Source organism: Clostridium sp. AF19-22AC (genome assembly GCF_003479085.1).
GTDB lineage: Bacteria > Bacillota > Clostridia > Lachnospirales > Lachnospiraceae > Faecalicatena_A > Faecalicatena_A orotica.
Map to the genome: position 1 here is coordinate 1 of NZ_QUGN01000021.1, position 107,495 is coordinate 107,495.

Below are 107,495 nucleotides of genomic sequence, written 5' to 3' on the forward strand. Positions count from 1 at the left end.
AACTCCACAATGGCAAACAGGGCTTTGCCCTAACAAAAAAACGGGAAAATACATAGCCTCATGGCCTGTATCTTCCCGCCTGTTCTTATTAGTTCGCACAGCTGTCCTGCCTTGGCACCGGAAAAAATGTGCCTTTCCAGATATATGGAGCAGGCGCCCTTCTGACACTTCCAGATTCTCTTCAGCCGACTTTCAGCTTAAACTTCTGAATCTCCTTCTCGCTGGATACTTTCTCAATCATTCCGCCTATGCCGCGGAGTTTTTCTTCAAACCGCTCATATCCCCTCTGGATATATACGATATCGTCAATAATTGTAATTCCATCTGTAGCCAGCCCTGCAATACACAGTGCTGCACCCGCCCGAAGGTCCGGGGCGCTTACCCGTGCTCCTGAAAACGCTTCCACACCCTCGATCGTTGCGGAATTGCCTTCCACCTTAATCACGGCACCCATTCTTGCCAGCTCGTCTAAGTATTTAAAACGGTTCTCAAAAATACTCTCCGTAATCGTACTTGTTCCCGTTGCCAGTGCAAGTGTTACGCCGATCTGCGGCTGCATGTCTGTCGGATATCCGGGATATGGAAGTGTCTTGACCTGCGTCGAACGCAGCCTGCCTTTGGCTACCACGCGGACTGCATCATCAAATTCTTCTACCTCGCACCCGATATCTACAAGCTTGGAAATAGTCGCATCCAAATGCTTCGGAATTACATTCAAAACGGTTACGTCACCTTTTGTAGCTGCTGCTGCAAACATAAATGTTCCTGCCTCAATCTGATCCGGAATGATTGAATATTCAGACTTGTGGAGAGACTTTACTCCGCGGATCTTAATCACATCTGTTCCGGCTCCCCTGATATTGGCACCCATACTGTTCAAAAAGTTCGCCACGTCAACGACATGAGGTTCCTTTGCAACGTTCTCCATGATTGTAATACCGTCTGCCATAGCAGCTGCCATCATTACATTGATCGTAGCACCGACAGTGACAACGTCAAAATAAAGGTGTGTTCCCCTGAGAACTTCCGCATCTGCTACAATCTTACCGTGTTCAATGTCTACATCAGCACCGAGGGCACGGAACCCCTTCAGATGCTGGTCGATAGGGCGGCTCCCTATGTTGCATCCGCCCGGGAGTGCAACCTCCGCCCTTCTGTACTTGCCAAGCAGCGCTCCCAGTAAATAGTAGGACGCCCTTATCTTCTTAATGTAATCATATTCGATATTAAAGTCACCGATCGTGCTTCCGTTAATCTTGACTGTATGCCTGTCAATTCTCTGTACCATAGCACCGATACCGGCAATTGCTTCTAACATAACATTGATATCATTTACATCCGGCAGATTGTCAATCAGGACGGTCTCATCCGTCATAATCGCCGCGGCCAGAATTGCAAGTGCTGCATTCTTGGCCCCGCCTATCTCTACTTCCCCTACAAGCGGACTGCCGCCTTTAATAATATATTGCTCCATAAACGCACCTCGATTATCCGATATTGTTATCGTGATCCCTTATCATTATTCCCCTGTTACCTTCAAGTCTGATTTTTGATATGCGAAGTTATTATACCATAAAATGAACATTTGTAAAATCATTTTTTCCTCCAGTACCCGCAAAGCCCCTATTTGGTTACTGTTCAGACCGTGCCGTGCACGCCAGAAAGGTGTAAACAGTAACCTTATTTTCCAAGACTTTCCACCGCATTCAGCACGTTCTCAATCGTCTGTTCAATCCGGTACCCATCCTCACAGACAGTAATATCCGCATACTGTTCAAACAGCTTTGTCCTTTCATGGTACAGGTCTTTAAAAGTCTGCCCTTCTCTTAAGACGACTCCTCTTTTCCTGGGACTCCGAATCCTTCTTTTTATTGTTTGATAGGAAGCCTTTAAATATACGACTGTTCCAATTTCTTTAAAATGCTGCATCGCCTCATGGCAGTAAACGACACTGCCTCCGGGTGAAATCACCGCATTTTTTACATTCACATCCCGGTTGACCTGATTTTCAATTTTCAGGAATCCGTCCTCGCCAACATCAGCAATAATCTCCCGCAGGAGCCGGCCTTCTTGTTCCTGGATCAGAAGATCCGTGTCAATAAAATGCATGCCCAGCCTCTTTGCAACAACAACACCGATGGTACTCTTGCCGACAGCAGGCATGCCTATAAAAATAAGATTACTTCTCATAAGTATTTCCACCTTGTTTTTATCCTGTTTTAATTATATATACTGCGACATTATATCACATTTTTTTCAATTAGTAAAATTTACGCTGACACCGGCGGTTATCGCATCTTCGTTTGTACAGTTCCTGATACAGCATGACATCAATCAGATCACGCAGCCAGTTACGGTTTCCGCCACCCTGGCCCGGCCTGTTCTGCGGCGGTCTGCCCGGTCTTGGCGGACGTTCCTCCTGCTCTGGCCTGCCCGGCCTTGGCGGACGTCCCCCTTGCTCCGGCCTTGATGGGCGTCCGGGGAAACGTATTGCCTGATCCTCTACTTCGTTTTCCGGAAAAACATCCTCATATCCATCCCCGTAGAAGGCCTTCTCATGCTTCCTCACATTATCATAAATCCGGTTTCCCATCATTCTCAGCTGCAGTTTATCCGGGTATTCATCATACATCATACTGCACTGATACTCCATCCTGTCACACTCATCCTCCACATATGGAAGAACTTTTTTAGCCACCCCCGGGTAGAGGCTCTTCATATATTCATAGTCTCTGCGCTCAATCTTCTCATCATCATAAGCAAGCGGCATAGGATATGCCATGTAATACGGCAGTTTAGGGTTCATAATACACACTTCCATTTCAAGACATTATATGGTTAGTATATGCGAAAACCAAAAAACCGTTAATTGGGGACGTAATCTTTTTAAGGTTTACTACGTCCCCAATTAGCTTTTGTGGTGTACCTTTTTGGCTTTTGTGGTGTACCCAATCGGCTTTTCCCCACCAAAAAAACATCCGCCATGATTTCTCATAACGGATGTTTTTACAATTGTTCACTTTCTTAGGTCATGCATTCTTGTTTTTCTTTGTAGTGGTGTGCCTCTTCGAGCATCATATCTTTCACCTTCATGAGACGGATCTGGGTACTTCTTTCGTTCTCATCGAGTTTCATCGTGATGTACTTGATGTTCTTTTCTGCCTCTGGAATGATTACATGTTCCAGGGCGTTTACACGTCTTCTTGTCTTTTCTATCTCTGCTGCCATCAGCTGGCAGGCCTTTTCGCATTCAGCAAGCCTGATCATATCCGGCAGGATGTCTGCCAGTGATTTTACAGCGCCGTCGAGGTCGCTGGACGTGAATGCGAATCCATAGGAGTAGATGTCGTTTTCATCTGCTGTCCTTGTTTTATAATCAAAGGTCGGTATATTAACGCTCATGACATTCTGTTCGCCGCAGGCTAAGTTGATCTCCTGCTTCGGTGCCATGAGGGCAGTATTCAGTGCCGCCTCTGACATGCCGGCTTTGGCAATGACAAAGTTCTTGTTGGCGGAAAGTATTCCTTTTTCCACCCGTAAACGCACTTCCATGTTTTCCCTTACCAGGTCCAGGTACTGGCGCATCAGCTCGTCTCGTTTATCTTTCAACAGCTTATGGCCCCTGATGGCTGTCATCCGCTTCTTCTTCAGGCGGGTCAGTTCCATTCGGGTCGGGTTCACTTGTGTGGATGCCAAATATACTCACCTCTCCTTCTGCAGTTATTCCTTTGCATCGTAATACTGATCCAGGAATTTATCATCGATACGCTTGAGCTCTGTTCTCGGCAGCATGGAGAGTAGTTTCCATCCGATATCTAATGTTTCTTCAATTCCACGGTCTGTATTATATCCCTGGGATACATACTCCGCTTCGAATGCATCAGCAAATTTAGCATAGATCAGGTCAATATCTGTCAGTGCCGCTTCACCTAAGATTACCATCAGTTCCTTCGCGTCTTTACCACGCGCATACGCGGCAAAAAGCTGGTTCATCGTGTTGGAGTGGTCTGCACGTGTCTTGCCTTCACCGATACCTTTATCCTTCAGACGGGACAAGGACGGCAGTACGTCGATCGGAGGTGCAATACCTTTCCGGTAAAGATCACGGCTTAAGATGATCTGCCCTTCTGTAATATATCCTGTCAGGTCAGGAATCGGATGAGTCTTATCATCCTCAGGCATTGTCAGGATCGGTATCATGGTGATACTTCCTGTCTTGCCGTTCTGGCGTCCGGCTCTCTCATAAAGAGAAGCAAGGTCCGTATACATATATCCTGGATAGCCACGGCGTCCCGGTACTTCCTTACGCGCGGCGGATACCTCACGCAGGGCGTCTGCATAGTTCGTGATGTCTGTCAGAATAACAAGGACATGCATGTTCTTTTCGAATGCAAGATATTCCGCTGCCGTCAGCGCCATACGTGGTGTCGCAATACGCTCGATCGCAGGGTCATTCGCCAGATTGACAAACAGGACCGTTCTGTCGATTGCGCCTGTTTCTTTAAAACTTTCAATGAAGAAGTTTGATTCCTCAAATGTGATACCCATTGCAGCAAATACAACGGCGAAGTTCTCATCGGTTCCGCGGACCTTCGCCTGTCTTGCAATCTGTGCCGCAAGCTGGGCATGTGGAAGACCTGAAGCCGAGAAAATAGGCAGTTTCTGTCCACGTACAAGCGTATTCAGACCATCGATAGCGGATACACCTGTCTGGATAAACTCCTCAGGGTAGCTTCTTGCCGCAGGATTCATAGGCAGGCCGTTGATATCCATACGGGCATCCGGAAGAATCTCCGGGCCTTCATCAATCGGACGTCCCAGACCGTCGAATACACGTCCAAGCATATCTTCCGATACACCGAGCTCCATGCTCCGTCCAAGGAAACGTACCTTACTATTTGACAGGTTGATACCTGTTGCACTTTCAAACAACTGTACCAGAGCGTCGCTTCCGTTGATCTCCAGTACTTTGCACCGGCGGGTCTCGCCGCTTGCAAGTTCTATTTCTCCCAATTCATCATAGGAGACATTCTCTACGCCGCGCACCAACATCAGAGGGCCGGCTACTTCCTGTATAGTTCTATACTCTTTTGGCATTTAGAAGTCCTCCTTCCCTAATGAATTGGCAATCTCTACATGCAGTTCTTTCTTAACTTCCTCGTATACCTTATCCAGATCATCCTCCAGTGTATACTTGAAACGTCCGATCTGCTCGCGGACCGGCATGTTAATCAGCTTCTGGAGCGGTGCGCCTTCTGCGAGCGCCGCCACTGCCTTCTCATAGAATGCCATTACCAGTTTCATCATCATATGCTGCTTCTTCAGTGAGGTATAGGTATCCACCTCATGGAAGGAGTTCTGGTGCAGGAAGTCCTCACGGATAGAGCGTGCAGCTTCCATTTTCAAACGGTCGGTCGGAGACAGGGCGTCCATACCAACCATCTTAACGATTTCTTCCAATTCTGCCTCTTCCTGCAGAAGTGACATCATCTTCTGGCGGTTTTCCATCCAGTCAGGGGCAACCTGCGCGTTGAACCATTTTTCCATATCATCCAGATACAGAGAATAGCTGTTCAGCCAGTTGATTGCCGGGAAATGTCTCTTATATGCAAGTGCGGAATCCAGTCCCCAGAACACCTTTACGATACGAAGTGTCGCCTGGGATACCGGCTCAGAAATATCACCACCCGGAGGAGACACGGCTCCGATCGCTGAAAGCGCGCCCTCTCTTCCGTCTTTTCCAAGACAGATGACATGGCCGGCCCTCTCATAGAACTGTGCAAGGCGGCTTCCCAGATAAGCAGGGTAACCTTCCTCACCGGGCATCTCTTCCAGACGTCCAGACATCTCACGGAGCGCCTCTGCCCAGCGTGATGTTGAATCGGCCATCAGGGCCACGGAGAATCCCATGTCACGGAAATACTCCGCAATGGTAATTCCTGTATAAATAGATGCTTCACGGGCTGCAACAGGCATGTCAGAGGTATTGGCAATCAAAACCGTCCTCTCCATCAGTGACTGTCCTGTCTTCGGGTCCTTCAGTTCCGGGAACTCGTTCAGAACGTCCGTCATCTCGTTTCCACGCTCACCGCATCCGATATAAACAACGATATCTGCCTCCGCCCATTTTGCAAGCTGGTGCTGGATTACTGTCTTACCACTTCCGAAAGGTCCCGGAACTGCTGCCACACCGCCTTTTGCGATTGGGAAGAACGTATCAATAACACGCTGCCCGGTTACAAGCGGCATCTCCGGCGGCAGTTTCTTTGTATACGGACGGCCCTTACGAACCGGCCATTTCTGCATCAGGGTAAGTTCCTTATCCCCTTCAGTAGTCTCCACTACCGCGACTGTCTCTTCAACCGTAAACTCTCCTGATTTAATCTCTTTAATCGTTCCTTTGATACCATAAGGCACCATGATCTTCTGCTGTACAACGATCGTTTCCTGAACCGTACCGATAACGTCTCCGGCCTCTACTTCGTCCCCGACTGCTTTTACCGGAACAAATTCCCACTTCAGGTCCCTTTTCAGAGACGGGACCTCAACTCCACGTTTCAGATTGTTGCCGGAAATCTTCATGATATCATCCAGCGGTCTCTGGATACCGTCGTAGATACTTGAAATCAGGCCAGGCCCCAATTCTACAGACATAGGAACGTTCATTGACTCAACCGGTTCTCCCGGTCCAAGTCCTGATGTCTCCTCATATACCTGTATAGAAGCCTCGTCGCCATGTATCTCTATGATTTCGCCAATCAGTCTTTGATTACTTACACGAACTACGTCAAACATGTTCGCGTCGCGCATTCCCTCTGCAATAACGAGAGGTCCTGCAACTTTTTTAATTATGCCAGTACTCATTTCGACGAATTTACCTCCTTCTTGTGCTGCTTAAGTTTGATCATTCCTGTGAAAACAGGATATCTGATCCGACCGCCTGTTCCACGGTCTTTTTCACGCCTTCCACTCCCGCCCCGGTATTGCCGGATACTCCGGGTATCTGGATAATCGCCGGCAGAGTGCGTTCTTTATACATTTCTATTACATCGGTCAGCTGTGCAGCAATTGCTTCCGTAATATAGATAACCCCATACTTTCCTTCAGCAAGCTGTTTCAACTTATCCTTCGCTTCCTCACGGCTCTGGACAGGGCAGATGCTTAAACCCAGTGTCGCAAAACCATATATGCTGTCATAATCGCCAAGCACTGCTATTTTATACATACATCTCCCTTATCCTTTCCCGGATCGCTTCATCCGGAAAATCATTCTGTTTTCCGGTCAGGATAATCCGAACTGTCTTTATTTCATTTTCTCTGGCAAGCACATATGCTACCAGAGGACCTACAGAAAACGAGTTGTATTTCTGCGGCCTGATCGTTTCCATCATGCGGTTATCACACCAGCGTTCGAATGCGGACGGAGAATCCTCCAGTGCCTGTGCACCTTCTGCATAGGTCGTGCCGAGCAGGTATTCACGGATTGCATCCATTCCCCCTGCCGCCGCTTTTGCAAGCTGGTCCACGTTAATGCTCTGGCAGGGTGCCATAGCACGCTTCATGAAATCCAGTGACTTTGCAGTCTTCTGGGAGCGTACCGCAATCTTGATATCAGCAATTGCCACTGTAGACTCGGCATAATTCCTGATGATCTCGTCCTCTGCCTTCTGCCCTGCCTCATAAATGGATTCCAGGGCCGCCCGGTCCACGATCACATCGCAGAGCTGCCCGTCCCTTGTATGAAGCAGTGTCTCATAAGCTTCCTGTGCCGTCTCGCCCATTCTCCCGGGCAAACGGCTAAATTCCTTATTCTGCACGATCTGCAGCATCTCTTTTCCCGGAATGGCACAGTCATCATAGAAAATATTCTTATTCTCCATCTCCGTACACACTTCCTTGATTGCTGCTTTCAGATTGTGGTAAAGTTTCGGATAAGAAAGCACATCAAACACGGACAAGTCGGGAGCGACATCGTCAATGACTTCCCATGTCTTCTCCTCTTCCCTGGTGAGCATGGCAGAAGCGTCCATAGACCCTGTCCCGTCTCCCCAGCCCTTCTCGCTTAAAAACTGAAGACACTGCTCTTCATCCTGGCAGGCCATCAGCCTCTCGATATCGGTACTGGAAATCAAAGAGGTCTCCAAAGCACGTATACGCGCAACCGCGTAAGTATATTCTAAATCATTCAAAATATAAACCTCCTTGCTTTGACAACTTAGGTTCGGTCCTATCGAACCTTATGTTGTAAAGTACATCCTGTCGGCTTAGGTTCGGTTCTTTCGAACCTTAGCGACACGGATCTTTCCTTCCTCAAAATAATAATCCATGCACCTTATCGGATAACTCATCTCGTTTGGCATCAAACAATGCCTTTATCGTACAGTTTTCTTCAATCCCGCCATAAACCAGGATAAAACCGCCTTCCATCTCCTTTGACTCCTTCGCAAGGCTCAAAGCACCGCCTTTTTTCGCTGCAGCGCCCTGAATCTCAGCCTCGAATCCTGCCGGCATACGGCCTAAGTCACGGGCTGAAAAATAAATCACGCCGGACTCTCCCAGTACAAACTCATCCAGCATCCTGCGGATCATATCAAAATATGCCTCTGCATCCAGAGCCAGAATTCTGTTATATGCCTTGTTCAGCACATTCGCAATGACATCCTGCTTTGCCCGCAGGAGCATCTGTTTGCGCTGCATCTCACAGGAAGACGCAACTCTCTGTGCATAATTAACGGCATCTTTTTCCGCCTTATCGGAGATTTTCTCAACCTGCGCTGCCGCCTCTGCTCTGGCAGCATCTAATATCTCTTCTGCCTTTGCCTTAGCCTGCGCAATATTCACTTCCGCTGAGTGGGCCGCCTCATCCAGGATCTGACTTTTCATATTGTCTAATCCACTCATTTATAAGCTCTCCCTTTCATTCTTTATACTACGTGGCCACAGATACCTCCGGCCATCGTTATCCTGCTGCCTGATCTGTCCCGTAATTAAACCGGAATAGCTGAAACTGCGAGGAATGAGATAAGAAGTGCCAGAATCGCATAGGTCTCAACCATTGCAGGGAAAAGCATTGCTTTACCGAACTGGTCCGGCTTCTTAGCGATGATTCCGATTGCTGCTGCAGAAGTCTTGCCCTGTGACTTTCCGGAGATCAGGCCGACAATACCGATTGGAAGGCATGCTGCCAGAATCATAAGACCTGTCTGTACAGAAATATCCACAACTCCTCCTCCGAGAAGGCCGATCTTGGACAGTGTAACGAATCCGATGATCAATCCATAAAGACCCTGAGTACCCGGAAGCAACTGCATAATCAATACTTTAGCAAACTTACTTGGGTCCTCTGACATAACACCTGATGCAGCCTGACCTGCAATACCAACTCCGAGTGCTGAACCTGCTCCTGCAAGCAATACCGCAACCGCTGCGCCGAGAAGCGCATAAACAATACCTAACTGACTCATAAATTTGTTTCCTCCTTAATATCTGCATATTTTGTATTTTCTTTAAACGGGTTGAATGCGCGTCCGCCGCCTTCGTAGAACTTTCCAAAGAACTCTACAAACTGCAGACGGTTTGTGTGCACATATGCACCCAAAAGATTAATCGCTATATTGAACGTATGGCCTACTATGAAGGCAAATATGAATACAATCACACCAAATACGCTCTTACCGGCCATACTCCCCATCTGGTTGACAACAGAAGCGATAACGCCTGTCGCCAGTCCCAGGGCGAGAAGTCTTGAATATGAAAGTACATCGCTGAGCCATCCGCTGACGTTATACAGATCGTACGCTCCAAGCGCGAGCCGAAGCCCGATATTCTTCTTTGCCCTTCCTGACATCAGAAGGATGCCGGCGGCACCTGCTATTGCCAGTACTTTACCAAGTGTAACAGCCACCGGCGGGAATGTGATGGACATCTGTGCGATAGACGCAAACAGTTCACTCGGGACAAGCATGATCAGAAGTCCGATCAGAAGCATGAACCAAAGGACTACGTCACAGAAGAAATCCATGTACCTTTTGTCCCTTATGCACATGTAACCTTTGATGCCCAGTCCTACAAACAGATGGATCACACCAAACAGCATGGAATATATCAGCAGTCTCATAGGCTCATCCAGCGGAACAAACCATACGGCCGGGATTCCGACCTCGTGTCCGAAGAATGTCCTTGACACTACATTAATCACATCTCCAAAATATCCCCCGAACATGACTCCCCAGAACAGAGTGGAAAGGCCGCACCAGAAGAATAACTGAATCGATGTCTTCATGCCCTTTCCCATTCTTGGGAACTTCAATATCAGGACTCCGCATGCGATAGCAACAATTGCTCCGTATGCCGCATCTGAAAGCATTAAACCAAACAGAAAAACGTAGAAAAATGACATGATCGCTGTCGGGTCCATTTCTCCTTTTCCAGGGAGCCCGAACGCCTCGAGGATTCCCTCGGCGCTGGATGAGAACTTATTATTCTTCAGAAGTACAGGTGCTTCCTCATCTTCCTTAAGTTCTTCCACATCCACAACACAGTCATATTTGTCTGCCAGAGCCTTCTGTACCTTTGGAACCGCTTTTGCAGGTACATATCCGCTGATCAGGAAAGTACGCTCCGACTGCGGCAGCTGCCCCAGTACTTCATACTTATCTGCACGGACACGGAAATAATCTGCCAGCAGTTTCAGTCCCTCACGGTTCGCCGCAAGGTCAGATACTTCTTTCTCGATTTCAGCGATTCTTCCCTTAATTTCAGAAATCTCCGCTTCCATCTCCTCTTTTGCCTTTGCCGGAATCTCGCCAATCATCTGGGACGGCTTTGCAAAACCTATGCTGCGCAGCGCCTCTTCAAGCTGCTGTGCATCATTCCTTAAGCAGAATACCGTCAGATAGGTGGTATCCTGTTCCGCCGAGATGATATGGAAATCTGCCTCAAGTTCCGGAGCCTGTGCCGCCAGCATGGCGTATACATTCTCCAGCGTCAGCATGCCGGGCATGGTTCCCGGAATCATAACGATGTGCTCTGTCCCCGGAAAATTCATGGGTACATCCAGTTTCAGCCAGGGCATCAGACTTTCAATGCTGTTCTCAATCTTCAGGATGTTGGCATGCTGTTCTGCCTTTTCCTTGTCCAGCGCCTGAATTCTCTTTGCCTTCTTCAAAAGCTCGTCCTTATCCTCGATAATGGACTGGTACTTTTTCTGATCGACAAGGTCTTTCCCCGCCAGCGATGACAGCATAGACTGCTTCACCGGTGCATACTGCTGCAGGATGTCCAGTGCCTGGTCAGCCGATGCGGCTGCCTTGTCAAAACTCATCCTGGCATTCCCTGTATCCATCCGGCGGAAGTGTTCGTCTTCCTCGAGCACATGGTTGATCTCCATAACGCCCATACTCTGTAGTTTCTCAAGAATGGCCTTTCGGTCTTTCTTCAATGCGCAGATACTCATTCGTTGCATCTGCAATACTGCCATAATACTATCCCTCCTTTATCCCGCTTTTCTCCTGCCGGCCGCTCAACACGCCATCCTTAAGCAAAGATGCCGGTACCGGCTCAGGTCTAAACCAGTTGTGATATCACGAGACTTACTGCCTCATCTTCCCTGGATGCTGCAGTTTCTTTTAATGTCCTGATCTCTTTCTCAACATCAGACATTGCTTTCTCTTGAGCTTGTGCACCTTGTTCTTTCGCATTCTCCATTATGGCATCTGCTTTCTTACGAACCTCCAGAATCTGTCCGGCTTTCAGATCTTCAGCCTGCTTGGACGCCTCTTCCAGTATTCCTTTACACTGTACTTCGGCATCTTTTACAATTGCCTCGGCCTTAGCCTCTGTCTCTCTAATCACCTGAATGGTTTCTTCTACCATATATTAGTCACCGCCTTTCTACGTACACAATTTTAGGATATCATACATCTTGTTGATAGTCTACAATGAAATATTGACTTTTTCTTTAGAAATTGTGCATAATTTTTGTATGGTCTGCCTAAAAATTTATGATATCTATTTATAATGCATCTGTTTCCGGTTTTATTATACCCAATTTTTGTAATTACATAATGCCCCGTGTCATCCACAGGGCATTTTATACTCCGTTTATAACTGCTCAGAACCATGAACAGTTACCTCCATTTACTTATTGCAGAACACTTTCCACTCAGGTCATGATAATTAACCCAGTTTTTCCCTAAGCATGGCAGCCGCATTTTTTACAAGCTGTTCCATTTCCTCCGGGGATGCATCCTGGCTGATGTCCCTCCACACTTTGATGTCACGGCCCACTTCACCACCCATTTTAATAAAAGGCTCCATGACTACCGCTCCCTGATAATGAATCTCTTTCAGTGCACCGGTGATCTCATCCCACGGCATTCTGCCGTTTCTTGCCGGAGGCCTGCGGTTGGACTCTCCCACATGGAAATGGCCGAGCCTGCCGCCGACAAGCCTGATTGCGTCTGCGAAACTGTCTTCTTCTATATTCATGTGGTAGGTGTCAAGCAGGATCTTGCAGTTGGGACTATCCACCATGTCCACATATGCCATTGCCTCTTTCGCCGTATTTACCAGTGAAGACTCGTAGCGGTTTACGACTTCCACTGCAAATGTAATTCCAAGCGCCTCGGCCGCCTTCATGATCTCTTTTACAGAGTTCACACTGCGTTGGATTACAGCGCTTTTATCAACAACACCCGTAGTAAAAGGCTGGTTCCATGCCCCGATATCTACACCGGAATACATGTTGGCACCCATTTCACTCATAATTTTAAATGTATCCAGGGTAAACTTAATCCCTCTGTTCCTGACATTTTCATCTTCACTTGCCAGGTCCTGGTCTGCCCCAAGTCCCACCGAAAATGTGAGTGTGATGCCGTTTTCCTTTGCCGTTTCTGCGATCGCATCCCGTTCCTTCTTCGTCAGTGCAAGCAGAGGCGCGGGTGCAACTTCCAGTATATCCAGCCCGATCCGCTTAATCTGCCCGATCTGCCTGATAAAGTCAGTGTTCCAGTCTGTATTAAAGTATCCGAAGTGAATTCCTATTTTATTCATTGTATTTCGCCTCTCTTAAAATTTCAGATATCATTGATTATCTTCTCAGTTCTTTTTTCAGGTCACGGATCGTCGTATGTTCATCTATATAGATCGTTTCAATCCCCATTGCCTCCCCCCAGCCGCCAAGCTGGTCAGCCGTGAGATCGTATGTCATGACTGTATGATGTGCCCCTCCGGTCATGAGCCATGCCTCCAGCCCGGTCTCAAAATCCGGTTTCGGAGTCCAGAACGCGGTTGCTACCGGGAGGTTAGGCATAGGTTTTTCTGTTTTTTTGCAGGTAACATCATTAATGACCAGCCTGAAATTATCTCCCATATCAATCAGTGAGGCTGCAATGGCGTCTCCTTCTTTTGCGGTAAACACCAGCCTCGCCGGATCTTCCCGTGCACCGAGCACGAGTGGGTTTACCCGGATACTGACCGGGCCATCCGCGATGGAGGGACAAATTTCCAGCATATGTGTCTCCAGAATCCCCTGTCTGCCCGGGACAAGATTATATGTATAGTCCTCCATGAAGGATGTTCCTTTTGCATCTGCCATCCCCGCCGTCATCAGCTTGACGAGCCTAAGGAGCGCCGCAGTCTTCCAGTCCCCCTCAGCTGCAAATCCATAGCCTTTTGCCATCAGCCTCTGCATAGCCAGACCCGGCAGCTGTTTTAAGCTGCCTAAATCCCCAAAGTGGGTTACGACTGCCTGATAGTCCTTCTCCTTCATAAACCGTTCAATTCCAAGCTCTATCTGTGCCTGCACCTCCACATGGCGGCGGAATTCTGAAGGATCCCTTCTATCTAATATGATGCCATATGTTTCATAATACTCATCCGTGAGTGCATTCACATCGGACTGGGATACCGCGCTTACAGCTTCGGCAGCCTCGTTGACCGGATAAGTATCTACTTCCCACCCGAACCGTATCTGCGCATCCACCTTGTCGCCTTCTGTATCTGCCACATTTCTCATGTTATCCGAAAGCCTGAGTACTCTGAGATGGCTGCTCTCGATAATCCCCGCTGCCGTGCGCATCCAGCCGCCTATCTTTTTCTGTACAGATTCCGCACTCCAGTGTCCTGCCACGATCTTATGTTCCAGCCCCATCCTTGCAAGCATGTAGGCAAATTCCCTGTCGCCGTGGGCGGACTGGTTGATATTGATAAAATCCATGTCCAGCGTATCATAAGGGATTTCCTCATTAAACTGCGTGTGCAGATGTAAAAGCGGTTTTCTCAATTCTTTCAGTCCTAAAATCCATGATTTCGCCGGTGAAAACATATGCATCCACGCGATAATGCCTGCACACTCTTCATCCTCATTCGCCTCGTGAAAAGTCTTCCTGATTGTCGGATTCGATATCAGTGTCGGTTTCAGGACAATCTCAAACGGTACCAGTCCGGAACGGTTCAATTCGTCTACAATGATCCTGCTGTGTTCCGTAACGACCTGTATCTCGGCATCCCCATACAGGTCAACGGAACCGGGGCAGAACCAGAATTTATAATTTCGCTGTAATTCCATCTTTTCGCCTTTCTATTTCTTTTTTATTGCTTCTTTCACCCGCTCTGCAATCTTCTCAGGTGTAAAGCCAAATCGTTCTCTTAAGTATGCCTCGGAACCGACCTCACCAAACTCGTCTCTCGTACCGATACGTTCTACAACCGTCGGACAGTGCTCCCCTAAATACTCTGCAACCGCCGAACCAAGCCCGCCGTACACAGAATGATTTTCTGCTGTTACGATAGCGCCGGTCTCTTTTGCACATTTCAATACTAATTCTTCATCGAGCGGCTTCACGGTAAACATATCCACAACTGTAGCATCAATACCTTCTGCCGCCAGAAGCTCTGCCGCCTGAAGCGCAATCGTCACCAGCCGTCCGCAGGCAATAATGGAAGCATCTTTTCCTTCCCTGAGTACAATGCCCTTTCCAATCTCAAATTCCGCGTCTTCATCATAGACAGCTATATTATCCGCAAGCGGTGTTCTGTAATAAGAGATTCCTTTCATATTGATGGTCCTGCCCAGAAGCTTGTTAAACTGTACACCGTCAGCGATATCAAAAATCCGGCAGTCCGGAACCGTCCGCATCATCGCGATATCTTCAAATGCCATATGTGTCCCGCCCCAGTATGTCTGCTTATATCCCGGTTCACTGCCGATGATATTGAGCGTTTTTTTCGCATAGGCGCCGGATAAAAATATCTGGTCGAACCCCCTGCGCGTCACAAAGGAAGCAAAACTGTGGATGACCGGTTTCAGTCCCATCACAGACATTGCAGCCGCTGTGCCGATCATGTTTCCTTCGGCAATTCCGCACCTGAGTACCCGGTCCGGATATTTGGCAGCCAGATCCCAGAGTCCCGCACCGAATGCAAACATAAGGTCAGCATCAAGGTACACAACATCCGGATCGTTTTCCAGCATATTTTCTAAGTTCTCAAGAAACTGTTCTGTAATTGCTTTTTTTTCATATTCACCGTTATAAATTGTTTTCGCCATTATATGTACCTCCTCACAGACTGGCCTTTACTTCTTCAAGTTCTGCCAGACACTTATCTGCCAGTTCCCTGTCGACAGGAATCATATGGTTGAACACCATTTCCTCTATGCACTTCACACCGCTGCCCTTCGTGCCGTCAAGTACGATCATGGCCGGCTTGTCCCCCTGGTTCTCCCTGACATTTGAAAAGGCGTCCTGGATCGCTTCCGGGTCATTCCCTTTTACTGTCAGTGCATACCATCCGAAAGAACGGAATTTATCTTCTATGTCAAGAAGGGACATGCATTCATCCGTGGTCCCGTCTATCTGTTTCTTATTCCAGTCCACGATGCCGACCAGATTGTTAAGCTTATACTGGTGTGCATACATAGCGGCCTCCCAGATCTGGCCCTCCTGTATCTCACCGTCTCCCATGAGGCAGTATATCCGGTTGGGCAGTTTCTTCAGTTTCGCTCCCTGGGCCAGTCCGTTTGCAAGGGAGAGTCCCTGTCCAAGGGAACCCGTGGATGCATCAATACCCGGTGTGCGAAGCCTGTCACAGTGGCTGGGAAGTCTCGTACCACCCTCGCAGAGTGTATCCAGCCAGTCTATCGGGAAATATCCCTTCAAAGCTAATGCCGCAAATACCGCGGGGCCCGCATGGCCCTTCGATACAACAAGCATATCGCGGTCTTTCTTCCCGGGATCCTTTGGATCAATTTTCATCTCCCCGTTATATAGCACAGCCAGTACATCAGCGATGGAAAGACAGCCGCCTATGTGCCCAAACCCTCTTTTTTCGAGGCATTTTACTGTTGCAATCCTGACTTCATTTGCAAATGCTTTCAGTTCTTTTCCTGTCATATCCTTACCTCCCGCCCTGCTATACATGGATCTCTTTTACCATTGCATTAATGGCGTCAATATAGTAGTTAATATCCTGTCCGACCGTTACACTGTCAAATCCCTGTGAAAGCCTGGTATTGGCAACCTCTGCATTCGCGCAGTATATAATAGTAAACTTGCCGGCTGCCTTCACTGCTTTCACGATTCTCTCCATTGCAGCCTGAAATTCAGGCTTGTCGAACTGTGTCGGAATTCCCATTGCCACAGACAGGTCATATGGCCCGACAAAGATTCCGTCCACCCCGTCAACTTTGGCGATCTCCTCGATATTCTCCAGACATCCCATCGTCTCGCACTGCGGAACAAGCAGGGTTTCCCTGTTGCAGACAGCGAAATAATCGTTGATGTCACCCGCCGCATGTTCCAGATATCCATATCCTGCACCTCTTGCAAAGGCTACGCCGCGCTGTCCGAGCGGATAATATTTTGCATATTCAACGAGCTTCTGAATCTCTTCGATTGAATGTACCTGTGGGATAATCAGCCCGCCTGCACCGATATCCAGCATCTTCAATACGGAATTCCGGTTTGAGTCTTTCACTCTTACGAGTGCGGTCGTGTCATGAAGTTCAGCCGCCCTTAACATAGACATGACACTTTCCACATCAAACGGGCCGTGCTCCGTATCGATCAGCATATAATCCAAATCCGTCAGGGCAAGCGCCTCTGCCACATTTGCATTTCCTGCCTCAAAAAAAGTACCGACTGTTTTCTCACCGTTCATAATTTTTTCTCTTAATAAATTTTTCATCTTTCTACGCTCCTATTCCTAATGCTTTTTTGTTTACTATGTTTTCCGGGTTCCTGCCGTTCAAAATATCGACCGCTGTTTGTGCGAGGACTGCCATCATCTGTTCCTCTGCCTCAACCGAGTTATAGGCGGCGTGCGGGGAGCAGATGATTTTTCCCGTCTCGAAGAGAGGGTGCCCCGGCTCACTGACTGGCTCATTTTCCACAACATCCAGCGCTGCTGCGCGGACTTTACCAGACTTTACCGCCTCCATCAGGTCATCCACTGCGATAATCGGACCTCGTGAGGTGTTGACGATCATAACACCGTCTTTCATCTTTGCAATCGTCTCTTTATTAATGAGGTGATAAGTACTGTCAAACAAAGGTGTGTGAATCGTAATGACGTCCGAAACCTCCAGAAGTTCATCCAGATCTGCCTTTTCAGCACCGTAATCGGTTATCACAGATTCGTCGAGGTACGGGTCATAGACCACCATGTGGAATCCAAATCCCTTTGCAAAGTCCGCCGTGCGTCTGGCGATATTGCCGAACCCTACGAAGCCAAGTGTCTGGCATGCCAGACGGTGGGGTTTGAATCCTGCGTTTGCAAGCCATTTCCCTTCTTTCACCAGATCATTAAAAAATACAATCTGCCGCTCCATTGCCAGTATCATCGCAATGGTATGTGTAGCGACCTCGTCCAGACAATGCGTCGGGCTGTTGCATACCTTAATGCCGCGCTCCGTTGCCGCATCCACATCAATAACATCGTATCCGATGCCATACCTGAGAATTACCTTACAGTTCGTCAGCGCATCCATGATCCTCGGCGTAATCTTCCGGTATATGACCAGAAGTGCATCCGCATCCCTGCACTTTTCAATAATCTCATCCTCTGTCTGGCAATCTTCCAGAACAAATTCAATTCCATTTTCTTCAAAAATCTTTTGCTGAATGCTGAAGTCCAGACCATCAGCTGAATTCTTATCTACTACAATTGCTTTCATTGCTTAAGCCTCCATTTTTCAAGTTTTTTTGTTTAATTTCCTGCTAACGCATAAACAGTTTTGGCAGGAACAGGGATATTGCCGGCAGGTATGTAATCAAAAGCAGGTCGATAATCATGACCACAATAAACGGGACAATCCCCTTAATCACTTCTGAGAGCTGGGCCCCTCCGACACGGCTGGCGACAAACAGGTTGATGCCGAGCGGTGGTGTGATAAATCCAATCGCAAGGTTTACGACCATAACGATTCCGAAATGAATCGGGTCTACACCGACTGCTGTAACGATCGGCAGGAAAATCGGTGCCAGTATCATGATTGCACACAGCGTTTCCATGAAGCATCCGACAAAAATCAGGACAACATTGATCAGAATCAGGATCACAATCTTATTGGCATTCAGTCCGGTAATCGCATTTGCCACGAGTGTAGGGATCTTCGCGACTGCCAGTACCTTTGTAAATACGGCCGCACAGCCGATAACCAGCATGATCGTGGAAGTTGTTACCACGGCTGACTTGATAACCTTGACCGCTTCCTTCAGTGTCAGCTCCTTATAGACAAATACCCCAACGATGAACCCGTATGCCGCTGCAACTGCTGCCGCTTCTGTAGGTGTAAAAATACCACCGTAGATACCTCCCAGAATAATAACCGGGCAGATGAGCGCCCATTTCGCATCCCAGAGTACTTTTCCGGCCCTTTTCCACGAAAACGGCTCCTTGTCCCCCTGATATCCTCTCTTTTTGCAGTAGAAATAAGAGTATGCAATCAGAGTCAGGCCGATCAGGATTCCCGGTACGAACCCGGCCATGAACAGTTCCGAAATCGACTGGTTTGTGGATACACTGTAGATAACCATCGGGATACTCGGTGGAATAATAACACCAATACTTCCGGCCGCCGCAATTACTGCCAGCGTGAACTTCTTGTCATAACCTGCCGCGAGCATCGACGGGATTACCATACCGCCCACAGCGGCAACCGTTGCAGGTCCCGAACCGGAGATTGCTGCAAAAAACATACATACTACAACGGTCACAATCGCAAGCCCGCCTGTAAATCTGCCGAAGAAGACCCTTGCACTGTCCATCAGACGTCTGGAGATGCCCCCGCCGCCCATCATTTCGCCCGCAAGTACGAAAAACGGGATCGCCATTGTCGTAAAGGAGTCGGAACTGGTCACCAGATTCTGTACAATATATCCTGTCGTCAGGTCGCCGGAATACAGGATGGCTGCAAGAGAAGCCAGACCAAGTGCAATGGCTACGGGTACGTTCAGAATCAGAAGTATAATCATGACACCAAAGAGTACGAGACTAATCATTCATTTCCACCCCCTTCTTATAATTCTGTACACGCAGGATGATTGTCTGTATGCAGCGTATTGAGGATAAAATATATCCTACAGCGGGCGCCAGATAGATGAAATACATCGGGATGGACATCGCCGGGGATACCTGTCCGGACCTGATTACCTTTCCCAGCAGCATCCAGCCCGTCACTACCACGAACACACACCATCCCAGAGAGATGATATCACCGATGATTACAATAACCGGCCTGATTTTCTTGGGAAACAATGACAGCGCCGCCTCTATTTTTACGTGTTTCCTCATTTTGATACCGTAAGAGATGGATATGAAAGTCATCCACACAAAAACATACCTTGCCAGCTCCTCAGACCAGGAGAGCGAGCTTTTAAACAAATAGCGCATGATTACCTGCACGACGATTGCGATTGTTGCCACACTCATAAGTACTGCAGAAATAATATCCTCTGCATGCTCATCTAAAAATTTCCAAAACTTGGACATGTCCTTACTCCTTCCTTTTCCCTTAACTACTCCGTTGTCTCCTCCAGGATTCTCCTGAACAGCTCGGGATGCTCTACTTTTGTTTCCACCAGACTGTAAATATCCGAAACAGCATCCCGAAACTGCTGTTTTTCCTCATCGGTCAGTGATATGAGGGTAACCCCTTTGTCCTGCATCTCCTGCACTGCGTCCTTGTCGTACTCTGCCGTTTTTTCACGCTGCACCGAAACACCATAGGCGCCTGCTTCCTCGATGATTTCTTTTTCCTCGTCAGTCAGCTTGTCGTAGCTGTCTTTACTCATCAGAAGCAGATAAGGGGTATATACATGGTTTGTCTCGATAATGTATTTCTGTACCTCATAGAAACGGTTATCCCTGTCTGTTACAAATGGATTGTCCTGTCCGTCCACCGTCTTCTGCTGAAGCGCGGTAAACAGTTCCGAGAATGCCATCGGCGTCGGGCTAGCTCCGAGGGCCTTCCATGTTTCAATATGTACCTCGCTTTCCATGACTCTGACTTTCAGGCCTTTCAGGTCAGATGGTGAATGGACCTCCTTCGCTGCAGTTGAGAGCTGACGGAATCCGTTTTCAGGAAATCCCAGTACCTTAAATCCGATATCTTCCATCCCTGCCGCAATCTCCTGCCCGATCTCACCATCCAGAATTTCCTGGGCCTGTGCGGAATCTTTAAACAGAAACGGGGCATCAAACACATTCAGGTCCGGGTAAAACGCAGCAACGGGTGTTGTGGAAACAATACACATATCGATATTTCCATACTGTACGGTCTCTGCAACTTCCCGGTCACCGCCCAGCTGCCCGTCCCCGTACACATCAATCTCCATCTTTCCGTCTGACAGTTCCTTAATCCGCTCCTGCATAGCCTCCGCCATATCAACCTGTGACTGGTTCGTATTGATAGAAAGCTTCAAACGCCTGACACCGTCCTTGTTTCTGCCGCACCCTGCCGTCATAACAATCGAAAACAGGAATACAAATACTAACATGAGATTTACAAATTTTCTTCGCTTCACCTTTTACCTCCCACTTTCTTCTTATACTCATTACTTCAAATCCATTATGGCTTCCTTTATGGCCCTGACTTATAACAACCCAGCCCGAGCATTGGAACTTTCGTTTTATTCCGCATTGTCTTATATTCCATAGCTGACCTCCTTTGTTTTTTATTAGTTTCTCCCTTTCTTCTTTCACAATTATATAAATCTAACAGAAACTGTGTCAAAATAAGTGCTTTTATTTATATTTTTTGCTTTTTTTGTTTGTGTTGGAAAGCATTTACTTCAATTTATTGTTCATATTGCACTTTAATTTTTATTTTTTTCTTTCACAGTGTACATTTTCAACAAATACAGGTTCTTTTGTGGGGGATACTGCCGATTTGTAATAGAATTATATGTATAAAAATAAGGCCCCCTGCAATGGGAACCTGACCGGTATCCTCACTGTAAAGTGCCTTATCTTCCAATTATTATATTTTACCATAAATACTAAACTCGTTAAATACCTCGCCAAGTGCGAGCATTATACCTCGAAACATGTCTTTACTTTCTCAGCCGTGACATTGTCCCGTACATTCGCTGTATATCGTTGCGCATCTCATCCTCCGCCAGCAGCGGCAGGTGGTTTTTCAGCATATTAAATATGGACTTGTGGTGTTCCGAGCCACTCCCCATATCATGCTCCTGAAAACACTCCTCATAGGCCAGCTGGTTGAGCTGATTACGATAGCACGCCAACGGGCATTCTATAGACTTGTACATGCTGACCAGATAAGGATTACGGGATGCCTTGATAATAATCTCATGAAATTGTTTATCGGTTCTCGTGTACTCTCTCTGGTTCAGTGTCCTGTCAATTTCCTCGAATTTACTAATGAGTTCTTTTAGCTGCTGCAGTTCCGCAGGTTTGATCCGCTTGGCTGCCTGATATGCCGCTTTGGGCTCCAGAGTCATCCTTGCTTCATAAATCCACAGGCATTCCTCGTAAGAAATCGGCTTTACATGGACAGTTTTACCTACACCCCGGACGAAAATACCGTCATCAACCATATCGGAAAGCGCAACCTTGACAGGGGACCGGGAGACATTCAGTTCTTTTGCAATCTTGGACTCAATGATCTTGTGCTCCGGCAGGAGATGTCCCTCAATTACCTCCTGATACAGTTCCTGGTAAATCAGGCGGCTGAGAATCGCGAAGGGATTGTTCTCCATCTCCTGCTGCACATTCTTTTTAAAATCATCACTTAATACATATTCTGTCATTGCTTATCCTTCTTTTACCAGCTTAAATGGTGAAGATGCCCTTCCAGGTTCATCCCCGCAAACTGATTCTGTCTCAGCGCTTCATAAAGAATGATTGCCACAGAATTTCCCAGATTTAATGAGCGGATATCTCCGACCATCGGGATCCGGATGCATGTGTCCTTATGCTCCACCAGAATCTCTTCCGGGATCCCGGCGCTCTCTTTGCCAAACATAATAAAGCAGTCAGGCTCATACTGGACTTCTGTATAAACTTTGGAAGCCTTTGTCGTTGCCATGTAGATCTTTGCTCCCGGATTTTGTTCCATGAAGTCATTATAATCAATATAAGTCCTCACATCCAGATCGGACCAGTAGTCCATCCCTGCACGCTTTAAAGCCTTTTCATTCAACTTGAACCCGAGCGGTTCGATCAGATGGAGACGCGTATTCGACGCCACACAGGTCCTGCCTATGTTGCCTGTGTTTGCCGGAATTTCCGGCTCATGCAGTACGATATTGAGCATGGTCACTTACCTCTCATTCCTAAGACGCTGTATAAAGCTGCCCAGACGCCCCAGTGCTTCTTTTAAATCATCCAGTGAATACGCATAGGAAATACGCAGAAATCCTTCTCCACACTCACCAAATGCTGTCCCCGGCACGACAGCCACTTTTTCTTCGTTCAGAAGACGGGTTGCAAACTCTTCCGATGTCATGCTGAATTCCTGAATACTCGGGAATACATAGAATGCGCCAAACGGCTCAAAGCATTCCAGCCCCATGCGTGCAAATTCATGCATCAGGAAACGCCTCCTCTGATTGTAGGATTTCCGCATTTCTTCTACTTCTTCTTCACAGTTTCTCAGGCCTTCGATCGCCGCATACTGGCTGTTCGTCGGCGCGCACATGATCGCAAACTGATGGAGCTTGATCATCTGTTCAATGATTGCCTCTGGTCCGCAGCAGTAGCCGAGACGCCACCCCGTCATAGCAAAACCTTTAGAAAATCCGTTGATTACGATGGTTCTCTCACGCATCCCCGGAAGGCTTGCTATGGAAACATGCTGTGTGCTGTAAGTCAGTTCCGAATAAATTTCATCGGAAATCACGTACAGGTCATGTTCCTTTACAAATTCTGCTACCGGCTCCAAGTCTTCCTTTGTCATGATGGAACCTGTAGGGTTGTTCGGAAATGGCATGATCAGAACCTTTGTCTTCGGAGTTGTATATTTTTCCAGATCTTCTACCGTCAGCTTGAACTCGTTCTCATACTGAAGCGGAATCACTACCGGCACGCCGTCTGCCATGACTGTACACGGCAGGTACGATACATAGCTTGGCTGCGGGATCAGGACCTCATCCCCCGGATCGAGCATGCAGCGCAGGCCCACGTCAATGGCCTCACTTCCGCCGACTGTGACAAGTGTCTCATTCTTTGGATCATATTTGATATGTATTTTTCTTTCTAAATATTTACAGATTTCATTTCTTAATTCCTGCAGTCCGGCATTGGACGTATAGAAGGTGCGGCCTCTTTCCAGTGAGAAAATACCTTCCTCGCGTATGCGCCACGGAGTATCAAAATCCGGTTCTCCCACACCAAGGGAAATCGCGTCTTCCATCTCGTTTGCCACGTCAAAAAACTTCCGGATACCGGACGGCTCGATTTCTATTATTTTCTTTGATAATGGATTTCTCATCAGGGCGTCACCAGCATCCTTTCTGATTCTTTCTTCGGTACAAGAATCGTTCCGTGGTCTTTATATTTTTTCAGGATAAAATATGTCGCAGTGCTGATCACAGATTCGATCGGGGATAATTTTTCAGATACAAACCGGGAAACTTCCTTCAGAGTCTTTCCCTCCAGTGTTACGAGCAGGTCATATCCCCCTGAAATCAGGTAAACTGCGTGTACTTCCGGATAATTGTAGATTCTCTCTGCAATCCGGTCAAACCCCTGGTTGCGCTGCGGCGTCACACGCACTTCGATCAGCGCAGTCACCGTCTCTACTCCCGCTTTATCCCAGTCAATCAATGTATGATATCCGCAGATGATCTTTTCTTTCTCCATGTCTGCGATCTCGTTTGCTACCTTAACCTCATCCACTCCAAGCAGAACCGCAAGTTCGCCAAGGTTTACCCTGCTGTTTGTTTCCAGATATCTTAGAATTTCGTTCCTCAAGTTATCCATAACTATTACCTCCTAAAAAATGTCTGTTTTTATTTTATCTCAATGACAATTCCGCTCCCGCCATAGCATCAGTTCATCGGGTGCGGGTCTGTCCAGATACCTTTGTTCTTCACCGCTTGTGATCACCCGGGCATTACCGTCCGTGGCAACCCCAAGCCTGACGGCTCGTGCGCCGGCCCCTTCCAGGGCTTTTACGACCGCATCACCGTTCTTTGCCGTGATCAGAAAACTTCCTGCAGAAGTCATCTGGTACGGATTCAGATTATAAAATTCACAGATCTCGACAGTCTCCTGCCGGATTGATATTTTTGAAAGTTCTGTCTCCATCCCGATACCGGAAGCTTCTGCCAGCTCCCAAAGTGCCGCCAGAATTCCCCCGCTGCCGATCTGGTGAATGGCAGCCGCACCGGCCTTTCCTGCCGCGGCAATGGCTTTGGCGGCAAAGAGTTCTTTCTTCTGTTCCTTCAGTTGTCTGATGAAGGAAGGGACAAAACGTCCGCTTAACTCCTCTTCCCGCTCCGCCAGTATTCTTAAAGTGCCCTCCAGGGCAATGTGGCCGCACAGCAGGATATCCTGCCCCGCTGCCGCATCTTCTGTACGCAGAATGCTGTCCCCGGCGGCTTCTCCTGTGGCTGTTGCGATTGTCAGGATCTGGTTTACACAAGGATTGGTCTCCGCCTTCAGGCATGTCAGCTGGATACCGGCCTGCATGCAGACAGCATCCATAGAACCTGCCAGAGCCTTTAACTGCGCCTCAGTCGCAGAGAGCGGCAAAATCAGCTGTACCGACACCCCGATTACTTCCGCTCCCCGGGATGCCACGTCATTTACCGCCTTTAATATGGCATAATCCGCACATTCCGGCACATTCCCAGACGTATCCGCCGTTGCCGTCACGACAATACCGCCGTCTGCCATGCGCAGCGCCGTGCACGGCTCTTCCATAGAAGGAGTGAAGAGTGCTTCTTCCCGCCTGCTGTTCAATTGTCTTCGCACAGACCGTTTCCATGCGGTCTGAGAGATATTTCCTGCCTTCATGACTCCTCCTTTCTGCCGGCTCCTGCTTTAAACGCCGTCTGCTGTTCCTGTTCCGTCTGTCGTTTCATTTGTACCGGCTGCCCCGTCTGCTATTCCATTTGTGTCTGCTGCCCCGTCCGATTCACCCGTCTGGGAAACATTTCCGGTGCCGATCAGCTGCTGGATCATATTCATAATCTGGCTTTCGTCCTGTGACAGGATTGCCTGATTCATCTTTTCTGTATCTGCCTCGTTTGCAGAAGCCGTTCCGACCGCAACTGTTTCCTTTGAAGGCACATACTGGCTGTTATTAATTACATCACGGCTGACTTCTTCGCCATCTACATACACCACTTTCCACAACTGCGCGGACACAGCCGCCTGAGCCTGGCTTAACGTGTAATAATTGCCAATACTGTCGTCTGTAGCTATAAACCGTTTCCCGTCCGGCAGGTCCGTTCCCGTCGTCTCGCTGACAAACTCCAGCGTCCTTCCGGAATCTCTTGTATCTTTACCGTATATATTAAACGTAATATTACCATCTGCGAGTACACCTTCGATATAAACCGGTGTCTCCAGATTATTTTTAAACCTCAGATCCAGTACGTCATCCGCAATCGCCGCGTCCTGCGACGGCTGCACATAGGATACAAGCATGGTATGCGGGGACCGCTGCGTTACTTCCAGTTCCGAATACAGCACTGCATTATACAGGGTCGTGGATACCTGGCAGATTCCGCCGCCCATTGACTGGACAACTTTATCATCCTCATAAGATGCCGCTTCGGTAAATCCATTCTCCTCTGTATAAGGTTCCATTGCCTCATTCGCGGAAAACTCTTCCCCCGGCTTTATAATGGCACCGTTGATATGGTCTGCCCCGCTCTCTATGTTCTGTGACCTGCCTGAACCATCACTTCCATAATACGTCGTGTAACTTCCGAGAAGGTCCGTCATATCTTTCAGGTCTTTTTTCGTAACCTCCGGATCCGAATAGGTCAGGGCCGCCTTAATCGTCCCACCTTTGCCATTCCAGTCTGAGCCAAGAAACTTGTTAATACTTTTAACTGTCTTCTTTGTATCCACAACTTCCCCCGGCTTCTCTTCTATCACCTTAACATCGTTGCCATCCAGGGTTACTCTTGCATTTTCCGGAAGATTCAGCTGATCAGAAAAGGCCGCATTCAAAACTTTTCCGGCTGCTTTTTCCGATACTTGATAGGACACCTCGAAAACTTTCTCATTCTTATTCTTCTGGGCGCGCTTCAGGATCCTGTAACAGGAAAGTGCGTTCCCCTTTTTGCCGTAATCAACAGCTTCCTGAATCACGGCGTCCAGACCCTTCACCGTAAAGCCCAGCTCGCCTAAAGTAGTCTCACCTTTTCTGCCGTCTTCCAGCGACAGCTCCATCTTTTCATCTGCATAAGCAGACAGCTCCTCTTTCACCTTCTCCTTAGCTTTCTTAGCGTTCAGGCCGGATACATCGGTATTCCCGACAGAAACACCCTGAATAATGATACGCTCGTCAAACTTCCTGATATACCTGTGAAGAAAAAACTGTACACAGAGGATCACTACAAGTGCACAGAAAGCCACCTGAATCAAACGGAAAATCGCTTTTGCCTCCGATCTTCGTAATCTTCTCCTGCGTCTTCTTCTTTTGTTCCCCATACAAATCCCTCAAATTTCCTTAGAAACAATCCCGCTTGTCTGCTAAACAACCAGATACGGAATTACCATTGTCGCGACCATTGCCAGAATGATAACGATAACAACAATTGATATGATCTTTCTCACCTTTTTATTATATATGTTCATAAAATCCACCTCTTTTATCCGTCGGGCTGTCTGCCGGCGCTATACTTACCGTTAGTTAGGTTACATTTTATACTCTTTGCAATATTTTTGCAAGAAGCATTCCCTGCACTTCGGACTCCTTGCCGTGCAAATGGACCGGCCAAACGTAATGATCTGGATATTATAAAGAATCCAGTGATCCTTTGGCAGTTCCTTCATCAGGTCCTGCTCCACCTTATCCGGATCATCATTCTTCGTGAGACCGAGCCGTTTGGATATCCGCTTCACATGCGTATCCACCACCACACTCGGCTCATGGAAAATATTTCCCCGGATCACATTCGCAGTCTTCCTTCCCACACCTGCAAGAGAAGTCAGATCATCAATGTCAGACGGTACCTCCCCGCCGAACCGCTCAACCAAAGCCTTTGTACAGGCGATAATATTCTTCGCCTTATTATGATAGAACCCCGTCGGTTTAATATCCTGCTCCAGCTCCTTCAAATCCGCATTCGCGAACTTTTCAACAGAATCATATTTGCGGAACAAATCCTTCGTCACAATATTCACCCTCGCATCCGTGCACTGCGCACTCAGCATCGTAGCAATCAACAGCTGCCACGGCGTGCTGTGGTTCAGATAACAAACATATTCACGGCCATACTGGTCGTCAAGAATAGAAAGAATCTCCAAAGTCCTCTTCTTCATAACCCCTCCTTGGGGACGTAATATTTCTCACTTTTACTACGTCCCAAATTGATCTTAGTGGTGTACCTAAATGTAAAAAATCCTTGCCTGATTTGTTAGTATATCCCTGTTTTTATAGTCGAACAATAATAGTTTTCCACCTATTTTTTCAAGATGTGTCATCTTCCGCAGCTGACGTTTATCATATTGTTCATATCCCTTTAGATACCTGTGTTCGCTTGCCTCTCCGTCATAAAATTCTGATGCTTCTTCTTTTGTAACTGTATCATTACCCGCAAAACCGGGCCTGTTTTTCACATTATCCCTTAGATACAAATCCACAGTCAGTGCATTTCTGTAAATTTCCTCCCTGTCGGGATCATATTTAAGAATGAACTGATGCATAATCTCATAGCGTGTAATCCGGGAATGATTGATCATATGAAGGTTATTCTCCTCATAAAATTGGCTCAGTTTTTCATATATGGAAAAAGCATCTTCGAATTTTTTCTCCAATTCCTGAAGAGTATTCGAAAACTGCCCGCTGTTATAGTAAACCTCCACCATTTCTTCAATCCCCTTAAGGCGGATAACATCAACATAGGGCAGCCATTTTGTTGATAATACTTCAAACGGCGGACGATCCTGATATTGGAGCTCATATTTTTCAACATTCTGATACATAAAGGATCCCTTTAGGACCTTCAAAAACCCCAACTGCAGTTGTTCCGGCTTCAAAGAATACACATCATTAAAGGATTTTCGAAAACTGTTGTAATCCTCATAAGGAAGTCCTGCTATCAAATCTAAATGCTGATGTGTATTCCCTGCTATATGAATTCGATTTACAACCCGCTTTACCTCATCAAACTTCATAACACGGTGGATCTCACGTATCGTATCCTGATTGGTCGACTGAACCCCAATTTCAAGCTGGATCAGCCCGGGACGCATCGTCTCAATAAGCCTTAGTTCCTCTTCATTCAGCAGATCAGCCGCCACTTCAAAGTGAAAATTTGTTTTCCCTTTATCGTGCCGTGCAATATAGGACCAAACGGCCATCGCATGTTCGTGCCTGCAGTTGAATGTTCTGTCAACAAACTTCACCTGCGGAACCTCTGCATCAATGAATACCTGAAGCTCCTTTTTTACAAGCCCCAAATCCCTGAAACGAAGGCATTTATCAATCGAAGACAAACAATAACTGCAGGAAAACGGGCATCCCCTGCTGGATTCATAATATATAATCTTATTTTTAAACTTTCCCATATCATTATAAACAAACGGAACCTTACTCAAATCCATCACCTGACGACTCTGGTTTTCAACAATCTCCGACAGATTTTCATTATTCTTCCACACCCGGAACACAATTCCTTTAATATCATTTAAATTCTTAATTTTCCCATTATAATAGTCAAGAAGTTCATGAAAAGTCTCCTCACCTTCTCCACACATAATTCCATCCACCTGCGGATATGACTTCATAACCTGTCCCGCATTAAAAGAAACCTCCGGGCCCCCCAGCCAGATATGCACATGAGGCATTACCTTTTTCACCTCAACAAGCAGCTGACTTACAAAAGTAATATTCCACAAATAACAGGAAAAACACAGAATATCCGGAGACTTCTTAAAAATATCGGCCAGAATATCATCCACATCCTGATTAATCGTATATTCGGCGATCTCTACATCCTGCGTATAACAGGAAGCGTAGCTCTTCAAACTATAAACCGCCAGATTAGAATGTATATACTTTGCATTAATTGCTGTCAATAAAACTCTCATAATAAAAATAATCTCCATTTTGGTACAGGGCATTTTCCAATTAGGTACACCACTAAACTCAATTGGGGACGTAGTATAACTGAGGTTTACTACGTCCCCAATCAGGTGGTTTGATTTCTTATTTTACTATAATTTTGCTGTTCAGTAAATAAAAACTCCTCTATCCGTTGACATTTTGGCAAAAACAATGTAAAATTAAGACTCGTGCAGCCGGGGTGTTAGCGGTACCTTGTACCTGCAATCCGCTATAGCAGGGGTGATATTACGCAGAGGGTGCTGATTTGCAGAGCTGCCCTCGGAAAGTGGCGTTGAAGACTTGGGTCTCACGCGACGGAAATCTGTGAACCGTGTCAGGTCGGGAACGAAGCAGCACTAAGCAGAACCTTCCGGGTGCCGTGAGGGTGCCTGGGTTGAGTTAACTACCGAGGTAACGTCTGTGGAGACGCATTCGAAGCGTAATGCACGTAAAATAATTCTGACATTAATTGATATAAGGAGCTTTTGATTGTACGAGGGTTTTATACCTCCGGTAATCAAAGGCTCCTTTTTATAGGTTATGATTTTTGACGTTCCTTTTGCTTCTTTTGTTTTTCTCTGAGTTCTTTGAAAAACTGCTTCATCATTGCACTACATTCCTCTCCGAGTACTCCTGTTGTGAGCTCTGCCTGATGATTGAATTCTTTCATTTCTAGCAGGTTCAATATAGAACCTGCGCAGCCGGCCTTGGGATTCATGCACCCGACTACTACCCGTTTGATTCTGGCCTGTATAATGGCCCCGGAGCACATCTGGCACGGTTCCAGTGTAACATACATGGTACAGTCCTCGAGACGCCAGTCATTCATTTTCTTACTGGCTTTTTTGATTGCGATCAGCTCCGCGTGGGCGAGTGTGTTCTTATCTGTTGTACGCCGGTTGTACCCTCTTCCGATTATTTTATCCTGATAGACAATGACACAGCCAATCGGGACTTCCTCCAGTGCATAGGCTTTCCTTGCCTGTTTCATAGCTTCTTTCATATATTTTTCATCTAAAGTCATCATTTTTCCCAGCTTTCTTCCTAATCACCAAAGGCCTTCATATCCCCTTTGTCTGCAGTAATCTCATATTCAATCTTTGTTCCCTTTCCCCCGACGAGTTTTATACGGTTTTTCCCCTTCATGGCCTTGAAGGTGTCCGTGGATTCATGTTCCATATCCACATCCGCTGTAAATTCTGCCAGAGTTGTAAGTGAATCATCCGGGGAAATCAATACCAATTTGGCCTTACCGGCTGAAACTGTGATCTGGTATGTGAGATTCACATTCGTATCTTCTGAAGCCGTAAATTCCCAGACAGTGCCCATCCCCTCCATTTTTTCTGCTGATCCTGTAAGATGATTATCACTCATGGATTGTTTGGATTTAACAAGATTATATGTATTAAAGTTTTCCACAATCATTTTTTCATCATCATATACTCTTGCCCCATTGTTCAGGCTGCAGCCGGCCACTAATAAAACAGATAAAATTATCACAAGTAACATATTTATTTTTTTCCTCATTCTCTTTTCCTCCCGGACCTTTTTCAGTTATCTGTAATGATTTTATCATAAACACTAAACTCGTGAAATACCTCGATAAGTGTAAATAGTATACCACAATTGCCCATACCTGACCATTTTTCTAATGATGCTTTCAGAATTTCTTACCAATACTGTTCTTTTTTCCCATACCCCTGAATAAATTAGATTGAAAGAAAGACAAGACCAGAGGTGTATCATGAATCCCGGTATCTGTTATTTATATGAATACAAAAATGATCAAAAACTTAGGAATGTAGGCTTCATGAAGGTCACACCGCACTATCACGCCTGCATTCTGCAAATCAATGTGCGGGGGGTCCCTGTTAAAAATCAGGACTTTGTTTCCCTGCTTATATTCTATGAAAAAGACTCCGGCATCATTGCCAAACCAGTTGAAAAACTGCCCTGCGGCGATAAAAGTATTTATGCCAGACTGTCCTTGGATGAATCTGTATTTCCCGAAGGCAGGACCTTAGCTGATATGGGCGGTTTTTTACTCCAGACGGAGGCAGGGCAATATTACGCCGCATTTACTGATAACCTGCCATTTAACACAGCCAGCATCCGGCCGTGGGAAGCTGCACCGGAACCGGTTATGGAAGCAGAATCTTTGGGAGGGTGCCCGTGCATACTTCCAAACGACGAAGCAGCTGAGGAAACCTCTGTAGTAAACCTTGAAATGTCTTTGGATACAGAGATGACTGTTGAAAAAGCAGCACCGCATGCCTCGAACTATGAATCTGCTATACAGGATGATTCTACGATACAGCGCAATTATGATACGGATCGGGAAAATACCCCTGAAAACAGGAATAATCACGGAAATGGTAATTATCCAAATTTCGGAAATTACTTGAATAATGACAGCAATTCAAATCTGGAGAGATTCCCCAGTAATGAAATTGATTTAAACGATTTAAACAGAGAAAACTTACTACTCAATGAAAATGATTCTGTTCAGGAAAACTTACCAGTCATTGAAAATGATTCCGGGCAGGAGCATCTCCCCGCAGCTGAAAATAATTCCAGACAGGAGAATCTTCCTGGTAATGGCAATATTCCTGATTTGGAGAATACGCCGGTAAATATTCCATATCCTGCACGTGATTCTGCCCCGCAGCCTGAGTCATTTCCCGTGCCGGAATACATGCCGGAAAATGCCCCCTCTCCTGAACCGGTATCAGTTCCTGAACCAGAACCGCAGTCCCGCGAAACAGTACACAAGATTCAGCGGTCCGATCTTTCCATGCTCCCGCGCCGGTGCTGGAATCTGGCTAACAACAGCTTTTTGATGCATGGCTATCACAATTACCACCACCTGCTCCTTGTAGAAGAAGACGGACACTTCTGGCTCGGCGTTCCGGGAATCTACGCCCCCCGTGAAGCAAGAGCCGCAGAACTTTTCGGTTTCCCACAGTTCACGCAGACTTATACCAGTCAGCTGGACCTCAGCAGTGATGAGTGTGAGGACAGCAAAAAGTTTGGATACTGGTGCCGTTTCATCCGCTGATGTTACTGTGTCCCCCTTCGGGTGTTCATAGTAACGGCATCTGCTTATTTAAAGTCGTCTTCTATTGAGTTTTTCAGGTACAGGAGGTATAATTACCATATTATGATAACGGCAGGAGGAAATACAATGAAGATTTATGATTCAGTAAAAAAGGAAGAAGTTGAAATCTCCGGTACAGAAGATCTGATCCGTCTGATGGAAGAAGGTGGGCGGCAGGTAGACTTGTATTTAAAAGAGAAGAAGTCTGATGAGGACGGGTATCTTTCATGGGATGTCGAGCACTGGTCCAGTATCGACAAAAAGAGATTTATCCGCTGCTATTCACTGGAAGGCAGAACGTTAAGCGAATCAACCGGGCATAATATATATGATCTGAAAAATGATTTCAAACCAGAAGAAGCGGAAAAGATTGAACTCAGTTAGTTTGCATTATCAAAAAACATTCGAATTAAGAGGGATACCGCGGTATCTCTTGCAGAGCAGGGTATATTATTTCAATATCCCCTGCTCTTTTATTCAATATTCCAAAAAATGCATCTTCCACACCGCCAGCGAGATCGCCACCACTGAAATCCCTGTGGCTGTAAGAAGCGTCTGTACTTTCACCACATCCGCCAACGGCCCAAATACCGCCATCCCCAGCGGAAGCGCACAGGATGTTGCAATCTGCATAAAGCTGAAGATCCTCCCATGCATTTCCTGCGGCACCTTTTCCTGTATGGTTACCGTAATCGGTGCGTTATAGCAGGGTGATGTTATCCCGATCAGGGCATTGCACACCAGATAAAACAGAAAAACCGGCGCACTGCCCAGTGCTATCATAAGCATCCCATAAAATGCACCTGCCGACATCGTGGTGTTCATTTTTTTTCGGAATCCGCCCCAGGAAGCGATCAACAGGCCTCCCGCGATCATGCCCAGGCTATAAGTCATTTCACTTGCAGTAAGCCTCCACACGTCTGCGCCAAATGTCCGTTTTACCATGAGCGGCGTCAGAAAAGCGGACGGGCTGATCAGAAAAAGAATGATAAGCTGATAGGAAAGCAGTCTTTTAATAAAATGGTTCTCCTTCAGATATAAAAAACCACTTCTGATCTCTTCCATGCCTGAATTCAAGCGGCTTCTCTCCTTGTGGACAGGTTTTATATAAACTGTAGCCGTAATTCCGACCCCAATGACAGCTGTCAAAAAATCAATCAGTAAGGTTGTCTCGAATGGTGCCACAGACAGGATCACACCGCTGACAGCAGGCGAAAGAAACATCATCAGAGACGACAGGGTACTGTTGATGCCGTTAATCCTCATGAGTTCCTCCTGTGGGACAATCTGCGGTATAACCGAGTTCACCGCCGGAGTCTGTATCCCCGTACCCGCGGAACGAATGACCAGCACCAAAAACAGAAGCCAGATATTCTTATGGCCCGCTAAGAAAGTAACAGCCAGCAGCAGTGTTGACACAGCAATCACCGAGTCAGATAACATAATCATTTTTTTACGGTCGTATCTGTCTATCCATACACCTGCAAATAAAGAAATGACAATCTGCGGCAGAAAACCACACAGCGTCGAGATCGTCAGCATTTTCCCGGATGACGTCGACAGAGTGATATACCAGACAATCGCATACTGCACGATTGACGAACCAAACAGCGAGATCGTCTGAGCCGTCAGAAAACGGCTGATTGAGCTTTTCCAATTTGATTTATTCATAATTTGTTCCTTTTCATCTATTCATTTCTACAATTCTTCAAATCTCTCACACTTTCCAATATAAAAGCAAAAAGGCCGCGGACAAGTCATTGCCCACAGCCTCACTCAGACACAGTCTCCATCCGGGAAATAGGTACACTAAAAATACGCACTGCCCCGTGCGATTTCAAATACCTTATTTCCCGGTGAATGAAAAAACTTCTGCGCTTTTAATTTAAGCTCTGTACAATGCTCACCGGTACAATTTGCACAGAGCTGATTCGCCTCTTTAATTCATCAATTACAATTCTTTTCATCATGTCCAGCCTTTGCCCATACTGATATAATCTTGTATGTAACAAAATCAGTATAAAGCCGATTCATGGTTTTGGCAAGACCCAAATAAAACAGCCACATCTTTCTAAACTCACCTCATAGTACCCCCGCATTCAGAATTTTCAATATCATATCCGCGGTTCCTACGTTATAGCCGCTTGCCGCATATACGCAGTTTGCCTCTTTATCTGTCACCAGAATCAACGGAATGCTTTCCGGGTCTACATAAAACCTTCTTCCAAGGACGGATACCCTTTCTTCTACACAGTCACAGAAGACCTGTACATGGTCCAGCAGCTGCATTGTTTTGTGAAGGGTTGGCTGTTTTAGTGCTTCGCCGTTATTCACTAGGAAAACGACTCCGGCCTCCCCGCGGTTGAATTCTTCTGCTCTTTCACACAATTCGTTCAGAATGTGTTCTGTCGGCTCCTGTCCTTCTGACAGCCACACTGTCAGGTTCGCACTGCCTTTCAGAATATCTGTTATGCCTGTTTTTACACCGTTTAAATCTTCTACCTCAAAAGGGGGCATCGCTACACACTCCAGCATCTGGCTGAGTTCTGCCTCTTCCAGTTTTAGTTCTGTAACGACAGTCTTTCCGGGCTCTACCGTGACTTCTTCCACACGCCCGAGTATATTGCCGTTTGGCAGTCTGTTGGCTGTGACCACTTCATACACCCCGGCCGACACACTCACTTCCGGGTTCTGGTCAATTCTTAAATCGCTTAAATCCAGCAGTTTTCTTTCGCCCGGATGTTTTCTCGTAACCGCCCAGTTCTGAAAATAAACGAAATTCTGGGATGCCTCACCGCAGACTTTCAGTTTTCCGACTGTCTCCAGCGCAATCACCGGTAAAAAGCGGCCGTCTTTATAGTATTCCATTGCATGGTCTACAGGATTCAGCCTGGCAGGTATGCCGAGTGTCCGACAAATTGCCACGAAGAGTATCTCCTTTGACTGCCTGCTGCCAATTCCATACTTCAGACACGGCACAGGCAGAGTCAGCAGTGCATCGTACTCCTCCCCGGGCTGCTCTTTGACATGTTCTTCAATAAAACTCCAGACTGAATCCGGACTGCTGAGAAACAGTTCCTTCTGGTTTTCTGTCAGAAGACCTTCTATCCTTTGTCTGTAATCCGTCAGCAGTTCCGTCGAAATACGGGGGGCCAGAACGTAGTTCACAAAGATCTCCGCTGGATACCGGTCCGCATACTGCATGGCATGGTTTAAATGAGCCTCCAGTACGTTTGCTTTCAAATCCAGATGGTCTTTTTCAGACAAGGTATCTAATAACTGGCTTCTGTATTCGGAATACGTCGTACCGCGGAGAAATGCTTCCACTTCTCCCTCATTGCCTGTTCCCTTCTTATTCAGCCTGTGTGCCGTTCTAAAAGCCAGCTTCTCTTTTTGTTGCCTTCTCTGTTCCTCGGTCACAAACCCGCTGTGAATGACCGCATCCTGAGGCGCAAAACATTCGAACACGACACTTTCTGTCCCACTGGATTTTTTCTCTAGTTTGAGCACGATTTCTGCACATTCCCTCACATCGACAATCTCAGAGCTCTCCATGTCTCCTTTGGCGGCGCTGATGCGGCAGCTTCCGAGTCCAAGCTCGATCTCCGCATTACCCGCTTCTTTCGTTTCCATAACCGCTACCGGGAAAAATTCCGAATAGTTCAGGACTTCTACCCTGGCCTCTGCACCCTGAACCGGCTTTCCTTCCTCATCCAGAACCGTTATTTTTATCCGTTTTGTATTCGCATAAGTAGCAATTTCATTCAATTCCGTAGTCATTCCCTGCGTACATACCAGATTCTTTGTGTCTATGGCATCTCCCGCCAGTTCAAGACTTCCATACCATCTGGAATGGATCAGCATCGCTCTGGAGGATGCATGGAGAAACCAGCCTTTGTCCAGCACTTCCTCAGGTTCACATGCTCCAAGGAAATGCCATGCCCCGTCACACCATGCCTCCACCCATGCATGATTGTCGTCACAGTGGGACCACCGGGGTGCATAGACCTGCCTTGCAGGTATTCCCATGCTTCGCAGTACACTGACTGTAAACGTGGACTCCTCTCCGCATCTTCCATGTGCGCTTCTGTACACGGTCATCGGTGACGCTGTTCTGTCGTCCGATGCCCGGTATGTCGCTTCCCCTGCACACCAGTAGTTCAGGGCCAGAACTGCCTCTTCCATTGTATCAGGGCTGCCTGCCTCTTCTTTTGCTTTCCCGTAAAAAAAGCTGCGGCACGGGCTGATATCCTCTGTATTGATTCTGTGGTATACCACATACTGGCAGAATATTTCTTCCTTTACCCGTCCTTTAAACGGCCCGTTCTCCCACAGGAAAGCGCCGTGTTCTGCGTAATCCAGAAAGGTCTCAAAGGGATACCCCGCTGCATCAGAAACAGGCATATTCCCGTATAAATACCGAAGCAAAACCTGCGTAGCAGGAGCACATGCCCCGATTTTTACATCTATGTCAGAAAACAATGCAGGCATCCTGCTGCTTCTGTCTGTATATAGTTCCTCTATTTTTGCTGTAAATTTTTCAGAAAACATTTTACCTCCTCTCCCGGGCAAACCTGATCACTCAGGCGCACCCCAAAGCGTGTCTGATGTTCATCATACACGCTCCAGCACTTCTGCTGCTTTTCTTATTTCTTCCTCATCGGTTTGCCAGATACTGAATTCACTGATTCCCGGCAGCCCCATCGGGACGCCCTCACGACGGTATTCCATCGAACTGTCCAGTACCTTTTTCCCACTCATATGAAACTGGTTCAGTCCGGTAACAAGGCACAGTTCCTCCAGATTTGCCGCACTCACTCCCGCGCCTCCCAGAATATGAATCCTGCCATTAGCAACAGTTTTTAACTTTCTTAAATGTTCTGCCCCTGCCAGACAATTTGCTTCCTGCCCGGATGTCAGAATCGTATGTGCACCCAGTGAAATACATTCTTCCAGCGTCTGCATCGGGTCCCGGCACACATCGAAGGCACGGTGTACTGTAATCTGCATCCCTTTTGCTTCTTCAATCAAACTCTCCATCTGTTCCATATTCAAGGAACCGTCCGGGCGCAGGATTCCGATCACCACGCCGTCCGCTCCCAGAGACCGGAACTGTCTGACTTCCTCCCTGATGATCTGGAATTCGGCATCCGTATAACAGAAATCTCCGAATCTGGGACGGATCAGCACATGTATCTTTATATCCACAGCTTCCCTCACTGCGCAAAAAAGAGCCGGAGTCGGGGTCGTCCCCCCGATGATCAGATTGCTGCACAGCTCCAGCCTCAGCGCTCCTCCATTTTGGGCCGCAACTGCGGATTCCACAGAATCCACGCAGACCTCAAGCATAAAATCCTTCATTCTTTCCTCCATCTATCTGTATGATTGTACACACGCCCCTCTTTACAGGCGTGCCTGTAAACAGTACTTACTTACACATTTCATATAGCGTTGTCACTCCGGCACCTGTCGCCCCCTTACTCTGGAACTTCCAGATGGGGGTATCTACCCATGCCGTACCTGCGATATCCATATGAAGCCAGGGTTTTCCCTTCGCAAAATGCCGGATAAACAGCCCTGCCGTGATTGTCCCGCAGTAATCCGGTCCCAGATTCTTCAGGTCCGCCGCCGTACTTTTCAGCATTTCCTCATGTTCGCTGTAAAAGGGAATCCTCGCATACTGTTCCTGTGAAGCGGTACCGGCACGTTCAAACTGTGCATAAAGCTCCTCGTCATCGCTGAGGACCCCGCCCACAGAAAATCCAAACAGATTCACGACCGCACCGGTCAGCGTAGCGATATCAACCACCCGGCTGACACCTTCGCATTCCACCGCATAGGCCGCCGCATCTCCCAGAATCAGCCGGCCTTCTGCATCTGTATTGCAGATTTCCACTTTTGTCTGGTCATACATTGTGATCACGTCCCCGGGCAGATAACTGTCTGGGGAAATCCGGTTCTCGCAGATGGGAATCACACCGGTCACATTTGCTTCAACCCGGTTTTTTGCAAGAGCATAAATACATCCTGCAACTGCCGCTCCTCCGGCCATGTCACCGCGGATTCCGGCCATTGAGCCGGATGGTTTGAGACAGTAGCCCCCTGTATCGCAGGTAACCCCTTTCCCGATCATCCCAAGCACTTCGCCGTCTTTATCCTTCGCGCCCCGATATCTCAGAACGACCATACAAGGTGGGAATGCACTCCCGCCTCCTACGGTCAGAAGCCCGCCCATCCCCATGTTTTCCAGACAGTCTTTGTCAATGATTTCAGCCTCGACATCCAGACCTTCCATCTGCCTGCATATGGATTCTGCAAAGTCAGCAGGGCGAAGGAGATTTCCCGGATAATTTACCATATCGCGGGCAAACAGAATGCCTTCTGCTATATGCATCCCCTGTTCCACAGCCGCTTCTGCCTGCTTCTGGGATAATCCTGCGATGCATCCCTCTTTTGCCGGAAGAAGTGTGATATCGGCCTGCTTCCTCGTATGTTTCCCAAACTGCGGCGGTTCATATCCCCCCAGATATAATCCCTGGATAAAGTATGGGAAATTATCTTCTGTCAGAAATGTCTCTATCCCCGCTGTATCTACATAAAACTGATAGATTTTATGTTCAAGCATACAGGATGCCGCGCATGCGGCCGCCTCCATGACTTCTCTTTTTGTCAGAGCTTTTTCGCCAAGCCCGATACAGTACTCCTGTTTTCCCCCGGAAGACATGCGGGGGAAGGTCTGCAGATATTCCCCACGGAATATGCCCCCTTCCCCGTTATACAGCCCGAAAGCCGCTTCCTTCGAGAAGAACAGGATGCCTGTACGAATGTCTGTCCCGGCAGCTATCCTGATCATACTGTTCCTCCTCTGTAATTGTTATTTACTGAATTGCAATCATTTCATGCCCTTCGATCAAAGGTACTTCAAATTTGATATATGCACCTTCACGGGTGAATGCAAGATTCTCTTTCCTGATGACATTTTCCACACTGCTTACCTCTGCATCACCTACATAGATCTTAAATTCTGTATGGTAAAGCGGAATCACGTCCTCTACTGTGTAAATGTCCTCAGAACGTTTTTCTGTAATGTAGTGCAGGATATGCAGGATATCGCGTCCTTCTTTTTCCTGACGGTTTACTGCTGCCAGAATGGTGGAAGGTCCGTTATGGGATACCAGTTTATCTTCAAGCAGGATCTCCAGCGCATCCTTCACCATTGCCTTGCACCATGCCGCCGCATTCTTCCTGTAGCATCTGAATACCGGATGGGAGAAGTACATGGCACCGTTGTACATTGTCACTTCCGGGTATCCAGCCTTCCCGGATGACGGCGCGTGCTGGTGGGAGCAGAATTTCTCCCCGGCCCTGTCAAAATAAGGCTCGATCTTGTCCATCAGTACCTCTGCCCCGTCCGTCTCCACGTCAATTCCACGCAGGTACATAACAAATTCTTCCTTCGGTAGTGCTTTGCCAATCTTCTCATTCGGCATCACAAATTCACGGTAATACGGTGATTCCTGTTTGAACCTTACGCCGTAAATGCTAGCAGAACCATCTTTTTTCAGGCAGGACTCATAGGAGCCGAGAATCTTTCCGCCGTTTTCCAGATATGTTTTCAGCAGTCCGTCCAGTTTTTCATTTCCATAGATGCAGTCTGGCAGAATCAGTACTTTATAGGCTGAAAAATCCATGTCTGTATCAATGATGTCAAACTGGTAGCACATTTCCTGCAGCATCCGCACGGTCCCTATCAATGACGGGGAAATACTCAGGTCATAGGAATCTTCCGGATAAAATTCTTCCGGGTTGAGTACCGCGATCTCTGTCTTTGCCTTTGCGTCATAACAGTACGGTTCTTTTTCCTTCACACTTTTGTACACACTTCCGATCAGGTCATAGGCACCTTTTGAGAGCTTTCCTGACGGGTGGAGCTGATCCCCGATGGAGCATCCTGCTCCCATCGCCAGCATACTGAAACACTCCAGCTCAAGCGCGGCCTTATTTTTCAGGGAATGGAAATCCCCCCAGTAGGTATGGAATTTTCCGGTCATGCCGATCATCTCTTTTCCGAGCATACGCGCATAACGGCTGGTCGCCGGGAAATGGTCATATCCCCATCCGCCGCTCGGGAGTGATTCCAGTTCGAGATGGCTGTAGTCCTTGAAACTGTTCTTATAGGCCGGCCCTATGTGTGAACTGTTATAAAAAACAGTTGCTTCCGGGGCCATTTTGTGGATAAATGCGGTGATTTCTTCCTTAAATTCATCCAGCATGCGGCTTGCATATTTCAGCCTGACAGCCTTATCTTCCGGGTCCATACCCAGTTCTTTCATCTTTGCAACACAATTTGGGCACTTGCAGTCTACGTGGAACAGAATATCAATAAAGATTCCATCCACATTTTCCGGCCCTGTCACCTCGATCATATCCTCCAGATGTTCCTTGAAAAACTGGCGGTAGCCGCTGTTTAAGCAGATCGTGTTGTAAAAATGCGGTTCCGGCACATGCTGTGTATCGATGTACTCTCCGTTTTCATCGAGGGACAGCCATTCAGGGTGCTCCCTCATGATACGGCCGTCCCACTGGGCCGTTGTATAAATCGGCACACGGATGCCCCTTTTGTGGCAGGCTTCTATCTGTTCAAGCAGAAGATTTCTGTTTTTCAGATTCGGATGGATCAGCTCCGGGAATCTTTTTGACGGATAATAGAGCCAGCCGTGGTGACAGCGCCCAAAGCACGTAATTGAATTTACATCTGCATTTTTAAGGGTATCTCCGAATTCTTCCATAGAGAAGTCTTCCCCGACAGACGGAATAAACTCGCTTGTATGAAAATCAAGATGTACCTGACGGTAAGATATAGATGACATATAATTTCTCCTTTTTGTTTAAAAGCCTGCGCTCTTATTCTTTTACTGCTCCTGCTGCCAGACCGCCTTCTACCTTCTCCTGGAAGAGCAGGTACATAACAAGCGGTACCGCTACTGTAATGACAATTGCCGCCATCAGAGGGCCATAGTCACTTCCGCGCTCACCGTTGAAGTTCAGAAGTCCAAGCGCAATCGGTTTTAAGTTTTTATCATTGATAAACAGAAGCGGGAACAGGATGTTGTTCCATGCACTTAAAAAGTTAAATATTGAAATCGTGGAAATAGCCGGCACACAGAGCGGCAGCATGACTTTTCTGTATATCTGGAAATAAGTCGCCCCGTCGATCAGCGCCGCCTCCTCGAGGGAGTGGTTTACGCCCCGCATGAAGTTGCTCATGACCATAATACTGAATGGAAGGCTGAATGCAACATAAATCAGTACGAGCGCCGGTATGTTGTTTTTCAGGTTCAGGGTACCGATGATATAAGATACCGGAACCAGTACGGTATGCATAGGCACCATCATTCCCAGCATGAAGAACAGCACGAGGAACTTATTTCCCTTAAACTGGAATCTGGACAGTACATATGCAGCCATTGAAGACACAAGCGCAAGAACGATGACTGTCGCACCTGCCTGAATGATACTGTTGATGAAGTATCTGCTCATGTTGGCCGCCTGCCATGCCTCTATGTAGTTGCCCCACTGGAAAACTGCGGGCAGGTCGAACGGTTTTGCAAAAATCTCTGTCTTTGTCTTTACGGATGAAAGCAGAGTAAATACCATCGGCATCGCAAATACAAATGCCATGACAAGCAGAAATGCGTATTTAGCCACAATTCCGCCGGGATTCTGTTTTACTTTCGCTTTTTTATTCATAGTACTCACCTTTCCTCCTTACTCGTCATTCTTCTTGCTCGTCAGCTTATTACTGAGCATTGTTCCGGCAAGACAGATTACCATGATGATGATACCGATCGCACTTCCGAGGCCATAGTGACTGTACTTGAACGCCTCGTTGTACATCAAAGTCGTCGGCAGGTTCGTCAGACCGTTCGGTCCGCCCCCTGTCATGGCAAATACAAGGTCGAATACTTTTACGGAACCTATAATATCCATCAGGATACACATTGCGATAGTTGGTTTGAGCATCGGGACCGTGATCTGGAAAAAGCACTGCAGCTTGTTCGCCCCGTCAATCGCCGCAGCCTCATATACATCTTCTGAGATTGTCGTCAGCCCTGCAAGCAGGATAACCATATAGTACCCGACGCCGGCCCAGATATTTACAAATACGATCGTGTTCATCGCAGTTGCCGGATTTACAAGCCATGCCTGTGCCACCCCGCCTAAACCGATTACCTTCAGGAAGGAATTGAACACTCCTGTCGGCATAAATACGAAATACCACATCAGGCCGACTGCTGTCAGCGGGAATACGGTCGGCACGAAGAACAGCGCCTTGAAGATACGGTATCCCTTACATTTCGTGTTAATCACGGCTGCCATCACAAGCGCGATCGGTGTATGGAACAGTACACTGAAAACAACCATCTTGAACATGTTTTTCAGCGAAAGTATGAAATCTGGGTTCTGGAATGCACCTATGTAATTTTTCACACCCACAAACTGAAGCGCCGATCCCCCGATCCCGTTCCATTCCATAAAGGAAAAGAATACAGCGCCGATAAGCGGCACAATCTGGAACAGAATGTAAATCAATAAGGCCGGAAGCAAAAACAACGCCAGTGTCATCCTCATCTTATTATTCTTAACTTTAATCATCTTCTCACTCCTTGCTTATGTAACTTAGGTTCGGTCCTGTCGGACCTTAGTTACAAAGTACATCCTGTCGACTTGGGTTCGGTACTTTCGAACCTTAGTGACATGGATGATTCCTTGAAAGTATTTCTGCCGGAGATCACATCCCCGGCAGTATTTTTTTACTCTGCGTTGTCTATTTCGCTCTGAATCTCTTTTGCAGCATCTTCTGCGGAAGTTCCTGTGAACATGCTTACGATTGAGTTTCTCGTTCTGTCCTGCATAGAAGTCAATGGGTCAAAGTCGAATACGTCAACACCGATACCAGTAGATGTTCCACCGAGTTCCATGTTATCGATAAATAATGGTTCGCACTTGCTCTCGTCAAGGTCGATGTCTGTTCTCGGGATCAGGAATGCACATTCCTCTGCAAATCTCTTTGCTGCATCCTTATTTGTCAGCATTTTTACAAGTTCTATTGTCAGATCCAGCTCTTCGCCTTCCAGCTTTCCGCTGATCATGTACGGGCTGAGTGTCTGCATATCTTCGTTCTTGAATTCCGGTTTTTCCTCGAAATATGGGAATTTAGCTACTTTGATGCTGTCTTTTACAGGTGTCTCAGCAGGATCTGTAAATGTACTGATGTTCCACGGTCCTGTGATGACCATAGCTGCTTCGCCCTGCTGGAACTGGCTCATAGCGATGTTGTCCTGGATTCCGGCTGCACTCTCGTCAAAAGCGCCTGCATCAATGAGGTCTTTTACATATTGAAGAGTCTCAACTACTTCTGGATCTGTCCACTTCATGTCACGGCTTCCTAATTTCTTAGCTGCCTCTGTTCCTGCCCATTTGTAGAAGATCTGATCATGAAGATGTCCTGCCATGTATGTTGTCTGTGCTCCCATTGCAATCGGGATTACACCTGAATCTTTTAACTTCTTAACTGCATCAAGCAGTTCTGTCCATGTTTCCGGGAAGCTGTCGATTCCTGCTTTTTTGAATAAGTCTTCATTATAGTAAACACCGATCAGGCCTGATTCCATCGGAACTGCATAGGTTCCTTCGTGTCCGGGAACCTGATAGTAGGAAAGCGCTCCTTCTGTGAATCCGCCGCCCCACTCTTTGTCTTCATCCAGATATGGCTGAACATTCAGGAGCAGTCCGTTGTCGATGTACTCACCCAGATTCGCAACACCCTGGATACGGAAGATATTTGCCATATTTCCAGAAGCAATGTCTGTTGAAAGAATGTTGTTGAATGCTGATTCATCACTCTGGGAATCGTCAATAATTGTTACTTCAGGATGTTTTTCCTTGAATTCGTCAAGAATATCATTATAGATACCTACCTGAGGTGATGTTCCTGCCATTCTTGTCAGAAGGCGGATTGTGATGCCCCCGTCCTTTCCGCTCTTCTTGGAGTCCTTGTCTCCACCTGATGAGCCGCAGCCTGCCAGAAGCCCTGCACACATGATTCCCGCAAGACCAAGTGCAATCAATCTTTTTGCTTTCATAAATTTTTCCTCCTTTTACTTTTGCGTCCCGGTCCGTTTTGTTCATACCGTACCGGATGTTTCCTTTGCTAAACACAATATACTGCAATTTTTCCAGAAACCAAATGGTCATATTCTAGATTTTCTGGAGATTTCCCACATGACTTGAACCGCCTTGCCCCGCCCGCATAGACTTTTTTTCATGATTCATATAGAATAAACATATGATGTTGGGGTCAAAAGGTATTTTGACCCCTGATGACTACGGATTTCTCCGCACTTCGTGCTCCCAAAATCCTAAAAACATTCGAAATCCGCCCTAATCGGGCTACTTTCTCATGTTTTACGGGCCCCAAAGTCATCCAATTGCATGCGAGCATGCATCGTATGACCTTTTGACCCTGGCATCAACATATGGAGGTTACCGACATGAAAAACACAAAAACAAGCCTTTCTATCCGTTCTAAAATATTCCGGAGCATGACACTGACTGCAGCGTGTCTGATACTCCTGCTGACTTTGGCTACATCTTTTATGTACTATAATTATTTTATTAAGAGCACTACGGATTCCTCTCTGGCGCAGCTCGATTATATTGCCGGGCAGCTCAATTATTATATGGATTCTGTATCGAATTATTCTCTGGCACTTATGACAGATGATACCATACAAAAGGGCCTGATGAAGTTTAAAAATGACCATGAACATTTTTCTGCCATCGATAAGATGCTGATGAAGGACAGCATTAATCATACGATACAGTCCACCCCGTTTATCCACTCTGTCACTTTTTATTCAGGAGACCGGAAACGGGTAGCCACGACAGAATATTATCCGGGAAGGGACATGGCCGATGTCATGGCCTCCGGGAAGGGGGTCTGGTTCCTCCAGCCCAAGAATTCCAACAACAATAAAAATACTACCATCTACACACTGTCGATGGTTCAGCCGGTGTACAGCATCGCGACGGGGGGACTGCTGGGCTATATCGAGATTTCCATACCGGAGAGCACAATCTCAGACATCTATTCCGGCAATACGGACGAGAACCGGCATATTTATATAACTGACGGGGAGGGCATCGTTAAAAGTACTGACGGAAGCCTTCCACTGGAATCAGATTATGCAGACTTTACAACGAAAACAAGAGACCTCTCCACCAGTTATATTACATTTACAAGGCACCTGTCACGGCTGGACTGGTATATTACGAACAGTATTTCGTTTGCCACCTTTTTCCGTCCGCTGGTGCAGGTACTGCTGCTGAGCGTGCTTGCCGCGATATTCTGTGCCGGGATTTGTTTCGTTATATCACGCAAACTGTCCAAAACGATTACCTCCCCCATTTACAGCCTGATCGACCATACACAGAAGATCAAACAGGGGGACTGGTCCACCATCGACAACATTCCCTGTGACGATCAGGATATCGCTCTGCTCTTTACAGAGTTTAACGCCATGATCCAGGCACAGGAACAGCTAAAGGACAACCTTCTGGAAACGACTAAGATGAAGAATAAGATTTCTCTTGATCTGATCCAGCAGCAGGTTAACCCACATTTTCTTTACAATACACTGGATAACATTTGTTCTCTCGCTGAATTGGATGAAAAACAGACCCTGATCGATATTGTTATGAGCTTGTCCACGTTTTACCGGGTCGGCTTAAGCAGCGGCAAGTTCCGCGTTACGGTCGGGGATGAACTGGAGATTACAACTGCCTATCTGCATATCATGCAGATCCGGTATTTTCATAAATTCGATTATACAATTGAGTGTCCCGACGAGCTGAAACAGTATTCCTGCATTAAACTTCTTTTACAGCCCATCGTGGAAAACAGTATTTACCACGGAATCAAGGAAATGGAATCCAAGGGGCTGCTGGAAATCCGGATACAGGAGAAGGATGAAAATATTCTGATCATTGTGCAGGACAACGGTGTGGGATTTACCCAGGAGGCTTATCAGAAGATATGGGAATGCAGTGACCATTTCGGTGTCAAGAACATCCATCAGAGAATCCAGCTCTACTATGGCGAAGAATATGGACTCATCATGTCCAACAGGCCCACGGGAGGCTGTATAACAACAATTACAATTCCTAAGAAGGAGGCAGTAAACAATGCAGACAACATTAGTGATCGCGGATGATGAATATTTTATCCGCCAGCGCCTGAAAAAAATCATCCCCTGGACGGCGCTGAATTTAAAGCTGGCAGGTGAGGCAGAAAACGGGGTCGAGGTCCTTAATATTTTAAACGAGCAGCACGTGGATATCGTACTTTTGGATATCCGTATGCCCAAGATGCTCGGGACAGAGACGGCGCTGCATATCCGGCAGAACTTCCCGGATACACAGGTGATCATCCTTTCCGGATATAACGAATTCGAATACGCACGCTCTGCACTTCAGAACGGAGTCAGCGACTACCTGCTGAAACCGGTTGACCCGTCTGCACTGCTCTCTTCCCTTGAAAACTGCATAGAGAAAATTTCACAAAGGCAGAAGACAACCGCCAAGTTAAAATCCTTTGACCGGCATATGCGCAGTAATGCGCTGGCTGACGTCCGTGATAAAAAGATCAGTTATGCAGAAGTCTGCCTTAAGTATCCTGATTTTTCACAGTACCGGTATTCTGCATATATCGGTATCTATACTATGGATGATACGCCCGCAGGCGTTTTCGGACTTACGGATCTGATCCAGAGTGAACTGGGGCTCAATTGCGAACATTTTCAGGAATCCGGGCACATTTATGTGATCCAGCTGTTTTTCAGCACCGGCTCTGATATCAGCCACCTCGGAAGTGTCCTGACTGGTTTTGTTGCGGAATCTCCCAACTACATTTTCCTCACTGCCAATCATGTTTTTTCTCTCGAGGAAGACTGGGGAACATACTACCGGCGGATTACATCCAGTTTAAACCAGCGGTATTTCCATCCGTCCTCAGATCTCTTTATGGAATTTAAGCATAAAGAACAGGGAAATGAAAAACTTGACCTTGTAAAACTCAGGCAGACTGTCATGGAGTACCTGAACTTAAGTGATGCAAAGAATTTCGAGAGTTTTATCGAAAAGTCCTTTGACACCATTATGCAGAAGAAAAATATTGACCTGCTTTTTTCGTTCCTCAACGAATTGTTTATCACCTTCCAGATTCATTATAAGATTCCTGCGAATCTGGACTGCAGTATTTCCGATTTTATTTCAGATATGATTGAAGAGGAGCACGACTGCGGACGGCTGAAAGAGGAGGTCCTGCATTACGGGAACCAGTGCATGAGTCTGAAGAAAACACCGCCGTCCGATGTCAGCTACTGCCGGAAGATTACGGCCTATATTGATGAAAACTATATGAACCCGGACCTCACTGTCTCATCCATAGCGGAGCATTTCCAGCTGAATGCCTCCTATCTGGGCACGATTTTTAAAAATGTCAGGGACCAGTCAATCTTACAGTATATTACAAAAGCCCGGATGGAGGCCGCAAAAAAGCTGCTCGCAACCGGGGACTATCTCGTGTCCGAGGTTGCGGCAGCAATTGGCTACTCAGATGTATTTTATTTCAGCAAATGTTTCAAGAAAAACTTCGGATGCTCTCCGAAAGAATTCATCCGGATCTGCGAGGCAGAAAAGGAGTAAACGCTCCGGCCTTCTGGCTGTTGCTATACAAGGCCGTTCATTTCCTGATACAGCCGTTTGGCATAGCTGTCGGTCATGCCGCATATATAATCTGTTACAAGCAGCAGGCGGAGATATAACTTCTCCGCTTCGCTTTTCCCTTCAGCCTGATATTTGTATGCATTCTTGTAATTATCGGAAATAAAGGAAATTACCCTGCTGTCGATGGAATTTAATTTTGCATCTGTATCATAATACAGTACGGCATGTACCAGTTTGTTCATGAGAAAGTCCAGTATCACGGCTTCTGTCACTTCCATCTTATAGATGGCCGTGGAGGAAAACACGTATCTGTATGCCATATCCCCCAGCAGTTCCATAAGCTGTTCTCCAAAGGTCCCGAAGAAGATATCTTTTTTGAAAGTCCCATTCATGATACTTTCATAGTTCGATGTAAACCCAAAAGTTGCACAGCTGATCAAATATCCCTGCACACGGACGATCCAGTTCTTCACTGCATAAGATTCCGGGCTGCCGGACTGTTTTTGTTTTCCTCTTTCATAATATGTGTGAAGCTTCTCAAGTGCATTGAAATTGGAATCCGGATAGGTTTCCTGCAGCTGCTCCAGTTCCCGCTCCAGATCATAGTAGCTTATAAACCCTTTGACGAATGCATCCTCTATATCCGCCGTCTTGTATGCCAGATCATCCGCCGCCTCGAGTATATAGGTCAGGGGGTGTCGTATACCTGTCGTCCCTGTATCTGCGGCGATCTCCTCGTAAATCTGCTGGTCTGCGTAGTAGTATCCCATCTTCTTATCTTTGATGTTCCCGGTGTTTTTGTCAATGCCCGTGGATGGTACCGGATACTTCACGATTGTATTGAGCAGTGCATATGTCAGGTTCATTCCGTTTTCGTCCACCAGATAATGCAGCTTTGTCACAAGCCTGAGTGCCTGCGCGTTTCCCTCAAAATGGTAGAAATCTTCCCTCATCTGGGGCGTGAGCATCTCCTCTACACTCCTGTCAAAGAAGGTGAGTGTGGAAAGGTGCCGCGTAAACCACTCGCGGATTGCATCTTCACCGAAATGTCCGAAAGGAGGATTCCCTATATCATGGATCAGACCGGCGCACTGAAGAATATGACATATATCCTCCTTCATCTGCGGTGTGAACCCGGGGTCTCTTTTATGAGTGATAATGTTCTCCCCGATATTCTGGCCGAGAGATTTGGCAAAGGAAGATACTTCCAGTGAATGCGTAAGGCGGGTACGGATAAAATCGCTCTTATCTAAAGGAAATACCTGTGTCTTGTCCTGCAGGCGCCTGAAAGACGCACTGCCTATGATCCTGTGGTAATCCTTTTCAAACTCGCTTCTTAAATCTGTTGATTTTACCCTTGCACCTGAGGCGCTTCCGCGCATTCTCCGGGTAGAAAGCAGTGTATTCCATTCCATTTTAATTTCACCATTCTTTAATCTAAATAAATCGGCGGCTCATAATCTTTTCCAAGCAGAGCTTTCTTCCTCTCCTGATACCCGAGGAAAGCCCATTCCGTCATATCTGTCCATCTATGTGTATTGCGGTCATAGACCTGCACATAACCGATCCTGTTCGGATGCATGCGCACGCTGTTAGACTGGAACTCACGTCCTGTATATGGATTGATATCGCCCTGCACCAGATCTTCTTCCGCATCATCATGTTTGATGACCGGCTCGAAATCTTCCGGGTCAGGCAATGGTTCTATTGTCTTTGTCTCCTGTACAATTGGTTCTTTGCTGATCGCTTCTTCTCTGTCCGGTTCCGGTGTGACGCCCTTCTTTCGCAGGAAAATGCCTCCGGTGCGGAACTTTTCCTTCTTGGGCTTTTCTTTCTCTGTACCGTTTACCGCAGCTGACGGGGCTGTGTCCTGAGGTGATTCTTCCTCTGCACTCTTTTCCAGTTCAGATAATTCCTCATGTATTTCATAGAGTTCGCCAATGGTCATATCAACTTCTTCGGCGTCTTCCTTGATCTCAACAGATTCTGCTGTCTCTTCTATATCTTCAGCATCTTCTTCATCCAGCAGTTCTTCCGCCTCCTGCGGCTGTTCTGCCGGCTGCCGGTCTACTGTAAGTCCAGAAGGCTTCTGCTCATACTTTGACTCTTGTTTCCTCTGCTCCTTCACCGGGGCCACCTCTGCTTCTGCTGCCACTACTGCTGCCGTCGGCGGTGCTTCTCCTGATAATATGCTCAAATGAAAAGGACAGCCAAGAATATTCGCAATCATGCGCATATCCTGTTCCTGAAAGTTGTCTCTGCCCAGGCGCTGTGTCAGGTTCTGTCTGGACATCTTCATTCCCGTACGTTCCTCAATAATCTCTGCCAGTTCTTTAATCGTCATGCCTTTTCGGCCTAAAATAATCTTGACCTGTTCTCCGAATGTAAGATCTTCCATGATGCTTCGTATACCTCCTTATTGAATTCAACTTATACTCCGTAGTTCTAACACGTCCCCATCCACATCCTGTTTTTTACACAGGCTCCCTATGAATCGGTATGTGAGAAACAAATTAATTGCTTCATAAACCTATCTTTTTCCCTATTCTTCATTTTAGCAAATACACCAGAACCCGTCAACGACAATTTATGCGCTTATGCAACCCCCAGATACTCCTCGAGTGTGATATTCTTTTCCATAATCTCTTTTGCTGCCTCTTTACCCACATAGCGGTAATGCCACGGCTCGTACACGATCCCTGTGATGTCGGACTTGTCAGACGGATAACGGAGGATAAAACCGTACTTGTAACAGTTTTCTGCAAGCCATTTGGATTCCTTTGTATCAGCCTGTTTGTCATCCAGGTCCTGATAATCTTCGGAAACGATATCCATTGCCAGCCCGGTTGCATGTTCACTGTATCCGGGTATTGCTACAGATTTCTTAGTCTCCTCATAGGCATCCAGATAGGTGCTGCCCTGATTGATCCAGTCCCCCATCGTTTCATTGAACACCGTCTTCTGATCTTCATAGTTACGATAAGCAGAAAGGACATACATCTTCAGGCCGGCTTCCTTTGCGTCAGAAAGCATCTTTTTTGTGTCTTCCGCAATTCTTGCGTCAACTGAACGTCCCTCTGCTATCTCTTCCAGCTCTGGTTCATACTTTTGATCCAGCGGATAGTTATCGTTCACCAGCAAAAGCTCCCAGTCATCTGTGCCTTTTGTTGACAGAGTGGCCGCAGCCTCTATCGACTTCTGCTTTTCGACCTGCTCCTCAAGAGCCTTTTTTTCTTTTTTCAATGTCTTCTCAGTCTTGGCGAAAGCTTCTGCCTTCTTATCGACCGCCTTACTTGCAGCCGCAAATGTAATCAGCACGCCAAGTGCGGCACCCGCAACCGCCCCGAATGCCAGGGCCCTCTTTATCTTTCGGTTCATCTTCACACTCATAATCTGCCTCCTAATGAGCCGTCATATACCACTGCTCACTTGATTTACAAAACATGAGACACGACTCTTCTAGTCAAATCTCAGTTCTGTATGTATTTCAGTATCTATCTTTTTCTCTGTGGAACAAACTGCTATTTTATAAGGTACCCCGTCCAGCTTATATTCGCAATAATAATAGCTGCGCGGAAACTCATCCGGCTTTCGCTTCAGAACGGGCGGGCAGCCGAGCCCAATTTCAAAACTTTTCATATCAAGCGCCATTCCCTGACGCGTTGCTTTCATGAAACTTTCCTTCAGCACCCAGAAACGGTAAAAGACATCACTTTTTTCTGCCGCGCTCTCCTGCCTTAGGATCTCTTCATATTCCGACGGGCAGAAGAATCGGCCCGCGACCTTCATATTTGCTTCCTTTATCTTCTCAATGTCGCATCCGACCTGAGTATTAAGGCCTCCGTCTGTATCAACAGAACACAGCACAAAATCCCCCGAATGCGAGAGATTAAATGCTGCCTGTTCTTTCACTCCATATTCTTTTCTGATACTCTGAAGCAGTGTCCATGCTCCGGCGCTCTGCGCCTTCCCCTCCTGAAACCGCATACGGTCAGCCTTTTCTTTCCGGAAATCAGGAAGCTGCCTGTAATACTTGCGGTAATGTGCTTCATCATATAACGGTGTGATGTCGGCAATCCAAGTTCTAATCATCGCCTTATCCCTTCATATACCGTACTTCAAATGTATCAATGGTAATAGGCTTATTAAATAAAGTTCCCTGTGCATAATCACAGCCCAGCTCTTTCAATACATTCAGCTGATCCTGTGTCTCCACACCGGCCGCCGCCACGTGCACGCCGAGCTGGCGGCACACATCGATCACTGCTTTCGCAACGATCTGGCTTCTGTTATTCCCCACAATATTGGTAACCAGACTCTTGTCCAGCTTCAGCCCGTCAAACTCCATAATGGAAAGAATGGAAAAGCTGGAATCTTTTGCTCCAAAATGATCCAGAACAACCCTTACATTTTCTTTTCTTATCTTATTGCTGGTCTCGGCCAGCATCTCCTGATTCATATCTGTATAGGATTCGGAAACCTCTACTTCCAGATATTCGCAGGAAACCCGGTACTTTTCTACCAGGGAAAGCATCTTCTCGGCAACACTTTCCTCACGGAGTGTGGCCCCTGCAAAGTTTACAGAAACAGGAAGCATTGGCATGTCTTCCAGTTCCCATTTCCTCAAGGTCTTACAGACCTGTTCGAACACATATAAGTCAAGGAAGTGTGACAGCTTCGTCTCTTCCAGAAGTGTAATATATTTTCCCGGGTCTACGATCCCAAGATCCTTATGGTGGTAGCGCACTACCGCTTCGGCCCCGACGACTTCCTCTGTCATTACATCCATTTTGGGGACAAAGCACACGATAAAGCTGCCATGTTCAATGTCTTCCAGAAGGTCCTGCTTAATGATCGGCTCATGATGGCCTTTTTTCAGATGCTTGTAGTACTTCTGCTTCTCCTCGCGCATCATATTCTCGGCATGTGCAACAAGGCTGTCCACATCGATGTCAACCTTCTCCCATGCATACCCCATCGTTACGAGTCCGAGACTGATATTCTCCAGCTTATTATGCGCGCCGTGAACATGCTTCATAAAGTCCTCGTATGAGACGTCTTCCATAATCGCCAGATATTCATCACCGGTCAGCCTGAACACCATCGCCCCGCGGAAGTACTCTTCCAGAACTTCACCGACACGGATGACAACCTCATCCCCGTATTCCCGGCCGAACTCCTTATTGAAATTCTTCAGCCCATTAATATCAACGGACAGCGCACCCAGCGACTTAAGTTCCTCCTGCTTTACCTCTGCCAGATACCCGACAAAACTGTTGCGGTTCAAAAGACCTGTCAGGTCATCATGGTAACTCAGATATTCCTGCTGCTTCTGCATCTTCTGAAGCACGATCGCCTGAGAGATATACGGAATGACCGCACGCATAAGCGAAAGGTCGCATCCCCCCCTGTGTACTCCAACCGCTGCCAATACAGCCGTCACATCATCATCTAAAGGACGGAATACACTGTAGTCCGCCTCAGTTGTATCTGTAATCTCCTGCCTGATCCACCTCGGCAGCTGATCAGCATCCAGCATCTTGATACGGTCTCTCTGCCACGGAACATTCTCTGCACACCACTCATAGATTGCGAGGATATCATCCTCTTCTTTTTCTATATAATAAACATATTCCGAATCATAGTAGTCGCGTATCGTGCTTAATACGTCGTTCATAATCTCAATGATAGAACGTTGTTTATACTTCTCACTCATGGATTCTTCTCCCCTGATTTCACTAGATAACAGTTATAAATACCATCTGGACTGACTAAAGTACAGATATGATTATTGTAGTATAATCTTATTTAAATTGCAAGAAGCAAAAAACGGAGGCGCAAAGGGGTCTGACCCTTTTGCCCTCCGTTTTCAGAATATTCTGTCTTTGATCCGCAAAAGGGTCAGACCCCTTTGCTACAAATTCCATTTCTGTCCCTGTGACACTTTCAGCCGGTTCATTGCCCGCGCCAGTGATGCCTGGGTCCGGTAGTATTCCTGAATGCTCTGCTTCTGCCGCATCTGCTCCTCGGCACGCTCTTTTGCTTCCTCGGCCCTGCGCACATCAATCTCTTCCGGGCGCTCGGCAGTGTCCACGAGCACCGTAACACGATTGTTCACGACCTCGGCAAAACCTGCACCAACTGCAACGTCCACCCAGTTTCCTTCTTCAATCTCCATTCTGGCATCCCCGACTGTTACGGCAATTACCATATTCTCATGATTGGCCAGAATTCCCATCTCCCCGTCGGGAGCCGGGAGGGTCAGCTTTCTGCAGCGGCCTTCGTAGAACACCCTGTCGCTGGCTATTATTTTCAGCCCAAATGTATCCATATGCATACACCTCTATTCTGCGGCACTTTCCGCCTTTGCTTTCTCAATGACATCTTCGACTGTTCCTACATTGAAAAATGCAGATTCCGGATACTGGTCCATCTCGCCGCTGATAATCATTTTGAAACCGCGGATTGTCTCTTTGAGCGGCACGTATTTACCCGGGATTCCGGTAAATGTCTCAGCAACGTAGAATGGCTGTGACAGGAATCTCTGGATCTTTCTTGCACGCATAACGACCGCTTTATCTTCATCTGACAGTTCTTCCATACCAAGAATTGCAATGATATCCTGCAGTTCCTTGTATTTCTGGAGGATTGCCGTTACCTGGTTGGCCACTTCATAGTGTTCCTCTCCGACAATATCAGCCTCCAGAATACGGGAGTTGGATTCCAGAGGATCGACTGCCGGATAGATCCCCTGCTCTACGATCTTTCTGGACAATACTGTTGTCGCATCCAGATGTGCAAACGTTGTGGCCGGGGCCGGGTCAGTCAGGTCATCGGCAGGCACATATACGGCCTGTACGGATGTAACGGAACCGTTCTTTGTCGATGCAATACGCTCCTGCAGCTCACCCATTTCTGTAGCAAGGGTCGGCTGGTAGCCTACGGCTGAAGGCATACGTCCGAGAAGTGCGGATACCTCGGAACCAGCCTGGGTAAAACGGAAAATATTGTCAATAAACAGAAGCACGTTCTGGTGCTCTTTATCCCTGAAATACTCAGCCATTGTAAGCCCTGTCTCCGCAACACGCATACGTGCTCCGGGCGGCTCGTTCATCTGTCCGAATACCAGGGCCGTCTTCTCAAGAACCCCGGAAGCCTTCATCTCCGTCCATAAGTCATTCCCTTCACGGGAACGCTCACCGACTCCTGTAAAAATAGAATAACCGCCGTGCTCTGTAGCAATATTACGAATCAATTCCTGAATCAGTACGGTCTTACCTACACCGGCACCACCGAAAAGGCCAATCTTACCGCCTTTTGCATAAGGCGCCAGAAGGTCAATAACCTTGATACCTGTTTCCAGAATTTCAATAACCGGGCTCTGGTCCTCAAAACTCGGCGGATCTCTGTGGATCACCCATTTCTGATTCGTTTCAAGAGGCTGGCCATCATCAATGGTTTCCCCCAAAACATTAAACAATCTGCCCAGTGTCTGCTCTCCAACCGGTACTTTGATGCCTTCCCCGGTAGCAGTCACTTCCATATCTTTATGCAGCCCTTCGCTGGCAGCAAGCATCAGACAGCGCACCTCATTATTCCCGAGATGCTGTGCGACCTCCATGATGCACGTCTTACCACTATTTTCAACTTCAAGCGCATCTTTGATAAAAGGAAGATTGCCGTCTTCAAATACTACGTCAACGACAGGTCCCATGACCTGTACAATTCGTCCTTTATTCATAATCGTTCTCACTTCCTTATTTGTGAGTGCAAAGGGGTCTGACCCCTTTGCACTCCATTGTCAGAATATTTTACTTTTTCCGTTTCTGGGCATTTGCCCCGCTGCATACCTCGGTAATTTCCTGGGTGATGGCAGCCTGCCGTGCCCTATTATATAAGGTAGATAAATCTTTGATGATACTCTCGGCACTGTCTGTTGCAGCCTTCATTGCCATCATACGGGCGTTGTGCTCGCTGGCATAGGCCTCTACCAGACAGCCGTAGACCATACCTGTTATATAATTCGGAATGATGCTGTCCATGACGCTTTTGGCGGATGGATAGAGTTCTATTTCTTCCCTGTACATGTTCAGAGGCATAATCATCTTATTAAAGGAAGCCCTCTCCAACGGGAGAAGTCTTACTTTTTCAGCATCTGACTGCACAGAGTTTTCCATGCGGGTGTAAATCATGTATACTTCATCCAATTGCCCCATTTCAAACTGGTCCAGAATGACGGATGAGATATTTCTAGCACGGTGCATCGTCGGCTTCTGGACTGTATACTGGAAGTTTGTATCAATTTCTACCTTATGTTTGGCAAAATAGTGTCTTCCCAGTTCTCCGACAACGAATAGTTTATGTTCCCCGGGCCCGCTAAGCAGTTCTTCTTCAAGCTTGATGATATTATGGTTGTATGCCCCTGCAAGTCCTTTATCCGCAGTTATGACAATGGAGCCGATCTTCCTCTTTTCAGCGGGGATCTTCTCCCTCAAGTCAAAATACGGATGTTCAATATCAGGGACATGGCGCAGGATTCTGGAAATCTCACCCTGCAGGCCATAGAAATACGGCTCTGTATCAGACAGCTTCTTCTTTGCCTGTTTCATTTTGGAAGAAGAAATCATATACATCGCATTCGTAATCTTCATCGTATCCTTTACGCTGTTTATACGGGTCTGTATTTCTCTGATATTTGCCATATTAACACCTGCTCTTCTTAAATTCCTTCGCTGCTTCCACGATCTTTCCAATCAGCTCGTCGGTCAGGGCCTTTGTTTCTTCTATCTCTTTCCCGATCTCCGGATATTGTGTATCAAAATAGCTTAACATATCTGCCTGAAACTGTTTGATCTTCTTCTTTTCAATACCAAGCAGCACCTTATGTGTAGCTACACAGAGGGTGATAACCTTTTCATGCAGGGAGAGCGGATGGCACAGAGGCTGTTTTAAAAGCTCCATCAGGCCACCGCCGTATTCCAGCTGCTCTTTTGTGGCAGCGTCAAGGTCAGAGCTGAACTGTGTAAACACTTCCATTTCTCTGTACTGCGCCAGATCGATACGGATACTTCCTGAAGCCTTTTTCATCGCCTTCGTCTGGGCAGCACCGCCGACACGGGATACGGACAGACCTACGTTGACCGCCGGCCTCATTCCCGAGAAGAACAAATCACTCTCCAGAAAAATCTGGCCGTCTGTGATGGAAATTACGTTGGTCGGTATATAAGCAGATACATCTCCTGCCTGCGTCTCGATAATCGGGAGCGCCGTGATAGAACCGCCGCCCAACGCATCACTCAGCCGGCTGGAACGCTCCAGCAGTCTTGAATGAAGGTAGAATACATCTCCCGGATATGCTTCACGTCCCGGAGAACGTCCGAGCAGAAGGGATAATGCACGGTATGCAACCGCATGTTTTGATAAATCATCATAAACGATCAGGACATCTTTCCCCTGATGCATAAAATGTTCCGCCATCGCAGTTCCTGCATAAGGTGCGATATACTGGAGCGGAGCGCAGTCACTTGCAGTTGAGGAAACAACAATTGTGTAATCCATAGCGCCATTCGTCGTCAGCGTATTCACAACCTTGGCTACAGTAGATGCCTTCTGCCCGACCGCAACATAAATACAGACAACATCTTTTCCTTTCTGATTGATAATCGTGTCCAGAGCAATGGAAGTCTTTCCCGTCTGCCTGTCTCCGATGATCAGTTCTCTCTGTCCACGCCCGATCGGGAACATGGCGTCGATTGACAGAATACCTGTCTCCATCGGCACACTGACTGACTTCCTGTCTATAATTCCCGGTGCCTCCTGCTCGATCGGCCTGTAATCATCAGCCTCGATCTCGCCCTTCCCGTCGATCGCCGCACCCAGAGAGTTAACAACTCTTCCTATATATTTATCACCAACCGGAACCCCGGCTTTTTTCCCAGTCCGGGTCACTTTTGTGCCTTCCTTGATCTCGGTATCGTGTCCGAAGAGGATACATCCGATGGAATCCTTCTGGATATCCTGGACCATCGCCTTCAGCCCGTTCTCAAAAGTCACAATCTCCCCGTACATGGCGTGATCAATTCCATAAACAGTGGCAATACCGTCTCCTACAGTAATAACTGTACCGACCTCACTGTCCTTGCTGATTGTATCAAAATTTTCTATTTCATTTTTCAGAATAGAAATAATTTCATCTGAATTGATTGAACTCACCTTGTTCACCTCCAGGTCAATTTTTGTTCTAATCTATTCAGGCGTCCTTTCAGGCTCCAGTCATACTCATCACTGCCGGCCGTTAACACAAAGCCTCCCAGCAGAGCGTGATCCGTCCTGATTTCAATATTTGCCTCAACGGCATTATATTTCCTGCAAAGAAACGCCTTCATTTCTTTTAGCTGTACCTCACTTGGAGGTTCTACACAAGTCAGCACTGCATTCAGAACCCTGTTCTGTTCATCGCAGTACCTGTCATATGATACGAAAATATCCCCGATCAGGTCCATCCTCTGATTTTGGCATGTCACCTTCAGGAAATTCCTGATTTCTTCCGGAAACACCTGGTCGATCACTCTCAGTTTCTGTTCCTCTCTGATAGTCGGATTTACAAACACATCATTTAACTGGGGAACTTCTGCGAATATATCCCTTGCTTTCTGTATGGCTTCTTTAGAAATATTCAGCTCATACAACACTTTTGCATATCTTACCGCTGCCTGCGGGCAGTACTGGATGTTAGTGTTTGTCTGTGTCTTCATGAGCGTCACCTGCTTCTTCCAGAAACTGATTATATATGTCCTGATTTCCTTGATTCTCTGTCTTTTCGCCTACAATTCTGGCAGCCGCTGTCATCGCAAGTCCTGCAATCTCTGACTGCAGGGCCTTCATTGTCTGCTCCCGTTCTAACTGAATCTGTGCCTTCGCAGAATCCAGCATGCCGCCTGCTTTTACGCCGGCTTCACTTACAATCCGCTCATACTCGGCCTTTGCCTGCGTCTGTGCCTTTTCCACGATCTTCACAGACTCGTCTCTGGCACCCGTAAGGGCTGCTTCATACTCAACTTTAAGCTTTGCGGCTTCTTCCCTGGCACTGCTTGCCTCGTTTAAGCCGTCCGCAATCAGTTTCTCACGCTTTTCCATGATATCAGTTACCGGTTTGATCAAAAACTTTTTCAACAAAAGATAAAGAACAACAAGGTTTATTATGGTAAAGAGAAGGTTCACATTTAATTGCAGCACCTGTCCCACCTGCCTTTCCTGTTTTTATGGTATCTGTTCAGAAATATGAACGGATACACCTGTGATCTATTATTTCAAAAGTAAAATAATCAGCAAACCGATAATAAAACCGTAAATAGCAGTTGCTTCGGCGAGCGCACATCCAAGGATCAGTGTCTTGCTAATCTTGCTTTCAGCCTCTGGCTGTCTTGCAATTGCATCTGCTGCTTTCCCTGTTGCAATACCAATACCGATACCTGCTCCTACACCTGTTAAAACTGCGATTCCTGCTCCAATAGCTATAATTGTTCCCATAATACAAATCTCCTTTTCTTTCAAAAATTTCTTTCAGAATTCCTCTACTCTTGTTCTTCATTCATAAACAGTGCCGTAAGGAATACAAACACATATGCCTGCAAAAGACCGTCAAATATATCAAAATAAAAACTAAACGGTATAGGCACCAAAACCGGCACAATGGCTTTTAAAAGCTCCATAATGACAAATGCTCCGAGCACATTACCGAATAACCGCATACAAAGAGACAACGGACGGATTACAATCTCCAGAATCATAATCGGTGCAACTACAGGCACCGGCTTTGCAAAATGCTTCATCCAATGCTTTACTCCATTTTTATGTATGCCTGAATATTCAATCAGGAACATGCTCATAATCGCGAGCGCCGCTGTCACGTTCAAGTCCTTGGTAGGCGGCTTGAACCCAAACAGACTGATAATATTGGAAACACCCAGATAGAGAACTATTGTAATAAGATAAGGTATATATCTCTTATTCTCTTTCCCTATGATGCCCTCGAAGAAGTCCGAAGCCCATCCAACAGCCGACTCCAGCACAATCTGCTTCCTGCCCGGATTCTCAACCTTCAGGTTCCGGACGAAGATAATTGACAGCCCGACCAGCACAGCCATGATCACCCATGTTACGACTACCGCTTCTGATACGCCGATTCCCCCGAATATAGGTATTGTAAACACGGTCTCACAGTTCAGTTCCTCCAGCAACTTCTCTGTTAAACTTTCCGTATCGCTCCCTCCCTTTCTTTTAAATATTTAATGCAGCGGTAATTCTTTCACCCATGATTATTTCTTGCATAAAAAAAGAATTTCTTCACCTGAAATTCCCTCACCGCCGCTCACTCTTAAGATTTTGTTCTCTTAAAAGTTAAATAAAGATTACGCCCAAATTTTTCGTTTGTCAACGATAAAAAAATGATGCTATTTGTCGACCCACATTGACCTTTTTTATCCAAATTTTCCTTCTTTTAAATCTCGAAATTTATGATTTTTATATAAATTTAATCTTTATTTTTTTATTTTTTACATTTCCAAAATAATTTCAAAGTCATTTTGCACAAATGCGATATTGATGGTCCCAATACATTTCGTCATTATATCCATCACTATGTCTATGTTTTCACAATGGTTATGGAAACTTTAGCAATTTCTTAATCCCCCGGCCCTTATTTCTACATTATACTGCCAATCTTCCTCTTTATTCCTGTTATATATTAAAATAGCAAATAGTTTTATGTGGCAGCGGTAAAAATGAATATGAAGAACATTCCTTTATGCCGCAGATTTGGTGTGCACTTTTATCATATTTGAATTATAATAATGCCAGAGACAAAAGGTTAAACGACGCCTGACTGAAGGCATCAGGGGGCAGATAAAAATGAGTACGTTTGAAACGAAAAACAAAACCAGTATTAAATTAAACCGCTTTTTCTTTTTTTGCGGCGTGATTATGGCATTCAGCGAAATATGGAAGCAATGCTGTCTGACCTTCATCGTCAACAGGGGGGTCTATGACTGGTGGTATTTCCCTTTCCAGCTCTGCAGTATCGCCATGTATGTTCTGCTAGTCCTTCCCTGGGTAAAGAATACACATATACGCCCTGCCCTGCTGTCATTCTTAATGAATTACAGCCTGCTTGGCGGGACAGCCGTTTTTGCGGATACAAGCGGACTCCACTATCCGGTTCCGGCACTGACGGTCCACTCCTATCTGTGGCACGTCCTTCTGATCGTGACCGGGATCGCCGCCGGCGCTGCGTGTATTGCAGAAAACCAGAACCATATGCCCGGCCGCCGGCTGTTTAGAAACAGTACTTTTATCTATCTGGGCTGCTGTGCCGCCGCCACAGGAATCAATCTGCTGTTTGACCGCTTCGGAGATATCAATATGTTCTATATCAACCCGGATTATGAAATGCAGCAGATCGGTTTTTCCACACTGGCCGGCTATATTGGTAATATTCCCGCAATCATCCTGTATATCCTCACAACGATTCTCGGAGCATGCATCCTTTTTCACATCTGGCGCCTGGCTGCCCGTTGTTATCAACATTTTTTCAGGCATTGAAAGTAAAAACTGATTATACTATTTTGCATAAACATACAAAAAAATGTACAGGCATCCTCAATTCTGAGGGGTGCCTGTACCCTTTTTCTCAAGATTCTCTTTTTCTACCTCTTCAGCCTCTACAATCTTCAGGAAATCCCTCTCCGCCTTTTTCTTGCGCGGGATAAATCTTCTGGCAACCGATCCTTTCCCGCGGTTCTTCACATAGAAGAAACCAATTACGGAAAAGACGACCGCCCCGACAAAATTTACCATAAGGTCTTTCATCGTATCTATCAGGCCAATGTCCAGATAACCGCCAAGCCCCAGGTCCTTTCCATTGACTGTCACATTCTTTATATTATCGATAACGGTGACATTATTTCCCCCCGCCGGGTCTAACATAACCGAGCGGATCGTATGGATCACCGTATCTTTCTGCATGTCATATCCCAGAATCTGATCCATTCCGAACTCAAAGAACTCCCAGATGACGCCGATTGTCATGGAAAAGCAGAAAGCGACAATTGCCGTAAACAGAGGCGAAAGCTTGAAAACCATCTTTTCACTCCTGTTGAGGAGGTCAACAAGGGAAAAACCTATTGCAGCCGCGAGGAACCCGTTCAGCGTATGCAGAACCGTATCCCAGAAAGGAAACACAATATAGAATTCCCGAATCTCACCCAGAATCTCCGCCGCAAAGATAAACACGAGGATAATGATCTCAAGCGTCGTCGGGAGCTCTATTTTCATGGTCACCTGCACAAGGCTGGGAACAACTAAAAGCAGCAGCGTCAAAATGCATAAAAACACATTTTCATAATTTTTGTTGAATATTTGCAGGATCATCATGATGATGACCAGCAGGCGTAAAATAAAATACACTATGAAGGAGCTTTTATGCTCCCGAAGTTCCATGCCCAGAGCCTTCCACATGTTGCGGAAGAAGTGTTTTTCCCTTTTGTCGTTATTTTTCATTTCATACCATTCCTTTAAAATCAGTCCACATTTATCCTCCTATTATAGGGACATTTACTGATTTATGCAAGGAATTTATCTTAATCTGTCAACCAGCGCTTCTTTGCGGAATCCACGCAGCATTACGGATGATACAATGACCGGTACGATTGCGGTGAATACGGCATATCCAAAAAACATAAGCCACGGAAAGTGAAAGTGCATATAGCCTGCCCCAAAATACTGCATTATCCGCACCATTGCATACCCGGCTGCCGTTCCCAGTATAAGTGTGATCACCAGATTTCCAGCCGTCAGCATCAGCCCTTCGGCCTGAATCATGTGAAACAGCTGTTTTGTTGTCATTCCTACAGACTGCAGCATGGCAAACTCTCTTTTTCTTGTCAGAATATTGGTAATAATCGTATTCAGCATATTCAGGATACTGAATGCCACAATAAAGATGCTGAGTCCGATCATAACTGAATTGAGTATGGCGAATGAACTTTCCCCTTCTGCTGCTATCTCCCGCAGGGTCCCCATTGTAAGGGCAGGGTAATCCTCAAGAACAGCGTCCAGCTGCTTTTCAACCTCACTTTCTTTTGTCTGGTCAACCTTCACGATCATTTCATGGTTCAGGTTCATTCCGTTCGTCATTTCTGCAAGTATCTCTTCCGGCAAAATAAAAGCGGAGAAATTATTGCTGTAATTTACATAGTCATTTGTATTGAGAATCCCTGCAACAGTAAATTCTTTTTCTTTCTCTGTCTGGCCATCATACCATGACAGTTTCACCTTATCACCGACCTGATAGCCCCACCCGAATACTTCCTGTTGTACTTCATTATACTGTATAAGAACAGAATCGCCTTTCAGCATGGCATCATAGTCAATACTGCCTTCCTCAAGCATAGTACTGAGCTTATCTGTTTCTTCTCTGGTGAAAGATGCCATGCTGTCCTCATCGTTATCTCCTTTTGCTTCCCACTTTGTACTTGCTTCCTGGCCGATTCTTATCTTTTCTACGCCATCAATCGCCTGTACTTTCTGCATCAGGTCTTCATTAATCGGATTATTCATCTGGATGTCTGTATATCCATGATCCGCTGTCTCTGCCAGATTATAGGATAGGTTGATGACGAACTCTCCGTATTTATAGGACCCTTGCCGGGCATATTCTTCCAGATCTGTAGCTATCGTAAAAAAAGCCGCCAGCATATACAGAACCCCGCCTATTCCAAGAGAAACCATTGTCAGTACTGTTTTTTTCTTGTTCCTGCTACGGTTCATTGATGCCATGCTGACAGGAGTAATTTTGCGGTACAATTTTTTGCCCGCAGTCCGGGGTTTTACAGTTTGACTCTGTTTCTTTTTTCTTTTTTCCTCTACTCCGGAAAACTTACTTGCTTCGACAGGTGAAATCGAGGATGCAATCAGCGCCGGTTTTCTGATCGAGAGAAGTACCGTTATGATATCCGCCACTACTACACAGGCCCCTATAAGCAGAGTATTTTTCCAGCTCCAGCCTGCAGGTTTGATAAAGTAGCTGACCGTACTTCCGATCAGCAGACCTGCCGGAATTCCGACACTGCACAGAACCAGCCCCTCATAGCGCACCATCCTGCGGATCTGTTTCTTTGTCATTCCGATGGTCCGCAGCTGTCCGAACTGCTGGATTCTCCCAACCACTGCCAGATAGAAGACACTGTAGATCACGAGTACACTGACAAACAAGATTCCGATGGCAACACAGATAACCATGATGTTCTGTTGCCTTTCCATATCACCGCCTGGCAGGGTATTCAGGAAGTAGTTATTCTCGTTTATATTTTTTCTTTCTACTTTATAATCGGAACCCATCGCACGGATTTCGTCAAGAAATCCCGACTGGTTCATTTTATCCGCACCATGAATCCTTACAATGCCATCATATGTCATATCTTTCAGCTGAGAACCGCTTTCGCCATATGTCTGTGAAAGTATAATGCTGAAAAGCTTTGGATTTCCATCCACATGATAGATACCTGATATGACAAACTCTTCCGTCGTCCCGTCCAGAAACGTAAAGGAAACCTTTTCCCCCGGCTTATCTTCTATATCAAGTGCCCTGCAGTGTGCATCCGAAAGCATTACCTCGTCTGCTTTCTGCGGTTCGTGTCCTTTTACCGGAGTCACGGTCTTTATGTGAACTCCCTCATCCTTTGCCGGTTTACTGTCGTAGCATACCGGCTGAACCATTTTCCCGTCCACTTCCATACTCTGTCCACGTTTCATCCCGAGGACGAATTCCGTACGTTTATCCTGTGCAAATTCCTGAATCTGTTCTCTGTCCAGACCATAGTAAACCACATGCTGCATTTCTGCGACCTGACGTGAACGTTCCGTATTCATGGAAGCATAAAATAAAGACATGACCATCAGCAGACTGACGGAAAGCGTGATGGTAACTATAATAAAGAAATTACGCAGCCTGCTGCTCTTCACACTGTTGACTGCCAGCTCCCATACAGTCTTCCCGTTATTATTACCGGCTATTTTTCCTTTCACACTACGGCTCATGCATTCCACCTGCTTTCCCTGATCCGGCCATCCTCAATGCGGATCGTCCGGTCTGCAAGCTGTGCAATTTCTTCGTTGTGGGTAATCATAACAACGGTCTGGTGGAACTGTCTGCTCGTCATCTTGATCAGGCCCAGTACATCCTGACTGGTTCTGGAATCCAGATTTCCGGTCGGTTCATCAGCAAGTATGATCGCCGGCTTTGATGCCAGAGCCCTGGCGATTGCAACCCTCTGCTGCTGTCCTCCTGACAGATTGTTTGGCATTTCCCCAAGCTTTTCCTCAAGGCCCAGCAGGGAAATGATCTTATTTATATATGTCCCGTCCGGTGTCTCGCCGTCCAGCGCCACCGGAAGTACGATGTTCTCATAGACATTCAGAATGGGAATCAGGTTGTAATTCTGGAAGACAAACCCGATCCTCCTGCGCCGGAAAATCGTCAGCCGTTCATCGTCCATCCCGGATAAATCCTTCCCCCCAATGATGACCTTCCCTTCCGTCGGCTTATCCAGTCCGCCCATCATGTTAAGCAGGGTGGATTTTCCGCTTCCCGATGTTCCTACAACCGCGACAAACTCACCTTCTTCTATCTCCAGTGACACGCCGTCCAGCGCACGCACAATATTCGGTTCTTCCCCGTAATACTTTTTCAGATCTTCCGTTTTCAGTATACTCATGTTACACACTCCTTTGTCTGTATTTTCGACCTGAAATAAGAATAACAGAGAATTGTTTCAAAAACCTCTCGAAAAAACAAAGAAATGTTTAGTTTTCTTTTATCCCCCTATTTTCCCTGATTTGGAAGATATACAGATACGCTTGTCCCCTTTCCCTCTTCGGACTTTATCTTAAGATATCCGTTTTGTCTCGTTATGATTTCTCTTGTCAGATACAAGCCAATTCCAACCCCCTCTATACAGCTTGATTTTTCTTCCCTGAAAAACCGCCTGCATACGTCATTTATATGCTCCGGCGCTATCCCCGTGCCGTTATCCTCTACCGTGATTTTCGTATAAATTTCCAAGGGCTCCGCACAGATCCTGATTTTTCCACAGTCGCCTGTGTATTTGACGGAGTTATCCACAATATTAAATATTGCTTCTGCAGTCCACTTCTCATCATAATATACGTGCAGATTTTCAGGACACTCCAATGTGACCTCCGTTCCCTTCTTCTGTGCACGCAGCCGGATACTCTCGGCCACTTCGAACAATGTATTCTTCAGCACATTTTCCCGGGGATGCAGTACAATAATCTCATTCTCCAGACGCGACATCTGAAGAAGAGACTGGATCAGCGAATCCAGTTTTCTCACCTGATTTTTCAGAGTCCTGAGGCATTGCTGCCTTGTCTCCTCAGACAGCTCCGGCCTCAAAGCCGTATCAGAATACATCGTAATATTGGCGATCGGCGTTTTTAACTGATGGGAAATATCTGAGACAATACTCTGCACCTGCTTCTTCTGCTCTTCACTCTCACGGGCCGCAGCCTCAGTAATATCCGCAAGCCTTTCCAGTCTCATCTGAATCTTAGAAAGGAGGCTTTCGTCATCAAAATCAAAGTCCCCTGTTCCCTCTCCTGACAAAATCTGATCGATGGAGCCACAGACCGCATTTGTAAAATCCACATATTTCCTTCTCATATAAATCCAGACACCCGCCCAAATACAAACCGCACACAGTAAAACTGCGGCGATTGCCAGAACCAGACCGTTACTCATCTTCCATTCCCGCCTTCTCTAATCAGATCTCCTCGCCGATCCACCGATACCCTGTCCCGTACACCGTCTTAATATAGGAATACGTTTCATCAGATATCTTCGACCTGAGCCTGCTCACAAAAATAGTCAGCGTATGCTCATCCACATAGTTTTCCTCTTTATCCCACAATTCGTCGAGCAGTACCTGTCTCGTCAAAACAATCCCCGGATTCTGGCAGAACTTAACAAGCAATTTAAACTCCGTGGGCGTCAGCGATAATACATCTCCATTTTTCATTACCGTATAACTCTCGAAATCAATCACCAGATTCCCCACCGACAAACGCGCCGCTTCCTCCTGAACCACCTGATACCTCCGCAGCACCGCATTCACCCGCTGAATCAGCACCTGTACATTAAAAGGCTTCGTAATATAATCATCCGCGCCTGCCTGAAACCCGACAATCATATCCTCGTCCAGATCCCTCGCTGTCAAAAAAATAATCGGAATATCCATCCTGCCGCGCAGCTCCCTTGCAAAAACAATCCCGTTCCCGTCCGGCAGATTCACATCCAAAAGAAGCAGATGCACTTGACATTCGTCAAGAAATCTCTCCGCCTCCTTAACCCCATACACAACATCCGGCAGGTAACCGGCAAGCTCCAGATTCAGTTTTAGCCCTTCCGCAAGAGCAACATCATCCTCAATAACCAAAACCCTCACCCAAAAACCTCCTTATTGGGGACGTAGCCTTCTTGAAGTTTACTACGTCCCCTGTTAAAATATTGACGAGGTGATATTTATGAAACATCCGTTTAAATACGAAATTATTTACAGCAGCCGCAAGACTCTCGCCATCCAGATCCTACCGGATGGCAGTGTAAAGGTCCGCGCCCCGAAACGCTGCCCTAAATCTACAATTGAATGCTTTCTCAATGAGAAAGAATCCTGGATTCTTAAGCATGTTAATAAGGCCATGCAAAATCCGCCTGTTATGAAAAATCTTCTTTCTGTACAGGAACGAAACCGCTATATTAAAATTGCCCGGGATATTTTTACGCAGAAAACGGCTTATTATGCTTCCATTCTGAATGTAACATATGGCCGTATCTCTATCCGTGAACAGAAAACCCGCTGGGGCAGCTGTTCGAGCGAAGGAAACTTAAACTTCAACTGGAGACTGATCTTTGCTCCTGAGGAAGTTCTGGACTATATTGTGGTCCATGAACTTGCCCACCGCAGAGAAATGAATCACTCTCAGGCATTTTATGCAATCGTGAAGTCTATACTCCCCGACTATAAAAAATCTCAGAAATGGCTTCGTGATAACGGACGTTCCCTCTGGACTGTTGTGTAGATGATAGACACAGTTCAGCATTTTAGAAACTTTTTTATTTCATATTCCAGAATATTCTGAAAGTGGTCCGCAAAGGGGTCTGACCCCTATACGTTACATCTGTTTCCTGACGATTTTATATTCGTCTCCACCACGATAATAGGGGCACTCATGAAAGTCCCCCTTCACAAACCGCACCATTTCATCTTCATCCAGATTCTGTGTACAGATGTAGCATTCGTAATCTTCATCATATTCATAGTTCATACAATATTCGCAGTTTGATGCCTCACGTTTTTTCATTTATCTGCTGCCCCTTTCGGTGATTGGGTAATTCCGGTTTTCTTTAATTGCTGGTATATATGCGAAACCGGAAGTCCAACTACGTTATAATAGTCTCCTTCTATTTTATCAATATAAGCGGCAAATTTCCCCTGTATTCCGTATGCCCCGGCCTTGTCCATTGGTTCTTTACTTTCTATATATGAGAGTATTTCCTGTCTGTCCATTTCATGTACATACACTCTGGTCTCCACAGCATGGCTGCTTACCTGACAGTTTCCGGTCTGGTCAAAATCCAGGATGGCTGCGCCGGTGAATACCTGATGGGACCTTCCCTGAAGGCTGGTGAGCATTTGATATGCATCTTCTTCGTCCTTTGGTTTGCCCAGTATCTGTTGGTCCAAAGCTACTATCGTATCTGCCCCGATCACAACGGTGTCTTCCAGTCCCCCTTTTTCCCTCAATTCGGAAGCCACATTTTCTGCTTTCATCAGTGCCAGTTCTTTCACGATTTCTTCCGGCCTGGTACTTTCATAGCTTTCCTCTTTATGGCTTATCACGATTTCAAACTCCAGCCCAATCTGCGATAGCAGTTCTCTGCGGCGCGGAGAGGCGGAGGCAAGTATTATTTTCTTCATTGTAAAATGTCCTCTCTTATTTCAATAATATGGTGTCAGAGACAAAACTTCTTTTACCCCGACATTATAGTGCTATTGTACCATGACTTCTCTTGATACTACAATATCGTTATGTCAAGGATAAAATATTATCGTTTATCATTAATAAATTATTGACTTTCTATAACCACTCACATATACTTTAATTAAGGAACCCTGCCAATATGATTTATTAAAGAATCTCATCCTATACCTGCCGTTTTTAAAGAAAGGAGCTTTCTATAATGAGCGAAAATAAAACCATGTCCCCTCCGCCTCTATGGCATCTTAGTCTCGCCCGCGTTCTGTTCTGCTTTCTTTTCATATTTTTTGTGTACAGAACTCTTGCAAGTGTTGTAAATATCATTTACTTTGCATCACAGCCGGCTTCCGCCATTCAAGTATCGGCTAATGAAAGTCGTTATATTTTCCCGGGACTCTTTGGTTACTACAGAATTCCTTTTGATTATCTGGCAGTATATGACGGAATCACCAACGGTAAACTGTTTGCACTTTCCATAACTATTGCCTGCTTCCTGTTTAAAGATATCCCTTTACTCGTGATCATAAATCTGGGGAGAATCCTATTCAAAAATCTGAAAGGTTCCTATACGCCGTTTACTGCCGGAACGACATCCTGCATTAAGAAAATAGGGATTATTATGATTTGTATGGGTTCATTAAGCAAATTGTTTATACAGGTGAGCGTAAATGTTGTTAACCTCCACCGGTTCAACTGTGTGAATCCATATGAACCGAGCTGGATTCTGGCTGGAATATTTACATTTCTTCTGGCGGATATTTTTGCAAGGGGATGTTACCTCCAACAGGAATCTGATGAAACGTTATAAGGAGAAATACCTATGGCAATTATACTAAGATTAGACCGTGTCATGGCTGACAGGAAGATTTCCTTAAAAGAGCTTGCCGAAAAAGTAGGGATCACCAATGTAAATCTGTCCAATTTAAAAACTGGCAAGGTTAAGGCAATCCGGTTTTCAACGCTGGAAGCCATATGTAAAGAACTTAAGTGCCAGCCCGGAGATATTCTGGAATATGTAGAAGACTGCCCGTTGAGGACTGACAAAGAGAAAGGATAAACTTATGATAAAAATTATTATTTCGCCTGCAAAAAAAATGAATATCATCGACGAATATGACTGTACGCTTACCCAGCCGGTATTTATGGAAGAGACAAGGTTGATCCAAAGCATGCTGAAGGAAATGGCGCGCGAAGACCTGAAGAAGTTATGGCAGTGCAGCGATAAGCTGGCCGACTTAAATTATGGGCGCCTCCATACATACAATCTGAACAAAAACCTCACCCCGGCGCTTATTGCCTACGAGGGGATTCAGTACCAGTACATGGCACCCCACATCTTTTCAGATGCACAATGGAATTACGTCTCTGAACATCTCCGCATTTTATCCGGGTTCTACGGAATCCTCGCTCCCACGGACGGAGTCATTCCCTACCGTCTGGAAATGCAGGCAAAGTTAAAGACAGATGATAAAAAAGATCTCTATCAATTCTGGGAAAATAAGATTTACGACAAACTGGTACAAGATACAGACGCCAGTGATCTCCAGATACTCAATCTGGCATCCGCTGAATACAGCAAGGCAGTCCTTCCTTATATTGCTCCCCCCGTATCCTGCGTCACCTGCGTTTTCGGCGAAGAGACAAACGGAAAAGTAAAAGTAAAGGGAACCCAGGCAAAAATGGCCCGCGGGGAGATGGTGCGCTGGATGGCCGAAAATCAAGTAACTAAAATAACCGGCGTCCGGGAATTTGACCGGCTCGGCTATGCATTTTCAAAAGACCTTTCCAATGACAGTGAATATATTTTTTTGAAAACCGGAGATAATAAGGATGAGGAATTTTCTCTATAGATCGACGGACACTCCTGCCGCTCATCATTCTTTGACCAGCACCGCCCTGCACGGCGCCCCGTCGCATCCCGCTAATTTCAGCGGCTGGGCGCACAGGAAATATGCTCCCTCTTCCACCTCTTCCAAAACAAGACCCTCTAAAATAGCCATACCGGCCCCGAGCAGGATCTTATGCACGCCTTCCGTATCGTCTGCTGGTCCCACAGTCTGGCTCTCGACCCCTATCAGTTCAAGTCCCGCTTCCGCAAATGCCCCGGCTGCATCCTCCGAAAAAACCACATCTCCCTTCCAGAGAATTTTCTTCCCCCTGCCCGATATCAGCATTTTTGCAGTTTCCCCATCCAGTTCTCCATCATACCTTAGCACATGACAGACACCCATAACCTGCTCAAGCGGCAGCTCATCAATCGATTTCCCCTCATCCAGAAAATGCCTCGGTGCATCCATATGCGTGCCGTTATGTGCACACATTTTCAGATAAGTCAAATTACAGGCATCCCCATTCTTCACTTCCATAATCCTGTCATACTCCGGGGCCGGGTCTCCCGGATAAACCCTTGAACTGAACAATTCTCTCGTAATATCAAACAATTCCATCCCTATTTTCAATTCCTCTCTGCCTAAAACGGCGGTTTTCCGCAAAGGGGTCAGACCCTTTTGCGGTCCGTTTTCTGAATATTCTGAACTTTTCCGATCAGCCGGATCAGTGATTCTTTAAAATGTTCATCGTCTTCCTTCGTTCGTTTCCTTGGTCCTTTTAAGTGATTTTTCTTTGACTTCCTGCGGACTTCTTTCGCGATATGGCGTTCAAACATCATCTGGTCTATGTTTTCCAGTGTATACCACTTTCCGCTCTGATGTATCGGAAACACGCCTTTTCCAAGGCACATGGAGGCTACGCCGTAATCCTGGGTGACTACGATGTCTCCTTTTTCTGACAGGGTAACGATTTTAAAGTCTGCGGAATCGGCTCCTTTTTCTACGGTTACTACCTGACTGTATGAAGTCTGGAAGATATGCGCCGTGTCACAGACTAATATAACCGGTATGTTTTCTTTTTCAGCGGTTTTCTCAACGATGCCTACCACCGGGCAGGCATCTGCGTCTACGATGATCTTCATTTTCCACCTTTCTTTAACAATTCCCTACAAATACATGTTTCAAATACTTCCGTGCCGTATCCGCCAGCTCATATACCCTTTCGACATCGGTCGCCGGGCGGTCTTTCATATGGTACTGCGGGAAAAAACGTGTCACGTGGAGGGGGATTTCTGCATTCAGGGAGGCGATCCACCCGGCTTCTGCTTCCATTTCACGGGTGCTGTCATTCTCCCCCTGGACGATCAGCGTCGTGAGTTCCACATGGCAGGTTTGTGCGGACCGTTCGATAAAGTTCTTTACCGTCTCAAGATCACCGCCCAGTTTCCGGTAATATTCCTGTGAAAAACCCTTCAGGTCGATGTTCATGGCATCGATATATGGAAGAATCTCTTCCAGCACCGGAAGGCTCGCAGAACCATTGGTTACCAGAACATTTACCATCCCCGCCTCCTTTACCAGTCTGGACGTGTCCCGCACATATTCATAGCCGACCAGTGGTTCATTGTATGTGTAGGCAATTCCTATATTGCCGATTGATCTGTATTCCGCCGCCTTATCTGCCAGATCCTGTGGAGAGAGGTACAAAGTCTCTGAATCTATTTCCCCAGCCATAGATATCTCATGGTTCTGGCAAAACGGACACCGCAGATTACATCCGTAGCTTCCGGCCGACAAAATCATCGTCCCGGGACGGAACATACGGAGGGGCTTCTTCTCAATCGGGTCAAGGGCAAGTGATGTCACCTGCCCATAGTTTGAACAAACGATACTTCCACCTTCGTTCTTTCTTGCCCTGCAGATACCGCTTTTGCCTTCTTCAAGCTGGCAGTGGTGCATACATACCTGACAGATTACCTTCATCGTCCATTCATCTCCTTTTTCAAATCAGTAATGCCGTACAACCTCAAAACGTTCCAGCTTCACCCCGTCATTTTCTCCGATCCCCGCTTTCCTTTTTGCAATCGCAATCTGCTCCTCAACCGTATCCACACCGTCCAGATTCGGAAGCAGGAGCCCTCTTTTATACCCTCTGGTCACAACAACGCCATAGCGCTTTACGTCCAGTTCCTCTGCAGAACTGATCTTTTCTGTATCTCCGAGGACATCCACGCTGATTGACAGTTTATCCAGCTCCTCCCGTCCTATCGCAGGAAACCTCGGATCACGCGAACATGCACTGACTGCATTCTCAATGATCTCCTGCACAAGGGAAGGCTGCGCCGCCTGAATTGTTCCGATACAGCCCCTCAGCCGGCCCTCCTCCTTGATCGAAACAAATGCTCCCGCCCTCTTTCTGTACATTTCCTCCGGCAGCCCTTCCGGAACCGGAATCATTTCCCCTGTACGCACATACGCCTCAATCGTCCTGCGCGCAAGCTGCACATAAGCATCCTCTTTCTTTTGTCCGGCAAGCACACGCTCCCGCTCCTTCTTTTCATACTGATCCTTATAATTCCGTTCCTGATTTCTTCCGCAGACTGCATAACCGCAGACACCATATCCTACACCAAACGGGCCCTCATAAGACATCCTCTCTGCAACCACTTCGGCCGCATCCAGCGCTCCGGCCATAATAGTAAACGACCGGTGTCCGCACTCTCCCGCCTTCTCACAAAAATCTTCCGAAAATTCCAGCAGTTCCCCGAATTCTCCGCGCCCCATTACCTCCATGATCCGCGCATCATATTCCGGTCCCTCTTTCCTGTATCCATAAGGTCCTTCCTCCTTCAGATGGTGGGATAAATCCCCGCTTGCTATCAGCACGACGTTTCTCCCCAGTTCCTCCGTTGTTTCTTTGATACACTGTCCAAGTTCATAATGCTTTGTGAGAGGAAGGCCTGATAAACCGATCCTGACAAGTTTATATTCTTTCCAGAACTGATTTACAAAGTAAAGCGGTACCATCGTTCCGTGATCCAGACGTTTGTCCCGCTCCCCCAGTGTCCCCGCATTCAGGTCATGTGCATCGGCCAGTCCGCAGAGATGTTCCACAAACGCTTCGTCATACCGGACTTCCATTTTAACATGCCCTGCGCCAAACTGTCCGAAATCTCCCTTCGCACCTTTTCCCGGGGAAATGTGGAAATAATCCGCATACATAACCTGATGCGGTGTTGTCAAAACGACCGTCTCCGGCTGGAGCTGCCCGATCCGTTCCGCAATCTTCCGGTAAGCATCAATTGTCCTTTTAATCTTCTGCTCTTCCCCCCGCCCGATATCCGGCACAATCAGCGGCGGATGCGGTACCATAAATGCTGCAGTAATCCCCATAACATGACCTCCTTTGTGAATAATGAACCGAGAGTATCTGTCCTTTACATTTCCTTCCACGCCTCTTCAATCTTTTCAGGATGCTTCACCAGAATCCAGCTGCCAAGTGCCATACACTCCGCCACATACAGCATCCCCTTCTGCCCGATGCCCATCCCGGCCTGAGCCGCAGCGGACCAGTGGTGGAGCGGCGTCCCCTTGCACATCGCCTGGGCGCTTAACATGACCGTCGGCACGGTATGACTCACATCAGAAACATCGGTTCCTATAGACAGCAATACCGGTTCCTCCTCCAGAGGCTCCAGCCCCGAAAAATAGACACCGTCATTCTCAAGGCCTGCCGCCTGGCTTACCTTCTTTGCAAACTGAACTTCCTCCTTCGTGTACTCCGGTACCGGAACCTGCTCCATAGCATGGAAAAATATTTCCGAAAGTGTCCGGTTCACCTTCATTTCTTTATTACTCGTCACAAGCTCGATTTCCACTCTCGTACCGGTCATCAGTGCAGCGCCCTTTGCACAGTCATCCACACGCATGGACGCATTTTCCGTCCGGGAACGTTTGCCGGAACGGATGAAATAATTTGTTGCAGCATAATCCGGGACAATGTTGGCTGGTCCGTCTGTATTTGTGTACGTGTAGTGCATCCGCACATCATCTGCCACATGTTCCCGCAGATAATTCACGCCCACATTCATAAGTTCCGCCGCGTCAAGCGCACTGCGCCCCAGCTCGGGATGTTTTGACGCATGGGCCGCCGTCCCGTAAAACTTATAATTTTTTACATCCTGCGCCTGCCAGATATCGTAGCTCACCCGGTTCCTGTCAAAAGGATGCCATGTCACAGCCACGGAAAGGTCATCAAATACACCGGCCTCATTCATCTGAATCTTACCGATTACGATTTCTTCCGCCGGACATCCATACACCCGGACCGTTCCAGCAGTACCGCTGTTTTCCATCTGCTCTTTTAGTGCACAGGCGGCCCCGGCACACGCCGTACCAAGAAGATTGTGGCCACACCCGTGTCCCGGCCCGCCGGACGGCTCGTATTCAGCCACCGGTTCCTGTCCCAGTCCGGGGAGAGCGTCGTATTCAGCCAGAAATCCGATCACCGGCTTCCCGCTGCCCCACTCCGCGATAAACGCAGTCTCGAATCCTGCAACATTCCACCTGATCTCAAACCCTCTTTCCTCAAGGAAATCCGCCAGACGTCTGGAAGAATAAACCTCCTCCCCGGAAAGCTCCGGATGCCGGAAAATATCATCCGCCGTCCGCATCATCTCCCCGCTGTTTCTCTGAAACCAATCACAAAACGCTGCCACGTCCCTGTCTGCACCCTGTCTATCTGCCATTTTTACCATTCCTCCCTCTAACATGGGGTGCGCTAATCAATAATGCTGTACTGGAGATATTCGTACAACAGCCTACTGCCCTCCCTAATCTCCATAGGCAAAAGCGCCCTCGCCACCAGCTTCGGCTCCGCTTTCGGGTCTGTCTCATCCGTCCTTCGAAGCAAAGCATAATCGCCGTCAATTCTTTCTACTATATAAGTACATGTCAGCATCCCTTTTCTCCTCCTAAAGTTTCTGTTTTTTTCTGCTCTCGAAATAAATGAATCTGTCAATGGAGTCGAGTATATCTTTAAAATCCTCCCTCGGCGCCAGTTCGATGTATCTCGTCAGCAGTTCCTGTTCCTGTGCCTTATATCTTCCATAAAATATATCATACAGGTTATGCCCGCGCAGATAGACCCTGATCTCTTCCATATACATCTTCACGTCCCCGGCCGTCTCAAGATCCTTCCCCAGAACCTCACGCAGATGCCTGCCGCTTCTGATCTTGTAAAGATATTCTTTCCATTTCTGAATAAAAATCTCATAAAATTCCTCTTCCGACCCAATCACCCCGAGCTGTGCCATAATCTTCGGGTTCAGAAAATAGTTTTCGAAAGAATAGTAGTGAAGGATCAGGACATTCTGGGGCATGACCCGCGGAAGCTTATCAATATCTTCCTTGTTCCGCTCCTCATAATACCTGCAGAGCTGGTGTTTCAGCTTTTCCGGGTCATCGCCGTCCCCGTCGCGGATCATCAGAAACTGGTCCCTTAAATATATCTGGTTCATGTATTTCAGATTCGCATAAGTCTTGATATTCGTACAGCTGTTTGTAGTGATAATCGCGATTCTGGACAGGTTCCCCTCCTCGTCAAATGTTTCCGAATAATATTTCCTGATCAGCAGCGGGAGCCTGCTCTTATCCTGTTTGCCTTCCACTATAAAGACAAAGTTCACGTTCATCAGATCATTCGCCGTATATCCCAGATCATCCAGAATTGCACTGATGTCGGTCTTTTCTCGAACCGTTGAAAATCCCTCTTCATCCAGCACGGTCTGCCGGATCTGCCTGCTGCTGAAATTGGCGAGGAGATTTGGTGAATGTGTCGAAAATATAACCTGGTTCTTCCTTGACAAACGGTAAAGGATCTCCCCGGACACTTTCTGAAGCCTCGGGTGGAGGAATATCTCAGGGTCCTCCACCATGATAATACTTGGCACCCGGTCCTCCCCCTCAGCATAGGTTTCCAGAAGGGACAGCATATAGACACTGCGCATGCCCTTTCCCATCTGGCCGATCGGGCGAGTGGCGCTTTTCTCCCGGTTCCTGATCTCCGCAGTAACAAGGAGCATCCGCTCTACATCCCGGTTCATGGAATAAATGATCTCTTCCTGCCCGCCGTTCTTCTTAAAATTCTCGTTCACCCGCTTCGCAAAATCACCCAGATTCAGCTGGTAAAGCTTATAGTCCAAAAGCTTCGCCGTCTCAAATGCATCCAGCTCTTCCGGTTTTTTCTGGTTAATCAGCCCGATACAGGCAAAGCAGTGGTTGCATGTCTTTGACTGATCAAAGATACAGCAGTCACGCCTCATTTTTTTCAGAAGCTCATCCTCCTGAAGCATCAGCAGATCCTCCTGGAGCTGGTCTAAGTCCCTCTGCGTATCCATATAGTAAATCTGTGGAAACACTTCTTTAATATAGGGGTTATTTTTCTGGACCCCGTCATGATACCGGATGCGTCCGTCTTTATTTGCAGAAAATTCAAAGGACAGCACCCTCTGGTCGTCAAAGGAGGGCAGTTTCCTCCTAAAATCCTTCTGCCATGCCTCCAGCCGCCTGTACTGGCTCACAATCCCGCGCTCATGCAGGCGCAGTAAATCCTGCTCCTCGAACTGCAGCGTCACAAACACCTCAATATTCGGAAAATTTTCCTGAAAATCCTCCGGCCGGATACAGTAGGATCCCCCGACTGCACGTATAGCGTCCAGAACCGCCGTTTTTCCTGTATTATTCTGACCCACGAGAATCAGGGCATTATCAATGTCATCCAGATACATGTTCTGAATTGATTTAAAATTCCGGATTCTTAAACTGGTTATCCGCATAAAGCGCTCCTTCTTTCTCTGCGGGAAAAACCTCCCGCAATGAAATCCCTTTTTACCATTATACGATTTTTCACAGATTACATCCACCCAAATTTCAAATACAGCAGCCCGGACACAGCAAAACCGGCGTGACCTGTGCCACGCCGGTTCCCCTTAAGCCATTTCCATACACCGGACAAGCTCCGCTTAGCTGAATTCCTCGATAATCTCCCGCTTCAGATCTTCAATATCTTCTTTCAGGATATCCAGAGACAGTTCCAGATTACGCTCTGACATCGCCTCAATTAGTTTCTTGTGCCGCTGTGCCTTCGTATCATGACGCCGGTTCCATGACACGGAAAAGTACTGGATCGCTCCGCGGTAGGAAAACTTCAGGGCCCTCTCTACCTCTGTGGTAATCTGTGTATTTCCGCAGAAACTGCATAGGAGCAGATGGAAGCTGATGTTGCTTTTCCAGTGCTTCATCATGTTTTTCCCTTCATGGATCTCATTCGCCTCAGAAATATTTTCTTTCAGCAGCCGGATATGGTGCTCGTCCAGAATCGTAAATGTCTTTCGCAGTGCCGCCAGCTCCAGAATCACACGCAGTTCCACGATATCGGATATCTCCTTCATCGAAATGGGACGTATCTGGTAGCCCATCCGGGGACGGCTTTCTAAAACCTTTTCATTACAGAGTTCAATCAGTGCCTCCCTGACCGGAGATTTGCTGACTCCATACTTTTCGATCAATTCCCGCTCCGTGATAATTTCATTCTGCTGATAATAACCTTCTGTAATCTCATTCAAAACCTTCTCATATATCTGGTCTTTCAGTTTTATCGTTTCCGCCATAAGTTTCTCCCCGATCTATTATATTTGAGGTGGTAAATACAAATAGTATACCATGTACACTAGATTCGAAAGGACCTCATCAAGTGTCCAGGTATGCATTTTCACTAAGCTCGATAGAACCTCGCTAAGTGTAAATAGTATACCATGTACACTAGATTCGAAAGGACCTCATCAAGTGTCCAGGTATGCATTTTCACTAAGCTCGATAGAACCTCGCTAAGTGTAAATAGTATACCATATTTTGGAAGTCTCCTGCATCTGATTTCTTACTTCTATTCACAGGTTCCCCGTGCACAGCGGTGATTTCTGCTTTCTGTCCTTTGCAGCATGATTTCGATAATCTTACGGTCAGTCTGCCTCATTCCCTCTTTCCCCAGAATACCTACGTTCTTGATCGTTTCATCCGCATCACACGTTACAATGCCGTCACCGCCGACAAATTCTTTCTTATCCCTGAACATATCATATCCGAGCAGGCCTGCCTCGACTGATGCCGCGATCTTGGCCGCACAGGAGGGTTTTGCCCCATCACAGATCACGCCGGATACCGCAGCCAGTGAGTTAATCAGGGTGTGGGCGACTTCCTCAAAGCCCCCGCCCTCCAGATATGCAATCCCTGCCGCGCTGGCACACCCCGCATTGACGGCACCACAGTATGCCGACAGCCTGCCAATGAACTGCCTCTGATATATGGTAAGCAGGTCCGAAAGTGCAACCGCGCGGATCATCTTCTCCTCATCGAATCCTTTTTCTGCCGCATATACGGCAATCGGAACAGAAGCGGTAATCCCCTGGTTCCCGCTGCCCGACACGATAATGACCGGAAGTGTACAGCCGCTCATCCGTGCATCCGACCCGGCCGCTGCATAGGCCCTCGCCTTATCTGCCGGTGTCTGTGCAGAATGGGACAATATGGTCCGACCCACAGAGCCTCCATATTCGTGTGCAATTCCTTCCCTGGCAATTGCCATGTTAAAATCTATCTGCCTGCGGATAAGGGGTCTGATTTCATCGATTGCTGCCTCGTCCGCAAATTCAACAATCTGCTCGATTGTAAGAGCAGTCTCCGTGTTTTCGAGCCCTGTTTCTTCCGTTTTTTGAAATACAGTCTTCCCGTCTTTTTCCACATATACGATATTTATATGCTCTCTGACAATACGGACAAGCGCCTGTTTCTCATTGTCTTTTACGGAAACCCTGATATCAAAGACCTCATCGTTTTCGCTCGCAGATACCCTGACAGGCACCTGTTCTAAAAATTTTCTGATCAAAGGAATCTGTTCTTCAGTGACAGCCGAGATTACTTCCAGTTTCTTCTGCGGGTCCCCAGCCGCGATGCCGGCCGCAGCAGCAGCTTCTATTCCCTTCATTCCGCCCGTATTCGGTATCGTAACACTTTTTACATTCTTAATAATATTGCTGCTGACCTTAACGTCAACTTCTTTAGGCATTGCCCCCAGTACTTCTCTTGCGTACGCCGCTGCATAGGCAATGGCGATCGGCTCTGTACACCCGAAGGCCGGGACCAGTTCTTTTTCCAGCAGCCTGATATATTGCTGATTATGTCTCTCCATACGATTCACCCTGCATGTTTTCCAACAGCTCCGTTACCAAGTCAATCTCCTCTTCCGTGTTCCAGTAATGGACCGACAGCCGCGCCGTCCCTTCTATACCAAAGAGCTCTGTAACACCGGGGCAGAAAAAGTGGTGGCCCATCATTCCGACTCCGTTTTGATTCAAATAAGCCGCGATCTCCCCGCACGTTTTCCCTTCCATGACAAATCCCAGCGTTCCACATCGGCATGACGCATCCTCCGGTCCGATGATCCGTACACCCTTTATTACTTTCAGTTTTTCGAACAGGTAACACGTCAGTTTACGGATTCTTGCTTCAACATCCTTCATTTCACCGATTTCACCTATATATTCAACAGCCTTCGAAAGTCCGAATATCCCCGGAAAGTTTTTCTCCCCGAACTCCAGCTTACGGATATCCCCGTGAAATGTAAACTCATTTCTTTGATAATCCCAGTTCCCGCTGTTCCACGCCGGCACATATCCTTTTAACTTCTCTACGGAAATGGTATACTCCTGACCAAAATAGCGCATATCGAGCGCACAGATATAGTTTCTCTCCTCATTCTGCAGCCCTTCTTTCAGAAGCACCTCATCCAGTTCCTTCTTCAGTTCTGCAAAGTTCTGGTGGAAGTCCTCTTCTGTAAGCGAAGACAGCAGGCATACCTTCGTGTGCCCCGTATCATGCCGTATGTCCGCGTGCAGCATGCCCCATGCGGAAAATACACCCGGGTTCGCCGGGACGATGACTTCTTTTATATCCAGCATCTCTGCAATCAGTGCCGCATGCATCGGGCCTGCACCGCCGAATGCGAGGATCGAGAAGTTCCTTGGGTCGATCCCCCTCTTTACCGTAAGTTCCCGGATGGCATCCGCCATCTTATGATTCGCAATCTCACATACCCCTTCAGCCGCAGCCTCCGCATCCAGTCCAAACTGCCTGCCGTACGCTTCAAAAGCAGCCATTGTCTTTTCTGCATCAATCTGCATCCTGCCGCCTAAAAAATGCTCCGGAGACATATGTCCCAGCACAAGATTCGCATCTGTAAGTGTCGGCTTCTCTCCGCCCCTGCCATAGCACACCGGACCCGGGGCCGCCCCGGCACTCTGCGGGCCGACACGCATTCCGCCTGCCTCATTCCATGCAATGCTCCCGCCGCCTGCACCGATACTGAACACATTTACAGTCGGCGCCAGTACCGGAAATCCCTCGATTTCTGCTTCTACTGTGGTTTCCATCCGGTTATTCACTACAATACTCACATCAAAGCTTGTGCCGCCAATATCAAAACCGATGATATTTTCCCGGTCAATCACACTCGCCCCGATAGCGCCTCCTACAGGTCCGGACATCAGGGTGTATACCGCCGTGGACGATGCCATCTCTGCACGGATCACACCGCCGCTCGACTGCATCATATAGAGAGTTCCACCGAAACCTCTTTTCAGAAGCTCCTCTGATAGTGCAAAGACATGTCTCCTTGTACTCGGCGCAACGTAGGCATTGAGTACAGAAGTACTGACTCTCTCGTATTCCCTTGACTCTTTAGCGATCTCATGGGACGCCGTAATAATGGTTCCTTCGTCCAGCTCTTCCTCCAGAATCCTGCATACCTCTTTCTCATTTTTCGTATTTGCATAGCTGTTGATCAGGCATACCGCCACGGAGTCATATTTTCCTTTTAGTGCCTCTATGACTTCACGCATCATCTCTTTTGTAACTTCCTTTTCAATCGTCCCCTCAAAAGAAACCCGCTCGTCTATCTCATAGATATCTTTCCTCGGTATCAGGGGCTCCGGCTTATGATAACGGATATTATAGATTTCCGGCCGGTTCGCCCTTGCTATCTCATATACATCCCTGAACCCCTTCGTTGTCACGAGGGCGCAATGGGCGCCCCTTCTCTCGATTACAGAATTCAAACCTGATGTCGTACCATGTACGATACTGGTTATCTGGCCGTACTTATCTCCGGCCAGTTCATCAAAGCCCTTTAGTATCCCTTTTTCCAGAGCGTCCGGAGTCGTCAGCACCTTTGTTGTCTCATAGACGCCTGTGTCATCATTCAGCAAAACAATATCTGTAAAGGTTCCGCCCACATCCGCTGCTAATCTGTATGACATACACGTTCCTCCTATTCTCTGGCCGCCTCTGCCGCCGCTTCTACCCTCCAGCACTCGATCTCTGTAGGAATGGTGCAGTCCGCGCCCAGAATAAAGCCCGTCTTTCCATTCTCCTGAATAATCTTTCTTACCTCCGTCCGGATCTCTTCCTCCGTACCTTCAACGAGTACACCGCTTCTGTTTGCAAGGCCTCCCATGATAGCCGGCTCCGGAAATAGCTCCTTTGCCTGTACGATCGTAAACGGCGCCTCATAGATCCCCCAGTTCACAACATCCGCGTACCTGCCATAACCGGCATAGCGCTGCATATTCAGTCTGTCCTTGCAGATGTGGAGGAAACAAGTACCCCCGCTTTCCCTGATGGCTGACATGACCTGTTTGTCAAGAGGTGCGATGTAAGTCTCGAATTCCTCATCCGTATAGTAACGGTACTCTCCGCCCAGAGCCGCATAATAGACAGAATCCAGCCCGGCCTTTATGTATTCTTCGGCCAGCACACACATGATATCGGCAACCCGTTTATATACATCAAACACAGCGTCTTTATCCTGCCGCAGATGTTCCGGCATGACCAGACGTCCCGTATCGTATCCGTATGTCTTCTCGATGAGGTGCAGGCTGGAAGCCACGATCCCGTGGAGTGTCCCCATTGTATAGTGTCCCGGTTCACACTTGTCCAGTATCCGTTTCACAAGATCGAGCTGCCTCGTCATCCACGCATCATTTCTGGAAAAATCCGGAATCAGTTTCCAGTCCGCACCGCAGCGGATACCTTCACATGCAGGCAAAAGATTCTCATTCATGATTTTATAGATGTCTGTGCCTGTCTTCTCAAAAAACTCCAGATGCGCTTCCGCGCCCTTCTCCCCATATTCACATCCTGCCGGGAAATGGAGTGAGAAACTTGATGGAATCCCGTCAACCGGTTCTTTTTTTATTGCTGCTGTCACACGCTCTCTGCCATTCATCTCTGTTACTTCCTTTCTTGTTGATATCACTGTTATTTCCTTTAGTATTATCTCTGATATTATCAGAGGGAGTAAAAAAAATAGATGTACATCTGTAAGCTTAATTTGATATTATCATTGCAATTGCGTTTTGTCAATCCGATTTTTCAGATTCTTTCACTTTTACTTTACTTTTATTTCATAGTTAAATAAAACATGTATAGAAAAAGCGGTTAACTTTCGTATATCAGCAAAGTTAACCGCATATTTCTAGATACCATATGATACTCATTTATTTCTCAACCAATTCAATTTTATTTACTTCAGCGAGGATAGCAGGAATTTGCTCGCGGATACCGCCACTATAAGTAATAGAAACTTTATCCCCTACTTTAAACTCAGACAAATCTTCAAGGCTATCTGGTTTACCAGCCTCACACAAATGACCGTCCGAATCTAACCTAACGATTAAATAAGTATCCTGATTTTCAACTACCTGACCAATCACTGTTATGTCTATCAGCTTATCGTCCAAATAATCCTTGTACTTGTAAACAAAGGGCAATAGCAGGGGGATTAAAACCAGTACGATACCTATAGCATATTTAAGTTTCCTTTTCATAATAAGTCCCTTCTCGAATGAAGTTAAAAAACTTGTAATAATCCGAACATTCTTGATACTAAAACTATTATAGCATTTTTCAATTAATTTAACATCCAATCTTAAAGTTGAATTCTAATATCATGATTAGACAGTATAGCAGTCAGGGGTAAAGCCTTTCATATTAAATTTAAGTTTATTAACCAACATTTATTGAAATGAATTAGTTTGTATGTTAGCAGAAAGAAAATGTATTTGCTTATCAAATTAAACAATTCCACAACTGACTATGACATTATTGTGGTTTTGTGTGGCATTCAGCAACACGCGATGTGGTTTTTTGCTAGATTTGAACATTATTTCGTTGCTATTTCCCTGTAGTTGTTGTATAATTAAAATACTATGAACAGTAATCCCAATTCCGTTAGGAGAAGAGAAAATATGAAGAGATCAAAACGTATTGAAACACTGGACAGGCGCCCCGTGAATCTGGATGGTTATATCAACGAATGGCCGGAGATGGGGTTTGTCGCAATGAGCAGCCCATACGATCCGAAGCCGTCAATCAGGATAGAGAACGGAAAAGTGACAGAACTTGATGGCAAAGAAAGAGAGGATTTCGACTTCATCGACCAGTTCATCGCCGATTATGCAATCAATGTTGACCGGGCAGAAAGGTCCATGACCGTGCCTTCACTCGATATTGCAAGGATGATCGTGGATATCCATGTTTCCAGAAAAGAGATTCTGGAAGTCATAAGCGGGATCACTCCTGCCAAGATGGTCGAGGTCATGAACCATCTGAATGTCGTGGAGCTTATGATGGGGATGCAGAAGATACGCGCACGTAAGACCCCGGGAAATCAGGCCCATATTACGAACTTAAAAGACGATCCGGTACAGATTGCCGCCGATGCCGCCGAGGGAGCCTTAAGGGGATTTGCCGAGGAAGAGACGACGATGGGTGTTGCAAGGTACGCGCCGCTGAGTGCAATGGCGCTTTTGATTGGTTCCCAGGTCGGCCGTCCGGGCGTTCTCACACAATGTTCCGCAGAGGAAGCTACCGAGCTTGAACTCGGAATCCGCGGGCTGACTACATATGCAGAGACACTTTCCGTCTATGGCACGGAAAAGGTATTTATAGACGGGGATGACACCCCTTATTCCAAAGCTTTTCTAAATTCCGCCTATGCATCCAGAGGTCTGAAGGTCCGGTTCACATCCGGTTCCGGTTCCGAGGTGCTGATGGGGAACAGCGAAAAGAAGTCCATGCTCTATCTGGAATGCCGCTGCCTCTATGCAACAAAGGGCGCGGGAAGCCAGGGAATCCAGAACGGTTCCGTGAGCTGTATCGGTGTACCCGGAGCTGTGCCGGGAGGTATCCGTGAAGTCATGAGCGAGAACCTCGTTGCCGCACTGCTCGGTCTGGAATGTGCTTCCTCCAATGACCAGAGTTTTTCCAATTCTGACATGAGAAGGACTGCAAGGACAATGCTCCAGTTCCTGCCGGGAACCGATTTTATTTTTTCAGGTTATGCCGCAGAGCCGAACTACGACAACATGTTCGCAGGCTCCAATTTTGATGCGGAAGATTTTGATGACTACAATGTACTGCAGAGAGACATGCAGGTGGACGGCGGTCTGAAGCCGGTTACCGAGGAAGAAGTGATCCGCGTAAGGATGAAAGCCGGAAAGGCCATACAGGCAGTCTTCAGGCAGCTCGGCCTGTCTCCGGTATCTGATGAACAGGTAGAAGCGGTCGCTTATGCACATGGCAGTAAAGATACCCTTGAACGTGACGTGACGGCCGACTTAATGGCGGCCGAGGATGTCTTAAAACGTGGAATAACGGGAGTGGATGTGGTAAAGGCTCTGGCAGAATCCGGTTTTCAGGATATTGCAGAGAGTGTGTTAAGCATGCTGAAGCAGCGTGTTGCAGGTGACTACATGCAGACAGCCGCCATTCTGGACCGCGATTTCCATGTGCTTTCCGGAGTCAACACCCCGAATGACTACATGGGACCGGGAACGGGATACCGTGTTGAAGGTGAACGCTGGGAAGAGATCAAGAAGATCCCCCATATCATAAACCCACAGGATATATAGGAGGAAAGAGCATGCAGGTAAATGAAGATTTAGTAAAACAGATAACAAATGCTGTCCTCACAGAGATGAAGCACCGGAAAGACACGAACCCAGCCCCTGTGACGTCCGGCAGTCCGGCTGCAGGTACAGCAGTTTCCCAGTCTCTGGCCGGACGCGACAGAATCAACCCGGTTAAGACTTCCTATGCTTCTTATCCAAGGGCAAAAAAGGGAACCGATCCGAAAGAAGTTGTCATCGGAGTCGGCGCTGCCTTTCAGAAGGAAATCCAGAAGACCATCTGCGGTATCCCGCTGGATGATGTCTTAAAGAATGTAAAGGCCGGCATTGAAGAAGAGGGCATGGTCCCGAGGGTGGTCAAGATTCTTGACACTTCGGATGTCTGCTTTATGGCCCTGGAAGCTGCTAAGACTTCCGGCTCCGGCATTGGCATTGGCATCCAGTCCAAGGGGACAACGGTCATCCACCAGAAGGACCTGTATCCGCTTTCCAATCTGGAACTGTTTCCGCAGGCGCCGCTTATGGATCTCGAAACTTACCGGAAGATCGGAAAGAACGCGGCAAAGTATGTTAAGGGCGAACAGGTTGTGCCTATACCATGTACCAATGACCCTATGTCCAGACCAAAATACCAGGTAAAAGCGGCCCTGATGCATATCGCTGAGACCGAGCAGCTTGACCCTGAGGTCGGAATTATCGAATGGGAGGAGAAATAGATGCAGTACCCCTTAGGTGAACACGAGAAAGAGAAGATCACATCCAAAACCGGAAAAAAACTGACTGACATCACTCTGGATGAAGTCATGAAGAACCACGTTTCCGCTGATGATATCAAGATTTCCAAAGAGATCCTGAAAGCACAGGGACAGGTTGCCCTCAAAGCGGACAACGGCCCGATGCAGAAGAATTTTGAGCGCGCCGCCGAGCTGGTGGACGTACCGGATGATGTCATTTTAAAAATGTATGATAAACTGCGCCCGAACCGTTCTACCAAGCTGGAACTGGTTCTTATGGCACAGGAGCTGCTTGAAAAATATAATGCCAAAAACTGTGCAAGGCTCGTTATGGAAGCCGCAGAAGTTTATGAGAAAAGAGGTATTCTGCTTTGAGTTTAATTGCTGGAGTAGACATTGGGAATTCCACAACAGAAGTCTGTGTCGGGGAGGCAGCCGCTGACGGCACCATCCATTTCCTGACAAGTGCTTCACGCCCTACAACCGGGACCAAAGGTACGGTTGCGAATACTCATGCAATCAAAGCAGCTTTAAACCGGGCCATGAGCAGTATCGGACGTACGATCAGCGACATCTCGCTCATCCGTCTCAACGAAGCCGCACCCGTCATAGGTGACACTGCTATGGAGACACTGACCGAGACGATTATCACAGATTCGTCTATGATCGGCCATAATCCTTCGACTCCTGCCGGAGCCGGACAGGCAGTCGGGGAGATCCTGCTGATTAATAATCTGTCACGGGGAATTCCCGGGTCGCCTTACATCGTAGCCGCCGATGATTCTTACTCCTACGAAGAGGTTGCCGCGATCCTCAATCAGTCTGCGGACACACTGGATATTGCCGGAGTCATCCTGAAGGCGGATGAGGCAGTGCTGGTGGAAAACCGGCTTCGGAAAAAGATACCGATCATCGATGAGGTTGCAAGGATTGACAAACTGCCTGACGGCGTTCTGGCTGCGATTGAAGTTGCCCTGCCCGGACAGACCGTGCGCATGCTTTCCAATCCATACGGAATTGCCACACTCCTGCATTTGAATGCGGAAGAGACGCGGACTGTCACGCCAATTGCCAAAAGCCTGATCGGAAAACGCAGTGCAGTTGTTTTAAAGACACCGGGCGGAAATGTCCGGGAAAATGTCCTGCCCGCCGGGGAGATTTATCTCGATGCCGAGAACAGTGCATCGATCAATCTTGATGAAGGTGCCGCAGAAATCATGAAGGCAGTTGCAGATGCCGGGAAAATTCATGATATCAGCGGACAGCCGGATACGAATGTCGGCAATATGCTCACCCGCATCAAGCGTGGTATGGGGGAATTAGACCATACTCCGGATGCAGATATACGGATCACTGATATCCTTGCCGTGGATACACTTGCGCCGGTCCTGATTTCCGGTGCACTCGCAGGGGAAACCTGTCTCGAGAAAGCGGTCGGGATTGCAGCGATGGTAAAGACGCAGCACCTTCCGATGCGGGAGATTGCGGATAAGCTGAAGATGGAACTCGGAACGGATGTCAGAATCGCCGGGGTAGAGGCCGTCATGGCAAGTCTCGGGGCACTCACTACTCCGGGAACGAAGCTGCCTCTGGCCATTCTGGATATGGGCGGCGGTTCTACAGATGCGGCAGTGATTTCGGAAGACGGCAGAGTGACCATGACGCATCAGGCCGGTGCCGGGGAACTGGTATCCATGCTGATTGAAACCGAACTTGGTCTGGGTGACCGCCATATTGCGGAGCAGATCAAGAAATATCCACTCGCAAAAGTAGAAAGCCTTTTCCATATGAGAATGGAAAACGGGCAGATGACATTCGTTGATGAGTCCATTGATCCCCGTTTCTACGGGCGGGTTATTTTACTCGCAGAAGATGGATATATCCGGATAGAAAAAGAGATTCCAATGGAAAAGATCGTTCAGGTACGGCGGGATGCGAAAAGAAAGGTATTCGTCACCAATGCGTTCCGTGCACTCAAGAGCGTCGCCCCCGGACAGGATTTGAAGAACATTTCCAATGTGGTGCTTGTCGGAGGGTCTGCCGAGGATTTCGAAATACCGGAAATGCTGATGGAGGAATTTGCCGATTACCGGATCGTATGCGGGCGCGGCAATATCCGCGGAACAGAAGGACCACGCAATGCCGTGGCAACCGGACTTGTGCTTTCATATGCAGGAGAGAGACAATGATTATAAAAAGACCTTCTATTTTCATATATGTAAACCATCCGGACCCTTCTGTCCTGAAGGAGCTCTGTGCAGGCATCGAAGAGGAAGGCGTGTTTTTTGATATCAAAGAAATGGATTATGATTCGCCTGACGAATTGGCCTGGAATGCGGCGAATGATTCGATGCTCGGCTCCGGAATCGGGATGTGCAGGACTCATGCCGCACTGCAGATGCGCGGGATTGAGAAGGGGCATAATATTGAAAGCTATCTGGCACCGGATAAGGAACAGAGCAGAAAGCTGGGGGCTAACAGCGCCCGGGCCATAAAAAAGCTTGCTTTTAAATAAAAAGGGGAGATGACCATGAAAATTTACACGAAAAACGGGGACGCAGGGAAGACTTCCCTCATGAACGGAATCAGCGTTTCCAAGTCCGATGACCGGATTGAGCTTCTCGGCACGATTGACGAGCTGAGCAGCCATATCGGACTTGCCAAGGTAATCGCCGATTCCTCTTTGAGTGAACGTCTTTCCAAGATTCAAAAGGAACTGATGCAGATTATGGCCGGTATTGCTGATCCGCGTAATCCGGACCATCGCTTTACAAAAGAAGAGACACTTGCTCTGGAAGAAGAAATCGACCATCTGGAGGATTCGTTCCCCCGCGCAAAGGAATTCGTCCTTTACGGCGGCTGTGAGCAATCAGCCCGGCTGGATGTGGCAAGGGCCGTTGCAAGACGGGCCGAACGGAGGTTCCGAAAGGTTTCACAGAATTACGGTGCTGACAGTAAGGCAATGCAGTATATAAACCGTCTGTCTGACTACCTTTATGTAGCGGCAAGGTATGCCGATTACAAGTCTTCTGCCGAGCCTGATGAGGAATTCCGCCAGGAAGTCGTGAAAAATGTTATGAAAAGTATCGGGAAGTAAAATATGCCGGCCCTTCCACTTTACCTGAAGGGACCGGCATATTTTTTATTGTCTTTTGATCTTCTTGGAAGGTGTTTTTTCAAACTCTACTTCTCTTATTGTCAGCCCGTGTATCTTTTTATAAGGGGGAAGCCCTCTGTTGTAATCGTCAATGACCTCCTGCAGGCGGGTGGGAACATCCTTGATTCTCTTCTTCTGCGCGTACTCCATGTCCGGATATATCTCTGCTTCTATGACAGATTCTTTCTCCCTGACGATAATCTCTTGTACAAGAGGGTCTTTTCCAATCTCATTCTCGAGCTCTTCCGGTGATACATTTTCCCCGTTTTTCAAAATAATCAGGTTCTTCTTCCGTCCCGTTATGTAGACAAAGCTGTCCTCATCAATGTATCCCAGATCACCCGTCCTGAGCCATCCGTCCGTCAGTGCCTCTTCTGTTTCTTCGGGCATTTTATAATATCCGAGCATGACACTTGAACCCCGCACCCAGATTTCACCGTCTACGGTCTTTGCTTCACAGTTAGGAAGGAGTTTACCAACCGAACCGGTTCTGGAGTCCCATGCCAGATTTGTGCTGATAACCGGTGAACATTCTGTCATACCGTATCCCTGAAGTACCGTGATGCCATATTCTGCAAATGCCTTAACCATCTCCGGCGGCAGGTATGCCCCACCGCTGCAGATTGTTTTCAGGTTTCCGCCGAAAGCAGCCTTTGCGACCATTTTCTTTGGCAGGATACCTGTTGATTCTTTCAGTTTTTTATAGACTGATTCTATTACCATAGGCACAAGCAGTACGATCTCCGGCTTGAAAAGCTTCATGTTTTTCGATACATGCATAATAGAATCGTTGATACAGATCACAAGGCCAATATAAATTCCTTTCAGGATATCCATTGTAAAGCAGTATGCGTGGTGAATCGGAAGGAGCGTCATCGATACTGTACCGGCAGGGATCTTCATATCCAGACATACTGCATTATCCGTCAGATTCCTATGACTTAACATAACGCCCTTGCTCTTCCCCGTCGTACCGGAAGTAAACAGAATGGCACACATTTTTTCTGGATCCAGTTCACATTCAAAACTTCCTTCATGCACATCCAGCAGTTGGTGGAGAGAAAGAATACCCTCTTTGCTTTCCTCTGCCTGCATGGAAATCATGTATTTCACCCCGGGGCATGCCTCCTTTGCCTTTGCGGCCACATCTTTGCGCAGACTGTCAAAAACGAGGGCACTTATGTCCGCCCGGTTCAAAAGCTCACAGACATCCTCCGCTTTCAGCTGCGCATCCAGCGGGACAATGACACTTCCACTATTTGCCGTACCGAAATAACTTATGATCCACTCATAGGTAGTGGGCCCGATCACAGCCACATGCTTCCCCTGCATTTCCAGCGATTCAAGTACTCTGCTGAATGATTCGCTGTCCTTTTTCAAGTCCTGATAGGTCTTCGATAACACTTCCTTACGCACTTTATACCGGATTGCCGGATTTTCCCCGTAAGTATCTGCCGCATAGCGGATAATATCTTTCATTGTCTCCATCTTCATACCTTTACCTGCCCCTCTTAATCCTGCAGACTCTCAATATACCGGACAGCCTCACCTACCGTCACGATGTCTGCAACCTCACGTTCTTCCACTTCAACATCAAACGTATCTTCCAGTTCACCAACCATACTCATAAAATCATAAGAAGTGAAGCCAAGATCCTCGACAAAACGCGAATCCACGGTGATAGCATCCTTATCCACTTCAACGTATTCACAAATAATATCACGTAACTTATTAAACATATTTTAACCTCCTAGGGGTCAGACCCCTTTGCGCTCCGTTTTCAGAATATTCTCAAGTTTTAGACTGCCGATATGAGTTCCCCCACTGTGATGTCCGGGTTTTCAACGCCTTTGAAGATGATACGGCAGAGGTAGTAATAAAATTGTTGTAATTGTTTGTAATTTACTACTCCTGTCTGGTGTTCAAAGTTGAAGTTCATTCCGTTGTCCTCCGCCCGGTGCATCACGGTCAGGTAAAGGGCATGTGCTGCGGCACCATTGCTGTACCACGCGGATTTGTACCGGATGTCCCCCAGGCGGTCCAGACCTTTGTCTTTCAGGGTCAGGGGCTGGTAAGTCAGGCTCAGCGGCTCATATGTCTGGCCGGACTCCAGTCCGTAATATTTACTGCGGTATTTATAATACTCCGTCGGGTCATAGTTAGCATGGCGGAAAAGCTGGTTCTGCCCGTCTCTTATCTTGAACAGCCCTTCCATAAAGGTATCTGACTCCTTTACAATCGTACGGAATGGAAAGCAGTGTATTCTGGTCCCGCCACATTTTTTCTCGGAGAGCGTCGCCCGTCTGGCGACTGTTGTCGTCACAGAGACGTCATCATTCCCATTTTCTTTTTGTAAATATGTACGAAGCCCCATCATCAGGAGACACACCATCGAAATATGGTGTTCTTCACAGAATTTCATCAGCCGCTTTGACGGGTCTTCCTCCAGTTCAAATGTGACGATGTTTGCATCTACGTTGTCCGAAACTGCCGTAACTGCACGCAGAGACGAATCTTTTTTGTTCTCCTGTTCTTCCAGAAGCTTTTCCGGGCCGAATACGCCGTTAAACACAGGTTCGGATGAAGAAATCATTTTCTCAAAGAATTCCGTGTCTCTCTGTTTTGACCTGCACCCTGCCTCATATGCGAGGTCTTTTTCAAGCTGTGCAATATAGGAAGACATTTCTTTCGGATAATCGATCCCCTCGTATTTCATGTTGCAGTAGATTTCTATAACATCTTTTAAAAATAGGATCAGTGACTGGGCGTCCATCGTCATATGGTCAACAAGAAGATAGATTCCCTGAAATCCGTCCGGGGTAATGATCATGACGACTCTGTTCAGAGGAGAATGGAAGCGCTCAAACGGAACGGATGTCCATTCTTTCATCTTTGCCTCCGCCGCCCAGCCTTCCCAGCCGGTGAAATCGAAGAATTCAATGTCTCGTTCCTCTCTGTCCGCAATATACTGCACGACGGTGCCGTCTTCGTCCTCTGCAAAGCGCAGCCGCATGGACTCGCATCTGGAATAGGCTTTGTAAATTGCTTCTTTCAGTGCACCAAAATCCAGGCTCTGCTGGATCGTCAGGCTGGTACCGATGTTCAGCACTTGCTTTTTCGGGCAGTATTTCTGGTAAAAAAAATGCAGTTTCTGTGCAGCGGTTAACGGGTATGTTTCTTTTCCATCAATAATTTTCATGATTCCATCCCTCTTTTCTCTAAAAAGGCCGTCAAAGTTTCCTCATATTTCTCCTGATCTTTATAAAAGGATTCGCAGTGTCCTGCCCCTTTGATGATCAGTATTTCTTTCTCTGAAGCACAGGCATCATAAATTTCCCGGCACATCCGGCACGGGACAAATGTGTCCGCATCCCCGTGAATAAACAGGATCGGCACTTTTGCCTTCTTCACTTCCTCTTTCGCACTGCATTCCCGCAGGCTGTAGCCTGCACGGCTGATTGTCATTTGGTCGGAAATATTCAGGACTGGAAATGCGGGAAGGTGGTACTGCGTCTTAAGCACATGGGAAAACACCTCCCAGGCGTTTGTAAAAGCGCAGTCAGAAATAATTCCCTTCACCTCACGCGGCAGCTTAATCCCGCTTGCCATCAGTACGGTGGAGCCTCCCATCGACATGCCGTGAAGCCATATTTCGCAGCCCCCGCCAAGCAGTTCCACCACGTATTCTGCCCATTTTGCCGCATCTTTCCTGTCCAGACATCCAAAACCGATATATGTACCTTCACTTTCGCCGTGTGCCCTCTCGTCTACGAGCAGCATTCGGTATCCTCTTTTGAGGTAGTAATTTGAAAGACCGATATAATCGCTCATTCCTTTGCTTGTGTAACCGTGGAACCCTAGGATGATCTTATTTCCACCTTCTCCCGGGAAATAAGTCCCATGCAGCTTCAGTCCATCTGACGAGCGTATCCATACATCCTCATGTGGCTGTGACAGCATCCATGCCTTCCACTCTTTCATCCGCGGCATGTACTGTTCCCAGTCCGTTCCCGCCATATCTATCGTGCGTTCTGTTTTGGCATTCTGCGTGAGCATGGTGCGCCTGAAAAAATAAGATGCAATACCATATTCAGCGAAAGCCGCTGCTGTCCCGATTCCAAGTAATGTCTTTAAGCCCTTCATAGTCGGTCCCTCCCGGAATATCCCTGTCCTATTTACCTGCTGCCGCTGCTTTCTTCTTATCCACAGCCTTTCTCACCGTATTTTTTACCGATGCAGCCTTCTGGACCGCAGCCTTCTTCACACCGGATGTCTGTGACGCCCCCTTCGTAAAGTCCTGAAGCTTCAGCGCTTTCTCAAAGTCTCCTTCCACCTTCAGCTTCCCCTTAGTAAACGCATCCACTGCATCTAATTTACCCGCTGAAATTTCCAGAAGCGTTTCCGCCGTTGTTGTAAAAAGCACATCCCTGTCATAGTACTCATATGGTTCAATGCTCAGCTTTCCGTCAGCTATCTCTGCATAAAAAGCTCCCTGCGCCTCACCCTCGATATTAAACTGATATGCAATATGCTCTTTGATCCGGCTCACATCTGCCTTCATAAACTGTTCCTTTATCTCTGCCACAAGCTCATCATATTTCATTTTCTCATTTCCTCCTCGAATTTCGACATTTTTCGACCAGTGGTCGAATCAGTATCTTCACTCAAAATAACACTTTTTCGACCATCAGTCAAGTTTACATTTTCCAGATTACATGATACAATCTAAAAAAATCGGAGATGAAAATTATGCATAATAATCAAAAAAAAGACCTGATTTTAGATGCTATGCAAGAATTAATGAACAAATCAAACGCACAGACTATATCAGTAAGCGATATTGCCAAAAAAGCCGGGATCGGGAAAGGAAGTATTTACTATTATTTCAAATCCAAAGAAGAAATTCTGGAAGGTGTCATTGAACGCTCCTACTCAGACGCCCTGAAAAAGGCAGAAGAACTGGTGAAAAATCCGGAATTGAAAGCACTGGACAAGCTCGAGATCGTATTCAGGACCTGCCGTGACTCCTCACTGGAGCTTTTAAGACAGGAGGCCGGCGATTTTTTTGAGATACAGCAGAGCGCACTGCTCCACCAACAGTACATACAAATCATGATCAGGAACCTGAGGCCGGTTCTGGCAGATATCATACGTCAGGGAAATGCAGAAGGGACAATGTTTTGCAAATCACCCGAAGAGGCTGCCGAGATTGCACTAATCGTGCTGCTTATCAAGATGGACAGCCGGCTCAATTCCCAAAGCCGGGAACAGGTCCAAAAGACGCTGGATGTATTCTCCTATATGCTGGAGACCAGCTTCGGAATCGAAAAGGGAAGGCTGGATTACCTGTGGGAAGGATTTAGCAGCCATAATCCGGACAAGTCACAGGCAGTGTCTTAGAGGGGGCCTGTAAAAGGCCCCCTTAGTGTGTCTCCCCCATTGCCACACTCACGTCCTCATCACATTCCACCACCGCCTCCACGGCAAATTCCAGCGCATCCGCAATCATCCGGACAGACATGCTCGGCGTGCCGTCAGGAAGGTTAACCACCTGCTCCGGCAGATAAGGTACATGGATAAAACCACCTTTCAGATTCGGAAAAGTCCGGTCGATCATATAGAGCAGCCTGTACATCACATCGTTGCAGACAAAGGTACCCGCCGTGTAAGAGATTTTTGCCGGTATACGGTGTTCCCGTATCTTCTGCACCATTGCTTTCACCGGGAGCTTTGCAAAATAAGCATTCTCCCCGTCTGCACAAACCGGCCTGTCAAGCGGCTTTTTCCCCTCATTATCCGGAATCCTCGCCTCCATCAGATTAATAGCCACCTTTTCTATCGTAACCGCCGACCGGCCTCCGGCCTGTCCCACACAGATCACCGCATCCGGCCTGTGTTTAACGATCCCTTTTTCCAGAATCTTTCCTTCTTTCTCAAAAACCGTCGGTATTTCCATCTTTACAATATCTGCACCTTTGATTTTGTCCGGAAGCAGCTTTACCGCCTCATAGGCTGGATTAATATCCTCTCCCCCAAATGGATCAAATCCCGTTATTAATATCTTCATCTTGTTCCTCCTTTAACTGAAATCCTGTTCATAGTCCTCATATTTGCACGCATTCAAAACCATAACCGCTGCATGTCAAAAAAATACCGGCTCCGGTATGATAATCTTCCCCCGCTCCATTATCTTCCTGTTGTCCGCATAAATATCCGGCCGCTTCGCCACAATATCAAAGTGCCCGTTTGCCTCATGTACACCTCCAAGGGCAATGTTTCTTCCAACCCCGATATGAAACGTCCCATAAGCAGACTCATCCTCAATATAGGAATCCCCCCGGCATTTTGCGTAAGAATTTAAACCAATCCCAAGCTCCGACGCGGCATAGATTCCCGGATCATGAAAATCGTCCATATATTCCTTCAGCTTTCTTCCCACCGCAGTCCTCTCAATTTCCCGGATATATCCATCTTCCAGCCTGATACGGAACGGTTCGTCCACCCTTCCTATATATCCAAGCGAACCGTCTGGTATCAGTATCCCTTTCGTTTTCGTTTCCTCAATCGGGACATATACCTCGATACTGGCCGATGAAAATCCCTTTCCGTCCCTGACGACACCGTTAAAAAATCCTGCCGGGCGGTTTCTTTTATACATAGTAAGGTCCGTTCCCAGCCTTGTCGTGACATGGACCACGGAAGAGGAATTTAGATATTTCATGATGATCCCTGCCATCATTTTACTCTTTTTTGTATCCATCATCATAAACTGAAAAGCCAGCATCGATTTTCCATTATTTGTAGAAAGCGGAAGTGATAAAAACTTGCCGCCCCTTTGTATTGCTCTTTTGGCCGCTTTTGTCGTGACCAGTGAGTAGTCGGTTGCTCCTAAGACTGCCTGATAGCCGTCAAACACATCTTCGTGGCTGTCAAAAAAGACGCCCACATGTTTCCCGCGCTTTTCAACAACCATCAGGTCCACCGCCTTTGACCGCCTGTGGGCACATTTCCGCAGAATCTCTGCCTCTGCGATATGGTTTTCACTCGTAACTATCAAAAGTTTCTCCCAGGGCTTCAATCTGAGCCAGTCCCTGACCACGATCATGGCTCCGCGCTCCGTTTTACTGTGTTCTGCCTTCCTGTGTTCTCTCATCTGTACACCGCCATTATTTCAATAAAATCATGTAAACGATCTGAAATATAAAAATCAGCGCTGCCGGGACTAGCTGGTTTTTGATTACGCCAAAGCGGTCTTTCATATCGAGCATGGCCACCGGAACAATGTTAAAATTGGCCGCCATCGGTGTGCAAAGTGTCCCGCAGAATCCGCACGTCAATGCCAGCATTCCGATTACAGCCGGATCGGCCCCGTAACTCAGAACAAAAGGCGCCCCGATTCCGACAGTCATAACGGTGATTGCCGCAAATGCATTTCCCATAATCATCGTAAACAGCGCCATTCCAATGGCAAATATGACAATCCCCAGATTCACATTTCCTTTGGGAACCACTCTTTCCACAAGACCTGCAATGACCTGCCCTACACCCGCTTCTGTAAAAACCGCTCCCAGACTCGCAAGCAGCATCGGGAGCATGCTTAAAGGGCCTACCGTTGACAGCAGGCGCTCGGAATCTCTCAGAAACACGGCCGGTTTATTATCTCTGGATAAAAACATCAGGATGATCATCGAAGCAACAATTCCGGCGCCCACCCCCACGATTGCCCCCAGATCGGGAAGGAACACGGCAAAAATAATGGCTGAAATCCCAATGGCAAGGGCTGGTGCAAAAATTTTCATACCGATTTTCTCCGACATTTGATTCACGTATTCTTCCGGCAAAACTTCTGACTTTCCAATCTTCACTTTCTTTAGAATCGCAGGTATCGTCATTAATATGATCAGCCCTCCGTTGATCACGGACGGAATCCACCGCCCGAAAGCAAGGACGATTCCGAGAACACACCAGAAAAATCCCGTCCCGAATCTGGACGGATTCTCCTTGTCCACCGCATTTTTGACACCTGTGTACAGCGCAGTTAATCCCATAGCTATATAAATCACTTCAAGAAGCTTCGCCCCTAACGTAATATCAGGACTGGTAAAATAGGCCATAAGGCGCCTCCTTTTTTATAACCACTTTTGTAGCCGTCCAGAATCATGAACAGTTACCTCTTTTCTTTTTTGCGGCCATAGTACTTTCTATATAGTTTTCTGTCTTTCAGGAAATAATATACAGTTCCCACTGCAATCGCAAAAATTCCTACCGGGATTTCCACTTTGGCCAGCTCAATCAGTTCCACCTTATACCCAAGTGTTTCCATTGTAGACTGCACAAGAAGTGCTCCCGATCCGCCGACAAATAAAACCTGGCAGAAGAACCACGCAATATTCTCCATTCCCGAAGACATACCCTTAAGCTGTTCCACATGCTCCTCATCCGGCTTCTGTCCCCCCGCTTCTACAGCCCCTGTGGCCATCGGCATGACGATCGGTCTTACAAAACCTGCCACACCGCCAAAACTGACATTAAACGCCGCAAAGATCCCGCGCATGATCCCATATGCACCGATCACTGCACCGGCAGAAGCATTTTTTATCTTTCCAATTAAACCTGCGGCCGCGTGCTTCAATCCGTTTCGTTCCAGAGTGCCCGTAACAAGCATGATCAGAATAAAAATCGCCATATTGCGATTGGAAATAAAGCTCGATCCCAGCGTCTCCAAAAGCCCCATACCCCCAAGATTTCCGACGGCTGCCGTGACAATTGCAGCAATCAGAATAATCAGGATGGAGTCCAGTTTTAAGGCAAAACCTATAATAACAATTAAAATACCTGACAACTTTATCAGTTCCATTTTCATTTCCTCCTTGTGGTATGTAACGCATATATTCTTTCTCATTTGGGAGGATTTTACTCGGAATTGCCTGCTTTTTATTTTATAGGGCATACTTTCCTCGTATAAAATAAAAAGCCAAAGGGTGTATCAAATAAACACCCTTTGACTCAATTATGTTAGTTATTCTTATTCAAAAATCAGACCCGCTGTAACTTCTTTAAAAATAACACCCAGAGCGTGTGCTCCTGCGTCGGGGTATCCAAGGCTTCTTTCACCGACTGTGCCGGCTCTCCCCATGCGTGCAACAATCTCTTTTGTCTTTTCGGCTCCATCCGCCGCTGCCCCGGCTCCCTTTTCCAGAGCCCCTTTCATCGTCATCTTTTCCTCTGCACTCTGAGTCAGGATATCTGCACACGGTACAAGAGCATCAATCAAAGTCTTGTCGCCTACAACAGCACCGCGGCCAAAAGAACGTTCTCCCGTTTTTTGTATTCCTGTAACCGCCGCCTGCATCATACCGGAAAAGTCTTTCAAATCAAGCTGCGTCTTATCTCCCGCCTCAATTCCGGCTGCACGAAACGCAGCTCCCCATATCGGTCCGGAAGCACCACCGCAGTATTCCATAATCACGATAGCGCATGCCTTCAGAAATTCACCGATTGTCCGGCTTTCCTCTGCAAGTATTTCCTCCCATTCATTCATCAATTCCAGAAAACCTTTTGCAACACTCATTCCAAAGTCTCCATCTCCTGCATAGGAATCCAGCTCACAAAATGCAACTTCGTTCTTTAGTATACATTGGCCCATAGCCGCAACCATATACTGCAGGTTCTCAAGGCTTATTATATTGTTCTTTATTACTTTTGCCGACTCCTCTGCTTTAAATTCCTGCGGTGTATGTTTCTTTTCTCTCATCCGCTCCGGCTGATACATAACCGGTGTAACAGGCCCGTCTACCCTGAAGCCCGGAGCATCTGACGGCATATCCAGATAGTGTTTTAATGTGTCATCCAGTTTCATCAGGCTGACTGAAGCCCCCTGCATGTCAATGCTTGTCATATAGTTTCCTGCAAAACATCTGTAGACTTTTATTCCTCTGGAGTTTAAGTATTTTATCACGGAATTAGTAAAAACATACAGCTCCTGCATAGGGGTACCGCCAAATCCATTGATTAAAAGTACCGTCTCTTCCTCTTTTGAAATTTTAAGGTTCTTTAACAAATCTTCTGCCATTTTTTCAGCCATTTCGTCTGCCGGGACTATTTTCGTTCTGCTTATTCCGGGCTCGCCATGTATCCCAACACCATATTCCATCTCTTCTGTTCCTATATTGAAGGTTGGAGTCCCTTTCGCCGGTACGGTACAGGAAGTATAGGCAAACCCGATACTCTTTACCGAGTCTGCTGCATGCTGCGCCACATTCTTTACCCCTTCCAGGTCAAGTCCGCTTTCCGCAGCAGCCCCTGCGATCTTATGTACAAGAACAGTTCCCGCTACGCCTCGTCTTCCGACCGTATACAAGCTGTCCTGAACCGCAATATCATCCTCTACTTTAATATATTCACACTTTATACCATCTTCCCCTGCCAGAGCTGCACCATTTTTAAAATTCATTACGTCTCCGCTGTAATTTTTAATAATCAGCAGTGTCCCTTTATCTGACTGGGTTTCCCTGATCGCCTGATATACCTGGATCTGAGAGGGTGATGCAAAAACATCCCCGCACACGGCGGCATCCAGCATCCCCGTTCCGACATACCCGGCATGGGCAGGTTCGTGTCCGCTTCCGCCGCCGCTTATAAGGCTCACCTTGTTACGATCCAGCTTCTTCTTCCTGATAATCTTATATTTCTGTAAAAAAATAACATCTGGATTCGTAAAGGAGATACCATCGCACATCTCATTTACAATTGTCTCCGGACGATTTATTAACTTTTTCACTTTTTTGCCGCCTCCTTTTATCAATCCAAAAACACTTTACTTAGCTGTTATCTGCCTGTTCAGAAAGATTTTTATAATATTGTGTCTCAATTTCCTGAATACGTTCCACCTTCTTAACAGACCCTCCGCCCGCAAAATCACAATTGATCCAGATGTCAACCAGATAGCCTGCAAGTTCTTCTCCAATTACTCTGGCGCCCATGCATAATATCTGTGCATCATTACTCTTTCTCGAACGTTCTGCGGAATATGGGTCATGGCAGACTGCAGCGCGTATTCCTGGCACCTTATTTGCGGTAATTGCCATACCAATCCCGGTACCGCATATCAGGATGCCTCGTTCAAACATACCTTTGGCAACTGCATTTGCCACACTCTGCGCCACATCGGGATATAGAACCGTCTCACCTTCTCCGGAACCAAAATCCTGATACTCGATCCCCCGTTCCTCAAGCTGTGCCATAATTTTTCTTTTCAGGCTGTATGCAGCTTCGTCACAGCCAATTGCAATCTTCATAATCGTTTTCCTTCTTCCTGTTCCTTCAGCTTTCTAGCAGCCTCATCATTGCCTCTGCCATTGCCTGAAGTATAATGAAACAAGACACTGCCCCTGCATCCAGTACTCCTCTCGATCTTTCCCCGAGCCGGCTGGAACGTCCAAACCTGGCAGTCATATCTTTTGTAGCATCCTTTCCTTCCTCGGCCGCCAGTTCCATCAGTTCCAGTGCTTCACCAAAAGAGGTCTGCTTCCCGGCCGAATCCCGTAAACTACACACTGCCGGTGAAAGCGTATCGATCAGGGTCTTGTCCCCCGGCTGCGCTTCTACGATTTCCTTCAGACCGTCAAGTCCGGCCTCCAGCATATTTCGGAAATCATTAAGTGTTATTTTATCTAAGGCTTCTGCCTGTTCTCCCATTTCCATAAAAATAGTTCCATATATTGGCCCCATAGAGCCGCCTATCTCATTCAGCAGAACCATTCCAAGTTCATTCAGTCCGTCTGAAAAAGAAATTTCGTCTTCATGCAAACCTGATGCAAACAGTGAAAATCCTTTATTCATATTGGCCCCATGATCACCGTCTCCGATCAGCCCGTCTATTTCTCCCAGATATGTCTTATTTTCCTGTATTGCCCTGACCATCGCCATCAGAATTGGCCAGCCATTTTTGTTTCTGATATACTCCATACCGCCACCTCAGAATTGTTTTAACCCAACGCTTTCAGCCGGATAATCTAACAGCTGTTTGAGTTCATCGTCAAGCTTCATTACCGATAATGTCGCCCCCGTCATTTCAAGGGAAGTAAAGTAATTACCAACATAAGATTTATATATCCGGATTCCTTTTTGTTGTAATTCCTTTACAATCTCATCATATAGAATATAGAGCTCCATGACCGGAGTTGCTCCCAGTCCTGATACCAGTACTGCTACCTCATCTCCGGCCGTAAAGGGATAATCAGGAAGTATAATATCTGTCATCCTCTTTGCCATCTGAGCCGCATCCTCCAATGGCAGTACTTCAATTCCCGGCTCTCCGTGATGACCAATCCCGACCTCCATCGTCCCTTCCTCAATCTTAAAATTTGGATGACCTACAGATGGGAGTGTACAAGGGGACAGCCCGATTCCAATGCTGCGGGTCCGCCCGACTGCCTTTTCTGCAGCCTGTACAACATCATCCAGATTTCCTCCCTGGGCTGCTTTTGCACCGCCAATCTTCCACATAAAGATCTCTCCCGCCACTCCCCTGCGTTTTTCTTTCTGATCTTTTGGTGCTGAAGCAACATCATCATTTGCAACGACTGTTCTGACTTCTATTCCCAGCTTTTTTGCCATTTTAACAGCCATCTTCACATTCATGTTATCTCCGGAATAATTTCCGTACAGACAGGCAACGCCTTTCCCCCTGTCAGCTTCCTCAAATGCATTTAAAAATGCCGGGGCTGTGGGTGAAGAAAATATTTCTCCGACTGCGGCCGCATCACAAAGATTTCTTCCTACATAACCAATAAATGCTGGTTTATGTCCGCTCCCCCCGCCTGTTACGACACCGACCTTGTCCGGCTCCATATGTACAGATTTTACGACCCTGGAATGGCTTCCGCCCGCAACAATCTCTTTATGTGCCTTCAGGAAACCACTCAGCATATCCTCAACCATAGTATCCGTATTTTTTATGATCCTCTGCATGACCCCACCTGCTTTCCTGATTTCCTACCATGTTCTGGAAGAAAAATCATAGCCATTTCCAAATAATTCAATAGACTCCTTTACAGCATTTTTCATAGCATCTTTTGCAATATCCAGAAGCTCATGGAAAAACATCGGTTCCTCGCTCCTTGACATCGCGTCCTGCAGAGCCGGCTGTGCTGAGGTGGATAATTTTGTATATGCATTAATCTTGCGTATACCATATGGGATCGACTGTTTTATCTGCTCTGTCTCGACCCCGGAAGAACCATGCATGACAAGGGCACAGTCTGTTGCATCCTTTAGTTCCTGAAGCAGTTTGAAGTCCAGCATCGGCTGCATGATCTTCATATTATGTACCGTTCCGAATGATATTGTCATGGCATCTGCATGTGTAGCCTCCACAAATTCCTTCAATTCATCCGGGTTTGAGAAATATTCCCGGATATCCAGATCCGGTTGTTCGGCAAGATCGTAAACAGACGGCATCTTCCCACACATTGCCTCCACTGATATATCCACACTATGGCAGAAATCCACACATTTCCTGACCATTTCCACATTCTCTTCGAACGGGAGCATAGAAAAATCTGCCATTACAGATGTATACCCCGACCTGACGGCCTTCATAATGTACTGGATACTCTGTCCGTGGTCTAAATGCAGACACACCGGAACTTTTGCCCTTCTTGCCATGTCCGCCATGATTGGTCCGTATATCTCTATGTCTCCATACTGCTTCCAGCATTCTACCTGTCCCACCATGACAGGAGCATTCATTTCTTCGGCCGCTTCTATTACAGCCTCGGCAAACGGCATTGTCGGGGCAGTAAACATACCTACTGCATAATTATTTTTTTCAGCATCTGCCATTAACGTACTCATATTTACCAACATTTACTTATCCTCCCGTTCTAATTTTCTTTTGATTTTCTTATCACATCAATGATGACTGCAAGGAGTATGATGATGCCTTTGCAGACATACTGCCAGAATGAATTTACTCCCATCAGATTCAGTCCATTCTGGAGGACACCTATAATCAAGATACCAAGGACCGTTCCGCCTACAGTTCCTACGCCGCCCGACATGCTTGTGCCCCCGATGACTACCGCGGAAATCGCATCCAGTTCAAATCCGTTGCCGAGCATCGCGGCTGCAGATCCCAGACGTGCCGTCCACAGGATTCCGCAAAAAGCGCATGCTATGCCGCTAAATACATAGGGAAGCGCATTAAACAGCTTTACATTAATCCCTGAATATTCGGCAGCCTGACGGTTACCGCCTATAGCATAGATGTAATATCCAAATTTCGTCTTATTCAGCAGCAGCCACGTAATCAGCAAAAATATAACCGCATAAATGATAATGACCGAAACCCCGCCAATGTTTGTCATCGCAATATTAGAAAAAGCATCGTTTCTTACTCTGATCGAGATACCTCCCGAAATTACCTGTGTCAGGCCTCTTCCGATACATTGTGTAGCCAGAGTTGCAATAAATGCCGGAACTTTAAAATAGGCAATACTCACACCATTTATAATTCCGATCACTACACCTACCAGAAGACTCACTAAAACAGCAACGCCGACCGGCATTCCAAAATCTGTAATCAGTGATGCCGAAACAACTCCCGCCAGCCCCACTGTAGAACCAACAGAAATATCAATTTCACCTAGAAGAATAGCCATCAGCATGGCACAGCTTATAATGGCATTTACAGAATTTGATTTAAGCAGATTCAACAGGTTCGTACCTGAAAATAATTTTGGTGCAATTACTCCTATAATAATAGACAGCGCCGCCAGTCCGATTAATGACCCCAGATTTCTTCTGAAGTAATTTGTAAAACTGTTTGATGCCACTATTTTCTTTTTTTCTTTCATCTTCTTTCCTCCTAACTAAACAGCTTCTTCTTTTTCGATTCCGGTCATGGTTGAAAATGTCATGATCTTTTCCTGCGAGAATTCTTCCGCCGATAGTTCGCCTGTAATACGTCCTTCGCACATAATATAGGTGCGGTCACACATATTTATAATTTCAGGTAAATCAGAGGACACAATGATAATTGCTGCACCATCCGCTGCCAGATCATTAATAATGGAATATATCTCAGCTTTGGAACCTACATCAATTCCTCTGGTAGGCTCATCCAGAATAATCACCTTAGGCTTTATTGCAAGCCATTTTCCGAGAACAACCTTTTGCTGGTTTCCTCCGCTTAACCGTCCTGTTTTCTGCCGGGGGGATGTAATCTTTATAGAAAACTTCTCCACATAATCGTCTACGATTTTTTTCCATTTGGATTTTCGTACACGTATTCCCTTTACCAGATCTTTTATATCAGCCAGTCCAATATTAAACTCTACATCATTCAAAAGGACCAGCCCTTCTCCCCGCCGGTCCTCCGGCACATACGCGATTCCTGCTTCCATCGCATCACGGGGCTTTCTTATCTTCACTTCAGTACCTTCAAGCAGTATCTTCCCTCCATCATGGGGGATCCCCCCGAATACAGCCTTCATCACTTCCGTACGGCCTGCTCCTACCAGTCCTGAAAACCCTATAATTTCTCCATAATGCACCTGAAAGCTAATATCACTAAACAGTTTTTTATGCTGCAGCCCCTTTACTTCTAATGCAATATCCCTGATCTCATTCTTCGTCCTCACATAATATTTATCAAGAACCCTGCCTACCATCATGTTTATCAGTTCTTCTCTTTTTGCCTCCGCAATAGGGACCGTATTAATTACTCTGCCATCCCTTAAAACCATAATCCTGTCTGATATCTGAAACAATTCATCCAGGCGATGTGATATATAGATTATGCCGACGCCTTTTTTCTTTAGCTTTTCAATGATCTGAAACAATATTTCTGTTTCACTTTCTGATAAAGATGAAGTAGGCTCATCCATTACTACAATTCTGGCATTTGCAGAAACTGCTTTAATAATTTCAACCTGCTGCTGAAGACCGAGGGACAGTTCACACACTAACGAATCCGGATCCAGATCAATCCCAAACTCATCCATTATTTTTTGAGATTCTGAAACCATTTTCTTATAATCTAAGGTACCGAGGGATGTACGTGGTTCCCTGCCCAGAAAAATGTTGGCAGCAATCGTCCTGTGCGGAACTAATACGATTTCCTGATGTATGATTCTAACACCGAATTCCTGTGCAGCAGCCGATGTGGAAATCGCTTTCTTTTCTCCATCTATGTAAATTTCACCGGAATCAGAAGAGTATATGCCGCCCAGTATCTTTATCAAGGTAGACTTGCCCGCACCATTTTCCCCCAGCAGTGACAGAATTTCACCATTATGAAGATCCAGACTAATATCAAGCAATACCTTATTGCTTCCAAATGCTTTTGATATCCCTTTCATTTGTAAAAGACAATTATTTTCCATGTATACCTCCCTGGAATGCATTCTAAATGAAAAACACAGCCAGCCTCAAACACATGAAGCATCCAAGGCTGGCCCATTACCCCCGATACGGCATCAGATATCATGCCTATGACCAATTGTCGATATCGTATTCGTCAATATTATCCTGTGTAACGCTGAATGCATCTATTTTAGTAAAGAAATCAAAGTCTTTATCAGCTTTTTTCCCATTAATCAGTTCATAACATCTTTCACCACTAATTGATCCCACTGATAATGGAGATTGTCCGGATGACTGAACCTGTTTTCCGTCTTTAATCGCCTGCTTGCCGATTGGTGCCGCATCTTTACCAAGGACTACAATCTTATCGCTCTTTCCTGCTTCTTCCACTGCCTGAATTGCGCCCTGTGCGGATGTATCATTGATACAGTAAATTACATCAATGTCATCGTGTGCCTGTAATGCATCTGTTACGGCGTCAAATGTTACGTCCGATGCACCTCCGCCTTCTACAACCTGAACCTCTTTATATTTAGACGGATCTGATGCCTTTTCTTTGATTCCGTCCCAGAATCCTTTCACATTTAAGACACATAGGCGTTTGCGAAACGCCACAAGCCGCATGAATACGGCAT

At 46.8% G+C, this 107,495-nt stretch carries 104 protein-coding genes and 1 other RNA gene; 17 read left to right on the top strand and 88 right to left on the bottom strand.

The window, feature by feature from the left end:
* Nucleotides 1-181 precede the first annotated feature (181 nt).
* From DWX43_RS19910 to DWX43_RS20050, 29 genes are all read right to left on the bottom strand, one after another.
* The gene (locus tag DWX43_RS19910) at nt 182-1,474 is read right to left on the bottom strand and encodes a UDP-N-acetylglucosamine 1-carboxyvinyltransferase (protein ID WP_109732465.1); all 1,293 of its coding nucleotides are present in this window, start codon (nt 1,472-1,474) and stop codon (nt 182-184) included.
* Between the two features lie 206 nt (nt 1,475-1,680).
* A complete protein-coding gene (locus tag DWX43_RS19915; RefSeq protein WP_109732466.1) occupies nt 1,681-2,190 on the bottom strand; it encodes a shikimate kinase in 510 nt (169 codons plus the stop codon).
* A 70-nt stretch (nt 2,191-2,260) separates the two neighbouring features.
* Nucleotides 2,261-2,806, bottom strand: a complete 546-nt coding sequence (locus DWX43_RS19920; RefSeq protein WP_109732467.1) for a hypothetical protein — start codon at nt 2,804-2,806, stop codon at nt 2,261-2,263.
* A 218-nt stretch (nt 2,807-3,024) separates the two neighbouring features.
* The gene (locus DWX43_RS19925) at nt 3,025-3,696 is read right to left on the bottom strand and encodes a V-type ATP synthase subunit D (RefSeq protein ID WP_109732468.1); all 672 of its coding nucleotides are present in this window, start codon (nt 3,694-3,696) and stop codon (nt 3,025-3,027) included.
* 24 nt (nt 3,697-3,720) lie between these two features.
* On the bottom strand, nt 3,721-5,097 hold the full coding sequence (locus tag DWX43_RS19930; RefSeq protein WP_109732469.1) for a V-type ATP synthase subunit B: 1,377 nt from the start codon (nt 5,095-5,097) through the stop codon (nt 3,721-3,723).
* Complete coding sequence (locus tag DWX43_RS19935; RefSeq protein ID WP_109732470.1) at nt 5,098-6,864, bottom strand: V-type ATP synthase subunit A; 1,767 nt, start codon at nt 6,862-6,864, stop codon at nt 5,098-5,100.
* Nucleotides 6,865-6,904: 40 nt separating this feature from the next.
* The gene (locus DWX43_RS19940; RefSeq protein WP_109732471.1) at nt 6,905-7,225 is read right to left on the bottom strand and encodes a V-type ATP synthase subunit F; all 321 of its coding nucleotides are present in this window, start codon (nt 7,223-7,225) and stop codon (nt 6,905-6,907) included.
* Nucleotides 7,218-8,189: a V-type ATPase subunit gene (locus tag DWX43_RS19945; protein WP_109732472.1), complete on the bottom strand. Its 972-nt coding sequence runs from the start codon at nt 8,187-8,189 to the stop codon at nt 7,218-7,220. The genes DWX43_RS19940 and DWX43_RS19945 overlap by 8 nt, the downstream gene beginning before the upstream one ends.
* Nucleotides 8,190-8,310: 121 nt before the next feature.
* Nucleotides 8,311-8,901: a V-type ATP synthase subunit E gene (locus DWX43_RS19950; protein WP_118621584.1), complete on the bottom strand. Its 591-nt coding sequence runs from the start codon at nt 8,899-8,901 to the stop codon at nt 8,311-8,313.
* A gap of 86 nt (nt 8,902-8,987) precedes the next feature.
* Nucleotides 8,988-9,464, bottom strand: coding sequence for a V-type ATP synthase subunit K (locus DWX43_RS19955; RefSeq protein WP_109732474.1), 477 nt, complete (start codon nt 9,462-9,464; stop codon nt 8,988-8,990).
* The gene (locus DWX43_RS19960; protein WP_118621585.1) at nt 9,461-11,479 is read right to left on the bottom strand and encodes a V-type ATP synthase subunit I; all 2,019 of its coding nucleotides are present in this window, start codon (nt 11,477-11,479) and stop codon (nt 9,461-9,463) included. The genes DWX43_RS19955 and DWX43_RS19960 overlap by 4 nt, the downstream gene beginning before the upstream one ends.
* An 86-nt stretch (nt 11,480-11,565) precedes the next feature.
* The gene (locus DWX43_RS19965) at nt 11,566-11,874 is read right to left on the bottom strand and encodes an ATPase (RefSeq protein ID WP_118621586.1); all 309 of its coding nucleotides are present in this window, start codon (nt 11,872-11,874) and stop codon (nt 11,566-11,568) included.
* Between the two features lie 303 nt (nt 11,875-12,177).
* Complete coding sequence (locus DWX43_RS19970) at nt 12,178-13,053, bottom strand: sugar phosphate isomerase/epimerase (protein WP_118621587.1); 876 nt, start codon at nt 13,051-13,053, stop codon at nt 12,178-12,180.
* 37 nt (nt 13,054-13,090) lie between these two features.
* Nucleotides 13,091-14,569: an L-arabinose isomerase gene (araA, locus tag DWX43_RS19975; protein WP_118621588.1), complete on the bottom strand. Its 1,479-nt coding sequence runs from the start codon at nt 14,567-14,569 to the stop codon at nt 13,091-13,093.
* Between the two features lie 12 nt (nt 14,570-14,581).
* Nucleotides 14,582-15,550, bottom strand: coding sequence for a transketolase C-terminal domain-containing protein (locus DWX43_RS19980; protein ID WP_118621589.1), 969 nt, complete (start codon nt 15,548-15,550; stop codon nt 14,582-14,584).
* A gap of 13 nt (nt 15,551-15,563) precedes the next feature.
* A complete protein-coding gene (locus DWX43_RS19985; protein WP_118621590.1) occupies nt 15,564-16,394 on the bottom strand; it encodes a transketolase in 831 nt (276 codons plus the stop codon).
* A 19-nt stretch (nt 16,395-16,413) separates the two neighbouring features.
* On the bottom strand, nt 16,414-17,187 hold the full coding sequence (locus DWX43_RS19990) for an aldolase/citrate lyase family protein (protein WP_109732481.1): 774 nt from the start codon (nt 17,185-17,187) through the stop codon (nt 16,414-16,416).
* Between the two features lie 4 nt (nt 17,188-17,191).
* Entirely contained in the window at nt 17,192-18,175 is a 984-nt protein-coding gene (locus DWX43_RS19995) for a C-terminal binding protein (RefSeq protein ID WP_118621591.1), read from the bottom strand.
* A gap of 43 nt (nt 18,176-18,218) precedes the next feature.
* Nucleotides 18,219-19,502 (bottom strand): TRAP transporter large permease, encoded by a 1,284-nt coding sequence (locus tag DWX43_RS20000; RefSeq protein WP_109732483.1) that lies wholly within the window; start codon nt 19,500-19,502, stop codon nt 18,219-18,221.
* The gene (locus tag DWX43_RS20005) at nt 19,495-19,992 is read right to left on the bottom strand and encodes a TRAP transporter small permease (protein ID WP_118621592.1); all 498 of its coding nucleotides are present in this window, start codon (nt 19,990-19,992) and stop codon (nt 19,495-19,497) included. Before DWX43_RS20005 ends, DWX43_RS20000 begins: the two co-directional genes overlap by 8 nt.
* 26 nt (nt 19,993-20,018) lie before the next feature.
* A complete protein-coding gene (locus tag DWX43_RS20010; protein WP_118621593.1) occupies nt 20,019-21,026 on the bottom strand; it encodes a TRAP transporter substrate-binding protein in 1,008 nt (335 codons plus the stop codon).
* Nucleotides 21,027-21,554: 528 nt separating this feature from the next.
* The gene (locus DWX43_RS20015; protein ID WP_109732491.1) at nt 21,555-22,274 is read right to left on the bottom strand and encodes a GntR family transcriptional regulator; all 720 of its coding nucleotides are present in this window, start codon (nt 22,272-22,274) and stop codon (nt 21,555-21,557) included.
* A 14-nt stretch (nt 22,275-22,288) separates the two neighbouring features.
* Complete coding sequence (locus DWX43_RS20020) at nt 22,289-22,780, bottom strand: tRNA (cytidine(34)-2'-O)-methyltransferase (RefSeq protein ID WP_109732492.1); 492 nt, start codon at nt 22,778-22,780, stop codon at nt 22,289-22,291.
* A gap of 6 nt (nt 22,781-22,786) precedes the next feature.
* Nucleotides 22,787-23,956: an aminotransferase class I/II-fold pyridoxal phosphate-dependent enzyme gene (locus DWX43_RS20025; protein WP_118621594.1), complete on the bottom strand. Its 1,170-nt coding sequence runs from the start codon at nt 23,954-23,956 to the stop codon at nt 22,787-22,789.
* The gene (locus DWX43_RS20030; RefSeq protein WP_347559312.1) at nt 23,956-24,438 is read right to left on the bottom strand and encodes an Lrp/AsnC family transcriptional regulator; all 483 of its coding nucleotides are present in this window, start codon (nt 24,436-24,438) and stop codon (nt 23,956-23,958) included. Before DWX43_RS20030 ends, DWX43_RS20025 begins: the two co-directional genes overlap by 1 nt.
* A gap of 48 nt (nt 24,439-24,486) precedes the next feature.
* Entirely contained in the window at nt 24,487-25,485 is a 999-nt protein-coding gene (locus tag DWX43_RS20035; protein ID WP_109732495.1) for an AIR synthase-related protein, read from the bottom strand.
* Between the two features lie 27 nt (nt 25,486-25,512).
* A complete protein-coding gene (locus DWX43_RS20040) occupies nt 25,513-27,135 on the bottom strand; it encodes a VanW family protein (protein WP_118621595.1) in 1,623 nt (540 codons plus the stop codon).
* A 207-nt stretch (nt 27,136-27,342) separates the two neighbouring features.
* Nucleotides 27,343-27,969, bottom strand: a complete 627-nt coding sequence (gene nth / locus DWX43_RS20045; protein WP_109732497.1) for an endonuclease III — start codon at nt 27,967-27,969, stop codon at nt 27,343-27,345.
* Nucleotides 27,970-28,035: 66 nt separating this feature from the next.
* On the bottom strand, nt 28,036-29,739 hold the full coding sequence (locus tag DWX43_RS20050) for a B12-binding domain-containing radical SAM protein (protein ID WP_118621596.1): 1,704 nt from the start codon (nt 29,737-29,739) through the stop codon (nt 28,036-28,038).
* Between the two features lie 202 nt (nt 29,740-29,941).
* Here DWX43_RS20050 and ffs point away from each other — a divergent pair.
* Nucleotides 29,942-30,205: signal recognition particle sRNA large type (gene ffs / locus DWX43_RS20055), an RNA gene on the top strand.
* A gap of 88 nt (nt 30,206-30,293) precedes the next feature.
* Here the strand turns inward: ffs and tadA are convergent.
* Nucleotides 30,294-30,779: a tRNA adenosine(34) deaminase TadA gene (gene tadA / locus DWX43_RS20060; RefSeq protein WP_118621648.1), complete on the bottom strand. Its 486-nt coding sequence runs from the start codon at nt 30,777-30,779 to the stop codon at nt 30,294-30,296.
* Nucleotides 30,780-30,799: 20 nt separating this feature from the next.
* Nucleotides 30,800-31,282 (bottom strand): hypothetical protein, encoded by a 483-nt coding sequence (locus DWX43_RS20065; RefSeq protein ID WP_118621597.1) that lies wholly within the window; start codon nt 31,280-31,282, stop codon nt 30,800-30,802.
* A gap of 283 nt (nt 31,283-31,565) precedes the next feature.
* Here DWX43_RS20065 and DWX43_RS20070 point away from each other — a divergent pair, with 283 nt between their 5' ends.
* Together DWX43_RS20070 and DWX43_RS20075 are read left to right on the top strand one after the other, a co-directional pair.
* Entirely contained in the window at nt 31,566-32,813 is a 1,248-nt protein-coding gene (locus DWX43_RS20070) for a DUF6128 domain-containing protein (protein WP_147356319.1), read from the top strand.
* A 126-nt stretch (nt 32,814-32,939) separates the two neighbouring features.
* A complete protein-coding gene (locus DWX43_RS20075; protein ID WP_109732592.1) occupies nt 32,940-33,236 on the top strand; it encodes a hypothetical protein in 297 nt (98 codons plus the stop codon).
* Nucleotides 33,237-33,329: 93 nt separating this feature from the next.
* Here the strand turns inward: DWX43_RS20075 and DWX43_RS20080 are convergent, their stop codons facing one another.
* The 8 genes from DWX43_RS20080 to DWX43_RS20115 all read right to left on the bottom strand — a co-directional run bounded on the left by DWX43_RS20080 (nt 33,330) and on the right by DWX43_RS20115 (nt 44,998).
* Complete coding sequence (locus tag DWX43_RS20080; RefSeq protein WP_118621599.1) at nt 33,330-34,523, bottom strand: MFS transporter; 1,194 nt, start codon at nt 34,521-34,523, stop codon at nt 33,330-33,332.
* 411 nt (nt 34,524-34,934) lie between these two features.
* On the bottom strand, nt 34,935-37,403 hold the full coding sequence (locus tag DWX43_RS20085; protein WP_118621600.1) for a transglutaminase-like domain-containing protein: 2,469 nt from the start codon (nt 37,401-37,403) through the stop codon (nt 34,935-34,937).
* A 63-nt stretch (nt 37,404-37,466) separates the two neighbouring features.
* Nucleotides 37,467-38,213, bottom strand: a complete 747-nt coding sequence (locus DWX43_RS20090; protein ID WP_118621601.1) for a copper homeostasis protein CutC — start codon at nt 38,211-38,213, stop codon at nt 37,467-37,469.
* Nucleotides 38,214-38,280: 67 nt separating this feature from the next.
* Entirely contained in the window at nt 38,281-39,705 is a 1,425-nt protein-coding gene (locus DWX43_RS20095; RefSeq protein ID WP_118621602.1) for a leucyl aminopeptidase family protein, read from the bottom strand.
* A 25-nt stretch (nt 39,706-39,730) separates the two neighbouring features.
* Nucleotides 39,731-41,722 (bottom strand): putative glycoside hydrolase, encoded by a 1,992-nt coding sequence (locus DWX43_RS20100; protein WP_109732512.1) that lies wholly within the window; start codon nt 41,720-41,722, stop codon nt 39,731-39,733.
* A 34-nt stretch (nt 41,723-41,756) separates the two neighbouring features.
* Nucleotides 41,757-42,602 (bottom strand): carbohydrate ABC transporter permease, encoded by an 846-nt coding sequence (locus DWX43_RS20105; RefSeq protein WP_109732513.1) that lies wholly within the window; start codon nt 42,600-42,602, stop codon nt 41,757-41,759.
* 18 nt (nt 42,603-42,620) lie between these two features.
* Nucleotides 42,621-43,508 carry a sugar ABC transporter permease gene (locus tag DWX43_RS20110; RefSeq protein ID WP_109732514.1) on the bottom strand — a complete coding sequence of 296 codons (888 nt, stop codon included), beginning with the start codon at nt 43,506-43,508 and terminating at the stop codon, nt 42,621-42,623.
* A gap of 158 nt (nt 43,509-43,666) precedes the next feature.
* The gene (locus DWX43_RS20115) at nt 43,667-44,998 is read right to left on the bottom strand and encodes an extracellular solute-binding protein (protein ID WP_118621603.1); all 1,332 of its coding nucleotides are present in this window, start codon (nt 44,996-44,998) and stop codon (nt 43,667-43,669) included.
* Nucleotides 44,999-45,406: 408 nt separating this feature from the next.
* Between DWX43_RS20115 and DWX43_RS20120 the strand changes: the two genes are divergently transcribed.
* Both DWX43_RS20120 and DWX43_RS20125 read left to right on the top strand, forming a co-directional pair.
* Nucleotides 45,407-47,128 carry a sensor histidine kinase gene (locus DWX43_RS20120; protein WP_182440775.1) on the top strand — a complete coding sequence of 574 codons (1,722 nt, stop codon included), beginning with the start codon at nt 45,407-45,409 and terminating at the stop codon, nt 47,126-47,128.
* Nucleotides 47,100-48,620, top strand: a complete 1,521-nt coding sequence (locus DWX43_RS20125; RefSeq protein WP_118621605.1) for a response regulator — start codon at nt 47,100-47,102, stop codon at nt 48,618-48,620. Before DWX43_RS20120 ends, DWX43_RS20125 begins: the two co-directional genes overlap by 29 nt.
* 23 nt (nt 48,621-48,643) lie before the next feature.
* Here the strand turns inward: DWX43_RS20125 and DWX43_RS20130 are convergent, their stop codons facing one another.
* From DWX43_RS20130 to DWX43_RS20190, 13 genes are all read right to left on the bottom strand, one after another.
* Nucleotides 48,644-50,056, bottom strand: coding sequence for a deoxyguanosinetriphosphate triphosphohydrolase (locus DWX43_RS20130; protein WP_109732517.1), 1,413 nt, complete (start codon nt 50,054-50,056; stop codon nt 48,644-48,646).
* Between the two features lie 17 nt (nt 50,057-50,073).
* Nucleotides 50,074-51,039: a hypothetical protein gene (locus DWX43_RS20135; protein WP_118621606.1), complete on the bottom strand. Its 966-nt coding sequence runs from the start codon at nt 51,037-51,039 to the stop codon at nt 50,074-50,076.
* A 197-nt stretch (nt 51,040-51,236) separates the two neighbouring features.
* A complete protein-coding gene (locus tag DWX43_RS20140; RefSeq protein WP_109732519.1) occupies nt 51,237-52,031 on the bottom strand; it encodes a M15 family metallopeptidase in 795 nt (264 codons plus the stop codon).
* A gap of 69 nt (nt 52,032-52,100) precedes the next feature.
* Nucleotides 52,101-52,733, bottom strand: coding sequence for a 4'-phosphopantetheinyl transferase superfamily protein (locus DWX43_RS20145; RefSeq protein ID WP_118621607.1), 633 nt, complete (start codon nt 52,731-52,733; stop codon nt 52,101-52,103).
* 4 nt (nt 52,734-52,737) lie between these two features.
* Nucleotides 52,738-54,357 carry an EAL domain-containing protein gene (locus DWX43_RS20150; RefSeq protein ID WP_109732521.1) on the bottom strand — a complete coding sequence of 540 codons (1,620 nt, stop codon included), beginning with the start codon at nt 54,355-54,357 and terminating at the stop codon, nt 52,738-52,740.
* A 198-nt stretch (nt 54,358-54,555) separates the two neighbouring features.
* Nucleotides 54,556-54,978 (bottom strand): ATP synthase F1 subunit epsilon, encoded by a 423-nt coding sequence (atpC, locus tag DWX43_RS20155; protein WP_347559311.1) that lies wholly within the window; start codon nt 54,976-54,978, stop codon nt 54,556-54,558.
* Between the two features lie 6 nt (nt 54,979-54,984).
* Nucleotides 54,985-56,382, bottom strand: coding sequence for a F0F1 ATP synthase subunit beta (gene atpD, locus DWX43_RS20160; RefSeq protein ID WP_109732523.1), 1,398 nt, complete (start codon nt 56,380-56,382; stop codon nt 54,985-54,987).
* A gap of 70 nt (nt 56,383-56,452) precedes the next feature.
* Nucleotides 56,453-57,343, bottom strand: a complete 891-nt coding sequence (gene atpG / locus DWX43_RS20165; RefSeq protein ID WP_109732524.1) for an ATP synthase F1 subunit gamma — start codon at nt 57,341-57,343, stop codon at nt 56,453-56,455.
* 1 nt (nt 57,344) lies between these two features.
* Nucleotides 57,345-58,862, bottom strand: a complete 1,518-nt coding sequence (gene atpA, locus DWX43_RS20170; RefSeq protein WP_109732525.1) for a F0F1 ATP synthase subunit alpha — start codon at nt 58,860-58,862, stop codon at nt 57,345-57,347.
* Nucleotides 58,859-59,395, bottom strand: coding sequence for an ATP synthase F1 subunit delta (gene atpH / locus DWX43_RS20175; protein ID WP_118621608.1), 537 nt, complete (start codon nt 59,393-59,395; stop codon nt 58,859-58,861). Before atpH ends, atpA begins: the two co-directional genes overlap by 4 nt.
* Entirely contained in the window at nt 59,373-59,876 is a 504-nt protein-coding gene (gene atpF / locus DWX43_RS20180; RefSeq protein WP_109732594.1) for a F0F1 ATP synthase subunit B, read from the bottom strand. The genes atpH and atpF overlap by 23 nt, the downstream gene beginning before the upstream one ends.
* A 69-nt stretch (nt 59,877-59,945) precedes the next feature.
* Complete coding sequence (atpE, locus tag DWX43_RS20185; RefSeq protein WP_109732527.1) at nt 59,946-60,170, bottom strand: ATP synthase F0 subunit C; 225 nt, start codon at nt 60,168-60,170, stop codon at nt 59,946-59,948.
* 44 nt (nt 60,171-60,214) lie between these two features.
* Nucleotides 60,215-60,877 (bottom strand): F0F1 ATP synthase subunit A, encoded by a 663-nt coding sequence (locus DWX43_RS20190; RefSeq protein ID WP_109732595.1) that lies wholly within the window; start codon nt 60,875-60,877, stop codon nt 60,215-60,217.
* A gap of 673 nt (nt 60,878-61,550) precedes the next feature.
* Between DWX43_RS20190 and DWX43_RS20195 the strand changes: the two genes are divergently transcribed.
* On the top strand, nt 61,551-62,240 hold the full coding sequence (locus DWX43_RS20195) for a YwaF family protein (RefSeq protein ID WP_118621609.1): 690 nt from the start codon (nt 61,551-61,553) through the stop codon (nt 62,238-62,240).
* Nucleotides 62,241-62,297: 57 nt separating this feature from the next.
* On the opposite strand, the gene DWX43_RS20200 is transcribed toward DWX43_RS20195, so the two are convergent.
* From DWX43_RS20200 to DWX43_RS20220, 5 genes are all read right to left on the bottom strand, one after another.
* Nucleotides 62,298-63,197 carry a hypothetical protein gene (locus DWX43_RS20200; RefSeq protein WP_118621610.1) on the bottom strand — a complete coding sequence of 300 codons (900 nt, stop codon included), beginning with the start codon at nt 63,195-63,197 and terminating at the stop codon, nt 62,298-62,300.
* A 75-nt stretch (nt 63,198-63,272) separates the two neighbouring features.
* Nucleotides 63,273-65,735 (bottom strand): FtsX-like permease family protein, encoded by a 2,463-nt coding sequence (locus tag DWX43_RS20205; protein ID WP_118621611.1) that lies wholly within the window; start codon nt 65,733-65,735, stop codon nt 63,273-63,275.
* Nucleotides 65,732-66,412, bottom strand: coding sequence for an ABC transporter ATP-binding protein (locus DWX43_RS20210; protein ID WP_109732531.1), 681 nt, complete (start codon nt 66,410-66,412; stop codon nt 65,732-65,734). The genes DWX43_RS20205 and DWX43_RS20210 overlap by 4 nt, the downstream gene beginning before the upstream one ends.
* Nucleotides 66,413-66,519: 107 nt before the next feature.
* Nucleotides 66,520-67,455, bottom strand: coding sequence for a HAMP domain-containing sensor histidine kinase (locus tag DWX43_RS20215; protein WP_118621612.1), 936 nt, complete (start codon nt 67,453-67,455; stop codon nt 66,520-66,522).
* A gap of 22 nt (nt 67,456-67,477) precedes the next feature.
* Nucleotides 67,478-68,158: a response regulator transcription factor gene (locus DWX43_RS20220; protein ID WP_118621613.1), complete on the bottom strand. Its 681-nt coding sequence runs from the start codon at nt 68,156-68,158 to the stop codon at nt 67,478-67,480.
* Nucleotides 68,159-68,237: 79 nt separating this feature from the next.
* Between DWX43_RS20220 and DWX43_RS20225 the strand changes: the two genes are divergently transcribed.
* Nucleotides 68,238-68,792: a SprT family zinc-dependent metalloprotease gene (locus DWX43_RS20225; RefSeq protein ID WP_118621614.1), complete on the top strand. Its 555-nt coding sequence runs from the start codon at nt 68,238-68,240 to the stop codon at nt 68,790-68,792.
* A gap of 93 nt (nt 68,793-68,885) precedes the next feature.
* Here DWX43_RS20225 and DWX43_RS20230 read toward each other — a convergent pair whose 3' ends face one another.
* On the bottom strand, nt 68,886-69,074 hold the full coding sequence (locus DWX43_RS20230) for a DUF6472 family protein (protein ID WP_118621615.1): 189 nt from the start codon (nt 69,072-69,074) through the stop codon (nt 68,886-68,888).
* Nucleotides 69,071-69,691 (bottom strand): Maf family protein, encoded by a 621-nt coding sequence (locus DWX43_RS20235; RefSeq protein ID WP_118621616.1) that lies wholly within the window; start codon nt 69,689-69,691, stop codon nt 69,071-69,073. Before DWX43_RS20235 ends, DWX43_RS20230 begins: the two co-directional genes overlap by 4 nt.
* A gap of 263 nt (nt 69,692-69,954) precedes the next feature.
* On the opposite strand from DWX43_RS20235, the gene DWX43_RS20240 reads away from it, so the two are divergent.
* The 3 genes from DWX43_RS20240 to yaaA are packed head-to-tail and all read left to right on the top strand — an operon-like array spanning nt 69,955 to nt 71,602.
* Nucleotides 69,955-70,560: a hypothetical protein gene (locus DWX43_RS20240; RefSeq protein ID WP_118621617.1), complete on the top strand. Its 606-nt coding sequence runs from the start codon at nt 69,955-69,957 to the stop codon at nt 70,558-70,560.
* A gap of 12 nt (nt 70,561-70,572) precedes the next feature.
* On the top strand, nt 70,573-70,809 hold the full coding sequence (locus DWX43_RS20245) for a helix-turn-helix transcriptional regulator (RefSeq protein ID WP_118621618.1): 237 nt from the start codon (nt 70,573-70,575) through the stop codon (nt 70,807-70,809).
* Nucleotides 70,810-70,813: 4 nt separating this feature from the next.
* Nucleotides 70,814-71,602, top strand: coding sequence for a peroxide stress protein YaaA (gene yaaA, locus DWX43_RS20250; RefSeq protein WP_118621619.1), 789 nt, complete (start codon nt 70,814-70,816; stop codon nt 71,600-71,602).
* A gap of 24 nt (nt 71,603-71,626) precedes the next feature.
* Here yaaA and DWX43_RS20255 read toward each other — a convergent pair whose 3' ends face one another.
* The 12 genes from DWX43_RS20255 to DWX43_RS20310 all read right to left on the bottom strand — a co-directional run bounded on the left by DWX43_RS20255 (nt 71,627) and on the right by DWX43_RS20310 (nt 84,519).
* Nucleotides 71,627-72,211, bottom strand: a complete 585-nt coding sequence (locus DWX43_RS20255) for a cyclase family protein (RefSeq protein WP_243099408.1) — start codon at nt 72,209-72,211, stop codon at nt 71,627-71,629.
* A 38-nt stretch (nt 72,212-72,249) separates the two neighbouring features.
* A complete protein-coding gene (locus DWX43_RS20260) occupies nt 72,250-72,723 on the bottom strand; it encodes a YaiI/YqxD family protein (protein ID WP_118621621.1) in 474 nt (157 codons plus the stop codon).
* Between the two features lie 13 nt (nt 72,724-72,736).
* A complete protein-coding gene (amrS, locus tag DWX43_RS20265; protein ID WP_118621622.1) occupies nt 72,737-73,564 on the bottom strand; it encodes an AmmeMemoRadiSam system radical SAM enzyme in 828 nt (275 codons plus the stop codon).
* A 24-nt stretch (nt 73,565-73,588) separates the two neighbouring features.
* Nucleotides 73,589-74,974, bottom strand: a complete 1,386-nt coding sequence (amrA, locus tag DWX43_RS20270; protein WP_118621623.1) for an AmmeMemoRadiSam system protein A — start codon at nt 74,972-74,974, stop codon at nt 73,589-73,591.
* A 44-nt stretch (nt 74,975-75,018) separates the two neighbouring features.
* A complete protein-coding gene (locus tag DWX43_RS20275; RefSeq protein WP_118621624.1) occupies nt 75,019-76,329 on the bottom strand; it encodes an amidohydrolase in 1,311 nt (436 codons plus the stop codon).
* A 32-nt stretch (nt 76,330-76,361) separates the two neighbouring features.
* Nucleotides 76,362-76,541, bottom strand: a complete 180-nt coding sequence (locus DWX43_RS20280; RefSeq protein WP_118621625.1) for a chorismate--pyruvate lyase — start codon at nt 76,539-76,541, stop codon at nt 76,362-76,364.
* 13 nt (nt 76,542-76,554) lie between these two features.
* Nucleotides 76,555-78,417 (bottom strand): AAA family ATPase, encoded by a 1,863-nt coding sequence (locus tag DWX43_RS20285; protein ID WP_118621626.1) that lies wholly within the window; start codon nt 78,415-78,417, stop codon nt 76,555-76,557.
* A gap of 186 nt (nt 78,418-78,603) precedes the next feature.
* Entirely contained in the window at nt 78,604-79,251 is a 648-nt protein-coding gene (locus DWX43_RS20290) for a GntR family transcriptional regulator (RefSeq protein WP_118621627.1), read from the bottom strand.
* 272 nt (nt 79,252-79,523) lie between these two features.
* A complete protein-coding gene (locus DWX43_RS20295) occupies nt 79,524-80,825 on the bottom strand; it encodes an L-serine ammonia-lyase, iron-sulfur-dependent, subunit alpha (RefSeq protein WP_118621628.1) in 1,302 nt (433 codons plus the stop codon).
* Complete coding sequence (locus DWX43_RS20300; RefSeq protein WP_118621629.1) at nt 80,812-82,950, bottom strand: aminotransferase class V-fold PLP-dependent enzyme; 2,139 nt, start codon at nt 82,948-82,950, stop codon at nt 80,812-80,814. The genes DWX43_RS20295 and DWX43_RS20300 overlap by 14 nt, the downstream gene beginning before the upstream one ends.
* 11 nt (nt 82,951-82,961) lie before the next feature.
* Nucleotides 82,962-83,918 carry a uroporphyrinogen decarboxylase family protein gene (locus DWX43_RS20305; RefSeq protein WP_118621630.1) on the bottom strand — a complete coding sequence of 319 codons (957 nt, stop codon included), beginning with the start codon at nt 83,916-83,918 and terminating at the stop codon, nt 82,962-82,964.
* A gap of 271 nt (nt 83,919-84,189) precedes the next feature.
* Nucleotides 84,190-84,519, bottom strand: coding sequence for a hypothetical protein (locus DWX43_RS20310; protein WP_118621631.1), 330 nt, complete (start codon nt 84,517-84,519; stop codon nt 84,190-84,192).
* Between the two features lie 420 nt (nt 84,520-84,939).
* On the opposite strand from DWX43_RS20310, the gene DWX43_RS20315 reads away from it, so the two are divergent.
* Genes DWX43_RS20315 through DWX43_RS20340 form a run of 6 tightly spaced genes read left to right on the top strand, consistent with a single transcriptional unit; the run spans nt 84,940 to nt 90,432 of the window.
* Complete coding sequence (locus DWX43_RS20315; RefSeq protein ID WP_118621632.1) at nt 84,940-86,604, top strand: propanediol/glycerol family dehydratase large subunit; 1,665 nt, start codon at nt 84,940-84,942, stop codon at nt 86,602-86,604.
* 11 nt (nt 86,605-86,615) lie between these two features.
* Nucleotides 86,616-87,317, top strand: a complete 702-nt coding sequence (locus tag DWX43_RS20320) for a propanediol/glycerol family dehydratase medium subunit (RefSeq protein ID WP_118621633.1) — start codon at nt 86,616-86,618, stop codon at nt 87,315-87,317.
* Nucleotides 87,318-87,710, top strand: coding sequence for a diol dehydratase small subunit (locus DWX43_RS20325; protein WP_118621634.1), 393 nt, complete (start codon nt 87,318-87,320; stop codon nt 87,708-87,710).
* Nucleotides 87,707-89,524, top strand: coding sequence for a diol dehydratase reactivase subunit alpha (locus tag DWX43_RS20330; protein ID WP_118621635.1), 1,818 nt, complete (start codon nt 87,707-87,709; stop codon nt 89,522-89,524). The genes DWX43_RS20325 and DWX43_RS20330 overlap by 4 nt, the downstream gene beginning before the upstream one ends.
* Entirely contained in the window at nt 89,521-89,850 is a 330-nt protein-coding gene (locus DWX43_RS20335; protein WP_109732564.1) for a glycerol dehydratase reactivase beta/small subunit family protein, read from the top strand. Before DWX43_RS20330 ends, DWX43_RS20335 begins: the two co-directional genes overlap by 4 nt.
* Nucleotides 89,851-89,865: 15 nt before the next feature.
* The gene (locus tag DWX43_RS20340) at nt 89,866-90,432 is read left to right on the top strand and encodes a cob(I)yrinic acid a,c-diamide adenosyltransferase (protein ID WP_118621636.1); all 567 of its coding nucleotides are present in this window, start codon (nt 89,866-89,868) and stop codon (nt 90,430-90,432) included.
* A gap of 45 nt (nt 90,433-90,477) precedes the next feature.
* Here the strand turns inward: DWX43_RS20340 and DWX43_RS20345 are convergent, their stop codons facing one another.
* Genes DWX43_RS20345 through DWX43_RS20365 form a run of 5 tightly spaced genes read right to left on the bottom strand, consistent with a single transcriptional unit; the run spans nt 90,478 to nt 95,095 of the window.
* The gene (locus tag DWX43_RS20345) at nt 90,478-91,986 is read right to left on the bottom strand and encodes an AMP-binding protein (protein ID WP_118621637.1); all 1,509 of its coding nucleotides are present in this window, start codon (nt 91,984-91,986) and stop codon (nt 90,478-90,480) included.
* 17 nt (nt 91,987-92,003) lie between these two features.
* A complete protein-coding gene (locus DWX43_RS20350; RefSeq protein ID WP_118621638.1) occupies nt 92,004-92,231 on the bottom strand; it encodes an acyl carrier protein in 228 nt (75 codons plus the stop codon).
* A gap of 59 nt (nt 92,232-92,290) precedes the next feature.
* Nucleotides 92,291-93,691 (bottom strand): condensation domain-containing protein, encoded by a 1,401-nt coding sequence (locus DWX43_RS20355; RefSeq protein WP_118621639.1) that lies wholly within the window; start codon nt 93,689-93,691, stop codon nt 92,291-92,293.
* The gene (locus DWX43_RS20360; protein ID WP_118621640.1) at nt 93,688-94,635 is read right to left on the bottom strand and encodes an alpha/beta hydrolase; all 948 of its coding nucleotides are present in this window, start codon (nt 94,633-94,635) and stop codon (nt 93,688-93,690) included. The genes DWX43_RS20355 and DWX43_RS20360 overlap by 4 nt, the downstream gene beginning before the upstream one ends.
* A gap of 28 nt (nt 94,636-94,663) precedes the next feature.
* Nucleotides 94,664-95,095 carry an SCP2 sterol-binding domain-containing protein gene (locus DWX43_RS20365; RefSeq protein WP_109732570.1) on the bottom strand — a complete coding sequence of 144 codons (432 nt, stop codon included), beginning with the start codon at nt 95,093-95,095 and terminating at the stop codon, nt 94,664-94,666.
* Between the two features lie 146 nt (nt 95,096-95,241).
* Here DWX43_RS20365 and DWX43_RS20370 point away from each other — a divergent pair, with 146 nt between their 5' ends.
* The gene (locus tag DWX43_RS20370) at nt 95,242-95,892 is read left to right on the top strand and encodes a TetR/AcrR family transcriptional regulator (RefSeq protein ID WP_109732571.1); all 651 of its coding nucleotides are present in this window, start codon (nt 95,242-95,244) and stop codon (nt 95,890-95,892) included.
* Nucleotides 95,893-95,914: 22 nt separating this feature from the next.
* On the opposite strand, the gene pcp is transcribed toward DWX43_RS20370, so the two are convergent.
* The 12 genes from pcp to DWX43_RS20430 all read right to left on the bottom strand — a co-directional run.
* On the bottom strand, nt 95,915-96,559 hold the full coding sequence (pcp, locus tag DWX43_RS20375; RefSeq protein ID WP_118621641.1) for a pyroglutamyl-peptidase I: 645 nt from the start codon (nt 96,557-96,559) through the stop codon (nt 95,915-95,917).
* 75 nt (nt 96,560-96,634) lie between these two features.
* The gene (locus DWX43_RS20380; RefSeq protein WP_243099409.1) at nt 96,635-97,645 is read right to left on the bottom strand and encodes a peptidase; all 1,011 of its coding nucleotides are present in this window, start codon (nt 97,643-97,645) and stop codon (nt 96,635-96,637) included.
* Nucleotides 97,646-97,658: 13 nt separating this feature from the next.
* Entirely contained in the window at nt 97,659-98,606 is a 948-nt protein-coding gene (locus DWX43_RS20385; protein ID WP_118621642.1) for a DUF979 domain-containing protein, read from the bottom strand.
* A 53-nt stretch (nt 98,607-98,659) separates the two neighbouring features.
* Entirely contained in the window at nt 98,660-99,349 is a 690-nt protein-coding gene (locus DWX43_RS20390) for a DUF969 family protein (protein ID WP_118621643.1), read from the bottom strand.
* A gap of 168 nt (nt 99,350-99,517) precedes the next feature.
* On the bottom strand, nt 99,518-101,272 hold the full coding sequence (dhaK, locus tag DWX43_RS20395) for a dihydroxyacetone kinase subunit DhaK (protein ID WP_118621644.1): 1,755 nt from the start codon (nt 101,270-101,272) through the stop codon (nt 99,518-99,520).
* Nucleotides 101,273-101,312: 40 nt separating this feature from the next.
* Nucleotides 101,313-101,789 carry a ribose 5-phosphate isomerase B gene (gene rpiB / locus DWX43_RS20400; protein WP_109732576.1) on the bottom strand — a complete coding sequence of 159 codons (477 nt, stop codon included), beginning with the start codon at nt 101,787-101,789 and terminating at the stop codon, nt 101,313-101,315.
* A 25-nt stretch (nt 101,790-101,814) separates the two neighbouring features.
* Entirely contained in the window at nt 101,815-102,459 is a 645-nt protein-coding gene (gene dhaL / locus DWX43_RS20405) for a dihydroxyacetone kinase subunit DhaL (RefSeq protein WP_118621645.1), read from the bottom strand.
* A 9-nt stretch (nt 102,460-102,468) separates the two neighbouring features.
* Nucleotides 102,469-103,464 (bottom strand): dihydroxyacetone kinase subunit DhaK, encoded by a 996-nt coding sequence (locus DWX43_RS20410; RefSeq protein WP_109732578.1) that lies wholly within the window; start codon nt 103,462-103,464, stop codon nt 102,469-102,471.
* A gap of 24 nt (nt 103,465-103,488) precedes the next feature.
* Nucleotides 103,489-104,361, bottom strand: coding sequence for a class II fructose-bisphosphate aldolase (locus tag DWX43_RS20415; RefSeq protein ID WP_109732579.1), 873 nt, complete (start codon nt 104,359-104,361; stop codon nt 103,489-103,491).
* A gap of 17 nt (nt 104,362-104,378) precedes the next feature.
* Nucleotides 104,379-105,350, bottom strand: a complete 972-nt coding sequence (locus DWX43_RS20420) for an ABC transporter permease (protein WP_118621646.1) — start codon at nt 105,348-105,350, stop codon at nt 104,379-104,381.
* A gap of 15 nt (nt 105,351-105,365) precedes the next feature.
* Nucleotides 105,366-106,880, bottom strand: a complete 1,515-nt coding sequence (locus tag DWX43_RS20425; RefSeq protein WP_118621647.1) for a sugar ABC transporter ATP-binding protein — start codon at nt 106,878-106,880, stop codon at nt 105,366-105,368.
* A gap of 106 nt (nt 106,881-106,986) precedes the next feature.
* Nucleotides 106,987-107,495, bottom strand: a 509-nt coding sequence (locus tag DWX43_RS20430; protein WP_147356320.1) for a substrate-binding domain-containing protein, incomplete at its 5' end; no start/stop codon positions are given.

Excerpts from the sequence above, each read along its gene's own strand:
- DWX43_RS20310 (WP_118621631.1), bottom strand. The coding sequence starts at position 84,519 with ATGAAAAGGAAACTTAAATATGCTATAGGTATCGTACTGGTTTTAATC.
- DWX43_RS19910 (WP_109732465.1), bottom strand. The coding sequence starts at position 1,474 with ATGGAGCAATATATTATTAAAGGCGGCAGTCCGCTTGTAGGGGAAGTA.
- DWX43_RS20280 (WP_118621625.1), bottom strand. The coding sequence starts at position 76,541 with ATGCTGACATGTACTTATATAGTAGAAAGAATTGACGGCGATTATGCT.
- DWX43_RS19995 (WP_118621591.1), bottom strand. The coding sequence starts at position 18,175 with ATGAAAGCAATTGTAGTAGATAAGAATTCAGCTGATGGTCTGGACTTC.
- DWX43_RS20355 (WP_118621639.1), bottom strand. The coding sequence starts at position 93,691 with ATGAAAATTATTGATGGAAAAGAAACATACCCGTTAACCGCTGCACAG.
- DWX43_RS19930 (WP_109732469.1), bottom strand. The coding sequence starts at position 5,097 with ATGCCAAAAGAGTATAGAACTATACAGGAAGTAGCCGGCCCTCTGATG.
- DWX43_RS20260 (WP_118621621.1), bottom strand. The coding sequence starts at position 72,723 with ATGAAGATCATCGTAGACGCAGATGCCTGCCCGGTGGTAGGCATCGTT.
- DWX43_RS20225 (WP_118621614.1), top strand. The coding sequence starts at position 68,238 with ATGAAACATCCGTTTAAATACGAAATTATTTACAGCAGCCGCAAGACT.
- DWX43_RS19985 (WP_118621590.1), bottom strand. The coding sequence starts at position 16,394 with ATGACAGGAAAAGAACTGAAAGCATTTGCAAATGAAGTCAGGATTGCA.
- DWX43_RS20100 (WP_109732512.1), bottom strand. The coding sequence starts at position 41,722 with ATGTCATCTATATCTTACCGTCAGGTACATCTTGATTTTCATACAAGC.
- atpC (WP_347559311.1), bottom strand. The coding sequence starts at position 54,978 with ATGCATATGGATACATTTGGGCTGAAAATAATAGCCAGCGACAGGGTG.
- dhaL (WP_118621645.1), bottom strand. The coding sequence starts at position 102,459 with ATGGAGTATATCAGAAACAAAAATGGCTGGCCAATTCTGATGGCGATG.
- DWX43_RS20370 (WP_109732571.1), top strand. The coding sequence starts at position 95,242 with ATGCATAATAATCAAAAAAAAGACCTGATTTTAGATGCTATGCAAGAA.
- DWX43_RS20320 (WP_118621633.1), top strand. The coding sequence starts at position 86,616 with ATGCAGGTAAATGAAGATTTAGTAAAACAGATAACAAATGCTGTCCTC.
- DWX43_RS20085 (WP_118621600.1), bottom strand. The coding sequence starts at position 37,403 with ATGTTTTCTGAAAAATTTACAGCAAAAATAGAGGAACTATATACAGAC.
- tadA (WP_118621648.1), bottom strand. The coding sequence starts at position 30,779 with ATGACTTTAGATGAAAAATATATGAAAGAAGCTATGAAACAGGCAAGG.
- DWX43_RS20425 (WP_118621647.1), bottom strand. The coding sequence starts at position 106,880 with ATGGAAAATAATTGTCTTTTACAAATGAAAGGGATATCAAAAGCATTT.
- DWX43_RS20390 (WP_118621643.1), bottom strand. The coding sequence starts at position 99,349 with ATGGAACTGATAAAGTTGTCAGGTATTTTAATTGTTATTATAGGTTTT.
- DWX43_RS19935 (WP_109732470.1), bottom strand. The coding sequence starts at position 6,864 with ATGAGTACTGGCATAATTAAAAAAGTTGCAGGACCTCTCGTTATTGCA.
- atpE (WP_109732527.1), bottom strand. The coding sequence starts at position 60,170 with ATGGGAACAATTATAGCTATTGGAGCAGGAATCGCAGTTTTAACAGGT.
- atpG (WP_109732524.1), bottom strand. The coding sequence starts at position 57,343 with ATGGCAAATATCAGAGAAATACAGACCCGTATAAACAGCGTAAAGGAT.
- DWX43_RS20000 (WP_109732483.1), bottom strand. The coding sequence starts at position 19,502 with ATGATTAGTCTCGTACTCTTTGGTGTCATGATTATACTTCTGATTCTG.
- DWX43_RS20210 (WP_109732531.1), bottom strand. The coding sequence starts at position 66,412 with ATGAGTATACTGAAAACGGAAGATCTGAAAAAGTATTACGGGGAAGAA.
- DWX43_RS20200 (WP_118621610.1), bottom strand. The coding sequence starts at position 63,197 with ATGAAAAATAACGACAAAAGGGAAAAACACTTCTTCCGCAACATGTGG.
- DWX43_RS20125 (WP_118621605.1), top strand. The coding sequence starts at position 47,100 with ATGCAGACAACATTAGTGATCGCGGATGATGAATATTTTATCCGCCAG.
- DWX43_RS20380 (WP_243099409.1), bottom strand. The coding sequence starts at position 97,645 with ATGAGAGAACACAGGAAGGCAGAACACAGTAAAACGGAGCGCGGAGCC.
- DWX43_RS20090 (WP_118621601.1), bottom strand. The coding sequence starts at position 38,213 with ATGAAGGATTTTATGCTTGAGGTCTGCGTGGATTCTGTGGAATCCGCA.
- DWX43_RS20050 (WP_118621596.1), bottom strand. The coding sequence starts at position 29,739 with ATGAGAGTTTTATTGACAGCAATTAATGCAAAGTATATACATTCTAAT.
- DWX43_RS20215 (WP_118621612.1), bottom strand. The coding sequence starts at position 67,455 with ATGAGTAACGGTCTGGTTCTGGCAATCGCCGCAGTTTTACTGTGTGCG.
- DWX43_RS20240 (WP_118621617.1), top strand. The coding sequence starts at position 69,955 with ATGAGCGAAAATAAAACCATGTCCCCTCCGCCTCTATGGCATCTTAGT.
- rpiB (WP_109732576.1), bottom strand. The coding sequence starts at position 101,789 with ATGAAGATTGCAATTGGCTGTGACGAAGCTGCATACAGCCTGAAAAGA.
- DWX43_RS20305 (WP_118621630.1), bottom strand. The coding sequence starts at position 83,918 with ATGAATGGCAGAGAGCGTGTGACAGCAGCAATAAAAAAAGAACCGGTT.
- DWX43_RS19990 (WP_109732481.1), bottom strand. The coding sequence starts at position 17,187 with ATGAAAAATTTATTAAGAGAAAAAATTATGAACGGTGAGAAAACAGTC.
- DWX43_RS20245 (WP_118621618.1), top strand. The coding sequence starts at position 70,573 with ATGGCAATTATACTAAGATTAGACCGTGTCATGGCTGACAGGAAGATT.
- yaaA (WP_118621619.1), top strand. The coding sequence starts at position 70,814 with ATGATAAAAATTATTATTTCGCCTGCAAAAAAAATGAATATCATCGAC.
- DWX43_RS20130 (WP_109732517.1), bottom strand. The coding sequence starts at position 50,056 with ATGGAATGGAATACACTGCTTTCTACCCGGAGAATGCGCGGAAGCGCC.
- DWX43_RS20110 (WP_109732514.1), bottom strand. The coding sequence starts at position 43,508 with ATGATTAAAGTTAAGAATAATAAGATGAGGATGACACTGGCGTTGTTT.
- DWX43_RS19980 (WP_118621589.1), bottom strand. The coding sequence starts at position 15,550 with ATGGCGAAAACAATTTATAACGGTGAATATGAAAAAAAAGCAATTACA.
- DWX43_RS19940 (WP_109732471.1), bottom strand. The coding sequence starts at position 7,225 with ATGTATAAAATAGCAGTGCTTGGCGATTATGACAGCATATATGGTTTT.
- DWX43_RS20105 (WP_109732513.1), bottom strand. The coding sequence starts at position 42,602 with ATGAATAAAAAAGCGAAAGTAAAACAGAATCCCGGCGGAATTGTGGCT.
- DWX43_RS20365 (WP_109732570.1), bottom strand. The coding sequence starts at position 95,095 with ATGAAATATGATGAGCTTGTGGCAGAGATAAAGGAACAGTTTATGAAG.
- amrA (WP_118621623.1), bottom strand. The coding sequence starts at position 74,974 with ATGGGGATTACTGCAGCATTTATGGTACCGCATCCGCCGCTGATTGTG.
- DWX43_RS19915 (WP_109732466.1), bottom strand. The coding sequence starts at position 2,190 with ATGAGAAGTAATCTTATTTTTATAGGCATGCCTGCTGTCGGCAAGAGT.
- DWX43_RS20325 (WP_118621634.1), top strand. The coding sequence starts at position 87,318 with ATGCAGTACCCCTTAGGTGAACACGAGAAAGAGAAGATCACATCCAAA.
- DWX43_RS20415 (WP_109732579.1), bottom strand. The coding sequence starts at position 104,361 with ATGTTGGTAAATATGAGTACGTTAATGGCAGATGCTGAAAAAAATAAT.
- DWX43_RS20015 (WP_109732491.1), bottom strand. The coding sequence starts at position 22,274 with ATGACAGAATATGTATTAAGTGATGATTTTAAAAAGAATGTGCAGCAG.
- pcp (WP_118621641.1), bottom strand. The coding sequence starts at position 96,559 with ATGAAGATATTAATAACGGGATTTGATCCATTTGGGGGAGAGGATATT.
- DWX43_RS19960 (WP_118621585.1), bottom strand. The coding sequence starts at position 11,479 with ATGGCAGTATTGCAGATGCAACGAATGAGTATCTGCGCATTGAAGAAA.
- DWX43_RS20120 (WP_182440775.1), top strand. The coding sequence starts at position 45,407 with ATGAAAAACACAAAAACAAGCCTTTCTATCCGTTCTAAAATATTCCGG.
- DWX43_RS20040 (WP_118621595.1), bottom strand. The coding sequence starts at position 27,135 with ATGGGGAACAAAAGAAGAAGACGCAGGAGAAGATTACGAAGATCGGAG.
- DWX43_RS20410 (WP_109732578.1), bottom strand. The coding sequence starts at position 103,464 with ATGCAGAGGATCATAAAAAATACGGATACTATGGTTGAGGATATGCTG.
- DWX43_RS20020 (WP_109732492.1), bottom strand. The coding sequence starts at position 22,780 with ATGCTCAATATCGTACTGCATGAGCCGGAAATTCCGGCAAACACAGGC.
- DWX43_RS20345 (WP_118621637.1), bottom strand. The coding sequence starts at position 91,986 with ATGAAGATGGAGACAATGAAAGATATTATCCGCTATGCGGCAGATACT.
- DWX43_RS20150 (WP_109732521.1), bottom strand. The coding sequence starts at position 54,357 with ATGAGTGAGAAGTATAAACAACGTTCTATCATTGAGATTATGAACGAC.
- DWX43_RS20285 (WP_118621626.1), bottom strand. The coding sequence starts at position 78,417 with ATGCGGATAACCAGTTTAAGAATCCGGAATTTTAAATCAATTCAGAAC.
- DWX43_RS20195 (WP_118621609.1), top strand. The coding sequence starts at position 61,551 with ATGAGTACGTTTGAAACGAAAAACAAAACCAGTATTAAATTAAACCGC.
- DWX43_RS19955 (WP_109732474.1), bottom strand. The coding sequence starts at position 9,464 with ATGAGTCAGTTAGGTATTGTTTATGCGCTTCTCGGCGCAGCGGTTGCG.
- DWX43_RS20385 (WP_118621642.1), bottom strand. The coding sequence starts at position 98,606 with ATGGCCTATTTTACCAGTCCTGATATTACGTTAGGGGCGAAGCTTCTT.
- DWX43_RS20275 (WP_118621624.1), bottom strand. The coding sequence starts at position 76,329 with ATGGCAGATAGACAGGGTGCAGACAGGGACGTGGCAGCGTTTTGTGAT.
- DWX43_RS20205 (WP_118621611.1), bottom strand. The coding sequence starts at position 65,735 with ATGAGCCGTAGTGTGAAAGGAAAAATAGCCGGTAATAATAACGGGAAG.
- DWX43_RS19970 (WP_118621587.1), bottom strand. The coding sequence starts at position 13,053 with ATGAATAAAATAGGAATTCACTTCGGATACTTTAATACAGACTGGAAC.
- DWX43_RS20335 (WP_109732564.1), top strand. The coding sequence starts at position 89,521 with ATGATTATAAAAAGACCTTCTATTTTCATATATGTAAACCATCCGGAC.
- DWX43_RS20035 (WP_109732495.1), bottom strand. The coding sequence starts at position 25,485 with ATGAAGGCAGGAAATATCTCTCAGACCGCATGGAAACGGTCTGTGCGA.
- DWX43_RS20075 (WP_109732592.1), top strand. The coding sequence starts at position 32,940 with ATGAAGATTTATGATTCAGTAAAAAAGGAAGAAGTTGAAATCTCCGGT.
- araA (WP_118621588.1), bottom strand. The coding sequence starts at position 14,569 with ATGGAATTACAGCGAAATTATAAATTCTGGTTCTGCCCCGGTTCCGTT.
- DWX43_RS20350 (WP_118621638.1), bottom strand. The coding sequence starts at position 92,231 with ATGTTTAATAAGTTACGTGATATTATTTGTGAATACGTTGAAGTGGAT.
- DWX43_RS20005 (WP_118621592.1), bottom strand. The coding sequence starts at position 19,992 with ATGTCCAAGTTTTGGAAATTTTTAGATGAGCATGCAGAGGATATTATT.
- DWX43_RS19965 (WP_118621586.1), bottom strand. The coding sequence starts at position 11,874 with ATGGTAGAAGAAACCATTCAGGTGATTAGAGAGACAGAGGCTAAGGCC.
- DWX43_RS20095 (WP_118621602.1), bottom strand. The coding sequence starts at position 39,705 with ATGATCAGGATAGCTGCCGGGACAGACATTCGTACAGGCATCCTGTTC.
- DWX43_RS20315 (WP_118621632.1), top strand. The coding sequence starts at position 84,940 with ATGAAGAGATCAAAACGTATTGAAACACTGGACAGGCGCCCCGTGAAT.
- DWX43_RS20235 (WP_118621616.1), bottom strand. The coding sequence starts at position 69,691 with ATGAAGAAAATAATACTTGCCTCCGCCTCTCCGCGCCGCAGAGAACTG.
- DWX43_RS20025 (WP_118621594.1), bottom strand. The coding sequence starts at position 23,956 with ATGAGAAATCCATTATCAAAGAAAATAATAGAAATCGAGCCGTCCGGT.
- DWX43_RS19950 (WP_118621584.1), bottom strand. The coding sequence starts at position 8,901 with ATGAGTGGATTAGACAATATGAAAAGTCAGATCCTGGATGAGGCGGCC.
- atpD (WP_109732523.1), bottom strand. The coding sequence starts at position 56,382 with ATGAATAAAGGACGAATTGTACAGGTCATGGGACCTGTCGTTGACGTA.
- DWX43_RS20080 (WP_118621599.1), bottom strand. The coding sequence starts at position 34,523 with ATGAATAAATCAAATTGGAAAAGCTCAATCAGCCGTTTTCTGACGGCT.
- nth (WP_109732497.1), bottom strand. The coding sequence starts at position 27,969 with ATGAAGAAGAGGACTTTGGAGATTCTTTCTATTCTTGACGACCAGTAT.
- DWX43_RS20115 (WP_118621603.1), bottom strand. The coding sequence starts at position 44,998 with ATGAAAGCAAAAAGATTGATTGCACTTGGTCTTGCGGGAATCATGTGT.
- DWX43_RS20070 (WP_147356319.1), top strand. The coding sequence starts at position 31,566 with ATGAAGGTCACACCGCACTATCACGCCTGCATTCTGCAAATCAATGTG.
- DWX43_RS20140 (WP_109732519.1), bottom strand. The coding sequence starts at position 52,031 with ATGAGTGTGAAGATGAACCGAAAGATAAAGAGGGCCCTGGCATTCGGG.
- DWX43_RS19920 (WP_109732467.1), bottom strand. The coding sequence starts at position 2,806 with ATGAACCCTAAACTGCCGTATTACATGGCATATCCTATGCCGCTTGCT.
- DWX43_RS20135 (WP_118621606.1), bottom strand. The coding sequence starts at position 51,039 with ATGGAAGATCTTACATTCGGAGAACAGGTCAAGATTATTTTAGGCCGA.
- DWX43_RS20300 (WP_118621629.1), bottom strand. The coding sequence starts at position 82,950 with ATGTCATACAGATTAGCAGCGGATGTGGGCGGAACCTTTACAGATATT.
- DWX43_RS20290 (WP_118621627.1), bottom strand. The coding sequence starts at position 79,251 with ATGGCGGAAACGATAAAACTGAAAGACCAGATATATGAGAAGGTTTTG.
- DWX43_RS20340 (WP_118621636.1), top strand. The coding sequence starts at position 89,866 with ATGAAAATTTACACGAAAAACGGGGACGCAGGGAAGACTTCCCTCATG.
- DWX43_RS20230 (WP_118621615.1), bottom strand. The coding sequence starts at position 69,074 with ATGAAAAAACGTGAGGCATCAAACTGCGAATATTGTATGAACTATGAA.
- DWX43_RS20065 (WP_118621597.1), bottom strand. The coding sequence starts at position 31,282 with ATGAGGAAAAAAATAAATATGTTACTTGTGATAATTTTATCTGTTTTA.
- DWX43_RS20145 (WP_118621607.1), bottom strand. The coding sequence starts at position 52,733 with ATGATTAGAACTTGGATTGCCGACATCACACCGTTATATGATGAAGCA.
- atpH (WP_118621608.1), bottom strand. The coding sequence starts at position 59,395 with ATGAAGACACAGACAAACACTAACATCCAGTACTGCCCGCAGGCAGCG.
- amrS (WP_118621622.1), bottom strand. The coding sequence starts at position 73,564 with ATGAAGGTAATCTGTCAGGTATGTATGCACCACTGCCAGCTTGAAGAA.
- DWX43_RS20360 (WP_118621640.1), bottom strand. The coding sequence starts at position 94,635 with ATGAAGGGCTTAAAGACATTACTTGGAATCGGGACAGCAGCGGCTTTC.
- DWX43_RS20295 (WP_118621628.1), bottom strand. The coding sequence starts at position 80,825 with ATGGAGAGACATAATCAGCAATATATCAGGCTGCTGGAAAAAGAACTG.
- DWX43_RS20420 (WP_118621646.1), bottom strand. The coding sequence starts at position 105,350 with ATGAAAGAAAAAAAGAAAATAGTGGCATCAAACAGTTTTACAAATTAC.